75 protein-coding genes and 1 other RNA gene (1 of these 76 cut by a window edge) are annotated in these 92,137 nt (G+C 41.5%); 62 read left to right on the top strand and 14 right to left on the bottom strand.

Going from position 1 to position 92,137, the window contains the following annotated elements; genetic code table 11:
• From ACOYVE_RS01575 to ACOYVE_RS01555, 5 genes are all read right to left on the bottom strand, one after another.
• Window positions 1–210, bottom strand: a 210-nt coding sequence (locus tag ACOYVE_RS01575) for a hypothetical protein (protein WP_422880614.1), incomplete at its 3' end; no start/stop codon positions are given.
• 45 nt (window positions 211–255) lie between these two features.
• Window positions 256–630 (bottom strand): hypothetical protein, encoded by a 375-nt coding sequence (locus ACOYVE_RS01570; protein WP_014856671.1) that lies wholly within the window; start codon window positions 628–630, stop codon window positions 256–258.
• A 1-nt stretch (window position 631) separates the two neighbouring features.
• Window positions 632–880, bottom strand: coding sequence for a hypothetical protein (locus ACOYVE_RS01565; RefSeq protein WP_422880613.1), 249 nt, complete (start codon window positions 878–880; stop codon window positions 632–634).
• Between the two features lie 15 nt (window positions 881–895).
• Window positions 896–1,525, bottom strand: coding sequence for a transcriptional repressor LexA (gene lexA / locus ACOYVE_RS01560; protein WP_422880612.1), 630 nt, complete (start codon window positions 1,523–1,525; stop codon window positions 896–898).
• A gap of 136 nt (window positions 1,526–1,661) precedes the next feature.
• Window positions 1,662–3,917, bottom strand: a complete 2,256-nt coding sequence (locus ACOYVE_RS01555) for a methyl-accepting chemotaxis protein (protein ID WP_422880611.1) — start codon at window positions 3,915–3,917, stop codon at window positions 1,662–1,664.
• 219 nt (window positions 3,918–4,136) lie between these two features.
• Between ACOYVE_RS01555 and ACOYVE_RS01550 the strand changes: the two genes are divergently transcribed.
• The 9 genes from ACOYVE_RS01550 (at window position 4,137) to ACOYVE_RS01510 (ending at window position 13,483) form a co-directional block, all read left to right on the top strand.
• Window positions 4,137–5,015: an STAS domain-containing protein gene (locus tag ACOYVE_RS01550; RefSeq protein WP_422880610.1), complete on the top strand. Its 879-nt coding sequence runs from the start codon at window positions 4,137–4,139 to the stop codon at window positions 5,013–5,015.
• A 2-nt stretch (window positions 5,016–5,017) separates the two neighbouring features.
• Window positions 5,018–5,437, top strand: a complete 420-nt coding sequence (locus tag ACOYVE_RS01545; RefSeq protein WP_422880609.1) for an STAS domain-containing protein — start codon at window positions 5,018–5,020, stop codon at window positions 5,435–5,437.
• Window positions 5,438–5,439: 2 nt separating this feature from the next.
• Window positions 5,440–5,832, top strand: coding sequence for an anti-sigma regulatory factor (locus ACOYVE_RS01540; protein ID WP_422880608.1), 393 nt, complete (start codon window positions 5,440–5,442; stop codon window positions 5,830–5,832).
• A gap of 3 nt (window positions 5,833–5,835) precedes the next feature.
• Window positions 5,836–6,837 carry an ATP-binding SpoIIE family protein phosphatase gene (locus ACOYVE_RS01535; RefSeq protein WP_422880607.1) on the top strand — a complete coding sequence of 334 codons (1,002 nt, stop codon included), beginning with the start codon at window positions 5,836–5,838 and terminating at the stop codon, window positions 6,835–6,837.
• Window positions 6,838–6,859: 22 nt separating this feature from the next.
• Window positions 6,860–8,440, top strand: coding sequence for a response regulator (locus tag ACOYVE_RS01530; protein ID WP_422880606.1), 1,581 nt, complete (start codon window positions 6,860–6,862; stop codon window positions 8,438–8,440).
• Window positions 8,430–9,743 (top strand): ATP-binding protein, encoded by a 1,314-nt coding sequence (locus ACOYVE_RS01525; RefSeq protein WP_422880605.1) that lies wholly within the window; start codon window positions 8,430–8,432, stop codon window positions 9,741–9,743. Before ACOYVE_RS01530 ends, ACOYVE_RS01525 begins: the two co-directional genes overlap by 11 nt.
• A gap of 9 nt (window positions 9,744–9,752) precedes the next feature.
• The gene (locus tag ACOYVE_RS01520) at window positions 9,753–10,193 is read left to right on the top strand and encodes a response regulator (protein WP_422880604.1); all 441 of its coding nucleotides are present in this window, start codon (window positions 9,753–9,755) and stop codon (window positions 10,191–10,193) included.
• Between the two features lie 8 nt (window positions 10,194–10,201).
• The gene (locus tag ACOYVE_RS01515; RefSeq protein WP_422880603.1) at window positions 10,202–11,056 is read left to right on the top strand and encodes a response regulator; all 855 of its coding nucleotides are present in this window, start codon (window positions 10,202–10,204) and stop codon (window positions 11,054–11,056) included.
• Window positions 11,057–11,131: 75 nt separating this feature from the next.
• Window positions 11,132–13,483 (top strand): response regulator, encoded by a 2,352-nt coding sequence (locus tag ACOYVE_RS01510; RefSeq protein ID WP_422880602.1) that lies wholly within the window; start codon window positions 11,132–11,134, stop codon window positions 13,481–13,483.
• Window positions 13,484–13,485: 2 nt separating this feature from the next.
• Here the strand turns inward: ACOYVE_RS01510 and ACOYVE_RS01505 are convergent, their stop codons facing one another.
• Entirely contained in the window at window positions 13,486–14,556 is a 1,071-nt protein-coding gene (locus tag ACOYVE_RS01505) for a branched-chain amino acid aminotransferase (RefSeq protein WP_422880601.1), read from the bottom strand.
• Window positions 14,557–14,678: 122 nt separating this feature from the next.
• Between ACOYVE_RS01505 and ACOYVE_RS01500 the strand changes: the two genes are divergently transcribed.
• The 6 genes from ACOYVE_RS01500 (at window position 14,679) to ACOYVE_RS01475 (ending at window position 23,828) form a co-directional block, all read left to right on the top strand.
• A complete protein-coding gene (locus ACOYVE_RS01500; protein ID WP_422880600.1) occupies window positions 14,679–15,509 on the top strand; it encodes a universal stress protein in 831 nt (276 codons plus the stop codon).
• 7 nt (window positions 15,510–15,516) lie between these two features.
• The gene (locus ACOYVE_RS01495) at window positions 15,517–17,214 is read left to right on the top strand and encodes a cation:proton antiporter (protein ID WP_422880599.1); all 1,698 of its coding nucleotides are present in this window, start codon (window positions 15,517–15,519) and stop codon (window positions 17,212–17,214) included.
• Window positions 17,211–17,978: an MlaE family ABC transporter permease gene (locus tag ACOYVE_RS01490; protein ID WP_422880598.1), complete on the top strand. Its 768-nt coding sequence runs from the start codon at window positions 17,211–17,213 to the stop codon at window positions 17,976–17,978. Before ACOYVE_RS01495 ends, ACOYVE_RS01490 begins: the two co-directional genes overlap by 4 nt.
• Before the next feature lie 216 nt (window positions 17,979–18,194).
• Window positions 18,195–19,556: an NADP-specific glutamate dehydrogenase gene (gdhA, locus tag ACOYVE_RS01485; protein WP_422880597.1), complete on the top strand. Its 1,362-nt coding sequence runs from the start codon at window positions 18,195–18,197 to the stop codon at window positions 19,554–19,556.
• A gap of 30 nt (window positions 19,557–19,586) precedes the next feature.
• Window positions 19,587–22,571, top strand: a complete 2,985-nt coding sequence (locus ACOYVE_RS01480) for a PEP/pyruvate-binding domain-containing protein (RefSeq protein WP_422880596.1) — start codon at window positions 19,587–19,589, stop codon at window positions 22,569–22,571.
• Window positions 22,572–22,628: 57 nt separating this feature from the next.
• Entirely contained in the window at window positions 22,629–23,828 is a 1,200-nt protein-coding gene (locus tag ACOYVE_RS01475) for an aminotransferase class I/II-fold pyridoxal phosphate-dependent enzyme (RefSeq protein WP_014856691.1), read from the top strand.
• 43 nt (window positions 23,829–23,871) lie between these two features.
• Here ACOYVE_RS01475 and xylA read toward each other — a convergent pair whose 3' ends face one another.
• A complete protein-coding gene (gene xylA, locus ACOYVE_RS01470; protein ID WP_014856692.1) occupies window positions 23,872–25,200 on the bottom strand; it encodes a xylose isomerase in 1,329 nt (442 codons plus the stop codon).
• A 19-nt stretch (window positions 25,201–25,219) separates the two neighbouring features.
• Window positions 25,220–26,701, bottom strand: a complete 1,482-nt coding sequence (locus ACOYVE_RS01465; protein WP_422880595.1) for a xylulokinase — start codon at window positions 26,699–26,701, stop codon at window positions 25,220–25,222.
• A gap of 177 nt (window positions 26,702–26,878) precedes the next feature.
• Here ACOYVE_RS01465 and ACOYVE_RS01460 point away from each other — a divergent pair, with 177 nt between their 5' ends.
• The 16 genes from ACOYVE_RS01460 (at window position 26,879) to ACOYVE_RS01385 (ending at window position 43,986) form a co-directional block, all read left to right on the top strand.
• A complete protein-coding gene (locus ACOYVE_RS01460; protein ID WP_014856694.1) occupies window positions 26,879–27,568 on the top strand; it encodes an NUDIX hydrolase in 690 nt (229 codons plus the stop codon).
• Window positions 27,569–27,654: 86 nt separating this feature from the next.
• Window positions 27,655–28,923, top strand: a complete 1,269-nt coding sequence (locus tag ACOYVE_RS01455) for a M16 family metallopeptidase (protein WP_422880594.1) — start codon at window positions 27,655–27,657, stop codon at window positions 28,921–28,923.
• A 15-nt stretch (window positions 28,924–28,938) separates the two neighbouring features.
• Complete coding sequence (locus tag ACOYVE_RS01450) at window positions 28,939–30,591, top strand: 2Fe-2S iron-sulfur cluster-binding protein (protein WP_422880592.1); 1,653 nt, start codon at window positions 28,939–28,941, stop codon at window positions 30,589–30,591.
• Between the two features lie 72 nt (window positions 30,592–30,663).
• Entirely contained in the window at window positions 30,664–31,695 is a 1,032-nt protein-coding gene (gene nuoH / locus ACOYVE_RS01445; RefSeq protein WP_014856697.1) for an NADH-quinone oxidoreductase subunit NuoH, read from the top strand.
• A 14-nt stretch (window positions 31,696–31,709) separates the two neighbouring features.
• Window positions 31,710–32,204 carry an NADH-quinone oxidoreductase subunit NuoI gene (gene nuoI / locus ACOYVE_RS01440; protein ID WP_014856698.1) on the top strand — a complete coding sequence of 165 codons (495 nt, stop codon included), beginning with the start codon at window positions 31,710–31,712 and terminating at the stop codon, window positions 32,202–32,204.
• Between the two features lie 135 nt (window positions 32,205–32,339).
• Entirely contained in the window at window positions 32,340–33,878 is a 1,539-nt protein-coding gene (locus tag ACOYVE_RS01435; protein WP_014856699.1) for a YifB family Mg chelatase-like AAA ATPase, read from the top strand.
• 158 nt (window positions 33,879–34,036) lie between these two features.
• Window positions 34,037–35,980, top strand: a complete 1,944-nt coding sequence (locus ACOYVE_RS01430; RefSeq protein ID WP_014856700.1) for a mechanosensitive ion channel family protein — start codon at window positions 34,037–34,039, stop codon at window positions 35,978–35,980.
• A 3-nt stretch (window positions 35,981–35,983) separates the two neighbouring features.
• Window positions 35,984–36,880, top strand: a complete 897-nt coding sequence (locus ACOYVE_RS01425; RefSeq protein ID WP_422880591.1) for a mechanosensitive ion channel family protein — start codon at window positions 35,984–35,986, stop codon at window positions 36,878–36,880.
• Window positions 36,881–36,923: 43 nt separating this feature from the next.
• Window positions 36,924–37,703, top strand: a complete 780-nt coding sequence (locus tag ACOYVE_RS01420) for an ion transporter (protein WP_422880590.1) — start codon at window positions 36,924–36,926, stop codon at window positions 37,701–37,703.
• Between the two features lie 26 nt (window positions 37,704–37,729).
• Entirely contained in the window at window positions 37,730–38,470 is a 741-nt protein-coding gene (locus ACOYVE_RS01415; protein ID WP_422880589.1) for a transporter, read from the top strand.
• A gap of 72 nt (window positions 38,471–38,542) precedes the next feature.
• Entirely contained in the window at window positions 38,543–39,112 is a 570-nt protein-coding gene (locus tag ACOYVE_RS01410) for a response regulator transcription factor (protein ID WP_422880588.1), read from the top strand.
• A gap of 257 nt (window positions 39,113–39,369) precedes the next feature.
• Window positions 39,370–39,948: a hypothetical protein gene (locus ACOYVE_RS01405; protein WP_422880587.1), complete on the top strand. Its 579-nt coding sequence runs from the start codon at window positions 39,370–39,372 to the stop codon at window positions 39,946–39,948.
• Complete coding sequence (locus tag ACOYVE_RS01400; RefSeq protein WP_422880617.1) at window positions 39,941–40,735, top strand: sensor histidine kinase; 795 nt, start codon at window positions 39,941–39,943, stop codon at window positions 40,733–40,735. Before ACOYVE_RS01405 ends, ACOYVE_RS01400 begins: the two co-directional genes overlap by 8 nt.
• A gap of 91 nt (window positions 40,736–40,826) precedes the next feature.
• Entirely contained in the window at window positions 40,827–42,167 is a 1,341-nt protein-coding gene (locus ACOYVE_RS01395) for a spondin domain-containing protein (RefSeq protein WP_422880586.1), read from the top strand.
• A gap of 59 nt (window positions 42,168–42,226) precedes the next feature.
• Window positions 42,227–43,279, top strand: coding sequence for a peptide-methionine (R)-S-oxide reductase MsrB (gene msrB / locus ACOYVE_RS01390; protein ID WP_422880585.1), 1,053 nt, complete (start codon window positions 42,227–42,229; stop codon window positions 43,277–43,279).
• Between the two features lie 8 nt (window positions 43,280–43,287).
• The gene (locus ACOYVE_RS01385; protein WP_422880584.1) at window positions 43,288–43,986 is read left to right on the top strand and encodes a pirin family protein; all 699 of its coding nucleotides are present in this window, start codon (window positions 43,288–43,290) and stop codon (window positions 43,984–43,986) included.
• On the opposite strand, the gene hydF is transcribed toward ACOYVE_RS01385, so the two are convergent.
• From hydF to ACOYVE_RS01370, 3 genes are all read right to left on the bottom strand, one after another.
• Complete coding sequence (gene hydF / locus ACOYVE_RS01380; RefSeq protein ID WP_041356055.1) at window positions 43,978–45,207, bottom strand: [FeFe] hydrogenase H-cluster maturation GTPase HydF; 1,230 nt, start codon at window positions 45,205–45,207, stop codon at window positions 43,978–43,980. The genes ACOYVE_RS01385 and hydF overlap by 9 nt on opposite strands.
• Entirely contained in the window at window positions 45,200–46,609 is a 1,410-nt protein-coding gene (locus ACOYVE_RS01375; protein ID WP_422880583.1) for an aspartate ammonia-lyase, read from the bottom strand. Before ACOYVE_RS01375 ends, hydF begins: the two co-directional genes overlap by 8 nt.
• A gap of 114 nt (window positions 46,610–46,723) precedes the next feature.
• Complete coding sequence (locus ACOYVE_RS01370) at window positions 46,724–48,718, bottom strand: T9SS type A sorting domain-containing protein (protein ID WP_422880582.1); 1,995 nt, start codon at window positions 48,716–48,718, stop codon at window positions 46,724–46,726.
• A gap of 232 nt (window positions 48,719–48,950) precedes the next feature.
• Here ACOYVE_RS01370 and cysS point away from each other — a divergent pair, with 232 nt between their 5' ends.
• The 5 genes from cysS (at window position 48,951) to rsgA (ending at window position 54,785) form a co-directional block, all read left to right on the top strand.
• A complete protein-coding gene (gene cysS, locus ACOYVE_RS01365) occupies window positions 48,951–50,360 on the top strand; it encodes a cysteine--tRNA ligase (RefSeq protein ID WP_014856712.1) in 1,410 nt (469 codons plus the stop codon).
• A gap of 61 nt (window positions 50,361–50,421) precedes the next feature.
• On the top strand, window positions 50,422–51,189 hold the full coding sequence (locus tag ACOYVE_RS01360) for a hypothetical protein (RefSeq protein ID WP_014856713.1): 768 nt from the start codon (window positions 50,422–50,424) through the stop codon (window positions 51,187–51,189).
• Window positions 51,190–51,317: 128 nt separating this feature from the next.
• Window positions 51,318–52,241 (top strand): hypothetical protein, encoded by a 924-nt coding sequence (locus ACOYVE_RS01355; RefSeq protein ID WP_014856714.1) that lies wholly within the window; start codon window positions 51,318–51,320, stop codon window positions 52,239–52,241.
• Window positions 52,242–52,272: 31 nt separating this feature from the next.
• On the top strand, window positions 52,273–53,721 hold the full coding sequence (locus tag ACOYVE_RS01350) for an OmpP1/FadL family transporter (protein WP_014856715.1): 1,449 nt from the start codon (window positions 52,273–52,275) through the stop codon (window positions 53,719–53,721).
• A gap of 155 nt (window positions 53,722–53,876) precedes the next feature.
• Complete coding sequence (gene rsgA, locus ACOYVE_RS01345) at window positions 53,877–54,785, top strand: ribosome small subunit-dependent GTPase A (protein ID WP_422880581.1); 909 nt, start codon at window positions 53,877–53,879, stop codon at window positions 54,783–54,785.
• Here rsgA and ACOYVE_RS01340 read toward each other — a convergent pair.
• Window positions 54,774–55,679 (bottom strand): ATP-grasp domain-containing protein, encoded by a 906-nt coding sequence (locus ACOYVE_RS01340; protein WP_422880580.1) that lies wholly within the window; start codon window positions 55,677–55,679, stop codon window positions 54,774–54,776. The two genes, rsgA and ACOYVE_RS01340, sit on opposite strands and share 12 nt — an antisense overlap.
• Before the next feature lie 106 nt (window positions 55,680–55,785).
• On the opposite strand from ACOYVE_RS01340, the gene ACOYVE_RS01335 reads away from it, so the two are divergent.
• From ACOYVE_RS01335 to rdgB, 9 genes are all read left to right on the top strand, one after another.
• Window positions 55,786–57,570, top strand: coding sequence for a tetratricopeptide repeat protein (locus ACOYVE_RS01335; protein WP_014856718.1), 1,785 nt, complete (start codon window positions 55,786–55,788; stop codon window positions 57,568–57,570).
• Window positions 57,567–58,346, top strand: coding sequence for a DUF4292 domain-containing protein (locus tag ACOYVE_RS01330; protein WP_422880579.1), 780 nt, complete (start codon window positions 57,567–57,569; stop codon window positions 58,344–58,346). The genes ACOYVE_RS01335 and ACOYVE_RS01330 overlap by 4 nt, the downstream gene beginning before the upstream one ends.
• Entirely contained in the window at window positions 58,343–59,551 is a 1,209-nt protein-coding gene (locus tag ACOYVE_RS01325; RefSeq protein ID WP_157867387.1) for a murein hydrolase activator EnvC family protein, read from the top strand. Before ACOYVE_RS01330 ends, ACOYVE_RS01325 begins: the two co-directional genes overlap by 4 nt.
• Before the next feature lie 46 nt (window positions 59,552–59,597).
• Window positions 59,598–60,665: a glycosyltransferase family 4 protein gene (locus ACOYVE_RS01320; RefSeq protein WP_422880578.1), complete on the top strand. Its 1,068-nt coding sequence runs from the start codon at window positions 59,598–59,600 to the stop codon at window positions 60,663–60,665.
• The gene (locus tag ACOYVE_RS01315; protein WP_422880577.1) at window positions 60,665–61,723 is read left to right on the top strand and encodes a glycosyltransferase family 4 protein; all 1,059 of its coding nucleotides are present in this window, start codon (window positions 60,665–60,667) and stop codon (window positions 61,721–61,723) included. The genes ACOYVE_RS01320 and ACOYVE_RS01315 overlap by 1 nt, the downstream gene beginning before the upstream one ends.
• Window positions 61,724–61,740: 17 nt before the next feature.
• Window positions 61,741–62,442, top strand: a complete 702-nt coding sequence (locus ACOYVE_RS01310; protein WP_014856723.1) for a WecB/TagA/CpsF family glycosyltransferase — start codon at window positions 61,741–61,743, stop codon at window positions 62,440–62,442.
• Between the two features lie 14 nt (window positions 62,443–62,456).
• Entirely contained in the window at window positions 62,457–67,610 is a 5,154-nt protein-coding gene (locus ACOYVE_RS01305; protein ID WP_422880576.1) for a C25 family cysteine peptidase, read from the top strand.
• A 68-nt stretch (window positions 67,611–67,678) separates the two neighbouring features.
• On the top strand, window positions 67,679–68,044 hold the full coding sequence (locus tag ACOYVE_RS01300; protein WP_014856724.1) for a carboxymuconolactone decarboxylase family protein: 366 nt from the start codon (window positions 67,679–67,681) through the stop codon (window positions 68,042–68,044).
• Between the two features lies 1 nt (window position 68,045).
• Window positions 68,046–68,633: an RdgB/HAM1 family non-canonical purine NTP pyrophosphatase gene (gene rdgB, locus ACOYVE_RS01295; protein WP_422880574.1), complete on the top strand. Its 588-nt coding sequence runs from the start codon at window positions 68,046–68,048 to the stop codon at window positions 68,631–68,633.
• On the opposite strand, the gene ubiE is transcribed toward rdgB, so the two are convergent.
• Window positions 68,634–69,326 (bottom strand): bifunctional demethylmenaquinone methyltransferase/2-methoxy-6-polyprenyl-1,4-benzoquinol methylase UbiE, encoded by a 693-nt coding sequence (gene ubiE / locus ACOYVE_RS01290; RefSeq protein ID WP_422880573.1) that lies wholly within the window; start codon window positions 69,324–69,326, stop codon window positions 68,634–68,636. It abuts the gene before it with no gap.
• A gap of 47 nt (window positions 69,327–69,373) precedes the next feature.
• On the opposite strand from ubiE, the gene ACOYVE_RS01285 reads away from it, so the two are divergent.
• On the top strand, window positions 69,374–69,703 hold the full coding sequence (locus ACOYVE_RS01285) for a hypothetical protein (protein ID WP_041356061.1): 330 nt from the start codon (window positions 69,374–69,376) through the stop codon (window positions 69,701–69,703).
• Here the strand turns inward: ACOYVE_RS01285 and rsmA are convergent.
• Window positions 69,673–70,470 (bottom strand): 16S rRNA (adenine(1518)-N(6)/adenine(1519)-N(6))-dimethyltransferase RsmA, encoded by a 798-nt coding sequence (gene rsmA / locus ACOYVE_RS01280; protein ID WP_014856727.1) that lies wholly within the window; start codon window positions 70,468–70,470, stop codon window positions 69,673–69,675. The two genes, ACOYVE_RS01285 and rsmA, sit on opposite strands and share 31 nt — an antisense overlap.
• A gap of 76 nt (window positions 70,471–70,546) precedes the next feature.
• Between rsmA and ACOYVE_RS01275 the strand changes: the two genes are divergently transcribed.
• The 16 genes from ACOYVE_RS01275 to ACOYVE_RS01200 all read left to right on the top strand — a co-directional run.
• Window positions 70,547–71,635 carry a glycosyltransferase gene (locus tag ACOYVE_RS01275; protein ID WP_422880572.1) on the top strand — a complete coding sequence of 363 codons (1,089 nt, stop codon included), beginning with the start codon at window positions 70,547–70,549 and terminating at the stop codon, window positions 71,633–71,635.
• 19 nt (window positions 71,636–71,654) lie between these two features.
• Window positions 71,655–72,479, top strand: a complete 825-nt coding sequence (locus ACOYVE_RS01270) for a DUF1207 domain-containing protein (RefSeq protein WP_014856729.1) — start codon at window positions 71,655–71,657, stop codon at window positions 72,477–72,479.
• A gap of 1 nt (window position 72,480) precedes the next feature.
• Window positions 72,481–73,473, top strand: coding sequence for a site-2 protease family protein (locus ACOYVE_RS01265; protein WP_422880571.1), 993 nt, complete (start codon window positions 72,481–72,483; stop codon window positions 73,471–73,473).
• A gap of 115 nt (window positions 73,474–73,588) precedes the next feature.
• Entirely contained in the window at window positions 73,589–74,428 is an 840-nt protein-coding gene (locus ACOYVE_RS01260) for a hypothetical protein (protein WP_014856731.1), read from the top strand.
• Window positions 74,429–74,498: 70 nt separating this feature from the next.
• Window positions 74,499–76,034 carry a sialidase family protein gene (locus ACOYVE_RS01255; protein ID WP_157867393.1) on the top strand — a complete coding sequence of 512 codons (1,536 nt, stop codon included), beginning with the start codon at window positions 74,499–74,501 and terminating at the stop codon, window positions 76,032–76,034.
• 17 nt (window positions 76,035–76,051) lie between these two features.
• The gene (locus tag ACOYVE_RS01250) at window positions 76,052–77,050 is read left to right on the top strand and encodes a hypothetical protein (RefSeq protein WP_014856733.1); all 999 of its coding nucleotides are present in this window, start codon (window positions 76,052–76,054) and stop codon (window positions 77,048–77,050) included.
• 1 nt (window position 77,051) lies between these two features.
• Window positions 77,052–77,942: a PorV/PorQ family protein gene (locus ACOYVE_RS01245; RefSeq protein ID WP_422880570.1), complete on the top strand. Its 891-nt coding sequence runs from the start codon at window positions 77,052–77,054 to the stop codon at window positions 77,940–77,942.
• A gap of 15 nt (window positions 77,943–77,957) precedes the next feature.
• Entirely contained in the window at window positions 77,958–78,917 is a 960-nt protein-coding gene (locus ACOYVE_RS01240) for a GNAT family N-acetyltransferase (protein ID WP_014856735.1), read from the top strand.
• 5 nt (window positions 78,918–78,922) lie between these two features.
• Window positions 78,923–80,047, top strand: a complete 1,125-nt coding sequence (locus ACOYVE_RS01235; protein WP_014856736.1) for a glycosyltransferase — start codon at window positions 78,923–78,925, stop codon at window positions 80,045–80,047.
• Window positions 80,031–81,041 carry a glycosyltransferase family 9 protein gene (locus ACOYVE_RS01230; RefSeq protein WP_014856737.1) on the top strand — a complete coding sequence of 337 codons (1,011 nt, stop codon included), beginning with the start codon at window positions 80,031–80,033 and terminating at the stop codon, window positions 81,039–81,041. Before ACOYVE_RS01235 ends, ACOYVE_RS01230 begins: the two co-directional genes overlap by 17 nt.
• A gap of 24 nt (window positions 81,042–81,065) precedes the next feature.
• An RNA gene (gene ffs / locus ACOYVE_RS01225) (signal recognition particle sRNA small type) lies at window positions 81,066–81,162 on the top strand.
• Between the two features lie 213 nt (window positions 81,163–81,375).
• Complete coding sequence (locus tag ACOYVE_RS01220) at window positions 81,376–83,685, top strand: glycoside hydrolase family 3 N-terminal domain-containing protein (protein WP_014856738.1); 2,310 nt, start codon at window positions 81,376–81,378, stop codon at window positions 83,683–83,685.
• Window positions 83,686–83,917: 232 nt separating this feature from the next.
• The gene (locus tag ACOYVE_RS01215) at window positions 83,918–85,324 is read left to right on the top strand and encodes an MFS transporter (RefSeq protein ID WP_014856739.1); all 1,407 of its coding nucleotides are present in this window, start codon (window positions 83,918–83,920) and stop codon (window positions 85,322–85,324) included.
• A gap of 25 nt (window positions 85,325–85,349) precedes the next feature.
• The gene (locus ACOYVE_RS01210) at window positions 85,350–88,433 is read left to right on the top strand and encodes a carboxypeptidase-like regulatory domain-containing protein (RefSeq protein WP_422880568.1); all 3,084 of its coding nucleotides are present in this window, start codon (window positions 85,350–85,352) and stop codon (window positions 88,431–88,433) included.
• 28 nt (window positions 88,434–88,461) lie between these two features.
• Window positions 88,462–90,267: a T9SS type A sorting domain-containing protein gene (locus ACOYVE_RS01205; RefSeq protein WP_014856741.1), complete on the top strand. Its 1,806-nt coding sequence runs from the start codon at window positions 88,462–88,464 to the stop codon at window positions 90,265–90,267.
• A 105-nt stretch (window positions 90,268–90,372) separates the two neighbouring features.
• Window positions 90,373–92,137 carry the start of a T9SS type A sorting domain-containing protein gene (locus ACOYVE_RS01200; protein WP_051015876.1) on the top strand. 2,048 nt of this gene lie beyond the right edge of the window, so 1,765 of the gene's 3,813 nt are visible here — the first part of the coding sequence; its start codon is at window positions 90,373–90,375; its stop codon lies off the right edge, out of view.

The raw sequence follows: 92,137 nt of genomic DNA, 5'->3' as shown, positions 1-92,137 counted from the left end.
GTTGATGCTGCTGAAATATCTTCTGCCTACTTCGGGATTTAAGGTATAATATTCTCCTTCAACTTCGCTCCACATTTCGGTTGAGTACCCGTAATCGAGTAATCGAAGGGTATATTCGAGCAAAAGGAAAAATACGATAGGAACCGACAGCATAATAATCCAAAAATAAAAGGGCGCTTTTTTGCCGGGCGTAGAGTTCTTCTTTTTCATAAGATGCAATTAAAATATTTATGAATGGAAGGAAAATAAAAAAAATTAATCAGATAACGGAACGACTCTTATCCTTTTCCTTAACTCCTCGGGCAAGCGAGAAATAACGATTTTTGCTCTTGATATATATTCTGCAGGTACGCCGATAAAAAGCGTCATCTGGGAATTCGACCTTCTTCCTCTAAAAAGCGTTGCAATTTTTGATTCGAGCGCGGCGCTCTCGAGTTCTTCTCCGCTCAAAGTAATGCCGATTGCAATTCTCTTTTTAAAGCGGGCTACGGCGTCGACTTCTAGATTATCAATGGGGGAGGGCGGAGGCAGATACTTGCCGTATTTACGGCTTATCATCATATATCCGCTGTTTCTTATCTGATCGATAAGAAGTTCGACCCGTTCCTTATGCAGATTTCGTTTTTTCATTTTAATTGCAAAGAGGTATTATCGGAATTACAGGCGAAAATTTTTGCATCCCCAAAATTTTTATGTTCGAAATCTTTTCGTATTCAAAACTTCGGATTTCATTAGCGCCGTTGATTCTTCCGTAGAGAACTTTTTTACCGAGGCGGTTGCGGGTAATATAATACGGCTCGACGGTAAAAGGAGTAAGTCCGTACAGAAAAGAAATTCTGTTTCTGTTATAAATAGCGGTAGAAAACAATATGGTTTTCATGTTTCGTTCTCCTTTTTAATGGTAGCTGCGGAATACTCCGACTACCTTTCCTATTATTGTAAATTCTTCGGGGTTGTCGACAACGATCGGCTCGTAATTGTCGTTTTCCGGTATCAGGTAGATTTTATTGTTCTCGACGTGGAAACGTTTCATCGTTGCTTCGTCGTGCAGCAAGGCGACAATGATATCGCCGTTTTGAGCTTCCCTTTGCGGCTGAATTATAACCAGATCGCCTTCCAGGATGCCGGCGTTAATCATACTGTCGCCTCTTACTTTCAGCCCGAAACATTCCGTCCGGTTGCCTACCAGATTCTTGTCTAGGGACAAATTGCCCTCGATATTTTCCTCGGCAAGAATCGGAGCGCCTGCCGCCACACGACCGACAATCGGGATGTCGATAATGGAATTGGATTTTTCACGTGCGTTATCGACGATAAGCGATAGCGTACGGCTAGCGCCGCTCTCGTTGCTCAGATACCCTTTTTTAATTAATGCATCGATATGCCGTTTGACCCCGAATGTGCTGGCAATATTGAAATGCTTGCCGATCTCTCTGTATGTGGGCGGATATCCGTTGAAATCGACATAATCCTGTATGAAATCGAGAATTTCTTTTTGACGGTTTGTTATATTTTCTTTTTTCATAGTAGTGCTCGTTTGTGCACCTCTAATATAGTGAACGGATGTGCAGGTGTCAAGAGGAAAATTATTTTTTATTTAAAAAAAAGCCCGGCAGACACAATCTTTTGCATCAAACCGGGCTCAAGGGGGGATGTATGAATCAGTTCATTTCCGGCAAAGCCAATTTTTCTTTCCGTTGAATTTTATATCCGTCGTTAGTATCGAGCTGGAATCTTTCGATTAATTCCTGCAGGCTTTCAGTCAACTGTGTAAGGTTATTTGTGGAATGAGCAATTTGAGAAGTGCTTGTCGCCGATTGCTGAGTAACCGTGGTTATATTTTCGATACTTTTACTGATTTCTTCTGCGGAAATCGATTGTTCCTGGCTTGCGCTTACGATGTTGTTGATAACCTCCGAAACGCTTTTGGCTGATTTATAGATTTCTTTCAGCACATTATCGATCTCTTCGGTAAGTTTCATGCCGTCTTCGACGGAAAGCTTTGCGTTAGCCATCGATTTATCGGCTTCCCGCACTTCCGCCTGAATCGATTTAATTGTGTCGGCAATTTCTTTTGTAGCTTTTGTAGTTCTTTCGGCAAGTTTACGAACTTCGTCGGCAACTACTGCAAAACCTCGTCCCTGCTCGCCGGCGCGCGCCGCTTCGATTGCTGCGTTGAGCGCAAGCAAATTGGTTTGGTCGGCAATTTCATCAATAACGCTGGTAATCTCTCCGATCTGATCGGTTTTGTTTGCAAGCGAGGCGATTATATTGGCTGCGCTCTCAGACGATTCGACGATTTTATCCATACCTTTTTTTGTGTCCGACGTTTTATTTGTTCCTAATTCCGCAGCGGAGCTCGATTGTTTAGACATCTCTGCGACTTCGGAGATGCTATTCGACATGTCGATAATCGATTTTGTCATCTTTTCAATCGAATATGTAATTTCGCTTACCTGTTGATTTTGTTCCTGCGCGCCCGCCGCCATCTCTTCGGTTGACGAAGAAATTTGTATTGCGGCGCTGGCGGTGGCGTTAACCACTTCGCGTACTTTTATCAGAATTTCTTTTAATTCGTCTATCATGCGATTGATGTCATGGCCGAGGTCGTAGAGCACGCTGTTTCGATCGATATCGAGTTTGCGTGTGAGTTTGCCGTCGGCAATTTCGCGTATTACTTCGGCTATCGGGGCAATTTGTTCTTTTAAGTATGCTTCGTTTTTCTCTTCGATTTCCCGCATGTCGGTAAAGAATACAAACGCTCCGTCCGTCTCGCCCTTTGAGTTTTTTATCGGTCCGGATTGAGCAAGTATCGGAATGTCTTCGCCTTTATTGTTTTTAATAGCGGCTTTATCTCCTTTGAGAAAGATTCCTTCGAGCGCGCGGCGGCTGATCGAATCGGCTCCGAATACCTCTTTTACTTTCATCTTGTTTACAATTTCCTCGGGTTTTTTTGTAGAACCGATTATATCGAGAGCGGCTTGATTTATATACGTAATGGTCATATCCGTATTGATCGTAAAAAATGCGCTGGCGACTCCGTTCTGGAAACTTCTGGAGTGCGCTATTTCGTCTTTAATTTTTTTGATCATTTCTTCGAAAGAACGGCTCAGATTGCCTACTTCGTCTTTTCTGTCGGTATTTTCGAATTCGACGTTAAAATTACCTTTCAGAATTTCGGAAGCTTTGTTTGCCAGTTTATTAATCGGTTTGACTATTAATTTTGTGATGACGGGAATAAAAGAGAACATTACAATGACTGTAATAATAATTATTAAAATCGTTAACGATTTTGCCTCTTCTATTTGAGCCAAAGTAGTGTTGTTGAAATTTTCCGCTTCCTTGTCGTAAAGTTCGACGAGTTTTTTCAGATGCATTTTAGCCGTGTCGAATTTTTTGAGCGCTTCCGCCGAAAGTAAATTATTCTGCACAACCAGCTCTTCGATTAAAGCCTGATTCTCCTCGTTATCTTCGGTTAACAACCGGTCGATTTTCTTCTGGTTATCGATTACCTGCCGATGAGTCGATTTCCATTTTTGCCAGTCTTCTTTAAACTGATTCCAGATTTTTGCATCATCTTCCGATTTGGGAACAGCGTCATAAATATTCCAGGCGTTATCCGCTCTTTCGAATGCGGCATTGATTGAATTATAGATTGATTCACGCACAACGGGATCTTTCAAATCCCTGTTCAGAACTCCGCGCTCGGCGCTCAGTACGGAAGTCTCGGCTTGATAGAGCGTGATTAGCGACTGGATGGAAGGGAGAATGTTTTTCCCCAGATGATTTACTACCGCTTCTTCTTCGTTCAGATTTTGATATGCAAGGAATGCATTGACGCCTGTCATTATTACTATCGCAGTAAAAAGAATGATGATTTTTGTGAGTATTTTAAGATCGTAAAATTTTTTGAGCATGGCTCCCCCTTACATTTTGTAAATGTAAATTCAGGTTAATCCCAATCTTATTATCGGAGTACTTTCTGATTATTTAAGTTTATTTTTTATTTTTTTTGAGGAAGGTTGTTAAATTATCCCATTTGCAGTCGATAATAATCAAGATATATGATGAGTTAAAAAAATGTGTATTTTTAAAAGAATATTAATTAGTTTAGAATAAAACTTTATGAGGTGTCCATGGCTACAAACAAAAATACAAGCGCTTATATCAATAACGTACTTACGACCGATATCGAAAAAATAACAGATATTGCCGAGAAACATTTCAAGAATATTCCTAACGAGAGAACTTTCGACTTGTTGTCCGAAGACGAATTTCGGGACCAGGTACTGAAATTTCTAAGGATTATAGCTAAATACAGTCCCGAAATTGAAAAACGCCAGTTTTATATCGAGCTTTCTGCGGATGTTGTCGATTTTTTGAAACAGTTTAACTCAGAACGCTCAAGACAAGGTTTCAATGCGAACGAAACTGTCTATTTTATACTCTCTTTGAAAGATATTCTTACCGATTATTTATTCGAACAAAAAGATATAGAGAAAGATAAACTTGCCAGCGCGGTCAAAATTGTTTCCGCCCTGGTTAATAAACTGGCGGCTGAAGCTTACGAACTCTATACTAAGTCCCGTGAAGATGTAATCAATAAACAAGCTCGCCAGATTCTCGACATGGCTACTCCGATCATACAAATTTGGGAATCAATTGTGGCGGTTCCTCTAATTGGCACGCTCGACAGCGCGAGGACTCAAATCGTAATGGAAAAACTTTTGGAAAAGATTGTTGCGACGAAATCGAAAGTCGCCATAATTGACATTACGGGCGTGCCTACTGTCGACACAAGAGTTGCCCAGCATATTATGAAAACTGTTCAGGCAATTAAATTATTGGGCGCCGATTGCGTTATCACTGGTATTAGCGCTGCAATTGCTCAAACCATGGTGCAAATGGGAGTGGAATTCGGCGGCATTCATACAAGAGCTTTGATGTCGGACGGTATAAGATACGCGCTCAATCTTATTCGCAAATCATCTGACAATAAAGTCGAGATGCAATAAAAATGGCAAAAATTCCCATATTAAAATTAGGCTCCACTCTGTTGGTTAGTATTCAAACCGAGTTGCACGACCGACTTGCAAGCGAGCTTCAGGAAGAGATTCTTGCTTCAATTGAAAAGAATAAATCGAAGGCGGTAATCATCGACATTACGGCGCTTGAAATTGTCGATTCGTTTATAGGTCGCATGCTGACAAACACAGCCGAGATGGCGTCGTTGATGGATGCGGAAGTTATTCTGGTAGGAATTTCGCCCGCCGTAGCCATTACTCTGGTTGAATTGGGAATGGAACTGAAAGGAGTAAAAACCGCTCTCGATCTGGAAAGCGCTCTCGAAATCATCAACGACAATCTATCTGAAGAAAATAACGCCGATTTTTTCTCGTCCGACCCGAAGAGCGATGATGAGCGGGATGAAAACTGAGAATGCAAAAGATAGAAATTACCGACCAGGAGTCGCTGCTTAATGTAAGGCAGATTGTCCATTCGCTTGCCAGGGAAATCGGTTTCGGGCTGGTTGACCAAACGCGAATTACAACCGTTGCCAGCGAACTTACGAGAAATATTCTGCTTTATGCCAAAAAAGGTCGTGTTGAAATTTATAATATTAACGGTAGCCGTATCGGAATCAAGATGATTTTTATTGACGAAGGCCCCGGTATCGATAATATAGAGCTGGCTATGAAAGACGGTTACACTACGAGCGGCGGAATGGGAAAAGGTCTGCCGGGTTCGAAACGCCTTATGGATGAGTTTTATATTGAATCGGCGCCCGGAAAAGGCGCCAAAGTAACAGTTATAAAATGGTTAAAAGGATAAATCTTGCATACATTCTATGAGTTTATTGTCGACGGCGAACATCAAATAAGTTTTGCCAGAGAGGAAGCAAAATCGATAGCAAAACAATTTGGCTTTGGAAATCCCAAACTCGAGGAAATTGCTATTATAGTTTCCGAACTTGCGTCGAACATTCATAAATACGCCGGCGCAGGGAAAATCATTATTGTACCGTTTGTAAGCGCTAATTTGAAAGCGCTCGATATATACAGCGTAGACCACGGTCCCGGCATCGAAGATATCAACAGGGTTTTACAGGACGGATATACCACCAAAACGAGTCTCGGTATCGGACTCGGCGCCGTAAAAAGGATGTCCGACGAATTCGATATTTATTCTTTTTTCAAGGACAGTCTTATAAACAAAAATATTACGATTATTTTTTCCAGAAAGTACTTAAAAGATTCTGAAAAGCATTACAAGTTTGCGTTTCTCTCCAGGGCTTTGCAAGGCGAAGACTATAACGGCGACGCGCTCTTTCTTAATATCGAAGGGAAGAAGTTGACAGCCGCTTTAATTGACGGAATTGGACACGGCGAAATTGCATATACGGCTTCTTATCGGGCAATTAATTATTTAATTAAAAATTACGAAAAAAATCTCGATGATATTTTACAGGATATAGACAAAGAATTGAATCATACGTTCGGCGCTGTGGCTTCTATAATTAAAATAGATAAACAAAAACGCAAAATGATACATGCAGGCGTGGGTAATATAAGCGCCCGTGTATTAAACGCCGTAAATAAGATTAATCCGATCAGCACAAACGGTTATCTCGGAAGCAATAAAATTAAAATTAAAACGGAAGAATACGACTGGTCGCCGAATAATATAATAATTATGACGTCAGACGGAATAAGAGAAAAATGGAATTTGAGTTATTACAATGAGTTAATGGCTAAACACCCGGCTATAATAGCTCAGTTCATCTTTCAGTTTTTTGCAAAACCGAACGACGACGCTTCGATTTTTGTGATAACATAATAACCAATAAATTGCCGCTTTTATGGAAAATAAAATAAACATACTCTATGCGGAAGACAACCCGTACGATATCGACCTAATGAAAAAATATTTGACGGAATCGGGAAGTATAACGCTTACCGTCATAAACAGCGGAGCCGACGTTCTTAATGAACTTAATAAAAATACTTACGATCTGCTCTTGCTCGATTATAAATTGCCGGATATTTCAGGGTTCGATATTCTGCTGAAGCTGAGAGCCGAAAACAACAACATTCCCATTATTTTTCTGACGGGTTTCGGCAGTCAGGATTTTATCGTGCAGGTTCTCAAAGCCGGCGCGGATGAATTTATTGTCAAACGCGGGAATTATATTGAGAAAGTATATGAGAGCGTTTCGAAAATTCTAAAAGTAAAACCGGGAATAGGCGCTCTCAAAAAAAATAACAGCAGACCCTTAAAAGTAATTTATATCGAGGACGATCCGAGGGACGCCGACCTGCTCATCAATTATTTCGAAGACCACGCCCGCCATATTATACTTCTCCATGTTTATGATGAAAACGAAGCATTGGACAAAATATCGGGCGGCGAGGTCTGCGATTTGATTTTATGCGACCTTAAATTGCAGAATACAAACGCAATCGAAGTTATGAAGTTATTCTCTGATAAGGGCGTCGACTTGCCGTTTATTGTTATTACGGGGCAAGGCGACGAAAATTCGGCTATCGAAGCGATAAAGCAGGGAGCTTTTGATTACCTGACAAAAAACGACAGAATGTACAGCCTACTGCCGTATGCAATAGAGAACGCGGTTCATCGTTATCAAAACGTATTGATGACCAGAAAGTATAACGAAGAACTCGAAATGTTGAACCGCAACCTTGAGAACAGAGTTAATGAAAAAACAAAAGAACTCGAAGAACTCAACGAAAGAAAAGATAAATTTTTCACTCTCCTGGCGCACGATATCAGAAGTCCGTTTAATACGATTCTCGGATTTCTCGATATTCTTATTGCCGATTTTAACGAAATTTCAGACGAAGAAAAATTGCAATATTTGCTCGACCTTCAAAAAGCTTCAAAAAATTTATACGGTCTTTTGATAAACCTGCTTGAATGGGCTAACGCCAAGAGCGGACTCATAGCGTTCAAGCCTGGGAATATTAACGTCCGGGAGTTATTCGAAAACGTCGCCGAGCTGTTCGACCTATCTTTAAGAGAAAAAAATATTTCTTTTAATATCGTCTCCGATGAATCAACAAGCGCTTATGCCGACCCAGATATGGTTTATACGATAATTCGGAACCTCGTTTCAAACGCCATAAAGTACACAGACAAAGGCGGCATAATAGAGTTGGTTTCGGAAAAAGAGGGAGAAAACGTCGTAATTACTGTCTCGGATTCCGGCATAGGAATGAATCAGGAAGAGGTGGATAATCTTTTCAAAATTGAAAAATTCCATTCCAAAAAAGGCACCGAAGGCGAAACCGGTACGGGATTCGGGCTTTTATTGGTGCATGAATTAATTCGAAAAAACAACGGCGCGATTGAGTGTATTAGCAGTCCGGGTAAAGGAACTAAATTCATTTTTAAACTTCCCGCGGGCAAACATGGAAATTAAAGAAGATAAAATTATTACTCTGTTGGTCGACAACGAAGAAGACCTTGTGGAAATAAGAGACGCAACGCGTAAAATTTGCGAGGCTATTGGGATTAAACAGACCGACCAGGTTAAAGTAATTACCGCCGTTTCCGAAATTACGCGTAATATCTACGAATATGCCGATAAAGGATATATTACATTTTCCTTGTTTACAGACGGCTTGCAAAAATATCTCAAGATAGTCGCTAAAGACGAAGGACCCGGCATTGAAGACGTCGACCGTATTTTGAACGGAAAATTCAAGTCGAAGACCGGAATGGGAATCGGTCTGAAAGGCTCCAAATCGCTGATGGACAGTTTTGTAATCGATTCCGAGCCGGGCGCAGGCGTTACGATTACTATGTCGAAAATCATTGAACGGGGATTCGAGTTAAACAGAGAACAACTCGAAAATCTGAAAGAAGCCTTACTCGATACTTCCGAAAGCGAGAAAGTGACAATCGTAGCCGAACTCGAAGCGCAAAATCAGGAACTAGTAAATATTCTCGAAGAACTCAATAAAAGTTATAAAGAACTCGAAGAAAAAAAGAATCTGCTCGACAAGTTGAACAAAGAGCTAAATAACGCTCTCGAATTGGTAAACAAAAAAAATGTGGAACTCAAAGCGTTCAATTACACGATTTCGCACGACCTGAAAGCTCCTCTGAGAGGCATTTCGGGGTATGCGCGCGAAATTACAAGAAAACACGCAGAACCATTGAGCGAGCGGGGCAAATTCTGCGTTGAACAAATTATACAGGCTTCCAAACAAATGGAAGACTTGATTGAAGACCTGCTCAGCTATTCGCGGGTTGAAACCGAAACTATAAATAAAGCGCCTGTGGATATTAGAAAACTGATAGAAAACATATTGAATCAACGCAGACCAATCATCGAGGAAAAATCCGTTAAGTTAAATTTTGTATGCCCGGAGATTGAATACGAGTGCTGGGAAAGCGGTATGGTTCACGTGTTCTCGAATTTAATCGATAATGCAATCAAATTTTCCGCGAAGTCTAATCCGCCGGAAATCGACATAAGAGTTTATACCGAAAAAAACAACTTGATTTTCTGTATCAAAGACAACGGCGTGGGATTCGATATGAAATATCACGACCGTATGTTCGAACTTTTCCAAAGACTCGTGCGATACGACGAATTCGAAGGCACGGGAGCCGGACTGGCAATAGTAAAAAAAATTGTAGAAAAACACGACGGCAGAGTTTGGGCTGAATCCGAACCGGGAAAGGGAGCCAGGTTCTATGTGTCTCTCCCGCTCTGAGGAATTTTTATGAAAACAACGCTGCTTAAGCCGATTCTGTTAATTGAAGATAATCCGATGGATATTGATATCTCTATTCAAGCTTTTGAAGAGGCGGGTATCAACAATCCGGTGCTCGTTTGTAGGGACGGCGAGGAAGCGTTGCAGACAATTAATAAACTGAGGGATAAAGAGAGTCTTTCCTTTCCGGCGCTTGTTATTCTCGACCTTCATCTTACCAAAATCGACGGCGTCGAATTGTTGAAAATAATTAGACGAGACGAAGTCTGGGAAAACATTCCCGTGATTATTTGTTCGACATCCGGCAATAAATCCGATATTGAAAACGCATACAAAGCCGGCGCGAACGCATATTTGATGAAACCTGCGGATTTTGACGAGTTCGTGGAATCCGCCGCTTTACTCAGACAATTCTGGCTGACCAAAAATAAATCTCCGTATAATATATAGAGGGTGAAATGGATAAAAAATATCGACTGCTCTATGTGGAAGATAATTTACAGGATATCGACCTTACCCGGAATTTCTTTGAAGAGCGTAAAGAAGAGTTCGAACTTAAAATTGCCACAAGCGGCGAGCAGTTTATTCAATTGCTCGGTTCCGAATCCTTCGACCTGGTTCTGCTGGATAACAAATTACCCGATTTCGACGGCATAACCATATTGAAAGAATTAGCCAGGCTTTCGATTAAAATCCCGATTATTTTGCTTACCGGTAGAGGCAACGACGAACTCGTTGCCGAGGCTCTCAGAATCGGAGCCTCTGCCTATATTCAAAAAACAGGGGATTATTTGGAAAACTTGCCCGACCTTATCAAAAAAAACGTCTCGGAATTCGAATCGGAAGCGGAATCAAAAAAAATCTTTATCATAAAATACCCGCTTAATATTTTAGTGGTCGAAAGCGACTACCGGCAAATCGATCTTATAACCGACTACTACAAAAACTACAAAAAGAAATACATTGTTCAGACGGCTAAAAGCTGCTTGAGCGCATTGAAAATTCTCGAAGTCAAAAAGAATATCGATCTGGTTTTGTTTAGCCTGAACGTCACGGACATGAAAATTACGCAGTTTATCGAAAAAATTAAAAGCGAAGGTTTTGATTTGCCCGTGATTGTCTATGCCGAAAAAGGCAACGAAGACGAGGCGCTTTCCGCATTAAAGGGCGGCGCCGTCGATTATATCCTGAAACGCGAAAATTTTCTGATGGAAATCAGATATGCAGCGGAACTCGGTTATCTGAAGCATAAAGTAATGAAAATTCTTGAATCTCCTCAGGGCGGCAAAGAAAAGGAAGAAGATAATAAATAGCTTTTATTATAATTAATTATTAGTTATTTTATTGTCGAGAAGTTTAAGTCGGTTGAAGGGCATTATAGTATTAGTATGAGCGGGCGCTATAAGATACTATACATTGAAGATAATTTCTTTGATCAGGATCTTGTTAAAAATTGCCTCGAAGAAAAAGATGCATTCGAAGTAACTATAGCTTCTACGGCTTCAGAGGGTATGGTATATATTTCTAAAAATGAATTCGACTTAATTCTTCTCGATAATAAACTTCCGGATATGAACGGTATCGAAATTTTAAAAAAGCTTGGAAATGTTAAAAAGGAGACTCCCGTTATTATCTTTACAAGTAAGGGAAACGATGAATTGGTTGTCGAATCGCTGAGAGAAGGCGCCGCCACATACATATCCAAAGCGAGCAGTTATATCGATTTATTGCCCCCTCTTTTGAAAAAGACAATCGAAGAATTCAAAAGCGGCGTTTCGCGTCCTTCGCGCTTAAGCTCTCTTTCGAAAAAAATACTCTATATCGAACGAACTCACACCGACATCGATTTAACGAGGGAAAAATTCAATGAGATAGCTCCGAATCTTGCGATAGACGCGGTCGATTCTACGGAAAAAGGACTTGAAATTCTGTCGCAACCCAATGATTACGACATTGTGCTTATCGACCTGAGGATGCAACGTATGAACGCTCTCGATTTTCTCAGAGAGATAAAATTACGCGGCATTAAAATCCCGGTGATCATTCTTACGGGGTACGGCGACGAAGAAGTGGCAATGGCGGCTATTCATCTCGGAGCGTTCGATTATATCGTCAAAAGAGAAAATTACCTTTTGCAGCTTCCTTATTCGATCTATAACGCAATCAACAGATTCAATACGCTCAGTATAAACGAATCGCTGCAGAATGAATTAATTAAATTAAACCGCTCGCTCGAGAAGAAGGTTGAAGAAAGAACAAATCAACTAAAAGAAGAATTCGAAGAACGCAAAAAGCTCGAAGAAAAATACAGGGATATTTTTTATAACCACTCTGCCGTGAAAATTTTAATCGATTCCGAGACTGGCGAAATTACGGATATTAACAAATCTGCGGAGAAATTTCTCAATGTATCACCCGATAAATTGATCGGTACGAAAGCGGCGGAAATATTCGGAGGTATCTCGAAATACATTGATAACGCTTCGGGACGCATTAAATTTTCGAATCTGGATGTCTGTGAATTTGAAATATTGAAAAACGGAAAACCTTTTAAAGAAGTCGAAGCTTTTTGTAATTCGATTCAACAGGACAACAAAATAATCTGGGAGCTGATTCTTCATGATATAACCGAAAAAAGAAAAATTGAAGAGAAAGCCAATTTACTGAGACGAGCAATTGAACAAAGTCCGGTTACGGTCGTTGTAACGGATACTAACGGCATTATTGAATATGCGAATCCGGTTTTTACGAAAGTTACGGGTTACGGTATCGAAGAGGCGATTGGGAGGAAAACAAATTTACTTAAATCGGGTCGGCACGCCGCTGAGTTTTATCAAAATTTATGGGATACAATCAAATCCGGGAAACAGTGGAGCGGGGAATTTCTGAACAAGAAAAAAGACGGAACTCTCTATTGGGAGGATGCGGTTATATTTCCTGTAATCAACAGAGCGGGCAATATAACCAATTATGTCGCAATTAAAGAAGATATTACCGAAAAGAAAAAAATGATTCGGGAATTGATAGAAGCCAAAGAAAAAGCCGAAGAAATGAACCGCGTGAAATCGATTTTCTTTGCAAATATGAGCCACGAATTAAGAACTCCCTTTGTCGGTATAATGGGATATGCAGAACTGCTGCGCGAATTAATAGACGATGATGAATTAAGAGAAATGGCTGAAGGTATTTACAGGACTTCGCAGAGGATGGTAGACACGCTTTCAAAAATCCTAGACATTACGAAAATCGAATCCGAAAAGATCGAGGTTAAGTATACGGAAGTGAACATAAGACGACTTCTCGAAGATATCTGTAACGAATATTGCGCGGCTATTAAGTCGAAAAATCTTTACCTGAAAAAGGATTTTAATAATTTACCCGACAAAATTCTCTCGGATGAAAAATTGATATCGGAAATTATTTCTAATTTAATCAGCAACGCAATCAAATTTACGTCGAAAGGGGGAATAGAAATTAAAGCAGAAACCAGGACTAAAAAGCAAATGAATTTTCTCGCGCTTTCTGTCAGCGATACGGGAATCGGAATACCTCGTGAAAAGATTGATCTGATATGGGAAGAGTTTCGACAGGTAAGCGAAGGTTCCAGCAGAGATTTCCAGGGAACAGGTCTTGGACTTGCCATAAGTAAAAAATATACTGAACTGTTGGGCGGAAAAATATCAGTTGAAAGTGAGTATGGAGCGGGTTCCACCTTCTTGGTTGAAATCCCGCTCCTTTAATTTTATTCTACAATTGTTATCCAACCGAATCGGTCTTCAATCTTACCGTACTGAATTCCGGTGAGTTCGTCGTATAATTTTAATGCCAATTCGCCGGGTTCCGTTTCGCTGAATTTAATTTCTCTATCGTGATATTTCAATTTGCTTACCGATGAAATTACAGCCGCGGTACCGCTGCCGAAAATTTCAAGAAGTTCGCCTTTATCGGCGGCGTTAAATAACTCGTCAATGGCAATCAAACGTTCGTTGATATTATATCCCCAGTCTTTTAAGAGTTCGATAACCGACATTCTCGTAATGCCGGGGAGTATCGAACCGGAAAGCGCCGGCGTGGCAACCTCGTCTTTGAAACGGATGAAGATATTCATTGCCCCGACTTCTTCGATATATTTTTGTTCTATTGCGTCGAGCCATAAAATTTGAGAGTAACCTTCTTTTTTGGCTTCTTCCTGGGCGATTAAACCCGCGGCATAATTTCCGGCTGCCTTAGCTTCGCCTGTACCTTTGCGGACGGCGCGTACATATTTGTCTGTCGCCATTATCGGAACGGGTTTGAAACCCTGCGGATAATATGGTCCAACGGGGCTCAAAATAATTATAAACTTATAAGAGTCTGCCGCTCTTACTCCGAAACACGGCTCGGTTGCAAATATAAACGGACGAATGTAGAGGGAATGCCCCGGTTTCTCGGGTATCCATTCTGCGTCGATTTTAACGAGTTCTTTGATTGCTTTCAGCGCCAGTTCCGGCTCGACTTCGGGAATGCATAATCTCCTTGCCGAACGGTTAAGTCTCTCGATATTTTTTTCGGGTCTGAAAAGTGCTATTTTTCCGTCAACCTGTTTGTAAGCTTTCATTCCTTCGAAAATTGCCTGCCCGTAATGGAATACCATCGCCGCAGGATCGATGTTGAGATTTTCGTATCTTTTAATTGTGGGAGTTTGCCATCCGCCTTTGTTTCTGTCGAAATCCATCTCGAAAATGTGTTCGGTAAACGTTTTCCCGAACACCAAATTCTCAGGCAATTTAACTTCTTTTTTCTTTTCGCTGTCGATTATTTTGATCTCTTTCATGGCTCTTACCGCTTTATATTTAATTTTTTGTTATTTATGTTACAAAATAATCGAAATAAATACTAATTGGCAATATAAAGGGATTTAATTAACTTGCATTTGAAATAAAAAGCAGGGGCGCAATGTTTAATAAAATCGGGCTGGCGGTTACATTTTCGCCTAACGGGCTTTCGCTTTTGAAAAACGCTCGTAAACTTGCCGCTCTATTAAATGCCGGGCTTGTGATAATTCATGTGGGCGAAAATAATTCCGAAAAAGAAGTAAAAATGGATGAAATGATTATCGAAGCCGGACTCGAAAAAGACGGCTATTCATTGGTTTGGCAGCAGGGCGAGCCGGCTGATACAATCATCGACGTCTGTATAAAAGAAAAAACTGACCTCTTGATTGCCGGCGCGCTCGAAAAAGAACCGTTGCTGAAATATTATACCGGTTCGGTGGCAAGAACGTTAATGAGAGAAGCGCCTTGTTCCGTACTGGTGCTGGTTAATCCCGAAAATAAGATTATAAAATTCAATAAGATTTGCGTGGATGTCGACTATACTCCGCTTAACGAAATAGCGGTTAAAAAAGCGTATAAATTGGCGCTTTTAGAAAATACCGAGGAATTTATTTTAGTCAGAGAATTTCAGGTGCCCGGATTGGCAATAACGGTATCCGACGGCGGCGATTCCGAAGATACCGAATCGAAAAGATTAATATGGCAAAAAGAAGAAGAAATGAAACTGAAATTATTTGCGGAAGAATTGAACCTGACGGAGATCAAACCGAAACTGGTTTGTCGATACGGCAGGGAAGGGTGGGAATTACAACAATATGTTCGGGAATCGGGCAGCGATTTGCTGGTGGTAGCTTTGCCGCCCAATAAACTGAAATTTTTCGATCGTATTTTCAAGCACGACCTTGAATTCATTTTCAGTCAACTCCCTTGTTCGCTGCTGATAATTCGTTGAATAATCTATGTCGATGAGCGCTTCTGAAATAACGCTATTTCTGGTGGGACTGAGCATAATACTTCTATTTGCAAGGGGATTCGGCGAATTGCTCAGGCTGGCAAAACAGCCAATCGTAATCGGCGAAATTATAGCCGGAATTGTTCTCGGCCCTACAATCTTCGGATACATTTTCCCCGGAGCTTTTAATAAGCTGTTTGTCGAGTCCGAATCGATTTCAATCGCTCTTCATGCAATAACTCTTTTGGGAATCGTAATGCTGCTGCTCGTTTCCGGTATCGAAATCGATTTAGCTCTTTTGATAAGACAGAGCAAAAAAGCTCTTTTAATCAGCATTTTCGGAGTGGCATTTCCGTTTGCGCTCGGTTTTACTTTCGCATATTTGTTTCCCCATAAATTCGATATTGTCAATTACGAAGACAGACTGATATATGCTCTCTTTATCGGGACGGCGCTCTCGATAACCGCATTGCCTGTTGTGGCAAGAACTTTAATGGACTTGAATATATTCAAATCCGAGATCGGTTTTTCGATTATAACTTCGGCAATGTTTAACGACCTGGTCGGGTGGATTATCTTCTCTATTATTTTGGGTATGCTGGGGACTAATGTGGGGCACGGGATGAGCGTGGAAAATCTCGTGCTGATGTTGTTCGCGTTTATTTTTGTGTCGCTTTTGTTCCTGCGGAAAATTTTCGATTATATGCTCAATTTTGCAAAAAAATATATGTCGAATCCGGGAGGCATTCTAAACATAATTTTTATAATCGGTTTCAGCGCAGCGGCGTTTACGGAATATATCGGAATCCATGCAATTTTCGGCGCGTTCATAATCGGAATAGCAATCGGCGATTCGGTGCATCTTACGGAAGACGTGCGCGAAATTATCAATCAATTCGTTACAAATATTTTTGCCCCTCTCTTTTTTGTATCGATAGGGCTGCGGATTAATTTCATACAGAACTTCGACCCCGCGCTCCTTCTAATCCTTCTGGCGCTATCCGTAGTCGGTAAAGTATTCGGTTCTACACTGGGAGCTAAACTCGGCGGCTTCGATAAATACGACTCATGGACGATAGGTTTCGGTTTGAACTCGCACGGCACAATCGAACTCGTTCTCGGCACCGTAGCCTACGAAGCGGGCTTGATTAACGAACGTGTCTTTGTGGCGTTGATTATTATGGCTCTTACTACAACGCTTACAAGCGCTCCTTTGATGAGTTACTTTATTAAAAAGAGCAGATCCAGGTTTTCATTTGCCGGAATTCTTAAAAAAGAAGCCGTCTTCATAGCGGACGACTCTATTTCAGATAAGAAGGAACTGATTAGAAAACTTTCGGCAAAAGTAGCCGAAGTTCACGGATTGAACAAAGACTTAATATTTGATGAAGTCTGGAAAAGGGAAGAGACGATTTCGACCGGATTGGAAAATCATCTTGCAGCGCCGCATGCTCGTTGCGACGTTAAATATCCGATAGCAGGATTGGCAGTACACAAAAAAGGAATCGATTTCGATTCGCTCGACGGCAAACCTGCCCGTCTGATAATTCTGTTGATAACTCCGAAAGACAAACCCGAACTCCAATTAGAAATGCTTTCGGGCATTGCGCAGAAATTAGGTAAAAGCGATATTATCGATTATATTATTAATCTTAATTCAAAAGAAGAAATAATAAAAACAATAAACCGGTTATTCGCGTCATGAAATTTTTTGAAAATATCGGAAGGGTAACAATAAATTTTTTTCAGGAAAGCGGACAAGTATTCAGACTGACGGGCGAGATTTTCCGTTACGCTCCTTCGCTTATAAAAGGCAGGAAAAATTTTTTGTATCAAATGGAACATATCGGCGTAAATTCAATTCCTCTCGTTTTTATTATTGCTGTTTTTACCGGAGCCGTAGCGGCATGGCAGGCTGCGTATCAATTGAAAGGAATAGCTCCCCTTTCTTTTCTCGGGGCGACTACGAGCCGCGCAATCATTACCGAACTGGGACCTGTTTTAACCGCAATTGTTATAGCCGGCAGAATCGGAGCTTCGATTGCAGCCGAACTCGGTTCCATGAAAGTAACCGAACAGATTGACGCTCTCGAGACTATGGGGATCAGCCCGGTGCGCTTCCTTGCCGCTCCGCGTTTCTTTGCGGCGGTTCTGATGATGCCCGTACTCGTAGTTTTTGCAAACATAATTGCCATCTTCGGAGCTTATTTTATTTCCAACTTTTTTCTGGGAGTCTCTTTTACGGTTTTTTTCGAATCGGTAAGAAGATATTTTTTATTCGGAGACTTTGCATTCGGACTCTTCAAAGGAATGATTTTCGGCGGAGTTACTTCTCTGCTCGGCTGCCATATCGGATTCCGTACGGAAGGCGGCGCCGAAGGCGTCGGACAAGCTACAATCCGCTCGTTTGTGTTAAGCGCGGCAATGATTCTTATTCTCGACTACTTTTTATGGACCCTCGTGTTCTGAAACGTAAAAAATTACTACTTGCTAAATTGTTGCGCTAACCTTAATTTTACTAAAGGTTATCTAAATAAAAAAGATAGATGACGCAAAAAAAGGGGCAAAACCCCTTAAAATCAAATACCATTTTTATCCGACCGGTACAAAGCCTTACCCCTTGTATCAACCGAAAAAAACAAAATTTTTTTCATTCAACCAATCTAAAACAATAGAGAGGTAGCCATGTCAGAATTTGTCAATTATCTAATGAATTTGGTTAAAACCAAAAATCCGAACGAGCCGGAATTTCATCAGGCGGTCTACGAAGTAGCAATCTCATTATCCCTTGTAATGGAAAGGCATCCCGAATACCGAAAAGAAAAAATTTTGGAAAGAATGGTCGAGCCGGAACGTGTTATTATGTTTAGAGTGCCGTGGGTGGACGACCAGGACGAAGTCCAAATCAATCGCGGATTCAGAATCGAAATGAACAGCGCAATTGGCCCTTATAAAGGAGGTCTGCGTTTCCATCCTTCGGTAAATCTGGGAATCTTAAAATTTCTTGCGTTCGAACAGGTATTTAAAAACAGTCTTACATCGCTGCCGATGGGCGGCGGTAAAGGAGGATCCGATTTCGACCCGAAAGGCAAAAGCGACGCGGAAGTGATGCGATTCTGCCAGAGTTTTATGAATGAACTTTACCGGCATATCGGCCCTAACACCGACGTGCCTGCAGGCGATATCGGCGTAGGCGGCAGAGAAATCGGTTATCTGTTCGGCCAGTATAAACGACTTAAAAACGAATTTACGGGAGTATTAACCGGCAAAGGATTGAACTGGGGCGGTTCGCTCATAAGGCCTGAAGCCACCGGATACGGATCGGTCTATTTTGCTTCGGAAATGCTCGCAACTCGCGGCGAAACGCTCGAAGGCAAAAAATGTCTTGTCTCCGGCAGCGGCAACGTAGCGCAGTATACGGTTGAAAAAATATTGGAACTAGGCGGTAAAGTATTAACGCTTTCGGATTCAAACGGTTATATCTACGACGAAGAAGGAATCGACTGGGAAAAGCTTAACTTCGTAATGGACTTGAAAAATAACCGGAGAGGCAGAATCAAAGAATACGCTGAAGAGTTCAAAAATGCCGTTTATACTCCTGCTGAGCCTGGTCTCGATTATAATCCGTTGTGGAATCACAAAGCCGACTGCGCATTCCCGTCTGCCACACAAAACGAAATTAACGGCAAAGACGCCCAGAATTTATTAAAGAACGGCGTTTATCTTATAAGCGAAGGCGCAAATATGCCGTGTACGCCTGAAGCCATCGATTTGTTTCTCGACGCTAAGATTCTCTACGGTCCCGGAAAAGCCGCAAACGCCGGCGGAGTCGCTACGTCGGGACTCGAAATGGCTCAAAATAGTATGAGATATTCATGGACTCGCGAAGAAGTCGACAATCGATTACGATTAATCATGAAGAATATTCATAAAACCTGCGTTGACGTTGCGGAAAAGTACGGGACGCCCGGCAATTACGTAAACGGCGCAAACATCGGCGGATTTATTAAAGTTGCCGACGCCATGATCGATCAGGGAATAGTATGAATTGATTTTTTTCTTTAACCGACTTTATTTATGAGCGATGTGATTAAATTCAATAAGGATTTAATAGAAAAAAGCAGTTTCTCGAAAATCCAGGATTTCCACAATCTGATGCGCTACAGAATTCGGGATATACTGCTGGTATCGAGTCTATACGACCTTTATATACTCGAGGAAGACAACCGGCTATACGAATATATCCGCCACGAATATGAAGGCTTGAGTCTTAGTCATGCGCCCGAACTCGTGCATATATCGAGCGGAGCCGAAGCAATAAGGACTGCGCTCGACGAAAGAAAATTCGATTTAATAATTACCACTCTTCATATCGAAGACATGTCGCCGATTGCATTTGCCCGACGGGTAAAAGAAGCCGGATTGGATATTCCGGTTGTCCTCCTCGGATACGACAACCGTGAAATGAGCGAACTTCTGGCCACTAAAGATTTCTCCATCTTCGATAAAGTCTTTATTTGGCAAGGCGACTATCGAATTGTGCTCGCAATTATTAAGTTTCTCGAAGACCGGAACAACGTAGAGAACGACACGAAAAAAGTAGGCGTGCAGTCGATTATTTTAATTGAGGACAATGTCCGGTTTTACTCTTCATATCTTCCTATAATTTATACTGAAATATTGAAACAGTCTCAAAATCTCATGTCCGAAGGGTTGAATCTGTCCCATAAGTATTTGAGAATGAGAGCGCGTCCGAAAATTTTATTGTGCACTACATTCGAAGAAGGATGGGAATATTTTGAAAAATACGAAGAATACGTGCTCGGTATTATTTCGGATGTCGATTTCAAAAAAGAAGGCAGGCACGATCCGAATGCGGGGATTGAATTTGCCCGAAAAGTAAAAGAACGCCACTCGGATATTCCGATTCTGCTTCAATCTACTATCGGAGAAAATGAAATTAAAGCCGGAGAAATAGGCGCGGATTTTTTGATAAAAAATTCTCCCACTTTGCTCGAAGACCTGAAAAAATTCATGCTGAACAATTTCGGGTTCGGCGATTTTGTCTTCAAAACTCCCGAAGGTAAAGAAGTCGGTCGCGCGAAAAATTTACTAGAGCTCGAACGCCAGTTGAAGAAGATTCCCGACGAGAGTCTTCTGTATCACGCCTCACGGAATCATTTTTCGAATTGGTTGAAAGCCAGAACCGAGTTTTGGCTGGCTCACAGATTGAGACCCCAGAAAGTAACCGATTTTGCTACCCCGGACGATCTTCGCCAAAGTTTGATTAATTCGTTGAGAGAATTCAGAAAATCGAGACAGGTTGGAATTATTTCGGATTTCAATAAAGAGTCGTTCGACCCGACTATTACTTTTGCTCGAATCGGGGGCGGCTCGATGGGAGGAAAGGCGAGAGGGCTGGGATTCGTAAACAGATTGCTAAGCGATTTCGAAGTGCGCTACCATTTCAAAGGGGTTAAAATTTTCGTGCCTTCCGCCGTTGTTATTGGAACGGAGATTTTCGATTATTTTGTAAACAATAACAATCTTCTCGACTTTGCGCTCCGTTCTGACAACGACGCCGATATTAAAAAGAAATTTCTCAATGCAAGGAAATTTCCGAAAGATGTAGTCGAAGCGCTGAAGGATTTCCTTACGATTGTCAAAACCCCGATCGCAGTCCGGTCTTCCAGTCTCCTTGAAGATTCACAGGATCAGCCGTTTGCGGGAGTTTACGATACTTTCATGCTGCCGAATAACGAGAAATCGCTCGAATTGCGTCTCGAAAAACTGCTCAAAACAATCAAAAGAATTTACGCGTCCATCTACCTGAAAAAGTCGAAGGATTATATCAGAATGACTTCATACCGTCTCGAAGAAGAAAAGATGGCGGTTATTATACAAATGTTGGTCGGCGCGGATCATAACGGCAAATTTTATCCCGAGTTTTCCGGCGTTGCAAAGTCGTATAATTATTATCCGATATCGCCTTTAAAAAGCGCGGACGGTATTGCGGCTGTTGCGCCCGGACTCGGCAAATATATTGTCGACGGAGAAATGCCGCTGCGGTTTTCCCCAAAGCATCCGAGCCGGTTAACGCAATTTTCAACCATCGACGACATGTTGAATTTCACGCCAAATCATTTTTACGCTTTGGACCTGAATTCAGAGTTTAAAGTGGAAACCCTCGACGAAGAGAGAATGATAAAAAAATATACGCTTCAAGCGGCTCTGGAAGACGGAACTCTTAATTTTACGTGTTCGACATATTCAAAAGACAATAATCGAATTTATGACGGAGCGGAACGAGCGGGACCGAAGGTTTTTTCGCTGGCTCCGATTTTAAAATACAAATTGTTTCCCCTTACAGATATTTTGAATCTACTTCTGGAAATGAGCAGCTGGGGCACTGCTTCGCCTGTTGAAATCGAATTTGCCGTTAATTTGAGCGTACCGCAGGGCAAACCGGCTGAATTTGCTTTGCTTCAAATGCGTCCGATGGTTATCGACAGCGAACTGGAAGAATTGGACGCAACCGATTATTCCGAAGAATCGCTCCTTTGCAAATCGAACAGGGTGTTGGGCAACGGAATAAAGAACGATATCAGAGATATTGTTTACGTAAACAGGCGAAAATTCGAAACAAAATATACGAGCATAATCGCTGAAGAAGTTGAATATTTCAATAATAAACTGATAGGTATGCGAGCGCCTTACCTTTTGATTGGCATTGGCAGATGGGGAAGTCTCGACCCGTGGCTTGGCATACCTGTAAAGTGGGAGCAAATAAACGGCGCAGCCGCCATTATCGAATCGAATTATGGCAATACCAATATCGTACCTTCGCAGGGCTCTCACTTCTTTCAAAATCTGACATCATTTAAAGTCGGCTACTTCTCGGTCAATCAAATCGACAAAGATAATTATATCGATTGGGACTGGCTCGATAAGCTGGATGTCGAAGAAGAAAAAATTTATACGAAACGTATCCGACTGGAAAAACCTCTGACCATTAAAATTAACGGTCAAAAAAACTTCGGTATTATTCTAAAGCCCGAGTGAATTGGAGATGCCGACAAAAAAAATTATCTTTATTATTCAGAAAAATAACGGTGATTTATGTCTAAAATAATAATCAAGCCAGCGGAACGAACCGACAACATTAAATACGCCGTACGAGATATTGTCGTTATTGCCAATGAAGCTGCCAAATCGGGAAAGGAAATGCTGTATCTTAACATTGGGGACCCGAATTTGTTCGATTGGCAGACTCCCCGCATATTAATCGAAGAAACTTATAAAGCCATGCTGAATAATTACAACGGGTATGCGCCTTCATCCGGCATTAAATCCGCAGTTGATGCAATCGAAAAGGAAGCCGAAAGAAAAGGGATTAAAAATGTTCAGGATATTTTTATAACAACCGGCGCAAGCGAAGCAATCGATATTTGTCTTACCGCGCTCGTCAACGAAGGCGAAAATATCCTCACCCCTACACCCGGCTATCCGCTTTATACCGCTATTCAAAGCAAACTGAAGATGTACGAAAATCCGTATTATCTGAATGAAGAAAATAATTGGCAGCCGGATATAGAGGATATTAAAAGAAAAATAAACGATAAGACGCGGGCTATAATCATAATAAATCCGAACAATCCTACCGGCGCTCTTTATAGCAAAGAAATTCTGGAAGAATTAATCGAACTGGCAATAAAACATAATCTTGTCATCTTTTCCGACGAGATTTACGACAAATTAATAATCGACGATAAAGAGCACATCTCGATTGCCTCTTTGAATTCCGAAGCGCCTGTTATTACTTTCGGCGGATTGTCGAAGAATTATATGGCGCCCGGTTTTCGTATCGGGTGGGGAATCGTAAGCGGCAACCGTACTGTGTTGAACGATTATATAGAAGCCATAAATAAACTGCTCAGGGCAAGACTCTCGGCAAATCATCCCGAACAATACGGAATCGCCCCGGCTTTGCTGGGCGACCAGTCGCATCTGCAGGAGGCAAAAGAAAAACTGAAAAAACGTAGAGACATGACTGTCGAAATGTTAAATGCAATCGAAGGAATTTCGTGCGTCTCGCCGGAAGGCGCGTTCTATGCGTTTCCGAAACTCAAATTTGTTAAAGACGATTACAAATGGGCGAAAGAATTGATTAAAGCCGAAGGCGTTGTTACCGTACCCGGCAGCGGTTTCGGTCAGGTAGAAGGAACCAGTCATTTCAGAATTGTATTCCTGCCGCCGGAAAACGTACTCGATAAAGCGTACAATGCAATCCGCCGTTTTATGCAAACTTATGAGGAATAAAAAAAAGCTGCCTCTTTCGAGGCAGCTTTTTTATTAGCGGCGCTTAAATATACATGTTGATCAACTGTTCGAGATATTCCTGCTTTCCGCTTATTAATTTCGGTTCGCCGTTTTTGATTGCAATCTCTCTTAAATCTTCGAGAGTGAGCTCGCCTTTTTCAAAACGCGCTCCGTCGCCAGAATCGAAAGAAGCGTAACGTTCCTGTCTGATTTTCTTGTAATCCGATTCGTTAAGAATTTTTTCCGCGACCAGTAAAGCGCGGGCAAAAGCGTCCATGCCGGCAATATGCGCAATGAACAAATCTTCGATGTCGGTCGAATTTCTTCGTACTTTTGCGTCGAAATTAACCCCGCCGGTTCCGAATCCGCCCGCTTCTGCAATTACAAGCATCGCTTCGACCAATTCGTAAATGTTAATCGGGAATTGATCGGTGTCCCATCCGTTCTGGTAATCGCCGCGGTTTGCATCGATGCTGCCGAAGAGTCCGGCATCGACGGCGCATTGAATTTCGTGCTGGAATGTGTGTCCCGCAAGCGTAGCGTGGTTGACTTCTATGTTCAATTTGAAATCTTTGTCGAGTCCGTAGTGTCTAAGAAAACCGATAACCGTTTCTACGTCGTAATCGTATTGATGTTTCGATGGTTCCATCGGCTTCGGTTCGATCAGGAAAGCGCCTTTGAAACCTTGTTTGCGTGCATAGTCTCTGGCGAGCTCGAGAAATTTAGCCATATGTTCTTTTTCGCGTTTCATATTGGTATTGAGCAGCGTCAGATAACCTTCGCGGCCGCCCCAGAAAACGTAATTCTCGCCGCCGAGTTCAATAGTAGCGTCTAGCGCGCGTTTGACCTGTGTGGCTGCGTAAGCGACTACATTGAAATCCGGATTGGTTGCGGCTCCGTTCATATAACGCGGATGCGAAAACAGATTTGCAGTGCCCCAGAGAAGTTTAACGTTCGATGCTTTTTGCTTTTCTTTCGCGTATTCGACCAATGTTTGCAAACGCTTGTCGGATTCGGCAATCGAATCGCCTTCTTCAACCACGTCGAAATCGTGGAAACAATAGAAGGGGAGACCCAATTTGGTCGTGAATTCGAAAGCGGCGTCCATTTTGCCTTTGGCTCTCTCGATCGGGTCGGAAGCGTCGTTCCACGGCAAATGACGCGTGCCTCTGCCGAATGGATCTGACAATTCCGAACAGAAAGTATGCCAGTAAGCCGCAGAAAAACGAAAATATTCTTTCATCGTTTTTCCGAATACGACTTTATTTTCGTCGTACCACTTGAATGCAAGCGGATTTTTGGAATCGGGTCCTTCGTATTTAATTTTCCCGATACCTGTAAAATATTCTTTGTTGCCGATCAAATAATCCATTTTTTCCTCCGGTTTTATGTTAAATAAATTTTTTCAGGTTTGCCAGCCAATTATTGTACGCTTCGTTCGTAATCTCTTTTTGGGAATTGTCCGGTTCGATTACTTCAAGTTTAGTAAGATTACGAAACGCTTCTTCTGGCGAATTGAAAAGACCCGCGCCTAACGCCGCTCCGCGCGCCGCTCCTACCGAGCCGTCCGTGTCGTATAATTCGACTGCTGCGTCGATAATGTTTGTAAATGTCGATTTGAAAATAGGGCTGAGGAACATATTGGCTTTGCCGGCGCGGATAACGTTGATGTCGAGTCCCATCTGACGAATTATGTCGATGCCGTATTTAAACGTGAATGCAATTCCTTCCTGCGCCGCGCGGAAAAAGTGCGCTTTGCCGTGACGATTTAAGTCGATGTTTAAGAATTGAGCTCCGATATTTTTGTTCTCGAAAACTCTTTCGGCTCCGTTTCCGAAAGGCAGCACTACGAGTCCTTCGCTTCCGATTTCGATTTCCGAGCTCATCTGATTCATCTTATCATACGATAAACCTTCGCCCATATTTTTACGCAAATACGAGTTCATTATGCCTGTTCCGTTAATACAAAGCAATACTCCGATGCGGGGATTTTCGTGCGAATGATTTACGTGAGCAAATTGATTGACACGCGATAAATTATCGTAATTCAGCCGGTCGATAACCGCATATACAACGCCCGAAGTGCCCGCTGTAGCTGCAATTTCTCCGGGATTCAGAACATTGAGCGAAAATGCGTTGTTGGGCTGATCGCCGGCGCGGTAGGAAACTACGGTTTCTTTATTCAGTCCGAGTTCTTCTGCAACTTCCGGCAGAATTTTTCCCTGTACCGAAAATGTCGGAACAATATCGGGCAGTAATTTCTTGTCGATGCCGTAATAATCGAATATTTTTTCCGAAATTTGGTTTTCTTTGAAATCCCAGAAAATGCCTTCCGAAAGTCCGGAAACGGTAGTGTTGATTTCGCCGGTCAATTTCATGGCTATAAAATCGCCGGGCAGCATCGCTTTGAATATCTTTGCATAAATATCCGGCTCGTTGTCTTTTACCCATTTTAATTTGGAAGCGGTAAAATTTCCGGGCGAATTCAATAAATTATTCAAGCAATATTCCTCGCCGATTTCCTTAAACGCTCTGTTGCCTATTTCGACAGCGCGGCTGTCGCACCATATTATCGAAGGGCGTAATACGTTTCTGTTTTCGTCGACCAGGACCAGACCGTGCATCTGATACGAAATGCCGATCGACTTAACCGCCTCAGGTTTTATGTTGTTTTTAGATATTAAATTTCTTGTCAGCAGCTTTGCATACTCCCACCAGGTTTCAGGGTTCTGTTCCGCCCACCCGGCTTTAGGGGAATCTATTTTCATCTCTTCTTTGGGATGAAAATCGCTGTCGATTGTTCTGCCTGTTTCAACGTCGAAAAGAGAGCATTTAATGGAAGAGCTGCCGATATCGAATCCGATTGAAACCATGTTATTACTCCCCGAAGATATTAATAATTATGTGTAAAAAATACACTATTATTTTTTAAAAATCACCAAAAATTTGTTAAACGGTTACTTTGAAATTTTTGACGCGGAATCCGTTTTTAATCTGTCAACTTTTCTTTAGATTTAAATGCCGATTTGATCATTCTTAGGAAAAAAGCAATGTCTCATATCTTAAAAGACGTAATTAAAAACATTTCAATCGATTGTGTGATATTCGGGTTCGAAAATTCCGAGATGGAAGTTCTGCTTGTAAAGCGCGCCATTAAACCCGCCAAAGAAAGATGGGCGCTGCCCGGGGGATTTATTAAAAAAGACGAGCTGATTGAAGCTGCGGCGCAGAGAATATTGAAAGAAACTACAGGACTCGACAATATTTACCTGGAAGAATTCAAAATATTCGATAAAGTCGACAGATATCCCCTCAGAAGGGTTTTTACGCTGGGACATTACGCTCTGGTTAAACCGGAACAATACGTGCTGTCGACCGGCGCGGATACTTCGGAAGCCAAATGGTTCAAACTCGACGAGTTGCCTGAATTGCCCTTCGACCACCTGGATATAATTCGGGAAGCAATGGAGAAATTGAGAGCGCGAATTCGTTACCGTCCTATCGGTTTCGAATTGCTGCCGGAAAAGTTTACTCTGCCTCAACTTCAAACCCTCTACGAAGTGATACTCGGCAAAAAGCTGGACAAACGGAACTTCCGCAAGAAATTAATGAAAATGAATCTAGTCAAAAAATTGAAAGAAAAAGATAAAAACAGCACAAGAAGACCGGCTTATCTTTACCGTTTCGATAAGCGCACATACGAAAAACTGAAGAAGAACGGCTTTAATTTCGAACTATAGAGAAATTTCATTTCTGTTTTGAAAACGAGCGGGGCATTGTCTATATTTGTTTATTATTTTTAGGATAAATTGCGGTTAAATCTTCTTTGGCAACTCATAATTATTTGAAAAATATAAAGATATCCCGACTCGACAACGGCATTACCGTGGTCTCCGAAAAAATAGACCATGTCGACTCCTTTTCCCTCGGTTTCTGGTTCAATGTAGGCTCCCGGGACGAGAACGAAACCAACAACGGTATCAGCCATTTCCTCGAACATATGTTCTTCAAAGGCACCCGGAAGAGAAACGCCAGAAAAATTGCCGAGGATATCGAATCGCTCGGCGGTTATCTGAACGCTTTTACTTCTAAGGAACAGACCTGTTATTATGGCAGGGGGTTGAAAGGAAATCTGGAACCGACTTTCGAAGTCCTCTCCGATATGCTCCAGAATTCGGTCTTCTCGTCCAAAGAAATTCGGAAAGAAGCCCGCGTGGTTATCGACGAACTTTATGATATCGAGGATTCGCCGGAAGAATTGATTTTTGACCGCTTTGAGAGCGCTATATTCAACGGTACAACGCTCGGACTCCCGATAATCGGCACGGAAAAGAATATCAAAAATTTCACCAGAAAAAATTTGACGGATTATGTCCGTAAAAATTATACGTTCAACAGAATGTATATCGTCGCTTCGGGCAACTTGAGCCATTCCGCTTTGATTAAACTGGCGGAAAAGTATATTAATAATTCTTTCGGAAGTTACAGCCTGCCAGAGAGAAATTTAGAACTTAACCCTGCAGGCGATCTGTTTATTGAAAAAGATTCCCAGCAGGTGCACTATATTGCAGGAACCACAACATATGGATTTAACAGCAAGAAGCGTCATGCAGCGCGCTTATTGTCGTACGTATTGGGGGACGGCAGCAGTTCTCGTCTGTTTCAGCGATTAAGGGAAGAAAACGGCATCGCTTATCAAATAAATACGTTCTTGAATTCTTTCTACGATGTATCTACATTTGGTATCTATCTTTCGACTAACGAAAAATCGATACACAAAGCTCAGAAACTGATTTATGAAGAAATCAATAAAATCAAAAACAGAAAGATAAGCTCCAAAGAGTTGGAAAGAGCCAAAAAATATATGATCGGTAATTTAATGATGAGTCTCGAAAATACGACCAACAGAATGACAAGGATGGGGCAGTCGATTATTTACTTCGGTCAAATAAAATCTCCGGCTGAAACGGTAAGAGAAATTAATAAAATTAATGAAGACGACATAAAAGAGACAGCCAACGAAATTTTCGGCAATAATAAACTGATTCGAGTAATATTGAGTTCAAAGAATTTATTAATGCAGCGTGTAGCATAAAATAAAGGAAAGATTATGCCACAAATTACTATCGACGGAAAACAGATAGAATTCAAACCGGGACAAACAATCATTCAAGCGGCTCGAGATGCGGGGATCGAAATACCGCATTTTTGCTGGCATCCCGAATTGTCGGTCTCGGGCAACTGCCGCGTTTGTTTGGTTGAAGTGGAAAAAATGCCGAAGCTCGTAATCGCGTGTGCAACGATTGCATCTGAAGGAATGGTCGTTCATACCAGGTCGGAAAAAGCCCTGGAAGCCAGAAACGCGGTGATGGAATTTATTTTGATAAATCACCCGCTCGATTGCCCGATCTGCGACGAAGCAGGCGAATGTAAACTTCAGGAATATGCTTACGCTCACGGCAAAGGCGAGAGCCGTTTCGAAGAAATCAAAAACAGAAAAGACAAACGCGTTCAATTAGGTCCCTACGTCAAATTCGACGGCGAACGTTGTATATCGTGCTCGCGCTGTATCCGTTTTTCCGACGAAATAGCAAAAGCAAATCAACTTACTTTTGTAAAAAGAGGCGACCGCGTTACAATCACTACTTTCCCGGGCGAATCGTTCGACAATCCGTATTCTTTGAATGTGGTGGATATCTGTCCCGTTGGCGCTTTAACCAATCAGGATTTCAGATTCAAATCGCGCGTCTGGGAAATGTCCCATACCGATTCGGTTTGTATCGGCTGCGCGCGCGGCTGCAATATCGATATCTGGGTAAGGAACAATCAAATACTCAGACTTACTCCCCGTTTCAATCCCGAAGTTAACAATTACTGGATGTGCGACAACGGCAGATTGAATACGTTTAAACATGTAAATTCGGACACTCGAATAGACGGAGTTTTTGTGCGTCGGGAAGGAGCATTAACCAAAACCGATTGGGAAACGGCCTATAGCGGCGCGGCTGCGGAATTGAAAAAATACAAAACGGATGAAATTTTGTTTGTCGGGTCGCCCTTTGCAACTCTTGAAGATAATTTTGTGTTGAAAAAGCTGGCATCGCATTTTAATTCTGCTCCGTATTATCTGGCTCATATCAAACCGGGCGATCAGGACGATATTTTAATACGCGAAGATAAAACCCCTAATTCTACCGGCGCCGAGTTGCTAGGATTGAAAAAATTAAACGGTGCGGACGAATTGCTGACGCTGCTTACGAACGGAAATGTGAAAGCCGCTTATATTGTCGAGGACGACCCGGCGGGAATGGACGGCGCATTGAAAGACGCTCTTGCAAAATTGAAATTGTTGATTGTTCACGCTACAAATAAAAACGAAACTTCCGAATTGGCGCACTATTTATTCCCTGCCGCCACCTACGCCGAAAAACACGGCGCTTTTGTAAACTTCAAAGGCAGAGTGCAAAGAATTAGACCCGCCGTGGAAACAGTTGAACTCGACAGAGCGCTCGACGGCATGAATATGAGTCGTTGGGATAAATTCGGAACCAAATTCGACAGATGGAAACAAGGTCATAAGTACGATGCACTGCCTTCGTGGAAAATTTTATCCCGTTTAACTTATCTAGTTAACGAAAAAACGAAATATAACATGGCGGAAGAAGTGTTTAACGAAATCTCCAATACGGTTGAAGCATTCAAGGGAATCGATTACGATAATATCGGCGATATGGGAGTACAAATAAAATACGAACTGGCATAAAATATTTAATCGTTTGATCGCAGAGATAAATTGCAAGTCGACAGAAAAAGAAAATAATCGGAGCTTTTAGTAATGACAATTTGGGAAATAATAATTGTTTCTGTAATTAAGATTGCAATTGCGCTGACGGCGTTATTATTGTCGGTTGCTTATATGGTCTATTTCGAAAGAAAGATTAGCGCCTGGGCGCAGAACCGGCTCGGTCCAAACCGCGTCGGCTACAAAGGATTACTTCAGCCGTTTGCGGATGTTTTTAAATTGCTATTCAAAGAAGACATTGTGCCGAACGCCGCAGATAAAACGCTTCATACAATGGCGCCGTTTATTTCGTTGTTTGTTGCATTTGCAACCTACGCCGTTGTTCCGATTGGTCCCGAAGTCAATTTGTTCGGCTATCAGATTAAGTTGGTCGTGGCGGACGTCAATATCGGAATTCTGTATGTCCTTGCTCTAACCTCGCTCGGCGTATACGGAATTACTCTTGCAGGTTGGTCTTCGGGCAGCAAGTATTCGTTGCTTGGCGGAATACGTTCCTCGGCTCAGATGATTTCATACGAAGTTTCGATGGGATTTTCGATTGGAGGCGTTTTATTGATGGCAGGTTCGCTGAGACCGATCGACATAGTAGATGCTCAATACGGTTGGATGTGGAATGCAATAGTTCAGCCGATCGGTTTTATTACTTTCGTTGTATCGGCGTTTGCTGAAACCAACAGACTTCCTTTCGATTTGCCCGAAGCCGAACCCGAATTAGTAGGCGGATATCATACCGAATACAGCTCGTTCAAGTTTGCAGGTTTCTTCCTGGCCGAATATGCCAATATGATTATTGCGAGTCTGCTGATTGTTACTCTTTACCTGGGCGGATGGCAAATTCCATATATCGATAAATTGGGGTTAAGCGAAGGACTGACGACTGTTCTTCAGATTGCGGCGTTTTTATTGAAGACCGCTTTTATGCTTTTTGTGTTTATATGGGTAAGATGGAGTATACCTCGTTTCCGTTACGATCAGTTGATGAATCTCGGATGGAAAGTGATGTTTCCGCTGGCGTTGCTCAATATAGTTTGGGTTGCTCTGCTAATAATGATTTTCAAATTATAGTTTTAAGGTAAGCAATGGCACAGAAGAAAAGAAAAAAAGACCTGAATTTTTGGGAGAGAATCTACGTAGTGGAAATTATCAAAGGTATGATTCTCACTTTAAAGAATATGCTCCGTCCAAAGTTTACGATGGAGTACCCGGAGGTAAAATTCGAACCGCCCGCTTCGTACAGAGGCAGGCCTGTGCTCGTACTCGAAGATAACGGCGTCGAAAGATGCGTGGCTTGCGGGCTCTGTTCGAGGGTTTGTCCCGCTCTGGCAATCGAAGTGCAGGCTTCGGAAACCGAACTGGAAAAAGAAAGATATCCCGAAAAATTCGAAATTAATATGCTTCGTTGCATCTTTTGCGGCTTTTGCGAAGAAGTCTGCCCCGAAGAAGCAATCGTAATGAGCAAAGAATATGAACTAGTCTTTACAAACCGCGACGACGCAATCTTCGGAAAAGATAAATTGTTAATTCCCGTCGACCAGCTTCGAGATCGAATAGAATTTTTAAGGAAATTCAAATAAATCTCAAAATAACGAACAAGCGAAAGCGCGTTCTATTCCGGGATGCGCTTTTTTGTTTTTCAATTACGACTTCACGATTTTGAATTACAGATAAAATTTTATAAGTTTATAAAAACCCAAAAGCGGGAGATTACGATGTTTTCGAGGGTAATCTCCGCTTCTACGTTCGGTATTGACGCTTATAGAGTGGAAGTGGAAACTCACAGCGAGAGACAGCTTCCGTCGATTACAATTGTAGGGCTGCCCGACAACGCAGTTAAAGAAAGCAGAGAGCGCGTAAGCGCTGCTCTGAAAAATACCGGTATCGATTACTCGTTCAAAAAAATTACGGTCAATCTTGCGCCCGCCGACATAAAAAAGGAGGGAAGCGCTTTCGACCTGCCGATAGCGATCGGAATACTCGCAGCAAACGAACTGGTTAATCTGAATTTATTGGATGAGACAATGATTCTGGGAGAATTATCGCTCGACGGTTCTCTACGTAAAATTAAAGGCGGCTTGCCCGTGGCTGTTGAAGCGCGTCGTCTCAAACTTAAAAGCCTGGTACTGCCGGAAGATTCCGTCAAAGAAGCTTCGATTGTAGACGGCATAAAAGTTTACGGATTGAAAAATCTGAAAGAAGTAATCGATTTTTTGAACGGGAGCAATCAATTTGAACCGACTCACACCGATAAAGAGGAAGTATTTTCACAGATAAATAAATATCATCTCGATTTTTCCGACGTAAAAGGGCAGGAGAATGCAAAAAGAGCTCTCGAAATTGCAGCCGCCGGCGGACATAATATAATTATGATCGGACCGCCCGGCTCGGGCAAAACAATGCTTGCCAAAAGACTTCCAACAATACTTCCTCCGCTTACATTCGAAGAAGCATTGGAAACTACGAAAATTCATTCTGTGGCGGGAATACTTCCGAGAGATAAAGCATTAATAACTGAACGCCCTTTCAGGAGCCCCCACCACACGGTTTCCGATGCGGCTTTAATCGGCGGCGGCAGCATTCCCCGTCCCGGCGAGGTTTCTTATGCGCATCACGGAGTTTTGTTCCTGGATGAATTGCCGGAATTTAAGAAGAACGTCCTCGAAGTAATGCGCCAGCCGCTCGAAGATTCGAAAGTTACGATAAGCCGTTCGAAAATGTCGGTCGAATTTCCGGCAAACTTTATGCTTGCCGCGGCAATGAATCCGTGCCCGTGCGGATACTATACAGACCCTTCGAAAGAATGCACGTGCACTCAGGCGCAAATTCAAAAATATATGGCTCGAATTTCAGGCCCCCTGCTCGACAGGATCGATATCCATATCGAAGTGCCGGCAGTAAAATACAAAGAATTATCCTCGGAATTGCAGGGGGAAAAATCGGAGGAAATCAGAAAGCGCGTTGTAGCCGCCCGACATGTGCAATTGAAAAGATTCGAAGGCTTGAAGAATATCTATTGCAATGCGGATATGGGCAGCCGCGAACTCAGGAAATTTTGCCGTCTCGACAATCAATGCAATGAACTGCTCAAAATGGCGATGACCCGTCTCGGATTCTCGGCGAGGGCTTACGACAGAATTATCAAAGTAAGCCGCACAATTGCCGATATCGAATTATCCGAAAATATTTTACCCCAACACATCAGCGAAGCTATTCAATACAGAGCGCTCGACAGGGAATTGTGGGGACATTGATTTCTGTACGGAAATTACTTCCGCCCCTGATTTGTATAACATGCATCAAAGTTGTTCCGTATTAATTATGCCGAAATTATTCCATTTAAAATTTTTATTGACTGTAATTGACTTTTTTTACATATATCATGCGGTAAATAAAAAAATATGGCAAAAATATGATATACAGAAATATTATCGGTTTTTTGGTTTTATTATTATTTTCATTATACGGAGACAATATTGCCGTTACGGACTCGACCGGTGTTCGGAAATACCCCGTAACCCTGGAATCGGATACTCTTTTTTACATCGGCAAGGGGATCGGCGCTTTTAATGCCGAAAAACGCGCAAGAGAAATATCCGCCGAATTAAATAATCTTTTACAGGACGAATCTTTTTCTCCGGATTCGATTAAGTTGATTAAAGGTAAAGCTTATTGGAATATTGCGGCGGGCGAAAATATCATAATGTCCGTCACGCCCGAAGACGCGGATTTTGCAGGGATTTCGGATTCGCTTCTTGCCGCGAAGCGCTATTCTTTGATTATAAACGGTATTAACAAAATTAAGTCGGTCAATAAAACCAAAATACTTATTTATAATATTATTTATAATCTCGTTTATTTGATTCTGATGGCGCTTTTCTTCTGGGGCGCAAATAAAATATTCCCTAGAATAAATAGATTTTTAGGGATTATCGCTCCGAAGATATTGCCTACGATAAGATTCAAAGGGCGCGATATCGTTAAGAAAGAAAGTATGGTTAAAGCGCTTGATTTTACTGCAAAGGGAATACGTTTCGTATTATCGCTCTTGGTTATTTATTTGTTTATAATTTATACGCTGCAGTTATGGCCCGTAACAAGAAGCTGGGACTTGCAACCGATAATAAAGAGTCTGGCTTTGCTGATTTTTTATACTGTGCTCTTTTATGCAATTTGGAAGGGTATAAATTCGCTCTCCAAGGTTTCGGCGACGAAAATCGGCGAATGGAAAGGCACAAAAATCAAGTCGCTTAAAATCAAGAATATCGAAGTGTTGAATGAAGACCGAATTATCGAAATATTATTGCTCGGCAACAAAATCTTAAAATTTGCTCTGTTACTGTTCTCATTCTATACATATTTGACTATAATATTCAGCTTGTTTACGTTCAGCAGTCATTGGGCTGAAACTCTGCTCGGTTACATACTGAATCCCCTTAATACAGTATGGACTTCATTTATAAATTTCCTGCCCAATCTCTTTTTTATTGTAGTGCTCGTTTTTGTATTCAATTATTTGATTAAGGCTGTCAAATTTATATTCAATGAAATCGACAGGGGCACGCTCGAAATTCCGGGTTTTCATAAGGATTGGGCTGTTCCCACATATAAAATAGTCCGCTTTTTGATTCTGGTATTGGCGGTGATTATCATTTTCCCTTATTTGCCCGGATCGGATTCGCCGTTCTTTCAGGGGATTTCAGTCTTCCTCGGTATTTTATTTTCGTTGGGATCGTCGTCGGCAATTTCCAATATGGTGGCGGGCGTCGTGCTGACATACATGCGTCCTTTTAAACTGGGCGACAGGGTAAAAATTGCAGATACAATAGGAGACGTAGTGGAAAAAACCCTTTTGGTGACGAGAATCAGAACGACAAAAAACGTTGATATAACAATTCCGAACTCAATGGTGCTCGGTAGTCATATTATTAATTTTAGTTCGTCTTCCGAAGATAAAGGTCTGATACTCCATACGACTGTAACAATCGGTTACGATGTTCCGTGGAAGAAAGTGCATGAATTGCTGATTGCCGCTGCCAACGAAACCGAGCATATCAAAAAAGATCCGCGTCCGTTTGTTCTACAGACAAGTCTGGACGATTTTTACGTCTCGTACGAACTAAACGCATATACCGACAAACCTCAGATGATGCAGAAAATTTATTCCGAGCTTCATTCAATGATACAAGACAAATTCAACGAGGCGGGGGTCGAAATATTGTCGCCGCACTACAGCGCTTTAAGAGACGGAAATCAAATTACCATACCTCAGGATTATTTGCCGAAGACTTATCAGGCGCCGCCTTTTAGAATATTCGGCGTAAATTTCGGCGGCAACAAGGAAAATAAGGAGTAATTTATGGAATTCGAAAAAATCCTTTACGACCCGGTTATCGGAAAGTTAGTAACGGCGTTTGTTCTTACTCTTTTTATTATTTCGATATCGAGGTTTATTCGTTCGCGCATTACAAGAGTAACAAAAGATATCGATCTGCGTTACAGATTACGAAAAATAGTAACCATAGCGAGCTATCTGATTGTTATATTCGTCCTTTCGATTGTATTCAGCGATAAACTCGGAGGACTCACGGTTGCGCTTGGAGTTGCCGGCGCAGGCATAGCGTTTGCTCTACAGGAAGTAATTGCAAGCATTGCGGGCTGGTTAGCCGTCTCATTGTCAAATTTCTACAGAGTGGGCGACAGAGTCCAGCTCGGCGGCAATGTCGGCGATGTAATTGATATCGGAATTTTAAGAACGACTTTGATGGAATGCCGTCAATGGGTAGACGGCGACCAGTATACAGGCAGAATTGTCAGGGTCGCAAACAGTTTCGTATTTAAAGATTCTGTGATTAATTATTCGGCAGATTTCCCGTTTTTATGGGACGAAATAAAACTGCCGATCAGATACGGCAGCGACGTGGAGCTTACGCGGAATATTATCAATCAAGCCGCAAATGAAATAATCGGTCCTCATGTGCCGCAGGCTCAACAGCACTGGGATCGTATGCTCGACAAGTACAGGATTGAAAACGCAAACGTCCATCCGATGATTTTTATGGTTGCCAACGATAACTGGCTCGAATTCTCGCTCCGTTATGTAGTCGATTATCAGGCGCGCAGAATTACGAAAGATAAATTATTTACAAAGATTTATAACGATATCACGAATACCAATGGTAAAGTACAGCTCGCTTCGGCTACTTTCGAGCTCACCGCGGCTCCTCAATTTAATATCAGTTTGAATAAGTCGTAAAAAAGGAATTTATTTAATATATTGAGGATAAACTGATATCGGAATGAGAAAAAAGTTATACGAAGCAATTTTTGAATCGAACACAAGGGCGGGGAAATTATTCGATATATTCCTGCTGTGGATAATTATAATTAGCGTTCTCATCGTATTCCTTGAAAGCATACCCGAACTGAGCCTTTACCACAAAAAACTTTTTTACTATGCGGAATGGTCGGTAACAATATTATTTACCATTGAGTACTTATTGCGAATTTACGTAGCTCCGAAACCTTGGAAATACATAAAAAGTTTTTGGGGATTTATCGATTTCCTTTCGATAGCTCCCACTTATATCGATTTACTGTTCCCGGGCTATCACTATTTGCTGGTTGTAAGAATATTCAGATTATTGAGAGTTTTCAGAGTACTGAAGCTAGTGCGCTACATAAAAGAATCGGAAATACTTTTTGCCGCTTTAAAATCGAGTTTCCACAAAATAAGCGTTTTCTTTATAGCGGTTATTTCCATTGTGATTACTATGGGGACGATTATGTATGTAGTAGAAGGAGGAGAAAACGGATTCGACAGCATTCCGCAAAGTATTTATTGGGCTGTCGTTACCGTAACTACAGTAGGCTACGGCGATATAGTGCCGAAAACATTTGCCGGAAAATTTATAGCTTCTCTATCGATGATCATTGGATATGCAATCATTGCAGTTCCTACCGGAATATTTACGGTTGAAATATCCCGAGCGGGAAGTTTATTAAAAAAATGCGACAAATGTAACAGCCTGATTCCTTCCGATTCAATCTTTTGTAATAAATGCGGTAGTAAAGTCTAATCTCTTTATTAATAACAGGAGCAATTATGAAGTTTCTATTATACACAACGCTGTCTTTAGGAATATTATTTTTTACAACAATAAATGGGCAAACGATTGTTACGGATCGACCGGATTTTACCGAAAGCGCCGTTACAATACCTTCTGGCACGGTTCAATTCGAAGGGGGCGTATCCTTCGATAATAATAACGATATGAATAATTTTACATTTCCAGCTCTTTTGACAAGGGTGTCTTTACATAAATCTTTCGAGGTCAGACTGGGTTTTACGGGCTGGACGTATTCCGAAGAAGAATCGAAAACTTTGATGAACGACTTGATACTCGAAGCCAAATACCAGTTGTCAATAAATCCTGAATTCCCGTTGGCAATTTTATTGGTAAGTAAACTGCCTACCGGGAGCGAAGAAATCTCGATCGAAAATCCGGAATACGGATTGAAGCTTGCAGCTTCGCATCCGGTCGCCGATTATTTATCGGTGAGCTCGAATGTCGGCGCGATTTCAATTGAACCGAACTCACAAAGGGAATTGCTGTATTTGTTTTCTTTAAGTATGGGATTTACCATTGCCGAAAGGACGGGCTGGTTTGTGGAATTTTTTACGATGATGCCGGAAAAACGCCAATGGCAGCCCTCAATCGACACGGGATTTACTTACCTGATCGGAGATAATTTCCAGCTCGATATGTATGCGGGATTCGGACTTAATAATTATGCGTCCGATTTATTCGGCGGACTGGGACTCTCCTACAATCTCAAATATTAGTATAAAATGTAATACTTTTGTGATGAATTTATTTATCGGGCAGACTAAATTGCATTTAAAAACAAATTCCAAATGGAAAATTTAAAAGTATTGCTTATTGAAGACGACCCTAACATTGCGGAATTGATCGATATCCATCTGAAAGACCTCGGTTATGAACTTGAACATGAAACAAACGGGAATAACGGATTAAAGAAAGCGTTGAATGGGCTCTACTCTTTAATAATCCTTGATTTAATGCTTCCGGGCAAAGACGGTATTGAAATTTGCAAAGAATTGAGAAAATATAACAAAGAAGCGCCGGTGCTGATGCTGACCGCAAAATCCGAAGAGATCGACAAAGTGATCGGTTTCAATACAGGCGCGGACGACTATCTGACCAAGCCGTTCAGCATTGCCGAATTAATCGCCAGAATTAAAGCGCTCTTTCGTAGGATTGAAATCGATAAACACGGTATACAGGATGCTCAGGATAAGAAGATATTGCAATACGGAAAATTATTAATCGACCTTGAAAACAGAAGGGTTACAATCGAAGGCGCCAAAGTAGATCTAACAGTCAAAGAATACGAACTGCTCGTTTTGTTTGCAGGCAAACCGGGAAGAAGCTTCAGCAGAATGGAATTGCTAAATTTGATTTGAGGTTATCAATTCTCGGGATACGAACACACGGTCAATTCCCATATAAATCGTTTGAGGAATTAAATCGAGAAAGATCCGTCTAATCCGCAATATATAAAAACGGTGTGGGGAGTGGGCTACCGGTTTGACGAGCCTGAGGAACTGGAAAATGATTAAACTGCTAAGATATTTTTATGTTAAGTTATCAGCGGTATTTTTAATATTACTGCTTGCGCTGGGAATAACGCAAACATATCTTATTAAAATCCGCAACCGACTTGCGTTACGAGATCGATCAAAAGCTAAATTTGAACCTCGCGCGGGAGTTTGCCAACGAGTTAAAAACTTTATTTGAAGAAGAACCCGATTTTAATGAAATAGGGCATCGCATTCATTATATGATGGTTATCAATCCGAAAATCGAAATTTATATTGCCGACGAGCAAGGCAAAATTCTGGCTTTTTTTGCCGAACCAGGAAAAAAAATAGTTTCCGATAATATCGATATTGATCCTGTAAAAGAATTTATTAGAGGAGACTTTACTCTTCCTCTTCTGGGGTTCGATCCGCGTAATCCCGACGTCAAAAAACCGTTTTCCGCAGCTTCCATACGGCTTGGGAAAGAAAGAAAAGGATTTCTTTATATAATTCTCGGAGGAGAAGAATACGACTCGGCTGAAGAAATGCTAAAGAATGATTATCTGTTGAGCACAATTGTGCAAGCGCTTTTGTTTTCGCTGGCCGGAACCGGTATCGCTGGTTTAATCCTTTTCTTTTTTATGACAAAAAGAATTCACGGCATTGCAGATACTGTTAAACAATTTTCGAACGGAAATTTCAAAAAACTGAATAAATGAAAAACATGACGACGAAATCGGAGAACTTGCCGCTTCGTTCAATAATCTGGCCGATACAATTGTTGAATATACAGAAGAGCTGAAAAATAAAGATTCTCTGCGAAGAGAATTAATTGCAAATATATCGCACGATTTAAGAACGCCCCTTGCTTCAATTCAAGGCTATCTGGAGACCATTTTTATTAAGGAAAGCAAAGGCTCTCTCTCCGATGAAGAAAGAAACAAATATTTGCGGATAATAAATAAGAATACTGAGCTGCTTAATAAAATGGTTTACGATTTATTCGAACTTTCGAAGCTCGAAGCGCGGCAGGTGGAACCGAAACCCGAACGATTTTCGATGGCGGAATTGATTAACGACATAACTCTCAAATTTAAGGATAGAGCCGCGAAGAAAGGCATCGAATTGAAGTTTAATATTATAACCGACAAAACGATGGCGCTTGCGGATATAGCGCTAATGGAACGCGCAGTTTCCAATCTGCTTGAAAATGCTTTGGAACATACCCAACCTAACGGAAGCGTTACGATTAATTTATTGAATGAAAACGAAATGCTGAGAATTGAAGTATGCGATACGGGAAGCGGTATTCCGGAAGAAGAACTGCCTTTTATATTCGACCGTTTTTACAAAAATCATAATAATCGAAAAGGAAAAGTCGGCGCCGGTCTGGGGCTTGCTATCGCTTTCCAGATTATTAATCTACACAAATCGACGCTGAAAGCGAAGAGCAAATTGAATAGCGGCTCTACTTTTTATTTCGACCTGCCTCTGTCGAATAACTGATATTACTCATTCTTTATTCTTTCGTGATAGTTTCGTGAACTTCGTACTGTAATTTACTCCCGACATCATTAATAATAAGGAGTAATAAAAAATGACCAAGAAACTATCATTATTAATATTAATCGCATTAACGGCTTTGCTTGCCGCGGCTTGCGACAGCAATTCCACCGAAACATTGGAAAGAAAAATGTTTAAAGTGAGAATCGAAAATATCGCTAAAGAGTATAAATTCGCCGACAGCGGTGTTTTTAATACGCCGGTCAATGCTTCTTCGCCTGCGCCTTTGGCTCCGGGCGGCGCTTATGAATTTACGGTTAAAGCTTTCCCGGGAAGCAAATTGTCGTTTGCCGCCATGTTTGTACATTCGAATGATTTGTTCTACGCGCCGGACGGAAACGGCATAAGTTTGTATGATAATAACGGCATGCCTGTTTCGGGCGATATAACAAGCCGGATTAAATTATGGGACGCCGGAACGGAGATTAATCAGGAGCCGGGACTCGGAACCGATCAGGCGCCTCATCAGTCGGGAGCTAATACCGGATCTGCCGATCCACACGCCAATGTGCGATTGGCGGAAGACGAATTTTCAAATTTACCTTCCGTTAATGAAGTACTGAAAGTAACGGTCGAGCCGACTTCCGTCAACAGATTTAAGGTGAAAATTGAGAATGTATCTTCGGAACATTCAATTCATACTTCGGACGGAAATGTGTTGGCGGCATTGATTGCGCCGGGCGTGTGGGTAGTTCATACGGCAAATAATCCGTTGTTCGAAGAAAACAAGCCCGATTTCGGGGAAGGATTGGAGGCTTTGGCTGAGGACGGAAACCCCGCCGTACTTTATGAAAATCTCAAAGAAGAAACAGGCATTACGCATTTGTTTGCCCCGGGAGTTTTTGTGGTTCATACTGCTTCGTCGCCTGTATTTAGAGCCGGACAACCGGACAGAGGAGAGGGATTGGAAGCGCTTGCGGAAGACGGCGATCCGTCTATGCTGGCGGCAAATCTGAACGGTAAAGATGGAATTTCTTTAGTGGGAGTATTTAATATGCCGGTTGGAAGCTCTGCGCCTGCTCCTATTGCCCCCGGCGGTGTTTACGAATTTGAATTCGACGCAACCGAAAAAGATTACATTTCGTTTGCAAGTATGTTAGTCCAATCTAACGACCTTTTTATTGCTCCTTCTGACGCCGGCATTAAATTGTTCGAAAGTTCCGATCCGATAAGCGGAGATATAACGGAACTATTTATGCTCTGGGACGCCGGAACGGAAGTAAATGAAGAACCCGGATTCGGAATAAATCAGGCGCCCCGCCAATCCGCAGCCAACACGGGCGCGGCAGAAAACGGCGCCCTACGAATTGTCAATGACGGATACGTTTATCCGAACCTTTCGGATATTGTGCGCGTTACAATAGAAAGTAATTAAATAATTGGGAACAAGCGCTCCGGCTTTTGTCCGGGGCGCTGATATAAAAGAGGTAAATTATGTTGAAGTTGTTTGGAATTTTCGGACTGGTATCGTTGTTATTTACTCTAATAACAACAAACGGCGACGAAATTAAAATGAACAAAAATACTGAAACGGCTATTTTTGCCGGAGGATGTTTCTGGTGTATTGAAGCCGCTTTCGAAAATTATGAAGGCGTTATCGAAGCGGTCTCCGGCTATACCGGCGGAAATGTTGACAATCCTACCTACGAGGAAGTTTCAACCGGTCGTACCGGACATTACGAAGCAGTGAAAATTGTCTTTGACCCTGATAAAGTATCGTACAGCGAACTGTTGAATCATTTCTGGTTGCAAATTGACCCGACGGATGATTACGGCGCTTTTGTGGATAAAGGTTCGCAATACAGATCGGCAATCTTTTATACTAATACAGACCAAAAATATATTGCTCATTTTTCAAAAGAAAAATTCGAAGCCTCGGGAATTTACGACGACCCGATTGTAACCAAAATTTTACCGGCGAAGAAATTTTATCCGGCTGAAGATTATCATCAGGACTACTTTATTAAAAGTTCCATGAATTATAAAAGATATAAAAATCACTCCGGCAGGAATGAATTCCTCGAGCGTATCTGGGCTACGCGGTTAAATAACGATCAAAAATATATCGAGAAGATGAATAAATCGAATCTTTCTCCGCTGCAGTATAAAGTGACTCAACAATGCAGTACCGAGCCCCCTTTCCAGAATGAATATTGGAACAATAAAGAAAAAGGAATTTATGTCGACGTGGTTAGTGGAGAACCTCTTTTTATTTCGGCTGACAAGTATGACTCGGGAACCGGCTGGCCCAGCTTCACAAAACCTCTGGAGCCCCATAACATTCTCGAATTTGTGGATAATTCATTCGGCATGGCCAGAATCGAATTGAAAAGCCGTATCGCAAAGAGTCATCTGGGGCATGTATTCCCCGACGGGCCAAAACCGACAGGATTGAGATACTGCATTAATTCGGCATCGCTGAGATTTATACCTTACGAAAAATTGAAAGAAGAAGGATACGAAAACTATATCGAGTATTTTAAATAAGGAAAGTTATGTTAAAAATAAGAAAATCCCATGAAAGAGGAGTAACAAGGCTTGATTGGCTTGTGAGTTATCATACGTTTTCATTCGGCGGTTACTTTGACCCGGACAATACGAATTTTGGCGACTTGCGAGTCATTAATGAAGACCTCGTAATGCCTTCGGCAGGATTTCCGACGCATCCTCACAACGATATGGAAATAATTACGATTGTTTATGAAGGCGCGCTGGAGCATCGCGACAGTATGGGCAACGGCTCAGTCATTCGGCCTAATGACGTTCAGATAATGAGCGCAGGAAGCGGAATTACACACAGCGAATTCAATCATTCAAAAGAAAAGCCCGTAAGGTTGCTGCAAATATGGATTTTCCCGAAGCGGAAGGGAATAACTCCGCGTTACGTCGAAAAGAACTTCCCTGAAGAAGACAGAATCAACCGATTACAACTGCTGGTTTCGCCTTCGGAAGACGAAGGCTCTCTTCTTATTAACCAGGATGTAAAATTGAATCGCTCAGTCCTAAAAGAAAACAATAATATCGATTTTAACATTGCGCCCGGAAGGAAAGTCTGGGTACAATTGATATCGGGCAGTCTGAAAATAAATGAATATACAATGAGCGGCGGCGACGGACTGGCTGTTGAAAACGAAAGCTTATTAAAAATTAGTTCGCTCGCCGATTCGGATTTTTTACTTTTCGATCTACGATAAACCCGAGATTTTTTCCCACTCGGCTATAGCTTCCGGGAATGGCTCAAGAGCCCGCGGTACCGCTCCGTGCATATACGAAATTGCCACTCCGTAATTTACAATCGGCACATCCATATATTTTGCTTGTTTTATACGCGTTTGCATCATCTTTCTTGTAAGAGTGCATCCACCGCAATGGATTATCAGTTTATAATCGCCCAGATTATCCGGGAAATCGTGTCCGCTGACTATATCAATTTCGAGGTTTTTTTTCGTATGAAGCCTAAGCCACCTCGGAATTTTTACTCTGCCGATATCGTCTTCCTGCGCATGGTGCGTACAGGCTTCGGCGATTAATACTTTATCTCCGTTTTTAAGTTCTTCTATTCTTCGTAAACCTTTAACATATTCAGTCAGGTCGCCTTTATATCTTGCCATCAGAATCGAAAATGTAGTCAGGGGAATTTCGTCCGGCACGTCGGCAACAACACGCATAATTGCCTGACTGTCTGTAACAACCAGCTTGGGAGGTCTGCTCAAACTGGCAAGAGCGGCTCGTAATTCTTTGTCTTTAGCTACAACAACTATCGCGTCCTCGTCGAGCGATTCTCGTATTGTCTGTACCTGTGGCATAATAAGTCTGCCTTTCGGCGCTCCCAGATCAATCGGGACTACAAGAACAATAATATCGTGTTGTTTTATTAGATCGCCTACGAGCGGTATTTCATCTTTTCCCGGTATCTCCCTCGCAAGTTTTTCTTTCAGCTCATAAATACCTTCGTCTTTTAGACACGATACGGTATGGAATTTTATCTTTAAGTTATTGAGCTCCTCAATCAGTTCGTAATTAACGCCCAGATCGGATTTGTTAATTACTACTGCGTATGGAATTTCGAATTTATCAAAGTGTTCGATTAAATTCCTTTCGTAGTCCGACAATTTGTTCTGTGAGTCGAGCACAAGCACTGCAAAGTCAGCCTCGGAAATAATTTTAACGGTCTTCGAAATTCTTTTTTCTCCCAGTTCGCCAATATCGTCAATGCCTGCCGTGTCGATTAATACCACGGGACCGAAGGGCAGCAATTCCATGGCTTTTCGAACAGGGTCGGTTGTTGTGCCTGGAATATCGCTCACAATAACCAGATCCTGCCCTACAAATCTGTTCATCAAAGAAGACTTGCCGGCATTGCGTCTGCCTACGAAGGCTATGTGTATTCTCTCGGAGTACGGTGTTTTACTCAAGGTTCAATCCCAAGTCTTTCGATATAATTTCATAAATCTGGTCTTCGCTCAGCAGCTTGCTTTTCATTAATGCTTTTACAAAAGGAATATTATTGTTATAAGCGTATTTAACCAATTCCTGAATGGTATCGTATCCGAATGTGGAAATAAGCGAAGCGGCAACAGCCGAGCTGTTGATTAAATTCAATTTACACCTTTCTTCGTTTGCCGTAATTCCTTCGATGCAATTTTCTACGAGATTCCGATTCGATTCTCTCAGCAATTCGAGAGATTTAAGGAAAAGATGAGCCAGCAGGGGACCGAAAGGATTAAGTTCCAGGTTGCCGCCGCCGGCAATATTGGAGATAACCACATCGTGTCCTTTTACAAGTTCGCAAATTTGAATGGCATTTTCGAGAATTACGGGATTAACTTTTCCCGGCATAATGCTCGATCCGGCTTGTTTCGGCGGCAAATTGATTTCTCCGATTCCTCCGTTTGGACCGCTGGACATGAATCTCAAATCGTTGCATATTTTAATTATGCTTACGGCGCCGGCTTTTACGATTCCGTGCACTTCCACGAATACATCCATATTTTGAGTAGCGTCGATTAAATCCTCGCTTTTTGCGACGGGGAGTTTGGTGATTTTTTTAAGTATGGAATTGACGTTAAGAACGTATTCACGCGTCGTGGACACTGAATTGCCAACAGCGGTTCCCCCGAGATTTACGGATCTCAAACGTTCTTCTGCGTTATATAGCCGCCAACGGTCTCTTGCAATTGCCTGAGCGTATGCGCCGAATTCCTGCCCGAGCGTAATCGGCACCGCGTCCTGAAATTGAGTGCGCCCGAGTTTTAATATGTTTTTGAATTCTTCTTCTTTTTTTTGCAAACTGTTTTGAAGTAAAGCGAACGATTCCTGCAATTCTCTCAAGAGCGTAATCGATGCAATTTTAAGAGCGGTCGGGAACGTGTCGTTGGTGGATTGGCTCATATTGACGTCGTCTATCGGGTGAATATAATCGTAGTCGCCATAATTTCTGCCGGCGATTTCGAGGGCTGTATTTGCTATTACTTCATTGATGTTCATATTCAGGGACGTGCCCGCCCCTCCCTGATAAGGATCGACTATAACTTTTTCGTAAATGCTCGACATGTCGCCTTTGATGCATGAATCGGTTTCGTGTATCAATTCTTCGATTGCCTCTGAAATCGGGTCGTATTTTTCTTTAAGTAGAAGTCCGCATTTATAATTGGTTTCGGCGGCCGCAAGTTTAACCTGAAAAAAGGCTTTGATAAGATGAAGGTTTACTTTTTCGCCGCTCTTGGGAAAATTATTGTAACTCCTCAAAGTATGGATGCCGTAAAGCGCGTCGGACGGAATTTCCACCTGTCCCAAAGAATCTTTTTCTGTTCTCATAGTAAATCGTAAAATTATTTTTCACAAAAATAGTAAAGAAGGGGGAGATAACATAGGAATAGGGGGATGATAAAGAAACGGCGGTTATATTTCAAACCGCCGTTTCGTGGAATTTTATTTTACGAGCAACATCTTGTTAACCTGAACGAAGTCTCCGGATTCGATTCTGTAGAGATAGACGCCCGAAGCCAGGTTGGCGCCGTTAAACGCGATAGTGTGCGTTCCGGCGGAAAGCTGGTTGTTAACGAGAGTTTGAACTTCTTTGCCCAATACATCGTAAACCGTAAGTTTAACGTGCGACGCTTTCGGCAGCGAGAATTTAATGTTTGTTGTCGGGTTGAAAGGATTAGGATAGTTCTGATAGAGAGCGTAATTTGTCGGAACTTCCTTCGATTCTTCAACGCTGACAACGCCGCCGAGAGCTTTGATTGTGCCTTTAAGAAGCGTAACGGTGAATTTCGGATTGTGAATGCCGTAGCTACCGTCGTAATAAATCACTCTCATATTGTATGCAGCCTGAAGCTGTTCTTTTGTCCATGTAGTGTCAGGAGTGGCATGCGGATCGGGATCCGGCAAGAGAGAACCCAAATAGTCGAGCAAGCCGTGAACTTCGTCCTGCAATCCTTCGACGACCCCGTCGCCGTCATGGTCGCCGCTGCCGTTCAAGAAGAAGCGAACGTCTTCAAAACTGGCGCCCAATGAATATCCGTGGCACTTAGCGCATGCTTTCATGTTGTCAACTCCGGTCGGAGTACTCATCGAGAATGTATGTTTACCGACTAATTGAGCGTGACCGCTTGCGTCGGTTTCGCCTTCAGCCATGTGGCAGTCAACGCATCCGTTTTCGGTAACACCAAGGTGATTCGTGCTCGCCAATGTAAAGAGCGTATCTCCGAACGTAACAACGTTAGCGGCATTGAGAACGTCTGCTGCTGTCGAATAGTGAGGTCCGTAGTGACGAGAGGGAGTTTGGGTGTAGCTGCTGTTTGCAACTCTGCGACTCTGATGGCAATTCATACAAAGTTTGCCGAGTCCGCCCTGTTCAATTACGGTGCCGTCTGCCAGAGAAGCGTTAACTGTTCTAACCTGATGCATATTGGTTGCATCGTGAGGATCGTGGCAGCCTGCGCAAGTTATCGGTTGGTAAGATGGATCGAAATAAGGATCGTTAGTTGCAATGCCTTTAACAAACTGTGCGAAACCTTTAGCGGTATGGCAGCGTACGCAGCTTTCGCGTCCGGGACCCGTCGGATAGCTTGTAGCCTCTGCGTGTCTCGAAACATCCCATTGTTCGGGATATACGTGATAATGCCCGTCGTCATGGCACAATGCGCAATTGTCGGTAGAATAACTTACAACTATACGAGAATCCTTGGTCGACCCGAAGTGACCGCTTGCAGGACCGTGGCAGCTTTCGCATTGAACATTGGCTCTCTGCATTGCGTCTGGATATTGATCTACCAATGACTGATATGTGCCTTCGGTTAAGTTCTCAGGAAAAACGAATTCGAAATCGTCAAAACCGTCATTTTCAGCATTAGCATCGTATCCGGTAGTATGACAGGAGAGACAATTTGCGTTATAATGGCTGCTGAGCGTGCCTTCGACGCCGCGGAACATAATAGTTGAATGGTCAGTTCCTTCCCATTTTTCAACTACCGACGGGTGGCATGTCTGGCAGGTTACATTTCCAACTTCGTTATAAACGCCTATGTATTTAGCGGCATTGATTACAATCGACGCCGAATATGGACCGTCGGAAACCTGAACTACGTATTTACCCGGTTTGTCGGGGGTAAATACAATAATTTGCGAAGAAGTGTCTACGTCGAGAATACCGCCGAATTTAGGGCTTGAACCCGGAGCGCGTTCTGTTGTACTCCATTGCGGGTCGTTAAGACGACCGCCTGCGAGCGTAGCTTTAAGGTACATTTTCGTACCAACGCCTACGTTCGTTAAGCCGTTATAAGCGGAAGTGAAAATATCGTTATCGCTCAATCCGGCTTCGCGGGGCGATACTCCATAGGTAGTAATCTGCATGGTTTGCGCAGATACTAATCCCGTAACGACAAATAGGAGCAGAAATAATACGGTAACTTTTTTTTGCATATGTTCCTCCTATGGTTATAAGGTAGTTAATTTAGATAATCAGATAAAAAAACTTTCTTTTCCCTTTTTGATAATCGGAAAATATGAAGAAAAATCAAGATGTCAAAGTCCAAAAAAATATTAGATGTATTTTTATCTTATTATCTTATTCTTAATCAATAACCGTTCCACCCGCAAAATTGGAAAATAGAGAATACAATTAGTATATTTTTTCCTAAAATTTGGAATACTAATGAAAATTTACAATACTTTTTCTAAAACTAAAGAAGAATTTATCCCCCTAAATCCCCCGAATGTTACTTTTTACGTATGCGGACCGACAGTTTACGATTATTTTCATATTGGCAACGCCCGTTCCTTTGTAATGGCAGATATTGCCCGAAAATATCTCGAATTCAATGGATTCGTCGTAAAATTCATTATGAATATAACAGATATCGACGATAAAATCATCAAAAAATCGTTCGAAGAAAAAAAATCGACCCGTGAAATCGCCGATTTCTTTGCCGCCGCATTCAAAGAGGACCTCGAACGGCTCTACGTTAAACCCGCAACTCTTCATCCGAGAGCTACAGAACATATCGACGATATTGTGCGTATGATTAACCGGTTGGTCGATAAAGGCTATGCGTACGAAGTTGACGGAACGGTATTTTACGATATCTCAAAATTCAAGGAATACGGCAAACTGAGCGGGAAAAATTTGGAAGAACTCGAAGCAGGCTCCAGAATTGAAATAAATGAAAAGAAGCGAAATCCGCTCGATTTTGTGCTCTGGAAAAAAGCCAAAGAAGGCGAGCCTGCTTGGGTGAGCCCCTGGGGCAAAGGCAGACCCGGTTGGCATATCGAATGTTCGGCTATGAGTTGTAAACATCTTGGCGAGACTATCGACATTCACGCCGGCGGCAACGACCTGATCTTTCCGCATCATGAAAACGAAATAGCTCAAAGCGAAGCAGCCAACGGCAAAAAGTTTGTCAGATACTGGATGCATTTCGGATTTCTTAATTTTCAAAATGAAAAAATGTCGAAGTCGCTCGGAAATTTTTTTACTACGCGCGAGATTTTGTCCAAATATACAACCGAAGCAATCCGGCTTTTCTTTTCGCAGACTCATTACAGAGGACCTCTCAATTTCAGCGAAGACCTGTTATCGTCAGCCGAAAAAGGAGCCGAGAAAATCAGAAATTTCGCTCTTAGAATTAACGAAGAATTATCCAAGGATTTGCAAGAAGGGGAGTATCCTGATTTCAGTATAAAATCTTTTTATGACGAGTTTACGAATGTAATGGACGACGACCTCAATACGCCTCAGGCGGTCGCCGTAATTTTTAATTTCATACGCGAAGTAAATAAAGTTCTGGACGGCGGAGCGAAAGTGAATTCGAAATTTCTCGAGGATGTCAAGAAATTCATGACGGATACGGCGCAGAACGTTTTGGGAATAGTTAACTTTGAAAAACTTGAGGGCAATAAAAAAGAAGCTCTCGACGACAAACTAATCGAACTTTTGATCGATATAAGGCAGACGCTCAAGAAGGAGAAAAATTATCAATTGGCGGACTTGATAAGAGACAGATTGAACGAGCTCGGAATCGTACTGCAGGATAAAAAGGAAGGAACGAGTTATATAAGAAAATAGATGTTCTTATTTAATTAAATATTTTCTAATTTTAGATTGTCAATTAACCTGCGGGAAAAAAATGAAAAAATTTATAGTACTTTTAACTTTTTTATATACAGGCGTCCTTTTTCCACAAGGAACTTCGGGGACGGCTGCAAAGCACGAGTACAGAACTCTTATTGACTTGCCCAGCGCCGGCATCCTCGAAAAAGGTTTCGCGGGAATTTCATTCGATATTATGCCGTACGGCGTAGTTATTTCCAAGCTCGAAGTAGGCGTTTTCGACAATTTCAGTTTCGGAATTTCTTACGGAGGTTCGAATATAATCGGCGCCGGCAAAGTCGACTGGTACTCGCTTCCCGCAATAAACGTACGACTCCGGCTGGTAGACGAAACCGAGAATATGCCCGCTGTTACAATCGGTTTCGATTCGCAGGGTAAAGGTTTATACACTAAATCATTGGAACGATATCAAATCAAATCTCCCGGATTTTTTGCCGCCGTATCGAAAAACTATCAGTTCATGGGATATCTTAGCGTGCACGGAATTGTCAACTATTCTTTAGAAAGGGAAGATAACGATAAAGACCTGAATCTGGGCTTCGGAATCGAAAAAACATTGGGCGCCAATTTCTCATTAATCGGAGAATACGATTTTGCAATTAACGACAACACCGGCAATTCATTGGGCGACGGAACAGGATATCTGAATATGGGAGTTCGCTGGTCGGTCGACGGCGGTCTGACGATCGGCGTCAACCTGAGAGATTTGCTCGATAACAAAAAATTTACTAGCAGTAAAGCCGACAGGGGAATCTACGTCGAATTTATTAAATCGCTCTTTTAGTGTATTTTTTTTAGTACGACCAGTCTATTTAAATAAACAGACATTCCAGCCTGTAATTAATTTTTCCGTTTATTTTAAACTTTTTGAGGCATTAAATTTGTCATATCAATAGAAAAAGAGGTGAGGTTATGAAACGATATTTAATGATACTGGTATTGGCAGTCAGTTTCACCGGTTGCTATACACAATTGGCTCTTCGTGAAACTTACCGGGAATACGATAACGAAGAAGATTATGTTTACGAGCGGGAAGATACTCTTTATGACGATTATGCTTATGAAGAAGAACCCACTATCGTCAATAATTATTATATAGACGACGGATGGTATCCGAACTACAGAAGGTATTTCTGGGGTTATTATCCGGGTTGGAGCGTTAATATAGGTTTTTATTACGACCCGTGGTGGGACTGGTACTACTATACGCCGTATCCATTGTGGTACTATCCTTATTCGCATAACTACTGGGCTTATGGCGGCTATTGGAATTACCCGTATTATTGGAACTATTACGATTACTGGCACGGCGGCGGAACATATTACAAACACCGAAATACTTATACGCATTTGAGAGATAACACCGGGGAACGTAATCCGATTACCAGAACCAGAACGCGGGATTATTTGAGAGACAGAACCAAAGTAATTACTAATAACGGCAATAACAGTCCCAGGGATGTTGATTTGAGCCGTTCGAAAGTTACAAGAAGCGGCGCAAATTCCTCATTAAATAAAGACGGCAACAGAAGCGTTGATTCGAACCGCGATAGGAAAACCCGTAACGAAACATACAGAAGACCTTCAAATAACAGCGGCGACGCAAAACGGAGTCGTACTCCTTCCAGAAGGAGCGGAAATTCGGGCAGTTCAAAAAAGGGAAGCAGTTCGAGTTATTCGCCTCCGCCCTCTTATTCACCGCCGTCAAGTTCGGGCGGGTCGTCGCGTTCGTACAGTCCCCCTTCAAATTCAGGCGGCAGTTCAAGAGGTACCGGATCCAGGAGCAGCGGTTCGTCTTCGAGGTCTAGCGGCGGCAGCAGCAGAAGAGGAAGATAATCTTTAATATAGTTCTCAGTTCGGAGGAAATATGTATAAAAAAATTCTTGTACTTGTAGCTTTGTCGTTGCTTACCTGCGGCATAAGCGTGGCGCAGAATTACAACGACGCTCTCAGATTATCGGAAGCAGATATAATCAGCGGAGCGCGGTCTTTGTCGATGGGCAACGCTTATACGGCTTTAAGTGATGATTTCTCGGCCGCTTTATTTAATCCTGCGGGTTTTGCGCTGATAAAGAAAAGCCAATTTAACGGTTCGTTGAACTATAATCTGTTCGATAATAAATCCGAATTCTTTAATAATACCGATTCGTATTCAAACGGCGCAACGAGACTCAATCAGTTCGGCGTCGTCTTTCCTTTTCCAACATACCGCGGCAGTTTCGTGCTGGCTCTCGGGTATAATCAATTTAAGGATTATAATTATACGGTACGGTTCGACGGTTATAACTCCGGCAATAATTCGATGATACAGGATCTGACAAGTTACAATGACGATATTGCGTATTTATTGGGGCTAAGCTATCCGGTCTACGACAACGGCGATAATTATCTCTATGATGAAACCCGCGTCAATGGGGGACTGAATCAAAGCGGAAAAATTTTGCAGGAAGGGAAACAACATAACTGGTCACTCTCAGCCGCTCTTGAAATTCAAAAAGATTTATTCCTCGGAATAACGCTCAATATAGTTGGCGGTGATTTCCGAAGAGACAGACAATACTGGGAAGAAGATTTGCAAGACAATTATCCGGCTGGATTTCTGCTGGATCCCGCAGAGCCGGCAACGAGCGATTTCCAAACATTTTATCTTAATGACATTATCAAATGGGATATCTCCGCCTGGAATTTGAATCTCGGATTGTTGAGCAAAGTCAATAAAAATCTGACAATGGGATTTGCCGTTAAAACTCCGAGAAAATATACAATTAAAGAATCGTACTTCGTTGACGCCTACAGCGATTTCGGCAGCGGCACAAGTTTTTATCTCGACCCTCCGATCGAAAACAGGCTCGAATACGAAATTACAACGCCGTATGAATTTTCCGCCGGCGCAGCATTCAACAAAAACGGCTTGACGCTGGCTGCCGACGTAAAATTAATCGATTATTCGCAAATCGAATTCAAGTCCGGTCTGAATCGTATCGACATTGAAAACAATAACAGAGATATTCAGGAATTCTTCGGTACGGTTTATAATCTGAATTTCGGGTTGGAATACAAAATCCCCGCTACAAACGTAGCTTTGCGAGGAGGATTTATTTTAATGCCTTCGCCCTACAAAGACGACCCCTCGGATTACGATAAAAAATACGTTACTCTCGGGCTCGGCTATGATTCGAGAAATATATCGATTGACCTGGCTTATGCCATGGGATGGTGGAAAGATATAGGCGATAATTACGGCTCGAATGTTTCCAGAATATATCAGGATGTTTCTCGGAATAATTTTGTCCTGGGATTAAAATATAATTTCTGAAATTATACGCTTACGTTTTATAAAGACGCCCGTTTGATCGGGCGTTTTTTATTTTAAAACTGTATTTTTTGTAAGTTTGTATGGCTGTTAAATAAATTAATGGAGGTTCTATTAAAGGTATAGTCTGCAGAATCGAGAGCAAAGATTATTATGTATTGGACAAAAACGGCGACGAAATCCGTTGTTATCTTAGAGGGAAAATTTTAAACGAATATAAATTAAAAAAAGACAAATTAATAACGCTTGATATTGCGGCAGTGGGAGACATTGTAGAATTCAATTTGAACGAAGACGGCACGGGCGTAATAGAAGAAATTCTCGAACGGAAAAATCATATATCGAGAAAAGCTCCGAGGATGAAAGGCGCGTCCTACCGCGGCGAAAGACTCGAGCAGATTATTGCCGCCAATGTGGACAAAATGATTATCGTCAACAGTTGGGACCTTCCAAAATTCAACAACCGGCTTGTCGACAGGATGCTCGTGGTGGCTGAAAGTTCCGGCGTTGAGCCTTCGATTGTTATAAATAAAATCGATCTGGATGAGTCCAACGACCGTAATAAATTTGTTAATCTCTATCGGTCAATCGGTTACAGAGTTTTTGAAACGTGTACGATTAACAATTCCGGTATTATGGAGCTGAAGGAATTCATCAGGAATTCAGTCGCTCTTTTCTGGGGGCATTCGGGCGTCGGCAAGTCGAGCTTACTGAACAAACTCTATCCCGATTTGAATTTCAAAGTGGGCGAAGTGAGCGATTATAATAAACGCGGCAGGCATACTACCGTTACGGCGGTAATGAAAAAAGTAGAGGAAAATACTTTTGTGATTGATACTCCCGGTATCCGCGAAATAGACCCGTACGGAATTAAAAAAGAAGATCTGGGGCATTTCTTTATTGAATTCGGAGAGTTTATTCAAAATTGCCGTTTCAATACGTGCACTCATTATCACGAACCGGGGTGCGGAGTAATCGAGGCTTACCGGGACGGTAAAATATCGAGAGAAAGATACGAGAGTTATCTGGCTTTGCTCGAAACAATCGAAGAAGATCTATTTTTTTAGAGACGAAATTTTTTTCTTCATTTCATAAATAAATCTAATCACTATCTCGTCCGGAACTCCGTCGGCGTGGTTCGATTTCAGCCTGAAGTCGCACTGGTCGTTTATATAATCGATTATATAAAATTTATGATTCTGGGCGACGGCAATTTCCGTCGAAAAATAATCGATGCGAGTATACTTAGCCAGTTTGCGCGTTATTTTAAACAGCGGTTCCAATTTGTACTTTTCTATCTGTTCTTTTGTCACAACTTCGTATTTATGGGTAAGATCATTCCACCATGCAGGAATTACCCTGTTGAAAGCCCAATAAACGCGGAACCATGCCCTATGATTGCCTAAATTAACCGGAGTTATTTTTTCCTGTACAATATATTCTTCTTTGGGGTTTTCTTCCCGAACTTTTTGAATTTCTTTTAATGTATAAGCGTCGATTATAACGCCTTCTCCGCCGCCTGTTTCGATTGCCGGTTTAATTACAAAAGGTATGCCTATCTTATAAAGGTCGTCTTCGGTTATTTTCAGCGAGTGGTCGAAATAATACGCCGGCAGAATATACGATTTGGGGATATCCACATTTTTCTTGCTCAGCAAACGGTGCATATATGATTTATTCGTAAATTTGTGTACTCGCTTATGAGGATTTATTAAGTATGCATGGCGTTTTTTGAGAATTTGCGTTATCGGTTCGTAGTCGGAATCGACGTCCGATGCGCGGTCGAGATATGCATTGAAATGAAGTTCTTTGTTTCTTAGTTTTTCTATTACTTCTTCGACGTTATGGTATGATATCAGAAATGTTGTTAATTTGTTTTCCTGAAATATTTTTTCGATCAGCTGAACAAATTCGGCGTCGTATTCCCATACATATGATATGGCTAAGTCGTATTTTGTCATAACGTTTTTGACGCTAAAATATGAAAAGAAATTTGACAATACAATCGACAATTCATATCAAAGATTAATTTAAACTGTTATTTTTTGCTAAATATAGAACGGAACAATGAAAAAAATAGTCATACTCTTATTGATTGCCTTGACGGTTTCCTGCACGAATAAAGTTGTGAAAGAGGAGGATGGCGGAATTCCCGTCGACAGTTCTTCCGTGGCGTTGAGTAAATTTATCGAAGGCAATATATATGAAATGAAAGGGAACTTCGGGGACGCTATCGTTAAATATAACGAAGCTCTTGAATACGAAAAATCAGCCGGTATTTATTATGCCATTGCAAAAAATTGTTACAGAATAAACCGACTTGCGCCAGCTCTTACGAATGCAAAACAGGCTGTAAAACTCGACCCCGATAATCCCGAATATCTCTTCCTGCTGGCGACGATTTATGACGTATCGCACATGGACGATTCGTCGGCGGTTGTTTACAAAAAAATTATTGAAATCGAACCGAACAATATCAACGCATATTACAGCCTGGCCCAGCTCTATGAAAAGAATAAACCGCTGGAAGCCATTAAGATTTATAAAAAGCTTATCTCGTCGATCGGGCCCGAGTGGCACATCCTGGTTAGGCTTACGGAATTAAACGAAAGAATCGGCAATCAAAAAGAAACGATTGAAACTCTTGAGGAATTGTCGCGTCTTAACCCGTCGAATCTCGATTTACAAAAATTATTGATCGACGCTTATACAAAAGCTGAGCAATACGACAGGGCGTTTCAATTGTGCGACGAGCTGCTGTTAAGTTATCCTTATGATCTCGGGTTGCTGCAGCAAAAAGGGAATATCTACATTAAACAAAATAACTGGAAAGAAGCAGCGCGCGTTTATGAAGAAATTTTCGACCGAAATAATCTGGGCTTAACGGAAAAGCTGCAGCTTGCCACATTGTTTTATGCCGCCGCCGAAAAGGACTCGAATAATATTTATATAGCCCGTAAATTTCTTCAAAAGATTGACAGCGATACATCCGATTGGCAGGTAAACGCATACCTCGGAGAAATCGAATTAAAGCTTGGCAACGATTCTGTAGCAATCGAATATTTTCGTAAAGCGGCAAAGCTTGCCGAATGGAATGCCCAGGTCTGGATTCGCGCCGGCGGACTCCTTTTTGATTCGCGCAAATACGACGAAACAATCGAATTTATGTCGGAAGCGGCTGAAAAATTCCCGAATGATTTCGTGATTAATTTAATTTACGGACTTGCTCTGTCTCAGAGCAATAAACACGCCGAGGCAAAAATCTATCTGAAAAGAGCTATCAATCTAAATCCCGACGATATAACGGCGCTCTCCGCTTACGGTTATACTCTGAATCAACTAAAGGAAAACGACGAAGCTCTTGTTTATTTGAATAAAGCCTTGCTGCTTCAACCCGACAATGTCGATTTGATTGGCACAGTGGCAATGATTTACGAATCGGAGGGGAATTATAAAATGTCGGACTCCCTCTATCGACATGCGCTCGAGCTGGATTCTTTAAATGCGATTGTATTAAACAATTATGCTTATTCTCTGGCCGAAAGAAATATCCGTCTGGACGAGGCGTTGAAAATGGCTTCGAAAGCAGTCGAAAGCGAACCGGAAAATTCATCCTTCCTCGATACGATAGGATGGATTTATTTCCGATTGGGTGATTATCAAAAAGCAAAAGACTATATTGAAAAATCATTGAGCGTCGAACCCGATAACTACACGGTTATTGACCATCTCGGCGACGTTTATTTTATGATGGGAAATAAAACCAAAGCCATGGAATATTGGAGAAAGGCTTACGAATTAAACAACGATAACAAAAAAATTAAAGAAAAAATCGAAAAAGGTGAAATTTGAAAGCTATTAAATTTCTAACGGCTTTTCTGCTAGCGGCTTTTATTGCAGGCTGCGGCGCATCGAAAGAAATTTCCAACGAAAGAATACTTTCGCCGGAAAGATTGATAACCAAACTCGAGGCGAATCGACGTAAAGTAAGAACATTTTCCGCTACCGGAACAATCAATATTAAAAACGGTAATTCAACAATTGAAAGCAGCATCGAGGTTAATGTCAAAAAGCCCGATTCTGTAAGAGTGGATGTATACGGACCATTCGGCATCGAACTGGCGCAAATTTTAATTACGCGCGATAATTTTTTGTTCTACGACGCAATAAATAAGAAGGCTTATAAAGGAAAAACGGACGAGGCAGCTATTAAAAAAGCTCTGAAAATTGAACTCCCGTTCGATATGCTTATCGACGCATTTACGGGCGGAATCGATTTATCCGACAAGTTAAGAACCGAACCGGATGACTACGTCTATAACGAAAATTACTCGTATGTGAAGTATGTTGATTCTACTTCAGGAACGATTAATGAATATGAAATTAATACAAGAAATTTTACGGTGAATAAAATTAAAGCGGGAAAGCTGGATAAAGGCAGCATTGTCGAAGCGAAATATGAGAATTATAAGGAATTTGAAAATATCCTTATCCCCTTGACCGTATCGATGAACTTTCCTGAAAATGGTCAGTCGTTGTTTATCAGCTATAAAAAAGTCTCTATAAACGACGGTTCGCTGAATATTTTATTTGAATTGCCTTCCGACACAATATATATAGAATTGTGAAGCGTTATCTAAAAATATGTTTGTTGATTCTGGCGGTTTTTTATAATCCGATTACTGCTCAGGTCGGGGACAGTATTAATTTTCGCAACGAGCAACTGGAAAATCTGAAAAGTGAAATTGCAAAACTTGAACGGGAGTTAAATCAAAAAACTCAAAAGGAAAAAGAGTCGCTGCAAGCTTTAGAAAACCTGACTCGTCAAAATACTCTGCTTCAAAAAATTCTCAATAATATAGCCAAGGAAGAAATAAACAAAGAAAAGCAAATTGCCGAACTCGAAAAAGAGATAGCCTATTCTGAGAATAAAATCAGATTGTTACAGGACAAGTATTCGAAATACATCGTCTGGATTTATAAATACAGGGGCAAATCTTACCTTAAATACTTACTCAATACATCGTCTCCGTCGAAGATACTTAAGCGTTACCGCTACTTCAAAAGCATAACCGAGCAAAACAGAAAAGACCTCAAGACGCTGCGAGACAGCAAAAATTATCTGGTTAAATTAAAGAACAAACTAACGGAAGAAAAAAGATCGCTGGCATTACTGAAAGCAGATAAAAAGGCCGAGCAGGATAATCTTGCGCGAAAGGAAGTCGAAAGAAAAAAACTTATTGCCGCTTTGAGAAAGGACAAGAAACATCTGGCTGAAGAAATTGAATCGAAAAGGAAAGCGGAGATTGTAATTAAAAATATCATAGCGCGGTTAATCGAAGAAGAACGCCAGAGAAGAGAATTGATGCTCAAAGAAAATGAAAAAATGCTGGACTTAAACAGAAATTATAATTATAATAATATGGAAAATTTCTCTCTCCTCAAGGGAAAACTTGCTTGGCCTATTAGAAAGGGCAAAATAATCAGAAAATTCGGCGAAAATCGCAACAGGAAATTAAATACGGTTACGCTTAATTACGGCGTTGATATATTGACTTCCGAAAATGCCGATGTGTATGCTGTAGCGGAAGGGGTAGTTTCCGCAATCGAATGGATACCGGGATACGGCAGCGTTGTTATTGTTACGCACCGCGACGAGTACAGAACCGTTTACGGTCATATAAAAGAAATATACGTAGAAGAGGGGCAAGTGATAAGCGGAGGAAGCGCAATAGGAAAAGTCAACGAAAGCCTTGAAGGAAATGTTCTTCATTTCGAAATTTGGAATTCCCGCAATTATCAGAATCCGGAAGTCTGGCTGTCTAAAAAATAAATAGTTCCTTTCCGAATAATTATCCCTTCACTAAAGCATCGGTAAGATGAGGGTATGCTTTATTGGCAGATATTATCACGAGTATATAACGGCTCCCATAAAATATTCGAGAGCGCTCCGCAGTTACGTTAATGCGGACGATGTCGAAACTATATTTATTACATACTTTTTCGATTGCAGAAATTTTTTGAAAAAGCTCTTGGGAAACGAAATCTTGGAGCGGGGAGTTGTAAAGTGCGGCATATTACGCATTGTTTTAAAATTACTTAAATGCAAAATCGAATTGGTTCACTTTACAACACTCGAAAGATTTGAAATCCCCCTTTTCATAATTTCGAAACTGATGGGCGTTAAGGTAATATCTACATTACACGGCTTATTCTATGCGGAAACGGAATATGATAAAACATACGGCAGGTTAAAAGATTTATTGCTGGAGCGTATTGCGGTAAGATTTTCCGATTTATTATTAATCTATTCTCAATACCAGGCGGAAAGACTGACGGGCAAATACAAAATCAGGCGCGCCAAAATAAGATTTATTTATAACGGAGTAGAATCCGCTTCAAGAATAGATGAAAAACAAATTTTCGAAGACGCGCTCAGAATTTTATTCTATAAAGGCTTCGGAGATAATGACAGAGGACTAAATCAACTAATAGGGATGCTTGAAGGCATAAGAGGAGCGCAATTACTTCTGAGGGCGTTAGGCGGCGCCGAAAGAAGAACGGTGCAAAAAACGAAAAATCTGATAATTGTATATGAGAGTTTTATTCAAGGCAAAGAATTGAATGATTTATTTAAAGAAACGCACGTCGTAATTAAAATGCCATTCTTCGAAACTTTTTCAACTTTTACGCTCGAAGCGATGTCGTATGGCGTTACGCCTGTCGTTCCCGATTTTATCGGCGTATCGAGATATATAACTAACGGAAAAAACGGTTTGAAATATCATGCTGACAGATTGAACGAGCTGCGGGAGATTATTCAAAAAATTGCGGACGGTAAATATAATTTGAACGAACTATCGGCGAACGCGGCAGATACAGCTCGAAGACTAACATGGGAAAATATGGCAGCGCAAACAAAAGAGTTTTATGAAGAGATAATCTAATGAAAGTAATTCATTTTGCTCCGTATTTTTCATATGCCAGCGGTACGAATACTTATTTGAGGCATCTGTTATTCGCGTTGAATAAGCATGGAATCGAAATGTCTTTGCTTACAAATAATCGTATTGCCTTTAACGACGTCGCGCTGCAAAATATTGATATCGATTTTATCAGGTTCGAAACCGGCATTAAAAACTTTTTTTATATAATCGGCAATCTGAGAAGTCTATCTTCTAAAATCGTTAATAATATTGATGTCGTGCACAGTCATCACAGATATCCCGAACTAATTTCCAACATATTGAAAAAGCGTTGCAGGAAAACCGTCGCAACTGCGCATAGTAGAGTTTACGGACTTAAGCATATCTCGTTCAGATCGGACGGCATAATTGTGCCGTGTAAATATTTGGCTGACTATCTCGTAAAAAATTTCAATGTGCGCGCAGGCAAAATTCATGTTCTCTACAATTGCATCGAACCTGAGTTGTACGATAAATTCAACTCTATGAATCATGTAAGCAGGCATTCATTGAATATTAAACCGGACGAAATAGTGTTTCTCTATGCCGGAGCAATTTGCAATGAAAAAGGGATTGATTATCTCTGCGAAGTATTTCAGGAATTTAGTAAAGATAATGAGAATGTAAAGTTAATATTAGCGGGAAATATCATTGATAAGCGCTTGACGCGATATAGTTCGGATAAATTGATTTTTACCGGTTATACAAAATATCCTGTGGCGTATTATAAACTGACTGATGTGCTGGTGCATCCTTCGTATAATGATGTCTTGCCATACGCAGTGCTCGAAGCGGGTTATCTGGGCAAGATTATTATCGCTTCGGAAACCGGCGGAATTCCGGAAATTATTAATGGAAATGAAAACGGTTTCTTATTCAAAGCGGGCGATAAAACGGAGTTGCGAAATTTATTCCATTATGTGTCAAATAACCTGGAAAATTGCAGGAGGGCGGGTCTTAATCTGCAAAGAGAGATTAAAGAAATTACATCCGCCGATAAATACGTAAAAAGTTTGATGGAAATTTATGAATCCGATTAATGGAAGTGGTAAATAGAATGAAATTATTCATAGGGAAAAAGTCGATTAACTTGATAACTCGGGAGGAAGACTTCTTGAGAATTATAAGCGGGGGCTGTAAAGAACAGATTATTACATATGTAAATCAAAATACGGTTAACCTTTTCCACGAGAATGAAGAATATCTTAAGACCATATCGAATGAATTCCTTTGTGTCTTGGACGGCGCCGGCTTATGGTTGTCCGCATTATTTAAAAATGTACGCTGCGAGAGAATATCGTTTACAGACGCACTCATTAAATTCTTCGAAGTCCTTATTGAAAAGAGAATGCAATTATACTATGTCGGGGGAAGTTATAATATCGGAACGCTGCAAAAAAAGATTTACCCGATAAATATAACTGGCTATGCAAACGGCTATTGCAAAAGGTACGACTGGAGGTTAAAATTAGAAGAATTAAGCAGGGCGGACGTAATAATGGTTGGAATGGGCCAGCCACGGCAGGAATATATTGCGCTTGAAATAAAAAGCCTGATTAAAAATAAAATTATTATTTGCTGCGGCGCATTTATGGATTATTATACCGGAACCGTCAGGAGGGCTCCATTAATTATGCAAAGATACGGTCTGGAATGGCTCTATAGAATTTATGACAATCCTCGATTATACGGAAAAAGATATTTGGTCGGCATTCCCAAATTCCTCTTGAAAATGAAAGACTTGAATTATGTAAAGTAAATAAACGGGATAATATGAAACATTCTTTATCCATCCTGTCGATGTTTGTATTGGTTACCTGCAATATTTTCCCACAAATGAATTATAATTATTACGACACAACAATTGCTTATTCCGATAATGATTTATCGACTCTAATTGACGAATCGAAACCGGGCGCTCCTTCGTTGAAATACGTTACTGTTTTTATGCCGCTTAATAGTCCCGGCGAAACGATATCGGATATTGACGTTCGGATATTGGAGTCCGAAGAAGTCGAGCGTTTTATGATTAATCCGTTAATCGCTCAACAAAATGACAGCGTAATTTCTTATCGAAGCTCGGAGCGCGTCTATGACGAATATATTACGGGAACCGACGTTTATCCCGTGTCGTTAGCAAAGTATCTGGGCAATATATCGCTCTCCGGGAAATATTATGCGGCTATGCAGGTATGTATGCGCCAGTACGAATGGAAAAAAAACGCAGTCAAAATTTTTAATAAAATTAGGCTCAAGATTAGAACTACTATGCAAACGTCGGTCGAGAGGGCGCCTTCTATCAAAGATAATAATTGGCGCCGCCGCAGGGGCAATTATCTGAAATTTAAAATTGACCGGGAGGGAATCTACAGAATAAGTCACGAAGACTTGATAAATATCGGCGTAAAAGAAACAACGATACGGTCGGATAAAATTCAGATTTATAATTACGGCGTTCCGGTTCCTGTTTATATAGCCGATCAGAACGACGACGTCTTTGACGAAGGGGATTATATCGAATTTTATTCGGATATAAATAAAAACTTTGAAGATTACAAAAAGATAGTTAATGAAGGAGAAGATTATATCGATTATATGAACAGGTACAGTGATACTACGATTGTATGGTTGTCCTTAAATTCAGAGGATATTATGAGAATTAAACCCGTTAGTATCGACTCAAGTGAAATTGCAGATACAATCGATTATTCGCTGAGAAAAATGCATTACGAAGAAGATAATATCCTCTGGTATTACGACGCGGTAGAGCCAAGAACGCAATTGCCTTTCTGGCAGGAGCATAAAGTATGGACGTGGAGAGCGCTGGGAAACGACAGTAAATTCAGTTTGAATCTCGCACTGAACGATATAATTCCGGAAAAAGGCATTAAAGCCGAAGCTCGGCTTATAAGCAATTCCGCCGATGTGAACGCCGGCGCGCATCGGGCATATATATCTTTTAATGACACGGAATACGGCGATACTGTAACTTACGATCTAAGGCAAACTGTTAATTTGCCGGCGAATTTTAATCGTATTGAAAGACCCGATAATAAACTTTCAGTTTGCGCTTTGCCTTCGAGAGCTTCATTCCATCAATTCCTGCTTGACTGGATTGACGTCGAATATTATTCGCGGAATAATATAAAAGGTTCCGATAAAATAATTGTTGATAAAGAAACAGTCGGAGGCGTCAAGGCAATTATGTTTTATTCCGAATCCGACACAGCTAATTTTATAGCGTATAAAATCCATCCGGAATACTCTAAGATGGAAATAATAAAAAAAGGAGAGGGGATTAATTATTTTCTCGATTCAGCCTCAAAGCGGAACGCTTATTTTATAACTGATCGTGAGGAAATACAAAAGCCGGCTTTTTGCGGCGAACGAAAATTCGAAGATTTATCGGAGCGGTCGCCGGCGGATTATATTATTATTACTCAAGAAAATTTAATCGAATCGGCGCTAGAATACAGCTCGTTTTTAATGGATAACTATGATATTAGCGTAAAAGTATTTTTGATAGAAGAAATTTACGACCTGTATTCGTTCGGTTATCCTTTCCCCGAAGCGGTAAAAGAATTTTTGCAAGATTATTATTACGCTAATATTAACGCCCCGCCGGAATTTTTGTTGCTTATAGGCGACGCTAATTATGATTATAAAGATAATTTTAAGCCTCTCACGCCGGTAAAAAGAATAAATATGGTCCCATCATACGGTTTTCCTGTAAGCGATAATTGGTTCGTTATCTGGAACGATTCCATCCCGATTCCTCAAATGGCTGTTGGCAGAATTCCCGCCGTTAATAACGAGCAGGTACGTTTCTATCTTGAAAAACATCGTAGATACTTGCAAAAGCCGTATGACGATTGGAACAAGAGTTTTATATTCTTCAGCGGCGGCGATCCTTCTAAGCCTGAACAGTTAGAAATGCTGAAAAATGCAAACGATAAAATATTTCGAAGTTTTACAGACGCCCCGCCTTTGGAAGGCAGGGGAGTTCATTTTTATAAAACGTCAAAACCAATATCAAATTTTAGTAATTTACCGCCTGACTCCGTTGAAAAAGCGATTCAAGAAGGGGCGGTGGCAATCTCTTATATCGGTCACAGCGGCGCTCAGACGTGGGACAACGGGATTTTAAACGTCAACGACTTGATGAATAACTACGAAAACCGGAATCCGCTGATAACCGATTTCGGTTGCTCTACAGGGAAATTTGCCGAGCCCGATATTGTGTCGTTCGCGGAGGAATTCATCAATAATAATAAAAACGGGCAGGCGATTGCATATCTCGCAAATTCGAGCTGGGGATATCTTTCTACGTCATTGAATTTTCCGCCTCTTTTCTACGATTACTTTTTATGCGATACATTGAATTCTATCGGTAAAATATTCATCGACGCCAAAAAAAGATTGATTGAAAGAAGCGGGCTGAATGACGTTGTGAAAGTGTTTTGCTACTGCAGTCATTTATTCGGGGATCCGATAATTAAAATCCGATTGCCCGAAAAGCCCGAGCTCGTAACCAAGTCAGAATCTTTTTCGTTTCCCGAAGGGATAATAAAGGACAATCGAAAAAGTATAGCCGTTAATTTGGAATATTACAATTACGGAAAAAGTATAGAAGATTCGTATTCCGTAAAGATAGAACATAGCTACAGTGGTAAAACAGACACAATAATTTTCAGGCGCGCAAATTATAAATACAGAAATTATGCGCGCCTGGAGCTTAATATCGAAAATCATCCCGGAGAGCATCTTTTGAAGTGCGCGCTGGATTGTAACAACGAAATAGATGAATATTACGATTCGAATAACGAAGAACGGACAAAGTTTTATGTGCACTCGTCCGATATAAGAATTCTATCTGGAAATCGATTGTATTCCGGCTATAGAGATACGCTTGTATTTTTGAACCCTCCTTTTACCGAGGATGGAAAGATGGAGATCGAATTGGCAGACGAGCAAGGTTTTTCGAATGCGGAGCGATTTTTTATAAACTTTGGCAAAACTCTTACAACATTTTACTTGCCGGTTCAGTATAAAAACAAACGTACATGGCTCCGCTTTAGAAGAGACAAAGACACGCTCTGGTCGGAATCTTATTCATTTGCGCCTTATGTATACGATTGGGTGTTTGCCGAGCCTCTCGATTCGGATGACGCCAAAATTCATGGATTGACATACGATTACGAATCTAATGCTTGGACGTTTGTTAATAAAGAAAAAACCTTAAAGTTGGTTTCAGCGGGACAAACTGCCGGAAGCGTAGCGTCTTTGCAAATAGACAACATCGAGCACTTTCCTACGACATATTTCTGGGGAATTGTCGCTGCGCTCATAGATACTGCCGATTTTAACGTAGTTGCCACAAAATATTTTCTCTATCCTTCGTCAAATTCTGCCGAAGAGTTAATAAACTTCATCGATACGCTAAGCGCTGAGTATTACGTGGCAATGGCTGTTTGCGACGACGGTTATCAGTCTGTTATCGGCTATCAGGGCGGTATGCCTGTGCGCAATGCAATAAAAAAATTGGGAAGTAAATTGATAGACAGCGTCGGTTACCGTGATTCGTGGTGTCTTCTGGGACGAAAAGGCGGCGAACAAAATCAAATTCTCGAAGCCTACAACAGCCGTTATAACGGGTTGGCTTCAATAGTTGCATACAAAAAAGTATCCTCTCTATCGGGATCTTTAATTACGCCTGAAGTTGGCAATTATTCGAGAATCAATAATATACATTTTGATTCGGAAATTGAAGCCGACTTATTTGCGCTATGCCAAACGGAAGATAATTCATTTGACACTCTTATTGTGGATACATCCGCCGTATACGACAACATCATAAGTAATAAAAAATACAAAAATGTTTTTTTCCTTATTAAAGCTGAGAACAAAGAAGAACAAAATGCAGCGTTAAAATATATAGCGGCAGATATTAAATTGCCGCCTGAATTAATCATACGATACGATATAATTTCTATGGATAAAGACACCGTATACGCAGGTGAAGACGCTGCGCTTACTTTCGATTTGATAAATGCAGGAGAGGAATCGGCGGTTGATTTCGATATCGAAGTTCTGATCGATAAGAAAGAGAAATTGTTAATTCCGGTCGACACAATTAAATCCGGCGAAAGCAAAACTTTTTCTCAATTGATTAAAACCGATAAATATAATGGTGAAATTGAATGCGAAATTATAATAGATCCGGAAGATAAGATTAAAGAATTTTACGAAGACAACAACCGGGCTTATGGGTATTTTTTTGTGCGGCAGTCCGATGCCGGGCAGGATATATTTGTGCGAATAGACGGACGTGAAATTTACGACGGAGAATATATTTCGCCAACGCCTCAAATAGAAATTGAGCTTTATGATTATTCCTTCAGGAAACTTAACGATACTTCATACATGAGAATATTTTTAAATGGGAAACCGGTCAATTTTTCGAATGAAAATATTCAATATACATTCAGCGATAGTAATCCTAAAATTAAAGTTTGTTATGATCCTCATTTGTCGGAAGGGGATTATCTTCTTGAAATTTTTGTTTATAATTTTTTTAGCGATACTACTAAGCCGATAAAATCCGTGCGCTTCAAAATCGATTATAAGCCCCGGGTGTTGGATGTATATAATTATCCGAATCCGTGCGAAACCGGGACGTATTTTACTTTCCGTTTAACGCAGATTCCGGACGAATTAAAGATCAAAATATACACGGTAGCGGGGCGATTGATAAAGGAAATAGTTGTGGAAGGAAATTCATTGAAATACGATATGAACAGAATTTATTGGGACGGTCGCGACGAGGACGGCAATCTTCCGGCTAATGGCGTTTACCTCTATAAAGCAATACTGGATTTCGGCGACACAACAATATCTGCGCTTAACAAACTTGCTATATTAAGATAAATTAACGCCTCATACCTTCTCTGATAATTCCAATAATTATTATCTTTGTAATCAAAAACGGAGAAATTATGAGTTCTTCCATAGAAGATTTTAAGAAATATCGAAGCAAAATGAACGATAGAATTCTGAATTCGGGATTCAGAGATTTCAATAAATTTTTCGCGCTCGACAATAAGGCATATTACAAAGGAGCGCTCGACCCTAAAACAAAAGAATTAATGGGGCTTGTTGCTTCGATGGCGCTGCGATGCAACGATTGTATACTGTATCATATCGACAGGTCGATTGAAGAAGGCGCCACCGAGCAGGAATTATACGAAACATTCAATATCGCATTGATTGTCGGAGGCTCTATAGTTATTCCACATCTTCGTTTTGCAGTCGAAAAAATGGATGAAATTTTTGCGGCAAACAAAAAAGGAGAAACAAAATAGCATGAAAATTATCTTCGCCACCCAGAATCAGGGAAAAAGTAAAGAAGTAAAAAATATTTTGAACGGCAACTCGCTTCAAGTCTATTCGTTATATGATTTGGGAAATGATATCGAAATAGAAGAGACGGGCGAAACATTCAAAGAAAACGCTTTTCTTAAAGCTAAGACAATATACGACGTCTATAAAGTTCCGGTTATTGCCGACGACTCAGGGCTTGAAATAGAGCAACTCGACGGACGCCCAGGAGTTTATTCCGCCAGGTATGCCGGGGAAAATTGTACATTCGACGATAATAATAAAAAAGTATTAAAAGAACTGGAAGACAAACCCGAACCTCACAAAGCCCGGTTTGTTTGCCATGCGGTTTTTTACGACGGGAAAAATTTGTTCGAATCGGTCGGTGAATTGAAAGGCGTAATTACTAAAAGCCCGGCGGGTGAACACGGATTCGGATACGACCCGATTTTTATCCCGGAAGGATACGATAAAACTTTAGCCGAATTAGAAATCGAAGAAAAAAATAAAATCAGCCATCGCGCCATGGCCTTTAGCGAATTGAAGGAAAAAATACTGAAATTAAAGGGGTGATTATTTCTGAGCTATTACTACTTGCACTAGCCCTAAAGTGAGCGAATATTTTACGACGTTGTCAAATCCTGAATTTTTTAAAAGTTTCACGAGGTCTATTTTCTGGTCGAATTCGCCGACCGACTCAGGAAGATAACGATAAGCTTCGGGATCGCGCGAAATTATTCTGCCAAGCGCCGGCAGTATTTTGTTAAAATAGAACAGATAAATAGAACGAATAAGCTTGTTTGCCGGCAGTCTGAACTCGAGTATCGTTACTTTTCCTCCCTCTTTTAATACACGTTTGAAAGAGTCGAATCCTTTTTGTATATCATAAAAATTCCGCACGCCGAACGCCACCGTAATATTTGTAAATGTGTTTTCCTTAAAGGGAAGCTCTTCGGCTGTGCATTGTACCAGGCGGCCGTTAATCCATTCAGATTTATCTTTGAAATGAGAAAGCATATTAAGGGACAAATCGCCGCCGAAAATAGTTTGTACTCCCTTCTTACGGGCGGTTATTGCAAAATCGCCCGTGCCGCAAGCCATGTCCAACAATATACTTTCACCGTTCATCGCGCTCAGCTCGATGGCTTTCCTTCTCCAATAGTAATCCGTACCGGCGCTCAGAAAGTGATTGAGAAAATCATACTTCGGCGAAATCGTATCGAATATTCTTTTGACTTTTTCTTTCTTTTTGATATCCGCTTTCATTTCTCTCCGGCACTCGTTAAATTAACTTACAAAAATAGGAATAAAATATGGATAAATATATAAACGCTATCAGGAAAAGAGTCTGTACGATCTGTGCGGATTCGGACGAAGACGGTTTTTGCACTTTGACTGATAACGAAAAATGCGCGGTAGAAATATTTTTACCCAGAATTATCAGCGTTGTTCATGAATCAGCCAATAGAGAGAATATGGATCTGTTATATAAAGAATTAAAAGAAAAAGTATGTACGGAGTGTAAAACAAGAATGGTAAACGGGAACTGCTATTTAAGAAAAGATTCCAATTGTTCGTTGGACAGATATTTCAGTCTTATTGTCGACACCATTCAACGCGTGGACGCAGGTTTGGCGTTCTGAATAAAATTATAGAGTTTCAAAAATTCTTCAATCGACAACTCCTCAGCCCTCTTGGCGATAAGATCGTCGAGAACGCCAAATTCAATGCCCTTAAACATGCTGCCTGCAAGAGAATTTCTCAAGGTTTTTCTCCTTTTCCCGAACGCGGCTTTAACTATATCGATAAACAATCTGTCGTCAAAATCTTCGGCTGTTATTTTATTGAATTTAATTTTAATTATTGCGGAATGAACTTTCGGTTTTGGATAGAATACATTCGGCGATATCTTAAAGCATAATTTTACATCCGTAAAAAAGTTCATGATTACGCTTAGGATTCCGTAATCTTTAGTGCCTGGGGTAGAAGTGATTCGTTTCGCAACTTCGTACTGAACCATCAGCAGCGCGTCGGATACTGATTCTCTTTCTTCTATTAATTTAAATAGAATCGGCGATGTGATATTATATGGGATATTGCCTATTACCCTAAGTTTATTGTCAGGCGCGCTTAGTTCGCTCAAATTTAATTTCAAAAAATCCCGATTGATAATTTTTGCATTCGGGAAGTTTTCTTTCAACGTCTCAATTACCCTTTTGTCGATTTCTACAAGCGTCAGGTCGTCTGTTCTCTGGTATAGAATTTCGGTTAAGGCTCCCCGCCCAGGACCGATTTCTATAATTTTATCGCCTTCTTTGACCCCGAATTCTTCGATAATTTTTTCAATTATATTTTTGTCCTTCAGGTAATTTTGGCCGAATCTTTTTAAAGGACGCGGATTTTCTTTCATAATAGATTCCGGTTTTTAGAATAATTTTCAATAGAGAAATATTCGGATTATATTTGATATCAAAATTTAACAAAATATGTTCGAAATAATATTCCTAATATCGCTGTCGTTCTATTTTGCCGAATTGGTAATCTTTACAATAGGAGCGCGTAAGGTATATCAAAAAAGTAACGGCGTGCTGCCTGCAATATCGGTAATTGTAGCGGCGAGAAACGAAGAAGAGAATATTCTTCCGTGTCTGGAAGCGCTCGACAAATTAATCTACCCGGAAGATAAAATTGAAATTATAATCGTTAACGATCATTCGACTGACAGTACAGGAAATCTCGTCGAAAATTTTATAAAAGGCAAAAATAAGTTCAAGTCCATTGTTCCGGCGGAACAGATAGGGCACCTCAAAGGTAAAACGAACGCCCTGGCTAACGGCGTTAAAATTGCAAAAGGGGAAATTATTCTTACTACAGACGCCGATTGCAAAGTGTCGCCCGCATGGGCGGAAACTATCGTAAGGTATTATGACGAAGACACGGGATTTGTAGGCGGGATTACAACTCAGACGGATAAAACGGTTTTTGAGGGGATGCAGGCTGTCGATTTTGTCTATCTTCTTACGATGGCGGCAGGCGCGCAAAACCTGGGTAAACCTTTAAGTTGTATCGGGAATAATATGTCGTACCGTAAACAGGCATATCTCGACGTCGGCGGTTACGAAGGCATTCCTTTTTCTATTACTGAGGACTTCAACTTATTGCGGGAGATTGACAAACTGAAGAAATACAAAATTAAATATCCGCTCGACCCGGGAGCTCTGGTCGTGTCGAATCCTTTGTCCGACTGGAAATCGATTTACTGGCAGAAAAAAAGGTGGGGCGTGGGTGGCATGGAAAGCGATTTAATCGGTTACCTGGTCTTTGTATGGGGATATTTGACCCATGCATTAATTTTGTTATCGCCTTTTTTCTTCTCGGTTAACGTATTGTATCTGATTTTCTTTAAGCTTGCCGCCGACTACTTTTTTATTTACCCTGTATACAAAAAACTGAAACTAAAGCTAAAATTTATTCACTTTCTGGCTTTTGAAATCTATCTTACTCTATACGTGGTATTGCTGCCCTTTATTGTATTGCCCAACAGAAAAATTAAATGGAAAGGCAGAACATATTGATAATAAATCCGGATAAAACATGAAAAAATTTATTCCCGTCGTTCTATTAATTATTAATGTTTCATTAAAAGCGCAAGGTAGTTTCCAATTGTTTCCGTCCGAACTTAACGTTCAGCCTTTTACGGCAAACATTCTGGAGGCGAAACTCGGTTTTCTCTTTCATACGTCCAACAACGAATTGCGCCTCGATATCGGCAATTCCGTAGATATAATAAGATGGGGAAGCGGGGACGAAAAATTTTCAGTCGGCGCCGACCTGTTTACCTACACTCTTTTACGAAGCGAATCCGATTTTCATTTTCCCGTAGACGCAGTCGATTATCTTTTCGGATTAAACGCCTCCTGGAAAGTTCGCAAGGGATTCGACAGCTACGGACTCCGTTTCCGGCTCAGCCACATCAGCGCCCATTTTGTGGACGGCCACTTCGATTGGGAAACAAATGATTGGCGCGATGGTAATAAACCCCGCGTTTACAGCAGGGAATTTGTCGAATTAATTCCGTTCTATCAAATTAAATCCTGGAGAGTATACGCCGGATTTACTTATCTCTTTCACGTAGACCCGGAATATATTGGAAAAGATATTTATCAGTTCGGATTCGATTATTTTTACGACGGTTTTTTTAAAACAAATTTATATCCGTTTATTGCCTATGACATCAGATTGCAACATGTAGAAAAATACACGGCGACGCACAATTTAATGGCGGGATTGAAGTTCGGAAAAAGCAACGGCAGAGGCGTAAGTTTATATGTGAATTATTTCTCGGGAAATAATTTCCACGGAGAATACTTTGATAGAAAGGACAATTATTTTTCAATAGGATTTAACCTGGATTTATAAAATGGAAGAAGAGATCTACGACGTTTACGAATCGAGCTATACTAAAAAAGAAAAAAATAATTATCTGATTCATATCGGATTATTCGTAATCACTTTTTTGACGACTCTAATAGCCGGTATGGAATGGACGACCGGTTCGATGGGACCTTACGAGATGACCGAAATATGGAAAGGGTTGCCATATGCGGCATCTATACTTTTTATTTTGGCGTCGCACGAGTTCGGTCACTATTTCGCTTCAGTCTATCACGGGGTTAAAGCGACCTTGCCTTATTTTATTCCGTTTCCTCCTATACCCGGATTTTTCAATTTCGGTACGATGGGCGCAGTAATCAAAACAAAGTCGCCCATACCCGATAATAAGTCGATGTTTGACATTGGAGTAGCGGGACCTCTTGCGGGTTTTGTCGCTTGTTTGATTGTATTGATCTACGGATATACGCATTTGCCTCCGGTTGATTATATATTATCAATACACCCCGATTATTTCTCGCCCGATTACGGTAAAGGCGCAGTTAATCTTGAATTCGGGTCGACTCTGCTTTTTGAATTGCTTCAAACGATATTTACGAAGCCGGGGGATTTTATCCCTCCGATGAGCGAAATTTATCATTATCCTTATTTGTGCGTTGGATGGTTCGGTCTGTTTGTAACTGCAATGAATCTGATTCCGGTAGGGCAGCTCGACGGCGGGCATATCATTTATTCGATGTTCGGTTCTAAAATTCACGAAGCCGTCGCCAGCATATCAATGTCATTGCTGGTTATATTCGGCGTACTTGGAGTTGTCGATTCGGCGCTTGCGCTTAATCTGAATAGCGGGTGGTCAGGCTGGCTTTTCTGGGCAATGATACTTTATTTTATTATAAAAGTTAAACACCCGCCCGTTCCTTATTTTACTAAACTCGGCAAAGGCAGAATGATACTCGGATATATTGCGATTTTGATTTTCATATTGTCTTTTTCTCCTACGCCATTTATTATTAATTTTTAAACATACTTGACTTTTAATTAACATTATAATATAATTGCCACCAAAAGAGAGAGAAAAGGTTATAGAAAAACTGTTACTCTAAATTTTGCGAACAGATACTTAAGAGGTAATTTCTATGATCTTTTCTTTCTTTCGTTTTAAACGGCATCTCTTTGTAGTTTCATTATTGACTTTATTCGTCGCTTGTAATGAAGAACTACCTTCCGGAGTAATTGATACCTCACAGGTTAACTTAATTGTTAAAAAAATAATTGCTTCCGGGCAGTTTTCCTACTCGCAGGTCGATTCGCTTTACAAATTCCAGGTGGAAATTGACAATTCGGAGAATGTTCTGGATTTCTGGATCAGACTAAGACTATCCGACGGATCGGAAGCATTCATCGATCAATTGCCGCTTAAAGACGACGGCGACCTCTCCAATTCCGGCGACAACCGGGCAGGCGACAATATCTATTCGGCATTATTGCCGATGAGCAAACAATTCCCGTCGGGTAAATATGTGATTGAAGGTTTTGTTCTGGAAAAAAATGATCCCTCTTCGGAAACTCGAAAGGTTTTTTCTCACTATCTCGATTATTCCAACGAAAGCGAAAATTATCCGCCTGAAATTATAGAAATTATGGCTCCGTCATCCGGTAATGTAAATCAACGCATAACGTTATCCGTAAGGGTTTCCGACTCCAATGGTTTGAACGACATTACGGAAGTTTATTATGAATTATATCGACCCGACGGAACACAAGTGCAAAACAGTCAAGGCATCACGAAGTTTCCGATGTTCGACGATGGAAACAGCAGTATAAACGGGGATATAACTGCAGACGACGGCGTTTATACGGTCTTCCTAACATTCCCTGAAGGACAACCGTCGGGACAATGGCGTTTTATATTCGGCGCACGCGATAGAGCGGGAGCTGTAAGTAATCCTGTTGAATTCGATTTCATTCTTAATTAAGTAAAAGGAATGTAAAATGTTTATTAATCAAGGAGCAATAAGAAGTTTTGTGGGGTTATTATTATTCTTTATGTTATCCCTGCAAGGATTAACCCCGGCGCAGCAATTTTCGTATACATATAAACTTGAGAATGGCGCGTCGCAAGCTCAAGGCAGCAATGAAGTGGAAAAGATTTTAATTGTTAACGATACGATCTGGCTGGCTACTTCGAAGGGACTGAGTAAATCGGAAGATTACGGACAAACTTGGATCAATTACTACCGCCACGAAGCTTTCGGCGAAGAAGGAATTTCAGCCATTGCATATCATAACGGCACAATTTGGGCGGCTACATGGCATCTTGAAAACGCCGCCGGCTCGTCGGTGCCCTTCGGTACCGGACTCCGTTATTCTCGGGACGGCGGAAAAACCTGGGTAACCGTTGAACAACCGGTGGATGATCCGGGCGATTCGTCCGTTACTTACGGAATTAATAATTTGAGAGCCTTGCCCGTAACCGTAGGTCATAATAATTTTGTCTACGATATCGCTTTTACGGGAGAGACCGTCTGGATTGCTTGTTTTGCCGGCGGTCTGCGCAAATCCGATGATATGGGAAAAACTTGGAAGCGGGTTGTACTCCCGCCGGACTATCTCGATTCGATTAAACCATCCGACCAACTTAATTTTTCACTGCAACCCGTAGCGGGTAAATTTGGCAGCGAGTCGTACCTGAATCACCGAGTTTTTTCTTTGCTTGCCTTGGACGATTCTACAATCTATGTGGGAACCGCCGGAGGTATAAATAAAAGCGTCGACGGCGGCGTAAGCTGGACAAAATTTAATCATACTAACCAGAGTAAACCCATCAGCGGCAATTTTATTCTGGAACTGGCGCATAATAGGGCGGACAATTCTATCTGGGCTGCAACTTGGCGAGCCGAAGGGAGCAGCGAATATTACGGACTGAGCGTTTCGTTCGACGGAGAAAAAAATTGGGAAACTTATCTCGTTGACCAGAAAGTGCTGGGCATCGATTTCAAATATTATAATAACGGTTCTTACGATGTATTCGCTGCCACGGAAGACGGATTGTTCAGATCGGACGACCGGCTCAATAACTGGATTGCTGCGCCCAGAATATACGACAGCAATACCGGAGTCGGAACAAATTATATTACCCGACGTTTCCGATGCGTTAATGTTTATCAGAAAAATAACAATACGGACGTGTGGATCGGTTCTTTGGACGGATTAATCAAGTACAATGACACAGACAATAATTGGGGCGGCAACTGGAAGGTTTTCATTGCGTCGCAAAAGCTCGAGTCCGATAATTCGACGTATGCTTTCCCGAACCCTTTTTCTCCGGATAACGAAATTGTAAGAATAAAATACAATTTAAACAAACCGGCTGAGGTAACAATTCGCGTATTTGATTTCGGAATGAATTTGGTAAAAACCATAATTCAAAACGCCCCAAGAAATTTGCAGGGCGACCAGTTCGAAGTTTGGAACGGCAGGGATGAAGCGGGGAACTTTGTACCAAACGGAGTCTACTTTTACAGGATCGACAAAGGAGGCGACGGCGAGCCTCTCTTTGGAAAAATAATGGTGCTCAGATAAAAATTTAAGAGAGAAAAATGAAAAGAAATAACTTAATCCTAATAATAATATTTTTTCTTGCCGCCAGCGTTTACGGTCAATTCTCGCGTATTAACAGTACGGCGGGGAGCTTCAGCCGGCTCGGCTTCGGCGCAAGAGGCATGGGTATGGGCAATGCAATGTCTTCGGTAACTGCGGGGAATCTAAGCGCATATTATAATCCCGCCGTTTCGGTTTATCAGGAAAACAGTTTATTCCAGGCTTCTTATTCAATTCTTTCACTCGACCGTTCGCTAAATTTTATCGGCTTTACAAAAAAATTCGGTTTGGGTAAAACCGTCTCTCCCGACGGACGGGAAACGTTCAGATCTTACGCGGGACTTAGCGTCGGACTGATTAATGCCGGAGTTTCGGGCATTGAAGTAAGGGACGATGCAGGCGAAAAATTCAAGAGCGTATCGACGTCTGAAAATCAGTTTTTCGTGGCTCTCGCCAACAGGTTTTCCGGAAAATTGGCCGTGGGAGTTGCCTTTAAGTTTTACTATTACAGCCTGTATGAAAACATGACCGCAACGTCGGTCGGTATTGACATCGGTGCAATCTATTCATTAACAAAATCAATGAATCTGTCGTTTGTTGTTTCGGATTTGAATTCTTCATATAAATGGGATTCGTCGAATATTTACGGACAGAACGGAAGAAATACCACCGACAAATTTCCGCTTATTAAAAAAGTAGGACTCTCTTACAAATTTGACGATCCTCAACTTCTCCTTGCAGTCGAATGGCAGGGCAGCAATGCTAATTCGAACATTCTGCGGGGCGGCATAGAATATCAGCCGATCGAAAATTTGTACTTGCGCGGAGGACTCGACAGATTTGAATTGTCCGAAGACGACATACCCGTGCGTCCTTCATTAGGTTTTTCTTATCTTTACGGTATGAAAAATTTGAATCTTGGTATCAACTATGCTTTTGTAGTCGAGCCGTACTCGACTTCTGATCAACATATTATAGGAATTAATCTACTTTTCTGATATGAAAAAAATAATTTTGATTTTATTCGTAGCATGGGGAATTATAGAAGGACAGTCTTCCCAATCGACAGGGATGTCGATCCTTAAAAACGGCACAGGCTCCAGAATCATTAGTATGGGAGAACTTGGCGTCGCCCAAACCGATATATATGATTTTGTCTATAACCCTTCTTTACTCAGTCTCGATAATTCCACCGCTTTTTCGTTTACGCACAATACGAGATTTAATGATATTGGCACGCGCAATTTTTTGGCCAGATTGGAATTATGGGGCATACCTCTCGGGCTTACATTAGCCTCGACTACAATCGACAATATAGAAATAAGAACTAAGCCGGGCGAACCGGAAGCTACATTCAACGCCAATTATTTTTACGGCGGCATTTCATTCTCGGGAAAATTATACGACTCGTTCTTCGCAGGCGCTACTGTGAAATTTATTTATGAAAATCTTTATACCGACGACGCTTCCGGCATCGCTTACGATATGGGCCTCTCGTACTCCGGTCTTACGGAAAATCTGTTGCTGGGACTCTCTGTCAGAAATCTCGGTAAAATGAATAATCTCAGGTACCAAGCCTCCGATTTGCCATCCGAGATAAGAACGGGCGTTTCGTATAAATTTATTCTTAACAAAGTTAATCTGCTTATAACCGCGGGCGCTCAGAAATATTTTAACGGAGATAATTTACATCTGCACGGCGGTTTTGAAATCGATTACTCGGGCGCGCTCTTTCTGAGAGCGGGTTATATGTCGGGGTATTATTCGAAGAAAATTACCGCCGGTTTCGGCGTCAATTGGAACAATATCGGTCTCGACTACGCTTTTCAGCCGTACGAGTACAGCCTGGGTGATTCCCACACCTTTAGTATATCATATTCTATCAGATAAAAAATACGGTTGCATATGGAAATTATCCGATATACGGAAGAATGGAAAGAAGAATGGGACAAATTCGTACTGGAGTCAAATAACGGTACAATGTTCCACATGCAAAAATTTCTCGACTATCACGAACCGGGAAAATTCAAATTCGACCATCTGATTTTTCTCGACAAGGGGAATATTATCGCTCTTCTTCCAGGTTCTATTATCGACGGTATGTTCGAATCGCCCATCGGCGCAAGTTACGGTTCGATTGTTACCAAAGATATTACGTTTTCAAAAGCTATGGAGATAGTCGAAGCTTTGATTGACTACGGAAAAAAGAACGGCATTAAAGAGTTTATGTTGACCGCAGCTCCAATGATATACGAAGAATATCCGAATCAAAGTCTCGACTATGCTATGTTGTGGCAGGGCTTTTCGTACAAGCTTCATTACATTTCGAGCGCAATCAAACTCGATCCTCAACGGGATATAATCGAAAGATTTTCGCCTACGATTCGAAGGAACGTCCGAAAAACATTCCGGGATTTCAAACTGCGAGTGGAAGCAAACGACAATTACGAGGAATTTTATCCGATTCTATTGGAAAATAAAGCCAGGCACGGAGTTAAGCCGACGCATTCGCTTAGAGATTTGCGCCGCCTAAAAGAATTATTGCCCGACTATTTGAAATTGTTTATGGTTTACGACGGCGAGAATCCAATCGGCGGTTCTTTGATGTTTTATCCCAATAAGAATGTGGCTCTCTGTTTTTACAATATGCTGAAATACGAATTTGCGCATTTGAAACCGATTCAAAGAGTGATGTACGAAGTGGTGAAAGACGCCACCGAAAGAGGTTATAAATATGTGGATATAGGCGTTTCGCAGGATACAAAAGCGGATAATCCGATGACCCCGAGTATGAGTTTGATCGAATTCAAAGAAAAATTCGACGCCAAAGCGATTATGAGAAATACACTCTACATCAAACTTTAGACGACATGAAAATATGCATCGCATTTCTGGGGAATTATAAACACGATTCGAGAATAACTAACCTTTCCGATTCCCTCAGGTCAGAAGGGCATCATGTAGAGATTATTTCCTTTGACTGGTTCGGAATTGCAAATGATATAATCGAAAAAGACGCCGTCGTATATAAATTGCACAGAGGCGAAAACCGTCTGCTGTTCTATCTCGACTTTGCAATTAAATTGTTGAGCCGACTTTTTGCAGTAAAAGCGGATATCTATTTTGCCGAAGATATTTATACATTGCCTTTTGTCTATTGGGCGGCTCGGATAAGAAAATCAAAAATCTATTACAACAGCAGGGAGCTCTATCCGTTCGTAGGAGGATTGACCAATCGTCCGGCGCTGCAAAAAATTATAAGGTTAATCGAAAAATTTTTTATCAAACGAGTCGACCTTGTCTTGACCACAGGCGAACTCGATTCTGAATTCCTTCATAATTATTACGGAATTTCCAATACGATCGTAATTAGGAACATTCCTTTGTACAGAAAACCGGAAAGAAAAATTGACATCAGGAAATTGTATAACATACCGAAAGGAAACATGATTGTTTTGTATCAGGGAATGTTATTGAACGGCAGAGGATTAAGTTATTTTATTAAAGAACTGGCAGACCTGGAAAGAGTGACGTTGTTGATTTTGGGCGAAGGAGAAAAGAAAGAATATTTTAAGAAACTTGCCGAAGAATATTCCGTGAATGATAAGATCGTTTGGGGCGGTTTTATTGAACAGTCGGACTTAATTAATTATACGTCGGCCGCCGACGCGGGACTTTGTTTAATAGAAAACATTAGCGTCAGTTATTACCATGCTTTGCCCAATAAATTGTTCGAATATATAATGGCGGGGCTGCCCGTTATCTCCAGTAATCTGCCTCAGATGAGAAAGATTGTCGCTCGGTATAATGTCGGAGAAATAGTCGATATAGAAAAGGGAGAATCCGTCGCAAACATAATCAACAGTTGGTTGGACGATCCTTCGCGGCTTGTTAATTACAGGGATAATTGCCTGAAGGCTGCCGAAGAATTAAATTGGCAAAAAGAATACGAACGAGTTCGCGGAAGACTATTCGGCGATGAAAAAGAAAAATAAAAGGATTCTTATAGTTCGTCCCGACAGGATCGGAGATGTTGTATTATCCACTCCGCTGCCTCGTGAAATTAAAAAAAAGTTTCCCGACGGTTATGTCGCAGTAATGGTGCGGGAATATGCAAAAGACGTTTATTTGAACAACCCCTTCATTGATGAAATAATAATTTACGATGCAAATAATCCTTTCTTAAAAACAGTTAAAACAATTCGTAAATACGGCTTTACGCATGCTTTAATGCTTTTGCCGGACGAAAGAATCAATTATTTGTTGTTCTTTGCGGGTATTCCGTGCAGAGTTGGAGTGGGCCATAAATTATATCAGTTCCTCGCATTCGCGCGATATGTCGACAGGAATAAGTATAATCCTCTAAGGCACGAAGCCGATTATTCTCTCGATTTAGCGCGTAAAATAGGCGTCGACAGTAGCGATTACACTCCAGAGATTTATTTAAGCGAAGAAGAAAAAAAAATATCAGAAATACGTCGTAAAGAATTATTGAATCGAAAAAAATTTTTGATTGGAATCAATTCGACAAGCGGAGGATCAGCGCCAAATTGGAATGCCGAGCGCTACCGTAAATTAATTGAATTGTTGCTGAGCGATGATAATATAAGAGTAGCTGTTACCGATTTGGAACCGCCTGAATCGTTGAGCGGAATTGATAGTGTGGTTTATCCGAATGTAAACAGCACGCTGCGCAATTCTATAATCAATTTTAGCGCGCTCGATCTGCTTGTTTCGGCGAGCACTGGTCCGATGCACATATGCGCCGCATTAAAAGTAAAAACAGTATCCCTCTTTTGTCCGATGACCGCTTGTTCTCCTAAACTGTGGGGACCCCTGGGAAATTATAACAAAATAATTTTGCCAGAGGAAAATTACTGCAAATATAAATGTCCGGGCGACCCGAAAAAATGCGAATATTTAGATTCGGAATTGGTAACGCCCGAACGGGTTTTCGAGGAAATATCAGGAATGCTTAATAAAGAATAATTTTATATATTTGTAATCCATTTTAGCCAAGCCCTGATTGGCAGGTTAATACCCAACTCCGCCAGGTCCGGAAGGAAGCAACGGTAAGTATCTAACCTGGGTGATCGGCGGCTTGGCTTTTTTATTTTATAAAAAAATTTTTTTTGAGTTTTTTCGTTTACTTTTATTGCTAATTAAAATAAATCTTCGTAATATTGAAACGGTTTAATTATGTTTGAAATGATAAGACAACAATGGTCAAGGGATTATATTAATTGAACCATTTTTTTTAGGGTGATTTTCTTTTTTGTGCAGCAGGTTTTACTATACTTTTTACTAATACAGGAAGTAAGAAATGGAAAAATCAGTTCGCAACGCTAAACCGGAATCGGAAGTTTTATACGACTACAAAAACCCGGATTTATCCCCCGATGAAAGAGCCGAAGATTTATTAAAGAGAATGACTCTCGAAGAAAAAGTAGCGCAGATGTTGTGCATTTGGGAAGATAAAAAGACAATCTTTTTCGACGACGAGGGAAACTTCAGCATAGATAAAGTAAGAGAGCATCTTAAAAACGGAATCGGTCAGATTGCTCGTCTCAGCGATACTAACGGCGGTTTGGATCCGTATCAGATGGTTGAATTTGCGAATAAACTGCAGAAGTTTTTTGTGGAAGAAACCCGCCTTGGCATCCCTGTGATTTTTCACGAAGAATGTTTGCACGGTCTGGCGGCAAAAGACGCTACAAGCTATCCTGTTCCGATTGGTTTGGCTGCAACTTTTAATCCCGAATTAATTGAAAAAATATTTTCTGCAATTGCCGAAGACGCGCGTTCAAGAGGCGCTCATCAGGCTCTGACTCCCGTCGTCGATGTTGTAAGAGATCCGCGCTGGGGTAGAGTCGAAGAAACTTTCGGGGAAGACACCTATCTGGTTTCTCAAATGGGAATTGCCTCGGTTAAAGGTTTACAGGGCGACGGTTCGCTAAATAACAATAATAAAGTCATAGCCACACTAAAACATTTTGCCGCACACGGTCAACCTGAATCCGGCACTAACTGCGCTCCGGCAAATTTTTCCGAACGTTTTCTCAGAGATACTTTCCTGATGCCTTTCAAAGAAGCAATCGATAAAGCCGGCGTAATCAGCGTTATGGCTTCCTATAATGAAATAGACGGCATTCCTTCGCATGCTAATAAATGGTTGTTAAGAAAAGTTTTACGCGATGAATGGAATTTCAAAGGATTTGTAGTTTCGGATTATTACGCCATTACTGAACTGTTTCACAAAGAAGAAACGGTTAGCCACGGCGTTGCCGCAAACAAAGTTGAAGCTGCAAAATTAGCACTTGAAGCCGGCGTAAATATCGAATTTCCCAATCCCGATTGCTATCCCAATTTAACGGAAATGGTTAAAGGCGGTTTGGCGGACGAATCGGACATCGACGCTCTCGTCCTGCCGATGCTCAAATATAAATTCGAGCTCGGTCTGTTTGATAATCCCTACGTCGAAGCTGAGCCGGGTCAATTTGAAAACAAACTTGAACAGGACAGAGAATTAGCGCTTCAGGCGGCAAGAGAAACTATTACTCTTCTGAAAAACGAGGGTAATCTTCTGCCGTTAAAAGATTTCAAAAAAATAGCCGTAATTGGTCCAAATGCCGACAGAACGCTGCTGGGGGGATACCATGGAACGCCGAAATATTATACTTCGGTTTATCAGGGTATCAAGGATAAAGTCGGCAAAAACGGCGAGGTGTTTTACAGCGAAGGTTGCAAAATTACGGTCGGAGGTTCCTGGAACGATGATGAAGTAATATTGCCTGATCCTGCCGAAGACGAGAAATTAATTAACGAGGCGGTTGCCGTCGCTCAAAAATCCGATGTCGCCGTGCTGGTTCTGGGGGGAAACGAACAGACATCACGCGAGGCATGGAATAAAAAGCACCTTGGCGACCGCCCGTCTCTTGAATTGGTCGGAAGGCAAAATAAACTGGTAGAAGAAATTTTGAAAACGGGCAAACCGGTGGTCGTTCTCCTCTTTAACGGCAGACCGAATTCGATTGGGTTTATTAAAGATAATGTCCCCGCTATTTTGGAATGCTGGTATCTCGGACAGGAAACTGGAAGGGCGGTGGCAGACGTATTGTTTGGCGATTATAATCCCAGCGGAAAATTGCCTGTTTCAATTCCGAGGTCTGCAGGGCACATCCCCGCTCATTACAGTCACAAACCATCTGCCCGAAGAGGTTATCTCTTTGACGACGTTTCTCCGTTGTTTGCATTCGGTTACGGTTTGAGTTATACGAAATTTAGCTTTGATAATTTGCGGTTGAGCAAAGATACAATATCGGCGGACGAAAAGGTGAGTGTGTCGATTGAAGTTAAGAATGAAGGCGCGATTGCCGGAGAGGAAGTCGTCCAACTTTATATCCGAGATAAAGTAAGTTCGGTTACCAGGCCCGTTAAAGAATTAAAAGGATTTCGGAAGATCACTCTGGCCCCCGGTCAAACCAGTACGGTTGTGTTTGAGCTTTTACCCGAACATCTCGCATTCACAAATGTCGATATGAAGTTTACGGTCGAGCCGGGAGAATTCGAAATAATGGTTGGTAATTCTTCGCGCGACGAGGATTTAATAAAAACAATTTTAACGGTCAAATGAAATTGAAAAAATAAAATAGAGTTTTGTCCTTGGCTATGTCCGAATTAATTCGGAGAGCGAAAGGACCTCGATTATGAAAAATAGATTCGTATTATATTACTGTTGTGGGGGGACATACAACGGGGAGGGAACTTGCCGAATGTCTCCCGATTTTATAAATATGTCTTTTTCCGTTTTAAACCCAGGCCGATTAAACAGTCTTTCCGTAATAAAATCACTCAAGAGGTAGCTTGTGGAAAACAACAAGAAATATCTGTCTTTAAAAGAGAAAATAGGGTATAGTCTGGGAGATACCGCTTCGAATCTTTATTTCCAGACTTTCATGCTCTTTTTGATGTATTTCTACACGGACGTATACGGATTGCCTGCCGCTACTGTAGGCACTATGTTTTTAATTACCCGAATCTGGGATACTGTCAACGACCCGGTAATGGGTACGATTGCCGACCGTACAAACACACGCTGGGGTAAGTTCAGACCTTATTTGATCTGGGTCTCGGTTCCGTTTGGAATCTTGGGTGTGCTTACTTTTACAACGCCGGATTTTGATCCAACCGGAAAATTGATTTACGCATTCATTACTTATAATTTGTTGATGATGGCTTATACTGCCATCAATGTTCCTTATTCCGCTCTTATGGCGGTAATTACTCCTAATTCGATGGAAAGAACGGAACTTTCGTCTTTTCGTTTTGTCGCTGCTTTTGTAGGCGGGCTGATCGTACAGGCTTCGGTTCTTGCGCTGGTAAGATATTTCGGCGGCGACAACGAAGCGTTGGGCTGGCAATGGACTATGGGCATACTTTCAATGCTCGCAATACTATTGTTCTTTACGACGTTCATTACTACGAAAGAGCGGGTTTATCCGCCTAAAGAACAAAAGAGCGATTTCAAGCAGGACTTGAAAGACCTCATTTCCAACAAACCGTGGATACTGATTGCAGGGGCTACGGTTTTTCAATTGGTTTTCATTGTCGTCAGAAATTCCACAATTATTTATTACTTCAAATATTATATCCTCGATCAGAAAATTAGTTTATTCGGCGCCACCTACGAACTTTCATATGAAGTATTATCGTCTTCATTTATGCTTTCAGGAACGATTGTAACGATAATCGGCGCCATATTGACAAAATGGTTCGCTCAAAAATTCGATAAGAAGAATACCTACACATTTTTTCTGCTGGGAAGCGCAATATTCAGCGCCGCTATCTTTTTTGTGCCTCAGGATGCAATAATCTTGTTATTCCTTCTGAACCTCTTCCTGTCATTTTTCTTCGGACCGGTATCTGTGTTACAATGGGCGTTATATACGGACACGGCAGATTATTCGGAATGGGTAAACAAAAGAAGAGCCACAGGCTTGATAATGGCGGCTTCGTTATTCTCGCTTAAACTCGGTTTGACATTAGGAGGAGCAATCGTAGGGTGGCTGCTGGCTTATTACGGTTTTGTGGCTAATCAGGTTCAAAACGCGGAAGCAATTACCGGCATTAAACTTTTGATGACGATTTACCCTGCAATCGCGGGAGTAATCGGCGCGCTTCTGATGGTGAAATATCCACTTAATAATAAAATGATGGCTAAAATAGAAGAAGAATTACAGAGCAGACGCGCAAATGAAATGGCAACTAATTGATAATAAAATAAACAAGGAGGCGGGTATGACCCTCGATGTACCAATAAAAAGAATTTTTATATCTCTGGTTTTATTGATGCTTACAATTAGTCTTCCTCTCAATGCCCAGGGAAAAGGTAGTTTGAGAGGCACGGTTTACGACAAAGAAACAAATGAAACTCTACCGGGCGCCAATGTACTCGTTAAAGGAACTACTTTAGGCGCGGCTTGTAATCTCGACGGCGAATATGTCATCCGTAATATTCCCGCCGGGCGTCATACTATTATAGTTTCTTATATCGGATACGAACCTGACAGCGCCGTTGTGGACATCCCTGTAGGCAAAACGCTTGCTCAGGATTTTTATCTTGAAATAACTGCCATCGAAGGGCAGGATATAATTATTACCGCTCAAGCTCAAGGACAGCTCGAAGCTATTAACCAACAGTTGACATCCGATAAGATTGCAAATATAGTATCGGAATCGAGAATCCAGGAATTGCCCGACTTTAACGCCGCTGCGGCATTGAGCCGTCTGCCGGGTATTTCGACTCAAAAAAGTTCTGGCGAGGACAGCAAGGTTGTAATTCGCGGTCTTTCGCCTAAATACAATTCAATTGAAGTCGAAGGCGTTAAGTTATCCGCAACTGGAAGTTCGTCGATCGGTATAACTTCCGATCCCTATGTGGCAACCGGAGGTTTGAATAACGATCGCAGCGTCGACTTGACAATGATTTCTCCTTATATGATCAGAATGATTGCCGTTTATAAATCTTTAACGCCCGATATGAACGCAAATTCAATTGGCGGCACTGTCAATATGGAATTAAGAGAAGCTCCGTCGGGTTTGCACTGGAATTTACTCTATCAACAAGGCTATACTGCCAAAAGCAAAACATTCGGAAATTTCAGAGCCGTTGCTTCTGCAAGCAACCGTTTCTTCAACGATAAACTCGGCGTTTATGCTTTGGTAAATGCCGAATCTTATGATAGAAATGCAGATAATATGGACGCGGGATATGCTCTGGCTGCGGAAGAAGTGCAGATTGACCCAACTACCGGATATCGTCCCGTAAAAGTTACTTCTGTAACATTCAATCGTCACATCGAAACAAGAAAACGTTTCGGCGCCAACTTAATTATGGATTATAATCTTCCGAGCGGTTCGATAAAATTTGTAAATATGTTTGCAAGATTGAATTCCGATTATACCGATAACAGACAGACAATCAATTACGACAACGGTAGAATGGAATGGCAATTGAGATTGGGCGACAATACGGTCGATCAGCGTATGCATTCTATTAAGCTCGATTACGATTTAGGATTTATGACGGCGGATTTATCGGCGAACTACACTTCGGCAAACAATGTGCTGGATAGAGCTCCCGTTATTAATTTCAATCAAACGGACGCTCTCCAGAGCGGCGTTAAAAGAGATAACGTTAAACCGGAAGACCTCACATACTTGCTTACAAAATTCAGAGGTTCCGACGAAGTTATTCTGAGAAGCGCTAATCTATTCAGTAACAATTACCTCGAAGAAAAATTCTCGTATAAAGCAGATTTTGAAATCCCCTTCGGCATCGGAAATACTTTGAGCGGATTTTTCAAGTTCGGCGGACAAATTTATAATCAGTATAACAGAACAGATCAGGAAGCGCCTTATCTCGGATTTAACGGCAATGCAAATTCGACCGATAACGATATACAATCCAATTTAATGAGAACTATCAAAGAACAGTTCGGAATTTCAACCAACGACAGAGGCGAGCTGGTCGGTACGTCTTTTATTAACAACGACAATGAACTCTACGATCCTTTTCTGGATAATAAATACGGATCGGTCTATTACGTGGCCAATCCGAGCGTGTTAACCCAAATTCTTGATTACATTATCGGCAATCCTCAGTTCGACGCTTCCAATAAGCAATATAGCACAGGCGCGCAGGGCGGCTGGTACGACGGTCCTTTCCAGCAGTTGACTAACGACTACAGATACAATGAAGATTATTACGCTTCCTACGGTATGTTCAAAGTTAACTTCTGGAAGTTTATGGTTATTGCCGGAGCTCGTTACGAAAAAGTGAAAACCGAATACTTCGCCTATAATGCCAGAGACATGCGCAATGCTCAGGCTCAGATAATGTATGATACGACAGACCATAAATCGAATGAATTCGTACTCCCGATGGGACAAGTCAAATTTTCGCCTACAAAATGGCTCGACATTCGTTATGCTTATACTCAAACTTTATCCAGACCGGATTATCATTTGATAAGTCCCAAATTTACAATTACTCAGAATAATGCCATTTATACAGGCAATCCGGAACTTAAACCTGCTCAAGCGTTTAATCACGACCTCAGTTTTACGTTCCACACAAATGAAATCGGTTTGCTTTCGATCGGAGCATTCTATAAAACAATCGAAAACTTCGTTTACAATGCAAGTTACCAGCTAGACGCAGCCGAAGGCGCCGGCATCGACTCATTGCCGCGTTATCAAATAGTACGGGACGGCGCTCTCGTAGTTACACCCGTTGTTAATCCTACAACTGGAAAGTCGAACGCTATGGTTTACAGACCGCTGAACAATCCTTACGATGCAACCGTAAAAGGTCTTGAATTCGACTTTCAACACAATTTCTGGTATTTACCGTCGCCGTTTAATAACATGGTTCTGGGAATTAACTATGCGCGTATTGCTTCGGAAACCAGATATCCATTCTACGATGTGAAAGTTAAAGTGGAAGGCAGACAAAGAATTCCGGTACTCGTCGACAGCTCTGCCGCCGGACGATTATTGGATCAACCAAATCATGTACTGAATGCTTATTTGGGTTATGATTACAAAGATTTTTCAATCAGACTCTCGTTTGTTTATCAAGACCAGATTGCAACGGGAAACGGAGGCAGATATCCCGAAAACGATTCTTACTCGGACGATTATTTCAGAGTCGATTTATCGGCAAGACAGAAATTACCTTTCCTGAATTCGGAATTGTTCCTCGATTTCAGCAATCTGAACAATGCAAATACGCAGTCTTTGCATAAATCGACCGGAGGTTTCAGAAATATCCAGAATTACGGCTTGACTGCTAATCTCGGAATCAGATTAAGATATTAATCAACTTATTCATAAAAAAGGAGTAGCTATGAAGAAATTAATATTACTTTCACTTTTGTTGATGTTTGGCACTACTCTATTTGCTCAAAAGGATACCGTAGTTGTTCCGGGTTTCTATGAAACCGGACAATACGGAACATTGAATGATGCAATAGAGAAAGCTATTAACGACGGTACTATCAACAATACGGTTTTCAAATTAAACCCGTACGAGGTTTATGTTCTTAGCCGCAGTATTTATCTGGACCACGGACAAAACCTCGAAATAGTAGCGCCAAAACCTGGCGATACGCAAGAATCGGCTCCTCCTCAGATTGTATGGACGGAGGAAGGCATCGATAGAGCATATATTATTCAGAGCTACGGCGATATCGTGATGAAAAATATCTGGGTAAGATACGCCGACTTTTTGGGTAATAAAGTCAGCGGTTCGATTGTTTTCGAGAATCAAGACGAAGCGAACGATCCGGAAATCGGCATCTTCGACGGATGTATTTTTGATTATGCCGGTATTGGCGCAGAATCGGGCGGCGCTATTACAGTAAAAGCCGACCACTTCGTGGGTAAATTCTATAATTCTTACTGGAGAAATAATTCCGATAACCACTTCAGATACTACGGCCGCGCCGTATCGTTCCCGTATCAAAGTTCCGGATGGCATTATGATACGCTGATGTTCGAAAATTGTTCTTTTACTAATCTGAGCCGTATAATTATGCAGGAAGGAAACGAATACAGCGACAACGTTTATATTAACCACTGTACGCTTCTGAATTCCGTCGAATGGGTTTTCCAATCCGCGGGATGGCTCAGAAATGCCGCCATTACAAACTCGTTGTTTGTAAATCCCATGATGATCGGATACAGGGCAGTCGACGTTTGTCCGGACGGGATGACATACGACGATTTCAAAAACGGACTTTGTAATTCTCCCGGAGGCGGCTTAATCAACGGTTTGACCCCCGTCGATTCGTTCGGTTTTGCTGTCGACTTCACGGACTTCGACAGAAAATTATATATCGGGCATATTGCTTACTTGTATCAGGATTTCTATCTAAATTGGTTTACCGAAGCTCCTTCAGCTAAAGAAAGAATACGTAACAGAGAGTCCGATTTAATCTATAATCCTTCTCCTATGTTGGGACAGGACGAAATCGATTTTATCGATTCTACGGATGCGGAAGGCAATAAAGTGTTTAAAACAATGAATGTGGATTGGGAAACAATATATAGCGAAGATCCGCTGTTTATTGAACCGGCGACAAATCAGGAAGCATTACTTACATTCATGAATTATAAATGGAGTAACAATGCGGATATCGACTGGTCTTACAGACCCGACGCCGGTTTTAATCAGGAATGGCCGCTGCCTGAAAATCTCGCTTATACAAACGAAAAATATAAAACGGCTGCAATGGGCGGATTCCCGCTCGGCGACTTGAACTGGTTCCCGGATGTCAAACCGGCTTGGGAAGCTCAACGCGACCAGGAATGGGAAATTATCAATAACTGGTTAAACTACGGCACTCCGAATCCAGTAAGCGTGCGCGAAATTGCAGGGAAAATTCCGACGGAATATTCGCTTAAACAAAATTATCCCAATCCGTTTAACCCGACCACTAATATAGAATATTCGGTTCCGAAAGAAGGATACGTTTCTATTAAGATTTTCAACATGCTCGGTCAACAGATAGCAACATTATTTGAAGGAAATCAGAAAGCTGGTAATTATTCTGTGACTTTTGACGCTTCGAATTTACCCAGCGGAGTTTACGTATACCGTCTGGAGACAGACAATATAACATTGACGAAAAAATTAATGTTGATGAAATAATTATTAACGCACGCCGGATTTTTATTCGGCGTGCGCATATTAATTATAGGGGTGATTGTTAAATGCATACAAATAAATTTCTACACAAAATAGGGAGGTAGAATCGTGTTAAAAAATCTAAAACTTGTTTTACTGTTAGTCGTTTGGATGGCCTCCGGGCTGATGGCCCAGGAAGTTGTCCTATCCGACGAATTCGATAATGGCGACGGTATGTGGACAAATGGCTGGATCGACGCAGCTTCAGCCACCGTCACGTTTTCGATTGACAATACCGGAAAACTTTCCGGCGCTAATTCATATAAGGCGGAAATCGTCAAAGGCGGCGTTGAAATGTGGCGTATTCAACGCGTAGCCGATTTGCCGTTGGTTGCAGGCTACAAATATACTTTGTCTTTCATGGCTGTAGCTAGTAAAGATGCGGCAATAAATGCTCTTTTTGAGATCAACGGAGATCCTTATACCAAATATCTGGATGATACTGCCTATGTAACTACAACTCCTCAAACTTTTACGTTCGAAATGACGGCTGATATCAGCGTTCCCAATAATCAGCTTAAATTTATGTTTGGAGGAGCTCAAAACGATAATAGTACAATATGGATTGACAACATCATAGTGACTCGTACGGTAGACCCTGCATTTGTTACATTATGGGGCGCTACAAGCCGAGGCACCGGTTGGCCTATTCTTAACAGAGAAGATACTCCTCCTGGCGACGGAGGCATGGGCGCCGACGGTCCGCCGCCGAGCTGGGCTACTATCAGAGGCGGATTCGGACAAGTATTACAGGCAACCGAAGACCAGGCTGTAGTTGTTAAAGGTCAATTTGAATATGTTGGCGATGGACCCGGTGAAAGCTATGTAGGCTTGCGTTATGCATTAACCTATTGGGATGACGAAGGCGAATTGGCAAACCGTTATACCGATTCGGCTATGTGGACTGGCAGCGGCGTTCATTATGGCTATGAATTTACGCCCCGCTCCGGAACTACGGACATGGCTAACGGCGCCGGCGGCGCTGGAACCGTTTGGACTATTAACGGCGGCAGCGGTTGGAACAGTACTTGGAGCAATAATGGCGGTCCCATTGCAGCTGTCGAACAAAAACCGCTTCGCGCTGTGATTGAAGGCGGCGTATACGATTTTGCCATCTCGGTTCGACCTTTAGCCGACGGCACAAACGAAATCCGCTGGTATATGTATCATGTCGATAAAAAATATTGGTTCGGAGGCACTGTTATCGACAGCGCTCAGGTAAGTACTAAGTTCAACGGTATTTGCTTCGGAGTTGGCGACGGCATCGAAACAAATATGACCGCATTTAAACTTATGGGCGTTAAAGCCGAACTCGGCGAGCCGATTACCGTTCCGGAAGCCCCATGGCAAGCATATTATTTGCAAGATTGGGGATTAACTGCACAGGGTAAATATTGGCCGATTAAAAACGACGAAAACACTCTTGTTGGCGACGCTGTTATTGCCGGCGACGGAACTCCTTTGAATGGAGCCGGCTGGGCAACCGTGCAAGGCGGTTTCGGTCAGGACCTCGAATTAAAAACGGACAAAGCATTAATTGTTACCGGCGAACTTGAATTCGTAGGTACGGAAGGCGCCGGAAGCAGTTATACTCCTATCCGTTACGCTATAACATATATGGAAAATGGTCAACTTGAAAATCCGCTCACAGATTCGGCAGCTTGGGTAGGCGGAAAATATTGGGGCTACGGCTTCCATCCGCGTACCGGAGCCGGAACTATGTCGAACGGAAACGGCGGCAGCGGTACCGTATGGACTATTAATAACGGAAACTGGAACAGCACCTGGAGCAATAACGGTAAACCGATTGCCGCAATCGAACAGGCTCCGAGAA

The organism is Melioribacter sp. (assembly GCF_049325435.1).
Lineage (GTDB): Bacteria > Bacteroidota > Ignavibacteria > Ignavibacteriales > Melioribacteraceae > Melioribacter > Melioribacter roseus.
Note: the sequence above shows the minus strand (reverse complement) of the source record. Positions and strands in the feature narration are given on the sequence as shown.

Excerpts from the sequence above, each read along its gene's own strand:
- ACOYVE_RS01525 (WP_422880605.1), top strand. The coding sequence starts at position 8,430 with ATGGAAATTAAAGAAGATAAAATTATTACTCTGTTGGTCGACAACGAA.
- ACOYVE_RS01490 (WP_422880598.1), top strand. The coding sequence starts at position 17,211 with ATGAAATTTTTTGAAAATATCGGAAGGGTAACAATAAATTTTTTTCAG.
- xylA (WP_014856692.1), bottom strand. The coding sequence starts at position 25,200 with ATGGATTATTTGATCGGCAACAAAGAATATTTTACAGGTATCGGGAAA.
- ACOYVE_RS01240 (WP_014856735.1), top strand. The coding sequence starts at position 77,958 with ATGGAAATTATCCGATATACGGAAGAATGGAAAGAAGAATGGGACAAA.
- ACOYVE_RS01505 (WP_422880601.1), bottom strand. The coding sequence starts at position 14,556 with ATGAAAGAGATCAAAATAATCGACAGCGAAAAGAAAAAAGAAGTTAAA.
- ACOYVE_RS01570 (WP_014856671.1), bottom strand. The coding sequence starts at position 630 with ATGAAAAAACGAAATCTGCATAAGGAACGGGTCGAACTTCTTATCGAT.
- ACOYVE_RS01205 (WP_014856741.1), top strand. The coding sequence starts at position 88,462 with ATGAAGAAATTAATATTACTTTCACTTTTGTTGATGTTTGGCACTACT.
- ACOYVE_RS01315 (WP_422880577.1), top strand. The coding sequence starts at position 60,665 with ATGAAAGTAATTCATTTTGCTCCGTATTTTTCATATGCCAGCGGTACG.
- ACOYVE_RS01300 (WP_014856724.1), top strand. The coding sequence starts at position 67,679 with ATGAGTTCTTCCATAGAAGATTTTAAGAAATATCGAAGCAAAATGAAC.
- ACOYVE_RS01410 (WP_422880588.1), top strand. The coding sequence starts at position 38,543 with ATGGAAAATTTAAAAGTATTGCTTATTGAAGACGACCCTAACATTGCG.
- ACOYVE_RS01450 (WP_422880592.1), top strand. The coding sequence starts at position 28,939 with ATGCCACAAATTACTATCGACGGAAAACAGATAGAATTCAAACCGGGA.
- ACOYVE_RS01520 (WP_422880604.1), top strand. The coding sequence starts at position 9,753 with ATGAAAACAACGCTGCTTAAGCCGATTCTGTTAATTGAAGATAATCCG.
- ACOYVE_RS01545 (WP_422880609.1), top strand. The coding sequence starts at position 5,018 with ATGGCAAAAATTCCCATATTAAAATTAGGCTCCACTCTGTTGGTTAGT.
- rdgB (WP_422880574.1), top strand. The coding sequence starts at position 68,046 with ATGAAAATTATCTTCGCCACCCAGAATCAGGGAAAAAGTAAAGAAGTA.
- ACOYVE_RS01395 (WP_422880586.1), top strand. The coding sequence starts at position 40,827 with ATGACCAAGAAACTATCATTATTAATATTAATCGCATTAACGGCTTTG.
- ACOYVE_RS01275 (WP_422880572.1), top strand. The coding sequence starts at position 70,547 with ATGTTCGAAATAATATTCCTAATATCGCTGTCGTTCTATTTTGCCGAA.
- ACOYVE_RS01235 (WP_014856736.1), top strand. The coding sequence starts at position 78,923 with ATGAAAATATGCATCGCATTTCTGGGGAATTATAAACACGATTCGAGA.
- ACOYVE_RS01350 (WP_014856715.1), top strand. The coding sequence starts at position 52,273 with ATGTATAAAAAAATTCTTGTACTTGTAGCTTTGTCGTTGCTTACCTGC.
- ACOYVE_RS01210 (WP_422880568.1), top strand. The coding sequence starts at position 85,350 with ATGACCCTCGATGTACCAATAAAAAGAATTTTTATATCTCTGGTTTTA.
- ACOYVE_RS01305 (WP_422880576.1), top strand. The coding sequence starts at position 62,457 with ATGAAACATTCTTTATCCATCCTGTCGATGTTTGTATTGGTTACCTGC.
- ACOYVE_RS01550 (WP_422880610.1), top strand. The coding sequence starts at position 4,137 with ATGGCTACAAACAAAAATACAAGCGCTTATATCAATAACGTACTTACG.
- ACOYVE_RS01495 (WP_422880599.1), top strand. The coding sequence starts at position 15,517 with ATGTCGATGAGCGCTTCTGAAATAACGCTATTTCTGGTGGGACTGAGC.
- ACOYVE_RS01370 (WP_422880582.1), bottom strand. The coding sequence starts at position 48,718 with ATGCAAAAAAAAGTTACCGTATTATTTCTGCTCCTATTTGTCGTTACG.
- ACOYVE_RS01420 (WP_422880590.1), top strand. The coding sequence starts at position 36,924 with ATGAGAAAAAAGTTATACGAAGCAATTTTTGAATCGAACACAAGGGCG.
- ACOYVE_RS01465 (WP_422880595.1), bottom strand. The coding sequence starts at position 26,701 with ATGGTTTCAATCGGATTCGATATCGGCAGCTCTTCCATTAAATGCTCT.
- ACOYVE_RS01270 (WP_014856729.1), top strand. The coding sequence starts at position 71,655 with ATGAAAAAATTTATTCCCGTCGTTCTATTAATTATTAATGTTTCATTA.
- ACOYVE_RS01435 (WP_014856699.1), top strand. The coding sequence starts at position 32,340 with ATGTTTTCGAGGGTAATCTCCGCTTCTACGTTCGGTATTGACGCTTAT.
- ACOYVE_RS01260 (WP_014856731.1), top strand. The coding sequence starts at position 73,589 with ATGATCTTTTCTTTCTTTCGTTTTAAACGGCATCTCTTTGTAGTTTCA.
- nuoH (WP_014856697.1), top strand. The coding sequence starts at position 30,664 with ATGACAATTTGGGAAATAATAATTGTTTCTGTAATTAAGATTGCAATT.
- ACOYVE_RS01480 (WP_422880596.1), top strand. The coding sequence starts at position 19,587 with ATGAGCGATGTGATTAAATTCAATAAGGATTTAATAGAAAAAAGCAGT.
- nuoI (WP_014856698.1), top strand. The coding sequence starts at position 31,710 with ATGGCACAGAAGAAAAGAAAAAAAGACCTGAATTTTTGGGAGAGAATC.
- ACOYVE_RS01510 (WP_422880602.1), top strand. The coding sequence starts at position 11,132 with ATGAGCGGGCGCTATAAGATACTATACATTGAAGATAATTTCTTTGAT.
- ACOYVE_RS01230 (WP_014856737.1), top strand. The coding sequence starts at position 80,031 with ATGAAAAAGAAAAATAAAAGGATTCTTATAGTTCGTCCCGACAGGATC.
- ubiE (WP_422880573.1), bottom strand. The coding sequence starts at position 69,326 with ATGAAAGCGGATATCAAAAAGAAAGAAAAAGTCAAAAGAATATTCGAT.
- ACOYVE_RS01375 (WP_422880583.1), bottom strand. The coding sequence starts at position 46,609 with ATGAGAACAGAAAAAGATTCTTTGGGACAGGTGGAAATTCCGTCCGAC.
- ACOYVE_RS01425 (WP_422880591.1), top strand. The coding sequence starts at position 35,984 with ATGGAATTCGAAAAAATCCTTTACGACCCGGTTATCGGAAAGTTAGTA.
- ACOYVE_RS01555 (WP_422880611.1), bottom strand. The coding sequence starts at position 3,917 with ATGCTCAAAAAATTTTACGATCTTAAAATACTCACAAAAATCATCATT.
- rsmA (WP_014856727.1), bottom strand. The coding sequence starts at position 70,470 with ATGAAAGAAAATCCGCGTCCTTTAAAAAGATTCGGCCAAAATTACCTG.
- msrB (WP_422880585.1), top strand. The coding sequence starts at position 42,227 with ATGTTGAAGTTGTTTGGAATTTTCGGACTGGTATCGTTGTTATTTACT.
- ACOYVE_RS01255 (WP_157867393.1), top strand. The coding sequence starts at position 74,499 with ATGTTATCCCTGCAAGGATTAACCCCGGCGCAGCAATTTTCGTATACA.
- ACOYVE_RS01430 (WP_014856700.1), top strand. The coding sequence starts at position 34,037 with ATGATATACAGAAATATTATCGGTTTTTTGGTTTTATTATTATTTTCA.
- ACOYVE_RS01415 (WP_422880589.1), top strand. The coding sequence starts at position 37,730 with ATGAAGTTTCTATTATACACAACGCTGTCTTTAGGAATATTATTTTTT.
- ACOYVE_RS01565 (WP_422880613.1), bottom strand. The coding sequence starts at position 880 with ATGAAAACCATATTGTTTTCTACCGCTATTTATAACAGAAACAGAATT.
- ACOYVE_RS01285 (WP_041356061.1), top strand. The coding sequence starts at position 69,374 with ATGGATAAATATATAAACGCTATCAGGAAAAGAGTCTGTACGATCTGT.
- ACOYVE_RS01320 (WP_422880578.1), top strand. The coding sequence starts at position 59,598 with ATGAGGGTATGCTTTATTGGCAGATATTATCACGAGTATATAACGGCT.
- ACOYVE_RS01385 (WP_422880584.1), top strand. The coding sequence starts at position 43,288 with ATGTTAAAAATAAGAAAATCCCATGAAAGAGGAGTAACAAGGCTTGAT.
- ACOYVE_RS01335 (WP_014856718.1), top strand. The coding sequence starts at position 55,786 with ATGAAAAAAATAGTCATACTCTTATTGATTGCCTTGACGGTTTCCTGC.
- ACOYVE_RS01530 (WP_422880606.1), top strand. The coding sequence starts at position 6,860 with ATGGAAAATAAAATAAACATACTCTATGCGGAAGACAACCCGTACGAT.
- gdhA (WP_422880597.1), top strand. The coding sequence starts at position 18,195 with ATGTCAGAATTTGTCAATTATCTAATGAATTTGGTTAAAACCAAAAAT.
- ACOYVE_RS01245 (WP_422880570.1), top strand. The coding sequence starts at position 77,052 with ATGAAAAAAATAATTTTGATTTTATTCGTAGCATGGGGAATTATAGAA.
- ACOYVE_RS01355 (WP_014856714.1), top strand. The coding sequence starts at position 51,318 with ATGAAACGATATTTAATGATACTGGTATTGGCAGTCAGTTTCACCGGT.
- ACOYVE_RS01475 (WP_014856691.1), top strand. The coding sequence starts at position 22,629 with ATGTCTAAAATAATAATCAAGCCAGCGGAACGAACCGACAACATTAAA.
- ACOYVE_RS01515 (WP_422880603.1), top strand. The coding sequence starts at position 10,202 with ATGGATAAAAAATATCGACTGCTCTATGTGGAAGATAATTTACAGGAT.
- ACOYVE_RS01265 (WP_422880571.1), top strand. The coding sequence starts at position 72,481 with ATGGAAGAAGAGATCTACGACGTTTACGAATCGAGCTATACTAAAAAA.
- ACOYVE_RS01250 (WP_014856733.1), top strand. The coding sequence starts at position 76,052 with ATGAAAAGAAATAACTTAATCCTAATAATAATATTTTTTCTTGCCGCC.
- ACOYVE_RS01340 (WP_422880580.1), bottom strand. The coding sequence starts at position 55,679 with ATGACAAAATACGACTTAGCCATATCATATGTATGGGAATACGACGCC.
- ACOYVE_RS01500 (WP_422880600.1), top strand. The coding sequence starts at position 14,679 with ATGTTTAATAAAATCGGGCTGGCGGTTACATTTTCGCCTAACGGGCTT.
- cysS (WP_014856712.1), top strand. The coding sequence starts at position 48,951 with ATGAAAATTTACAATACTTTTTCTAAAACTAAAGAAGAATTTATCCCC.
- ACOYVE_RS01220 (WP_014856738.1), top strand. The coding sequence starts at position 81,376 with ATGGAAAAATCAGTTCGCAACGCTAAACCGGAATCGGAAGTTTTATAC.
- ACOYVE_RS01460 (WP_014856694.1), top strand. The coding sequence starts at position 26,879 with ATGTCTCATATCTTAAAAGACGTAATTAAAAACATTTCAATCGATTGT.
- ACOYVE_RS01360 (WP_014856713.1), top strand. The coding sequence starts at position 50,422 with ATGAAAAAATTTATAGTACTTTTAACTTTTTTATATACAGGCGTCCTT.
- lexA (WP_422880612.1), bottom strand. The coding sequence starts at position 1,525 with ATGAAAAAAGAAAATATAACAAACCGTCAAAAAGAAATTCTCGATTTC.
- ACOYVE_RS01310 (WP_014856723.1), top strand. The coding sequence starts at position 61,741 with ATGAAATTATTCATAGGGAAAAAGTCGATTAACTTGATAACTCGGGAG.
- ACOYVE_RS01540 (WP_422880608.1), top strand. The coding sequence starts at position 5,440 with ATGCAAAAGATAGAAATTACCGACCAGGAGTCGCTGCTTAATGTAAGG.